This window comes from Pseudoalteromonas sp. NS-SX12, from assembly GCF_057367955.1.
In genome coordinates, this window is the sequence record NZ_CM170634.1 from 1 (window position 1) to 115,343 (window position 115,343).

122 protein-coding genes and 1 tRNA gene (1 of these 123 running past the window's edge) are annotated in these 115,343 nt (G+C 40.4%); 43 read left to right on the forward strand and 80 right to left on the reverse strand.

What is annotated here, in order from left to right; all coding sequences use genetic code 11:
• Window positions 1-89: 89 nt before the first annotated feature.
• Together AC2IOM_RS00005 and gshA are read right to left on the reverse strand one after the other, a co-directional pair.
• Window positions 90-695 carry a transglycosylase SLT domain-containing protein gene (locus AC2IOM_RS00005; RefSeq protein WP_010560634.1) on the reverse strand — a complete coding sequence of 202 codons (606 nt, stop codon included), beginning with the start codon at window positions 693-695 and terminating at the stop codon, window positions 90-92.
• Between the two features lie 102 nt (window positions 696-797).
• Window positions 798-2,366 (reverse strand): glutamate--cysteine ligase, encoded by a 1,569-nt coding sequence (gene gshA, locus AC2IOM_RS00010; protein WP_486358719.1) that lies wholly within the window; start codon window positions 2,364-2,366, stop codon window positions 798-800.
• Between the two features lie 269 nt (window positions 2,367-2,635).
• Here gshA and AC2IOM_RS00015 point away from each other — a divergent pair, with 269 nt between their 5' ends.
• Window positions 2,636-3,058 carry a hypothetical protein gene (locus AC2IOM_RS00015; RefSeq protein ID WP_100912984.1) on the forward strand — a complete coding sequence of 141 codons (423 nt, stop codon included), beginning with the start codon at window positions 2,636-2,638 and terminating at the stop codon, window positions 3,056-3,058.
• A gap of 40 nt (window positions 3,059-3,098) precedes the next feature.
• Here the strand turns inward: AC2IOM_RS00015 and clpB are convergent, their stop codons facing one another.
• From clpB to rluD, 3 genes are all read right to left on the reverse strand, one after another.
• Complete coding sequence (clpB, locus tag AC2IOM_RS00020) at window positions 3,099-5,675, reverse strand: ATP-dependent chaperone ClpB (RefSeq protein WP_010560637.1); 2,577 nt, start codon at window positions 5,673-5,675, stop codon at window positions 3,099-3,101.
• A gap of 107 nt (window positions 5,676-5,782) precedes the next feature.
• Window positions 5,783-6,517 (reverse strand): peptidoglycan editing factor PgeF, encoded by a 735-nt coding sequence (gene pgeF, locus AC2IOM_RS00025; protein WP_486358720.1) that lies wholly within the window; start codon window positions 6,515-6,517, stop codon window positions 5,783-5,785.
• Complete coding sequence (gene rluD, locus AC2IOM_RS00030; protein ID WP_486358721.1) at window positions 6,517-7,494, reverse strand: 23S rRNA pseudouridine(1911/1915/1917) synthase RluD; 978 nt, start codon at window positions 7,492-7,494, stop codon at window positions 6,517-6,519. The genes pgeF and rluD overlap by 1 nt, the downstream gene beginning before the upstream one ends.
• 137 nt (window positions 7,495-7,631) lie before the next feature.
• Between rluD and AC2IOM_RS00035 the strand changes: the two genes are divergently transcribed.
• Window positions 7,632-8,396: an outer membrane protein assembly factor BamD gene (locus tag AC2IOM_RS00035; RefSeq protein WP_486358722.1), complete on the forward strand. Its 765-nt coding sequence runs from the start codon at window positions 7,632-7,634 to the stop codon at window positions 8,394-8,396.
• Between the two features lie 239 nt (window positions 8,397-8,635).
• On the opposite strand, the gene glnB is transcribed toward AC2IOM_RS00035, so the two are convergent.
• A complete protein-coding gene (gene glnB, locus AC2IOM_RS00040; RefSeq protein ID WP_100912980.1) occupies window positions 8,636-8,974 on the reverse strand; it encodes a nitrogen regulatory protein P-II in 339 nt (112 codons plus the stop codon).
• Window positions 8,975-9,156: 182 nt separating this feature from the next.
• On the opposite strand from glnB, the gene AC2IOM_RS00045 reads away from it, so the two are divergent.
• On the forward strand, window positions 9,157-9,693 hold the full coding sequence (locus AC2IOM_RS00045) for a GspH/FimT family pseudopilin (RefSeq protein WP_486358723.1): 537 nt from the start codon (window positions 9,157-9,159) through the stop codon (window positions 9,691-9,693).
• Window positions 9,694-9,740: 47 nt separating this feature from the next.
• A complete protein-coding gene (locus AC2IOM_RS00050; RefSeq protein ID WP_486358724.1) occupies window positions 9,741-10,253 on the forward strand; it encodes a GspH/FimT family pseudopilin in 513 nt (170 codons plus the stop codon).
• Window positions 10,254-10,404: 151 nt separating this feature from the next.
• On the opposite strand, the gene AC2IOM_RS00055 is transcribed toward AC2IOM_RS00050, so the two are convergent.
• The 13 genes from AC2IOM_RS00055 to murJ form a co-directional block, all read right to left on the reverse strand.
• A complete protein-coding gene (locus tag AC2IOM_RS00055) occupies window positions 10,405-10,809 on the reverse strand; it encodes a type IV pilin protein (protein WP_486358725.1) in 405 nt (134 codons plus the stop codon).
• A gap of 2 nt (window positions 10,810-10,811) precedes the next feature.
• Complete coding sequence (locus AC2IOM_RS00060; RefSeq protein ID WP_486358726.1) at window positions 10,812-13,862, reverse strand: pilus assembly protein; 3,051 nt, start codon at window positions 13,860-13,862, stop codon at window positions 10,812-10,814.
• 1 nt (window position 13,863) lies between these two features.
• Entirely contained in the window at window positions 13,864-14,337 is a 474-nt protein-coding gene (locus AC2IOM_RS00065; RefSeq protein ID WP_486358727.1) for a pilus assembly PilX family protein, read from the reverse strand.
• Window positions 14,325-15,332, reverse strand: coding sequence for a PilW family protein (locus AC2IOM_RS00070; protein ID WP_486358728.1), 1,008 nt, complete (start codon window positions 15,330-15,332; stop codon window positions 14,325-14,327). Before AC2IOM_RS00070 ends, AC2IOM_RS00065 begins: the two co-directional genes overlap by 13 nt.
• Window position 15,333: 1 nt before the next feature.
• On the reverse strand, window positions 15,334-15,903 hold the full coding sequence (gene pilV, locus AC2IOM_RS00075; protein ID WP_486358729.1) for a type IV pilus modification protein PilV: 570 nt from the start codon (window positions 15,901-15,903) through the stop codon (window positions 15,334-15,336).
• 108 nt (window positions 15,904-16,011) lie between these two features.
• Window positions 16,012-16,719, reverse strand: coding sequence for a LytR/AlgR family response regulator transcription factor (locus AC2IOM_RS00080; RefSeq protein ID WP_486358730.1), 708 nt, complete (start codon window positions 16,717-16,719; stop codon window positions 16,012-16,014).
• Between the two features lie 2 nt (window positions 16,720-16,721).
• On the reverse strand, window positions 16,722-17,732 hold the full coding sequence (locus AC2IOM_RS00085) for a sensor histidine kinase (protein WP_486358731.1): 1,011 nt from the start codon (window positions 17,730-17,732) through the stop codon (window positions 16,722-16,724).
• 15 nt (window positions 17,733-17,747) lie between these two features.
• Window positions 17,748-18,677 (reverse strand): 4-hydroxy-3-methylbut-2-enyl diphosphate reductase, encoded by a 930-nt coding sequence (gene ispH / locus AC2IOM_RS00090; protein WP_138631824.1) that lies wholly within the window; start codon window positions 18,675-18,677, stop codon window positions 17,748-17,750.
• Window positions 18,677-19,117 (reverse strand): FKBP-type peptidyl-prolyl cis-trans isomerase, encoded by a 441-nt coding sequence (fkpB, locus tag AC2IOM_RS00095; RefSeq protein ID WP_138631822.1) that lies wholly within the window; start codon window positions 19,115-19,117, stop codon window positions 18,677-18,679. Before fkpB ends, ispH begins: the two co-directional genes overlap by 1 nt.
• A complete protein-coding gene (gene lspA, locus AC2IOM_RS00100) occupies window positions 19,114-19,602 on the reverse strand; it encodes a signal peptidase II (RefSeq protein ID WP_486358732.1) in 489 nt (162 codons plus the stop codon). The genes fkpB and lspA overlap by 4 nt, the downstream gene beginning before the upstream one ends.
• Before the next feature lie 9 nt (window positions 19,603-19,611).
• Complete coding sequence (ileS, locus tag AC2IOM_RS00105) at window positions 19,612-22,440, reverse strand: isoleucine--tRNA ligase (RefSeq protein ID WP_486358733.1); 2,829 nt, start codon at window positions 22,438-22,440, stop codon at window positions 19,612-19,614.
• Window positions 22,441-22,465: 25 nt separating this feature from the next.
• Window positions 22,466-23,392, reverse strand: coding sequence for a bifunctional riboflavin kinase/FAD synthetase (gene ribF / locus AC2IOM_RS00110; RefSeq protein ID WP_105170716.1), 927 nt, complete (start codon window positions 23,390-23,392; stop codon window positions 22,466-22,468).
• A 73-nt stretch (window positions 23,393-23,465) separates the two neighbouring features.
• On the reverse strand, window positions 23,466-25,028 hold the full coding sequence (gene murJ, locus AC2IOM_RS00115) for a murein biosynthesis integral membrane protein MurJ (RefSeq protein ID WP_486358734.1): 1,563 nt from the start codon (window positions 25,026-25,028) through the stop codon (window positions 23,466-23,468).
• 289 nt (window positions 25,029-25,317) lie between these two features.
• Between murJ and rpsT the strand changes: the two genes are divergently transcribed.
• Complete coding sequence (rpsT, locus tag AC2IOM_RS00120) at window positions 25,318-25,578, forward strand: 30S ribosomal protein S20 (RefSeq protein ID WP_010560657.1); 261 nt, start codon at window positions 25,318-25,320, stop codon at window positions 25,576-25,578.
• A 71-nt stretch (window positions 25,579-25,649) separates the two neighbouring features.
• On the opposite strand, the gene AC2IOM_RS00125 is transcribed toward rpsT, so the two are convergent.
• Window positions 25,650-26,030 carry a response regulator gene (locus AC2IOM_RS00125; protein ID WP_010560658.1) on the reverse strand — a complete coding sequence of 127 codons (381 nt, stop codon included), beginning with the start codon at window positions 26,028-26,030 and terminating at the stop codon, window positions 25,650-25,652.
• Window positions 26,031-26,129: 99 nt separating this feature from the next.
• Here AC2IOM_RS00125 and AC2IOM_RS00130 point away from each other — a divergent pair, with 99 nt between their 5' ends.
• The 3 genes from AC2IOM_RS00130 to smrA all read left to right on the forward strand — a co-directional run bounded on the left by AC2IOM_RS00130 (window position 26,130) and on the right by smrA (window position 27,554).
• Entirely contained in the window at window positions 26,130-26,582 is a 453-nt protein-coding gene (locus AC2IOM_RS00130) for a hypothetical protein (RefSeq protein ID WP_486358735.1), read from the forward strand.
• A 94-nt stretch (window positions 26,583-26,676) separates the two neighbouring features.
• The gene (locus AC2IOM_RS00135; RefSeq protein WP_486358736.1) at window positions 26,677-26,916 is read left to right on the forward strand and encodes a hypothetical protein; all 240 of its coding nucleotides are present in this window, start codon (window positions 26,677-26,679) and stop codon (window positions 26,914-26,916) included.
• Between the two features lie 50 nt (window positions 26,917-26,966).
• Window positions 26,967-27,554: a DNA endonuclease SmrA gene (gene smrA / locus AC2IOM_RS00140; protein ID WP_486358737.1), complete on the forward strand. Its 588-nt coding sequence runs from the start codon at window positions 26,967-26,969 to the stop codon at window positions 27,552-27,554.
• Window positions 27,555-27,557: 3 nt separating this feature from the next.
• On the opposite strand, the gene AC2IOM_RS00145 is transcribed toward smrA, so the two are convergent.
• Entirely contained in the window at window positions 27,558-27,692 is a 135-nt protein-coding gene (locus AC2IOM_RS00145; protein ID WP_267890920.1) for a hypothetical protein, read from the reverse strand.
• A 122-nt stretch (window positions 27,693-27,814) separates the two neighbouring features.
• The gene (locus AC2IOM_RS00150; RefSeq protein ID WP_486358738.1) at window positions 27,815-28,732 is read right to left on the reverse strand and encodes a 2-hydroxyacid dehydrogenase; all 918 of its coding nucleotides are present in this window, start codon (window positions 28,730-28,732) and stop codon (window positions 27,815-27,817) included.
• A 155-nt stretch (window positions 28,733-28,887) separates the two neighbouring features.
• Here AC2IOM_RS00150 and AC2IOM_RS00155 point away from each other — a divergent pair, with 155 nt between their 5' ends.
• Window positions 28,888-29,553, forward strand: a complete 666-nt coding sequence (locus tag AC2IOM_RS00155; protein ID WP_010560663.1) for an OmpW/AlkL family protein — start codon at window positions 28,888-28,890, stop codon at window positions 29,551-29,553.
• A gap of 91 nt (window positions 29,554-29,644) precedes the next feature.
• Here AC2IOM_RS00155 and AC2IOM_RS00160 read toward each other — a convergent pair whose 3' ends face one another.
• Window positions 29,645-30,250, reverse strand: coding sequence for a peroxiredoxin C (locus AC2IOM_RS00160; RefSeq protein WP_010560664.1), 606 nt, complete (start codon window positions 30,248-30,250; stop codon window positions 29,645-29,647).
• A 358-nt stretch (window positions 30,251-30,608) separates the two neighbouring features.
• A complete protein-coding gene (fadR, locus tag AC2IOM_RS00165) occupies window positions 30,609-31,331 on the reverse strand; it encodes a fatty acid metabolism transcriptional regulator FadR (RefSeq protein ID WP_010560665.1) in 723 nt (240 codons plus the stop codon).
• 271 nt (window positions 31,332-31,602) lie between these two features.
• Here fadR and dsbB point away from each other — a divergent pair, with 271 nt between their 5' ends.
• Window positions 31,603-32,127, forward strand: a complete 525-nt coding sequence (gene dsbB / locus AC2IOM_RS00170) for a disulfide bond formation protein DsbB (RefSeq protein WP_486358739.1) — start codon at window positions 31,603-31,605, stop codon at window positions 32,125-32,127.
• Window position 32,128: 1 nt separating this feature from the next.
• The gene (locus AC2IOM_RS00175; RefSeq protein ID WP_486358740.1) at window positions 32,129-32,431 is read left to right on the forward strand and encodes a DUF6170 family protein; all 303 of its coding nucleotides are present in this window, start codon (window positions 32,129-32,131) and stop codon (window positions 32,429-32,431) included.
• Between the two features lie 22 nt (window positions 32,432-32,453).
• Here AC2IOM_RS00175 and AC2IOM_RS00180 read toward each other — a convergent pair whose 3' ends face one another.
• Complete coding sequence (locus AC2IOM_RS00180; RefSeq protein ID WP_100912960.1) at window positions 32,454-32,774, reverse strand: ComEA family DNA-binding protein; 321 nt, start codon at window positions 32,772-32,774, stop codon at window positions 32,454-32,456.
• 163 nt (window positions 32,775-32,937) lie between these two features.
• On the opposite strand from AC2IOM_RS00180, the gene AC2IOM_RS00185 reads away from it, so the two are divergent.
• From AC2IOM_RS00185 to AC2IOM_RS00200, 4 genes are read left to right on the forward strand one after another with little or no spacing between them, the layout of a single operon-like run.
• A complete protein-coding gene (locus tag AC2IOM_RS00185; protein ID WP_486358741.1) occupies window positions 32,938-33,672 on the forward strand; it encodes a TrmH family RNA methyltransferase in 735 nt (244 codons plus the stop codon).
• Between the two features lie 3 nt (window positions 33,673-33,675).
• Window positions 33,676-34,410 carry a 5-oxoprolinase subunit PxpA gene (locus tag AC2IOM_RS00190; protein ID WP_486358742.1) on the forward strand — a complete coding sequence of 245 codons (735 nt, stop codon included), beginning with the start codon at window positions 33,676-33,678 and terminating at the stop codon, window positions 34,408-34,410.
• Window positions 34,403-35,095: a 5-oxoprolinase subunit PxpB gene (pxpB, locus tag AC2IOM_RS00195; RefSeq protein ID WP_486358743.1), complete on the forward strand. Its 693-nt coding sequence runs from the start codon at window positions 34,403-34,405 to the stop codon at window positions 35,093-35,095. The genes AC2IOM_RS00190 and pxpB overlap by 8 nt, the downstream gene beginning before the upstream one ends.
• Window positions 35,088-36,014, forward strand: a complete 927-nt coding sequence (locus AC2IOM_RS00200) for a 5-oxoprolinase subunit C family protein (protein WP_486358744.1) — start codon at window positions 35,088-35,090, stop codon at window positions 36,012-36,014. The genes pxpB and AC2IOM_RS00200 overlap by 8 nt, the downstream gene beginning before the upstream one ends.
• Window positions 36,015-36,062: 48 nt before the next feature.
• Here the strand turns inward: AC2IOM_RS00200 and AC2IOM_RS00205 are convergent, their stop codons facing one another.
• Window positions 36,063-36,512, reverse strand: a complete 450-nt coding sequence (locus tag AC2IOM_RS00205; protein WP_010560673.1) for an Hsp20 family protein — start codon at window positions 36,510-36,512, stop codon at window positions 36,063-36,065.
• 219 nt (window positions 36,513-36,731) lie between these two features.
• Here AC2IOM_RS00205 and AC2IOM_RS00210 point away from each other — a divergent pair, with 219 nt between their 5' ends.
• From AC2IOM_RS00210 to AC2IOM_RS00220, 3 genes are all read left to right on the forward strand, one after another.
• Window positions 36,732-37,223, forward strand: coding sequence for a TlpA family protein disulfide reductase (locus AC2IOM_RS00210; RefSeq protein ID WP_486358745.1), 492 nt, complete (start codon window positions 36,732-36,734; stop codon window positions 37,221-37,223).
• Window positions 37,224-37,280: 57 nt separating this feature from the next.
• A complete protein-coding gene (ppiC, locus tag AC2IOM_RS00215) occupies window positions 37,281-37,559 on the forward strand; it encodes a peptidylprolyl isomerase PpiC (RefSeq protein ID WP_010560675.1) in 279 nt (92 codons plus the stop codon).
• Between the two features lie 127 nt (window positions 37,560-37,686).
• Window positions 37,687-37,953 (forward strand): GrxA family glutaredoxin, encoded by a 267-nt coding sequence (locus tag AC2IOM_RS00220; protein WP_010560676.1) that lies wholly within the window; start codon window positions 37,687-37,689, stop codon window positions 37,951-37,953.
• Window positions 37,954-38,045: 92 nt separating this feature from the next.
• On the opposite strand, the gene AC2IOM_RS00225 is transcribed toward AC2IOM_RS00220, so the two are convergent.
• From AC2IOM_RS00225 to prmB, 5 genes are all read right to left on the reverse strand, one after another.
• Window positions 38,046-38,321, reverse strand: coding sequence for a YfcL family protein (locus AC2IOM_RS00225; RefSeq protein WP_486358746.1), 276 nt, complete (start codon window positions 38,319-38,321; stop codon window positions 38,046-38,048).
• Window positions 38,322-39,449: an ATP-NAD kinase family protein gene (locus tag AC2IOM_RS00230; RefSeq protein ID WP_486358747.1), complete on the reverse strand. Its 1,128-nt coding sequence runs from the start codon at window positions 39,447-39,449 to the stop codon at window positions 38,322-38,324.
• Complete coding sequence (locus AC2IOM_RS00235; protein WP_421972432.1) at window positions 39,433-39,987, reverse strand: elongation factor P hydroxylase; 555 nt, start codon at window positions 39,985-39,987, stop codon at window positions 39,433-39,435. Before AC2IOM_RS00235 ends, AC2IOM_RS00230 begins: the two co-directional genes overlap by 17 nt.
• An 86-nt stretch (window positions 39,988-40,073) precedes the next feature.
• Window positions 40,074-41,174: a chorismate synthase gene (gene aroC / locus AC2IOM_RS00240; RefSeq protein ID WP_486358748.1), complete on the reverse strand. Its 1,101-nt coding sequence runs from the start codon at window positions 41,172-41,174 to the stop codon at window positions 40,074-40,076.
• Between the two features lie 77 nt (window positions 41,175-41,251).
• Window positions 41,252-42,184 carry a 50S ribosomal protein L3 N(5)-glutamine methyltransferase gene (gene prmB, locus AC2IOM_RS00245; protein ID WP_010560681.1) on the reverse strand — a complete coding sequence of 311 codons (933 nt, stop codon included), beginning with the start codon at window positions 42,182-42,184 and terminating at the stop codon, window positions 41,252-41,254.
• A gap of 93 nt (window positions 42,185-42,277) precedes the next feature.
• Here prmB and smrB point away from each other — a divergent pair, with 93 nt between their 5' ends.
• Window positions 42,278-42,817 carry an endonuclease SmrB gene (gene smrB, locus AC2IOM_RS00250; protein WP_010560682.1) on the forward strand — a complete coding sequence of 180 codons (540 nt, stop codon included), beginning with the start codon at window positions 42,278-42,280 and terminating at the stop codon, window positions 42,815-42,817.
• 46 nt (window positions 42,818-42,863) lie between these two features.
• On the opposite strand, the gene sixA is transcribed toward smrB, so the two are convergent.
• A complete protein-coding gene (sixA, locus tag AC2IOM_RS00255; RefSeq protein ID WP_336434683.1) occupies window positions 42,864-43,349 on the reverse strand; it encodes a phosphohistidine phosphatase SixA in 486 nt (161 codons plus the stop codon).
• 199 nt (window positions 43,350-43,548) lie between these two features.
• On the opposite strand from sixA, the gene AC2IOM_RS00260 reads away from it, so the two are divergent.
• Window positions 43,549-46,284, forward strand: a complete 2,736-nt coding sequence (locus AC2IOM_RS00260; protein ID WP_486358749.1) for an insulinase family protein — start codon at window positions 43,549-43,551, stop codon at window positions 46,282-46,284.
• A gap of 46 nt (window positions 46,285-46,330) precedes the next feature.
• A complete protein-coding gene (locus AC2IOM_RS00265) occupies window positions 46,331-48,580 on the forward strand; it encodes a sensor domain-containing protein (protein WP_486358750.1) in 2,250 nt (749 codons plus the stop codon).
• A gap of 18 nt (window positions 48,581-48,598) precedes the next feature.
• Here AC2IOM_RS00265 and AC2IOM_RS00270 read toward each other — a convergent pair whose 3' ends face one another.
• The 3 genes from AC2IOM_RS00270 to fadI form a co-directional block, all read right to left on the reverse strand.
• Entirely contained in the window at window positions 48,599-48,799 is a 201-nt protein-coding gene (locus AC2IOM_RS00270) for a hypothetical protein (RefSeq protein ID WP_486358751.1), read from the reverse strand.
• Between the two features lie 122 nt (window positions 48,800-48,921).
• Window positions 48,922-51,054 carry a fatty acid oxidation complex subunit alpha FadJ gene (fadJ, locus tag AC2IOM_RS00275; protein ID WP_486358752.1) on the reverse strand — a complete coding sequence of 711 codons (2,133 nt, stop codon included), beginning with the start codon at window positions 51,052-51,054 and terminating at the stop codon, window positions 48,922-48,924.
• 1 nt (window position 51,055) lies between these two features.
• Entirely contained in the window at window positions 51,056-52,366 is a 1,311-nt protein-coding gene (gene fadI / locus AC2IOM_RS00280; RefSeq protein WP_054978506.1) for an acetyl-CoA C-acyltransferase FadI, read from the reverse strand.
• A gap of 287 nt (window positions 52,367-52,653) precedes the next feature.
• Here fadI and AC2IOM_RS00285 point away from each other — a divergent pair, with 287 nt between their 5' ends.
• From AC2IOM_RS00285 to AC2IOM_RS00325, 9 genes are all read left to right on the forward strand, one after another.
• Window positions 52,654-52,857: a hypothetical protein gene (locus AC2IOM_RS00285; RefSeq protein WP_010560689.1), complete on the forward strand. Its 204-nt coding sequence runs from the start codon at window positions 52,654-52,656 to the stop codon at window positions 52,855-52,857.
• 247 nt (window positions 52,858-53,104) lie between these two features.
• Window positions 53,105-54,061: an AAA family ATPase gene (locus AC2IOM_RS00290; protein WP_100912943.1), complete on the forward strand. Its 957-nt coding sequence runs from the start codon at window positions 53,105-53,107 to the stop codon at window positions 54,059-54,061.
• A 7-nt stretch (window positions 54,062-54,068) separates the two neighbouring features.
• The gene (locus AC2IOM_RS00295) at window positions 54,069-55,001 is read left to right on the forward strand and encodes a DUF58 domain-containing protein (protein WP_486358753.1); all 933 of its coding nucleotides are present in this window, start codon (window positions 54,069-54,071) and stop codon (window positions 54,999-55,001) included.
• A gap of 7 nt (window positions 55,002-55,008) precedes the next feature.
• Window positions 55,009-55,470, forward strand: coding sequence for a DUF4381 domain-containing protein (locus AC2IOM_RS00300; protein ID WP_486358754.1), 462 nt, complete (start codon window positions 55,009-55,011; stop codon window positions 55,468-55,470).
• The gene (locus tag AC2IOM_RS00305) at window positions 55,463-56,443 is read left to right on the forward strand and encodes a vWA domain-containing protein (protein ID WP_100912941.1); all 981 of its coding nucleotides are present in this window, start codon (window positions 55,463-55,465) and stop codon (window positions 56,441-56,443) included. Before AC2IOM_RS00300 ends, AC2IOM_RS00305 begins: the two co-directional genes overlap by 8 nt.
• Window positions 56,440-58,341 carry a vWA domain-containing protein gene (locus tag AC2IOM_RS00310; RefSeq protein WP_486358755.1) on the forward strand — a complete coding sequence of 634 codons (1,902 nt, stop codon included), beginning with the start codon at window positions 56,440-56,442 and terminating at the stop codon, window positions 58,339-58,341. Before AC2IOM_RS00305 ends, AC2IOM_RS00310 begins: the two co-directional genes overlap by 4 nt.
• Entirely contained in the window at window positions 58,335-59,951 is a 1,617-nt protein-coding gene (locus tag AC2IOM_RS00315) for a BatD family protein (RefSeq protein ID WP_486358756.1), read from the forward strand. The genes AC2IOM_RS00310 and AC2IOM_RS00315 overlap by 7 nt, the downstream gene beginning before the upstream one ends.
• 52 nt (window positions 59,952-60,003) lie before the next feature.
• Window positions 60,004-60,516: a sigma-70 family RNA polymerase sigma factor gene (locus AC2IOM_RS00320; protein ID WP_233430493.1), complete on the forward strand. Its 513-nt coding sequence runs from the start codon at window positions 60,004-60,006 to the stop codon at window positions 60,514-60,516.
• The gene (locus tag AC2IOM_RS00325; RefSeq protein WP_486358757.1) at window positions 60,509-61,216 is read left to right on the forward strand and encodes a DUF3379 domain-containing protein; all 708 of its coding nucleotides are present in this window, start codon (window positions 60,509-60,511) and stop codon (window positions 61,214-61,216) included. Before AC2IOM_RS00320 ends, AC2IOM_RS00325 begins: the two co-directional genes overlap by 8 nt.
• Window positions 61,217-61,359: 143 nt before the next feature.
• On the opposite strand, the gene AC2IOM_RS00330 is transcribed toward AC2IOM_RS00325, so the two are convergent.
• Window positions 61,360-62,913, reverse strand: a complete 1,554-nt coding sequence (locus tag AC2IOM_RS00330) for an AbgT family transporter (protein WP_486358758.1) — start codon at window positions 62,911-62,913, stop codon at window positions 61,360-61,362.
• A 154-nt stretch (window positions 62,914-63,067) separates the two neighbouring features.
• On the opposite strand from AC2IOM_RS00330, the gene AC2IOM_RS00335 reads away from it, so the two are divergent.
• On the forward strand, window positions 63,068-63,601 hold the full coding sequence (locus tag AC2IOM_RS00335; RefSeq protein ID WP_486358759.1) for an NUDIX hydrolase: 534 nt from the start codon (window positions 63,068-63,070) through the stop codon (window positions 63,599-63,601).
• Window positions 63,602-63,611: 10 nt separating this feature from the next.
• Here AC2IOM_RS00335 and AC2IOM_RS00340 read toward each other — a convergent pair whose 3' ends face one another.
• Both AC2IOM_RS00340 and AC2IOM_RS00345 read right to left on the reverse strand, forming a co-directional pair.
• Window positions 63,612-64,184, reverse strand: a complete 573-nt coding sequence (locus AC2IOM_RS00340) for a MiaE family protein (protein ID WP_486358760.1) — start codon at window positions 64,182-64,184, stop codon at window positions 63,612-63,614.
• A gap of 60 nt (window positions 64,185-64,244) precedes the next feature.
• Complete coding sequence (locus tag AC2IOM_RS00345; RefSeq protein ID WP_486358761.1) at window positions 64,245-64,913, reverse strand: sulfotransferase family protein; 669 nt, start codon at window positions 64,911-64,913, stop codon at window positions 64,245-64,247.
• Between the two features lie 20 nt (window positions 64,914-64,933).
• On the opposite strand from AC2IOM_RS00345, the gene AC2IOM_RS00350 reads away from it, so the two are divergent.
• Complete coding sequence (locus AC2IOM_RS00350; RefSeq protein WP_486358762.1) at window positions 64,934-65,680, forward strand: MBL fold metallo-hydrolase; 747 nt, start codon at window positions 64,934-64,936, stop codon at window positions 65,678-65,680.
• A gap of 3 nt (window positions 65,681-65,683) precedes the next feature.
• Here the strand turns inward: AC2IOM_RS00350 and AC2IOM_RS00355 are convergent, their stop codons facing one another.
• From AC2IOM_RS00355 to AC2IOM_RS00380, 6 genes are all read right to left on the reverse strand, one after another.
• Window positions 65,684-65,980 carry a hypothetical protein gene (locus AC2IOM_RS00355; protein ID WP_010560703.1) on the reverse strand — a complete coding sequence of 99 codons (297 nt, stop codon included), beginning with the start codon at window positions 65,978-65,980 and terminating at the stop codon, window positions 65,684-65,686.
• Between the two features lies 1 nt (window position 65,981).
• Complete coding sequence (locus tag AC2IOM_RS00360) at window positions 65,982-66,446, reverse strand: cyclic nucleotide-binding domain-containing protein (RefSeq protein ID WP_486358763.1); 465 nt, start codon at window positions 66,444-66,446, stop codon at window positions 65,982-65,984.
• Window positions 66,447-66,458: 12 nt separating this feature from the next.
• The gene (locus tag AC2IOM_RS00365; protein ID WP_486358764.1) at window positions 66,459-67,367 is read right to left on the reverse strand and encodes a M14 family metallopeptidase; all 909 of its coding nucleotides are present in this window, start codon (window positions 67,365-67,367) and stop codon (window positions 66,459-66,461) included.
• Window positions 67,368-67,624: 257 nt separating this feature from the next.
• Entirely contained in the window at window positions 67,625-68,680 is a 1,056-nt protein-coding gene (locus AC2IOM_RS00370) for a hypothetical protein (protein WP_336434672.1), read from the reverse strand.
• A gap of 211 nt (window positions 68,681-68,891) precedes the next feature.
• Entirely contained in the window at window positions 68,892-70,340 is a 1,449-nt protein-coding gene (locus AC2IOM_RS00375) for a sigma-54 dependent transcriptional regulator (RefSeq protein WP_486358765.1), read from the reverse strand.
• A gap of 136 nt (window positions 70,341-70,476) precedes the next feature.
• A complete protein-coding gene (locus AC2IOM_RS00380; protein ID WP_486358766.1) occupies window positions 70,477-71,262 on the reverse strand; it encodes a flagellin N-terminal helical domain-containing protein in 786 nt (261 codons plus the stop codon).
• Between the two features lie 198 nt (window positions 71,263-71,460).
• Between AC2IOM_RS00380 and pseB the strand changes: the two genes are divergently transcribed.
• From pseB to AC2IOM_RS00415, 7 genes are read left to right on the forward strand one after another with little or no spacing between them, the layout of a single operon-like run.
• The gene (pseB, locus tag AC2IOM_RS00385; RefSeq protein ID WP_486358767.1) at window positions 71,461-72,462 is read left to right on the forward strand and encodes a UDP-N-acetylglucosamine 4,6-dehydratase (inverting); all 1,002 of its coding nucleotides are present in this window, start codon (window positions 71,461-71,463) and stop codon (window positions 72,460-72,462) included.
• Window positions 72,459-73,601 carry a UDP-4-amino-4,6-dideoxy-N-acetyl-beta-L-altrosamine transaminase gene (gene pseC, locus AC2IOM_RS00390; protein ID WP_486358768.1) on the forward strand — a complete coding sequence of 381 codons (1,143 nt, stop codon included), beginning with the start codon at window positions 72,459-72,461 and terminating at the stop codon, window positions 73,599-73,601. The genes pseB and pseC overlap by 4 nt, the downstream gene beginning before the upstream one ends.
• Window positions 73,598-74,443 (forward strand): aldo/keto reductase, encoded by an 846-nt coding sequence (locus AC2IOM_RS00395; RefSeq protein WP_486358769.1) that lies wholly within the window; start codon window positions 73,598-73,600, stop codon window positions 74,441-74,443. The genes pseC and AC2IOM_RS00395 overlap by 4 nt, the downstream gene beginning before the upstream one ends.
• The gene (locus AC2IOM_RS00400) at window positions 74,437-75,201 is read left to right on the forward strand and encodes a cytidylyltransferase domain-containing protein (protein ID WP_486358770.1); all 765 of its coding nucleotides are present in this window, start codon (window positions 74,437-74,439) and stop codon (window positions 75,199-75,201) included. Before AC2IOM_RS00395 ends, AC2IOM_RS00400 begins: the two co-directional genes overlap by 7 nt.
• A gap of 2 nt (window positions 75,202-75,203) precedes the next feature.
• Window positions 75,204-76,496 carry an aspartate aminotransferase family protein gene (locus AC2IOM_RS00405; protein WP_486358771.1) on the forward strand — a complete coding sequence of 431 codons (1,293 nt, stop codon included), beginning with the start codon at window positions 75,204-75,206 and terminating at the stop codon, window positions 76,494-76,496.
• Window positions 76,480-77,454 (forward strand): UDP-2,4-diacetamido-2,4,6-trideoxy-beta-L-altropyranose hydrolase, encoded by a 975-nt coding sequence (pseG, locus tag AC2IOM_RS00410; protein WP_486358772.1) that lies wholly within the window; start codon window positions 76,480-76,482, stop codon window positions 77,452-77,454. Before AC2IOM_RS00405 ends, pseG begins: the two co-directional genes overlap by 17 nt.
• A 1-nt stretch (window position 77,455) precedes the next feature.
• On the forward strand, window positions 77,456-78,127 hold the full coding sequence (locus AC2IOM_RS00415) for a PIG-L deacetylase family protein (RefSeq protein ID WP_486358773.1): 672 nt from the start codon (window positions 77,456-77,458) through the stop codon (window positions 78,125-78,127).
• Window positions 78,128-78,135: 8 nt separating this feature from the next.
• Here the strand turns inward: AC2IOM_RS00415 and AC2IOM_RS00420 are convergent, their stop codons facing one another.
• The 29 genes from AC2IOM_RS00420 to AC2IOM_RS00560 all read right to left on the reverse strand — a co-directional run bounded on the left by AC2IOM_RS00420 (window position 78,136) and on the right by AC2IOM_RS00560 (window position 107,278).
• Complete coding sequence (locus tag AC2IOM_RS00420) at window positions 78,136-79,596, reverse strand: GNAT family N-acetyltransferase (protein WP_486358774.1); 1,461 nt, start codon at window positions 79,594-79,596, stop codon at window positions 78,136-78,138.
• A complete protein-coding gene (gene pseI / locus AC2IOM_RS00425) occupies window positions 79,589-80,650 on the reverse strand; it encodes a pseudaminic acid synthase (RefSeq protein ID WP_486358775.1) in 1,062 nt (353 codons plus the stop codon). Before pseI ends, AC2IOM_RS00420 begins: the two co-directional genes overlap by 8 nt.
• Window positions 80,637-81,830, reverse strand: a complete 1,194-nt coding sequence (locus tag AC2IOM_RS00430; protein ID WP_486358776.1) for an alanine racemase — start codon at window positions 81,828-81,830, stop codon at window positions 80,637-80,639. The genes pseI and AC2IOM_RS00430 overlap by 14 nt, the downstream gene beginning before the upstream one ends.
• Window positions 81,823-82,881: an ATP-grasp domain-containing protein gene (locus AC2IOM_RS00435; RefSeq protein WP_486358777.1), complete on the reverse strand. Its 1,059-nt coding sequence runs from the start codon at window positions 82,879-82,881 to the stop codon at window positions 81,823-81,825. The genes AC2IOM_RS00430 and AC2IOM_RS00435 overlap by 8 nt, the downstream gene beginning before the upstream one ends.
• Window positions 82,856-83,557, reverse strand: a complete 702-nt coding sequence (locus tag AC2IOM_RS00440) for a class I SAM-dependent methyltransferase (protein WP_486358778.1) — start codon at window positions 83,555-83,557, stop codon at window positions 82,856-82,858. Before AC2IOM_RS00440 ends, AC2IOM_RS00435 begins: the two co-directional genes overlap by 26 nt.
• On the reverse strand, window positions 83,558-84,238 hold the full coding sequence (locus tag AC2IOM_RS00445; RefSeq protein WP_486358779.1) for a class I SAM-dependent methyltransferase: 681 nt from the start codon (window positions 84,236-84,238) through the stop codon (window positions 83,558-83,560).
• Between the two features lie 2 nt (window positions 84,239-84,240).
• The gene (locus tag AC2IOM_RS00450; RefSeq protein ID WP_486358780.1) at window positions 84,241-85,572 is read right to left on the reverse strand and encodes an NAD(P)-binding protein; all 1,332 of its coding nucleotides are present in this window, start codon (window positions 85,570-85,572) and stop codon (window positions 84,241-84,243) included.
• A gap of 14 nt (window positions 85,573-85,586) precedes the next feature.
• Entirely contained in the window at window positions 85,587-86,069 is a 483-nt protein-coding gene (locus tag AC2IOM_RS00455; RefSeq protein WP_486358781.1) for a GNAT family N-acetyltransferase, read from the reverse strand.
• Between the two features lie 17 nt (window positions 86,070-86,086).
• A complete protein-coding gene (locus tag AC2IOM_RS00460; RefSeq protein WP_486358782.1) occupies window positions 86,087-88,153 on the reverse strand; it encodes a motility associated factor glycosyltransferase family protein in 2,067 nt (688 codons plus the stop codon).
• An 18-nt stretch (window positions 88,154-88,171) separates the two neighbouring features.
• A complete protein-coding gene (locus tag AC2IOM_RS00465; RefSeq protein WP_486358783.1) occupies window positions 88,172-88,453 on the reverse strand; it encodes a hypothetical protein in 282 nt (93 codons plus the stop codon).
• Window positions 88,446-88,874: a flagellar export chaperone FliS gene (gene fliS / locus AC2IOM_RS00470; RefSeq protein WP_486358784.1), complete on the reverse strand. Its 429-nt coding sequence runs from the start codon at window positions 88,872-88,874 to the stop codon at window positions 88,446-88,448. Before fliS ends, AC2IOM_RS00465 begins: the two co-directional genes overlap by 8 nt.
• 11 nt (window positions 88,875-88,885) lie before the next feature.
• A complete protein-coding gene (gene fliD / locus AC2IOM_RS00475; protein WP_486358785.1) occupies window positions 88,886-90,277 on the reverse strand; it encodes a flagellar filament capping protein FliD in 1,392 nt (463 codons plus the stop codon).
• A gap of 26 nt (window positions 90,278-90,303) precedes the next feature.
• Window positions 90,304-90,723, reverse strand: coding sequence for a flagellar protein FlaG (locus AC2IOM_RS00480; protein ID WP_486358786.1), 420 nt, complete (start codon window positions 90,721-90,723; stop codon window positions 90,304-90,306).
• A 70-nt stretch (window positions 90,724-90,793) separates the two neighbouring features.
• A complete protein-coding gene (locus AC2IOM_RS00485) occupies window positions 90,794-91,756 on the reverse strand; it encodes a flagellin N-terminal helical domain-containing protein (RefSeq protein WP_486358787.1) in 963 nt (320 codons plus the stop codon).
• A 196-nt stretch (window positions 91,757-91,952) separates the two neighbouring features.
• A complete protein-coding gene (locus tag AC2IOM_RS00490; RefSeq protein WP_486358788.1) occupies window positions 91,953-92,927 on the reverse strand; it encodes a flagellin N-terminal helical domain-containing protein in 975 nt (324 codons plus the stop codon).
• A 436-nt stretch (window positions 92,928-93,363) separates the two neighbouring features.
• Window positions 93,364-94,335, reverse strand: a complete 972-nt coding sequence (locus AC2IOM_RS00495) for a flagellin N-terminal helical domain-containing protein (RefSeq protein ID WP_486358789.1) — start codon at window positions 94,333-94,335, stop codon at window positions 93,364-93,366.
• Window positions 94,336-94,639: 304 nt separating this feature from the next.
• On the reverse strand, window positions 94,640-95,866 hold the full coding sequence (flgL, locus tag AC2IOM_RS00500) for a flagellar hook-associated protein FlgL (RefSeq protein WP_486358790.1): 1,227 nt from the start codon (window positions 95,864-95,866) through the stop codon (window positions 94,640-94,642).
• Between the two features lie 5 nt (window positions 95,867-95,871).
• Window positions 95,872-97,881, reverse strand: coding sequence for a FlgK family flagellar hook-associated protein (locus AC2IOM_RS00505; RefSeq protein ID WP_486358791.1), 2,010 nt, complete (start codon window positions 97,879-97,881; stop codon window positions 95,872-95,874).
• Complete coding sequence (flgJ, locus tag AC2IOM_RS00510) at window positions 97,881-98,870, reverse strand: flagellar assembly peptidoglycan hydrolase FlgJ (RefSeq protein WP_486358792.1); 990 nt, start codon at window positions 98,868-98,870, stop codon at window positions 97,881-97,883. Before flgJ ends, AC2IOM_RS00505 begins: the two co-directional genes overlap by 1 nt.
• Window positions 98,871-99,004: 134 nt before the next feature.
• Entirely contained in the window at window positions 99,005-100,099 is a 1,095-nt protein-coding gene (locus AC2IOM_RS00515) for a flagellar basal body P-ring protein FlgI (protein ID WP_010560733.1), read from the reverse strand.
• 8 nt (window positions 100,100-100,107) lie between these two features.
• Window positions 100,108-100,791, reverse strand: a complete 684-nt coding sequence (gene flgH / locus AC2IOM_RS00520) for a flagellar basal body L-ring protein FlgH (RefSeq protein ID WP_010560734.1) — start codon at window positions 100,789-100,791, stop codon at window positions 100,108-100,110.
• A gap of 12 nt (window positions 100,792-100,803) precedes the next feature.
• The gene (flgG, locus tag AC2IOM_RS00525; protein WP_010560735.1) at window positions 100,804-101,592 is read right to left on the reverse strand and encodes a flagellar basal-body rod protein FlgG; all 789 of its coding nucleotides are present in this window, start codon (window positions 101,590-101,592) and stop codon (window positions 100,804-100,806) included.
• Between the two features lie 18 nt (window positions 101,593-101,610).
• Entirely contained in the window at window positions 101,611-102,357 is a 747-nt protein-coding gene (locus AC2IOM_RS00530) for a flagellar basal body rod protein FlgF (protein ID WP_486358793.1), read from the reverse strand.
• A gap of 152 nt (window positions 102,358-102,509) precedes the next feature.
• Entirely contained in the window at window positions 102,510-103,832 is a 1,323-nt protein-coding gene (gene flgE / locus AC2IOM_RS00535; RefSeq protein WP_486358794.1) for a flagellar hook protein FlgE, read from the reverse strand.
• 79 nt (window positions 103,833-103,911) lie between these two features.
• Window positions 103,912-104,598, reverse strand: coding sequence for a flagellar hook assembly protein FlgD (locus AC2IOM_RS00540; protein ID WP_010560738.1), 687 nt, complete (start codon window positions 104,596-104,598; stop codon window positions 103,912-103,914).
• A gap of 12 nt (window positions 104,599-104,610) precedes the next feature.
• Entirely contained in the window at window positions 104,611-105,033 is a 423-nt protein-coding gene (gene flgC, locus AC2IOM_RS00545) for a flagellar basal body rod protein FlgC (RefSeq protein ID WP_010560739.1), read from the reverse strand.
• 2 nt (window positions 105,034-105,035) lie between these two features.
• Window positions 105,036-105,440, reverse strand: a complete 405-nt coding sequence (flgB, locus tag AC2IOM_RS00550) for a flagellar basal body rod protein FlgB (protein WP_010560740.1) — start codon at window positions 105,438-105,440, stop codon at window positions 105,036-105,038.
• A 63-nt stretch (window positions 105,441-105,503) separates the two neighbouring features.
• On the reverse strand, window positions 105,504-106,328 hold the full coding sequence (locus AC2IOM_RS00555) for a CheR family methyltransferase (RefSeq protein ID WP_486358795.1): 825 nt from the start codon (window positions 106,326-106,328) through the stop codon (window positions 105,504-105,506).
• Window positions 106,329-106,345: 17 nt separating this feature from the next.
• Window positions 106,346-107,278: a chemotaxis protein CheV gene (locus AC2IOM_RS00560; RefSeq protein ID WP_010560742.1), complete on the reverse strand. Its 933-nt coding sequence runs from the start codon at window positions 107,276-107,278 to the stop codon at window positions 106,346-106,348.
• 140 nt (window positions 107,279-107,418) lie between these two features.
• On the opposite strand from AC2IOM_RS00560, the gene flgA reads away from it, so the two are divergent.
• From flgA to flgN, 3 genes are all read left to right on the forward strand, one after another.
• A complete protein-coding gene (gene flgA / locus AC2IOM_RS00565) occupies window positions 107,419-108,135 on the forward strand; it encodes a flagellar basal body P-ring formation chaperone FlgA (RefSeq protein ID WP_486358796.1) in 717 nt (238 codons plus the stop codon).
• A 131-nt stretch (window positions 108,136-108,266) separates the two neighbouring features.
• Window positions 108,267-108,587 (forward strand): flagellar biosynthesis anti-sigma factor FlgM, encoded by a 321-nt coding sequence (flgM, locus tag AC2IOM_RS00570; RefSeq protein WP_010560744.1) that lies wholly within the window; start codon window positions 108,267-108,269, stop codon window positions 108,585-108,587.
• A gap of 3 nt (window positions 108,588-108,590) precedes the next feature.
• A complete protein-coding gene (gene flgN, locus AC2IOM_RS00575; protein WP_010560745.1) occupies window positions 108,591-109,004 on the forward strand; it encodes a flagellar protein FlgN in 414 nt (137 codons plus the stop codon).
• Window positions 109,005-109,032: 28 nt separating this feature from the next.
• Here the strand turns inward: flgN and AC2IOM_RS00580 are convergent, their stop codons facing one another.
• A complete protein-coding gene (locus tag AC2IOM_RS00580; RefSeq protein WP_100914496.1) occupies window positions 109,033-109,500 on the reverse strand; it encodes an LPP20 family lipoprotein in 468 nt (155 codons plus the stop codon).
• 111 nt (window positions 109,501-109,611) lie between these two features.
• Between AC2IOM_RS00580 and AC2IOM_RS00585 the strand changes: the two genes are divergently transcribed.
• A complete protein-coding gene (locus tag AC2IOM_RS00585; protein ID WP_105170773.1) occupies window positions 109,612-110,760 on the forward strand; it encodes a flagellar assembly protein T N-terminal domain-containing protein in 1,149 nt (382 codons plus the stop codon).
• 190 nt (window positions 110,761-110,950) lie between these two features.
• Here AC2IOM_RS00585 and AC2IOM_RS00590 read toward each other — a convergent pair.
• From AC2IOM_RS00590 to AC2IOM_RS00615, 6 genes are all read right to left on the reverse strand, one after another.
• Window positions 110,951-111,027: transfer RNA gene (locus AC2IOM_RS00590), tRNA-Arg, on the reverse strand.
• A gap of 34 nt (window positions 111,028-111,061) precedes the next feature.
• Entirely contained in the window at window positions 111,062-111,682 is a 621-nt protein-coding gene (locus tag AC2IOM_RS00595; protein ID WP_486358797.1) for a FlgO family outer membrane protein, read from the reverse strand.
• A gap of 4 nt (window positions 111,683-111,686) precedes the next feature.
• A complete protein-coding gene (locus AC2IOM_RS00600) occupies window positions 111,687-112,334 on the reverse strand; it encodes a FlgO family outer membrane protein (RefSeq protein ID WP_486358798.1) in 648 nt (215 codons plus the stop codon).
• Entirely contained in the window at window positions 112,306-112,881 is a 576-nt protein-coding gene (locus AC2IOM_RS00605; RefSeq protein ID WP_486358799.1) for a FlgO family outer membrane protein, read from the reverse strand. Before AC2IOM_RS00605 ends, AC2IOM_RS00600 begins: the two co-directional genes overlap by 29 nt.
• Window positions 112,882-112,923: 42 nt before the next feature.
• Window positions 112,924-113,685 carry an SPOR domain-containing protein gene (locus AC2IOM_RS00610; RefSeq protein ID WP_486358800.1) on the reverse strand — a complete coding sequence of 254 codons (762 nt, stop codon included), beginning with the start codon at window positions 113,683-113,685 and terminating at the stop codon, window positions 112,924-112,926.
• A 9-nt stretch (window positions 113,686-113,694) separates the two neighbouring features.
• Window positions 113,695-115,343 carry the 3' portion of an SdrD B-like domain-containing protein gene (locus AC2IOM_RS00615; RefSeq protein ID WP_486358801.1) on the reverse strand. It continues 1,312 nt past the right edge of the window, so 1,649 of the gene's 2,961 nt are visible here — the last part of the coding sequence; its start codon lies beyond the right edge, outside the window — the gene reads right to left on this strand; it ends in the stop codon at window positions 113,695-113,697.

Sequence of the window (115,343 nt, forward strand, 5' to 3'; positions counted from 1 at the left end):
TCAGGTTTCAGGTTTCAGGTTTCAGCAGAAATTAAAAGCAGGTTTTAGTAATAGTCTAAAACCTGATATCTGAAGGCTAAAATCTCTTGTTAACTAAACAAACGTTGTAGCCAATTTTTATTTAAATCATCTTCGCACTTTTTAAGCTGCACACCATAATTACCGGTACGCACTTTCACCTTTTGTGCCGTTTTCATTAACCATGCTTTTTTCTTGTAGGTACCACGGCGATAGCCGCCCCACCCTTCATGGTAATTTAAATATTGCCCGTATGCGTCCCACTTCGATACACCATTTATTTTATGCGTGTTGTAAACAAACCAGCCCATAAAATCGATAGCGTCGGCAAAATCATCTCTGTCAGCCCCGCTATTGCCACTTTTACTTACATAATCATTCCAGGTTGGTGTTTTTGCCTGTGAATATCCATAAGCAGAGCTCGCCCTACCCGTTGGAATAAAGCCTAGGAAGTATTCCATTGGAGGCGCTGCATTATGCTTAAAAGAGCTTTCCTGAAACATCATACTCATCAGTAAGTGCTTTGGCGCTCCCCATTTTTCTTGCGCATCTTTGGCATCAAAATACCAATCTCGATGTTCAAAAAATATATCACATAGGTTATTCGGATTTTGCGGTGGTGGCGTGGCACAACCGGCTAATGTGGCGGTAAGTACAAGTGGGATAATTTTTTTCATAATAATTTTGAACTTTTGCGTCAAAACCCTATCTCAATTATTAAGCAAAACACATTGTTTCATCCCTGAAAGTGAAACGCGGCCATTTAGCCGCGTTTTTTATTACTTAAAATAATCATCTAAGAACTGAACAAAGCTTTGCGTATCGCTGGCCTCTATTTCTTTTTGCTTATTGTGTGATGCCACTGCTTCACGTTCAAACAAGGCTTGGTCAAATACTTGATAGCCTTTGCCAAGCGTATTCTGTTTATAATCACTTGCCAGTTTTAGCGCATAATGACCATTATCTTCTTGCTGTTCCAGCAAATGCGCTAAGAACTGTCCTGAATAAGTCAATTCAGGGTTTGCAACAGATTGTTCAAGCTTGCTAATCACCGCGCTATACTCTTGATTACCAAACGCCTCGTCAAAGAGTTTCGCAATTTTCTTAAGCTCAGTGAAAATATCGCCAGCCCAATCACTTAGTAAATGCGCTTTACCTTTGTTAGACAATGCTAATCCAGGCTCACGTCCTTGATTAACAACAAGATCTAAGTTTGCCTGCGTTTCTACTTGTTCTTGCCACGCAAGGTCCTGTGCTGGTTTGATTGCACAATAAAGTAAGAATACATCTAAAAACTGAATCTGTTCTTTGCTTATCCCAACTTCAGAAAACGGGTTAACATCAAGTGCTCGCACTTCAATGTATTCTACTCCACCATCAGCGAGTGCTTCGCTTGGCGTTTGCCCCGATTGCGCATTTCGCTTTGGTCGGATCGGTGAGTAAAACTCATTTTCAATTTGCAAAATATTTTGATTAAGCTGCTTTGCTGGCTCGTCGCGGTAATCGCCAAACTGCTGATACAAATCAGAAGTCATTGAAATCGCCTGCTTAAAGCCCTCTAAATATTCTTCAAGACTGTTGTAGGTAACACGCAAGCTTGACTGCGCACTGTTGGTGTAACCTAAATCACCTAATCGCAATGACGTGGCATAAGGTAAATATAATGTGCCTTTACCTAATGACTCAAATGGCAAATTGGTTTTACGTCCACCTAAGAACGAACTACACAGTGCTGGAGATGCGCCGAATAAGTAGCTGATCAGCCACAACTCTCGTTTGAAATTTCGAATCAACGAAAAGTATTTATCTGAAATATAATCACTTAATTTATCGCTGTTGCCTTCAATTTGCTGCAACTGTGTCCAAAACGCTTCAGGAAACGATAAGTTAAAATGCACACCGGCAATTGCTTGCATCATGCTGCCGTAACGATTTTTCAACCCTTGGCGATACAAAGTCTTCATTTTACCGACGTTTGAACTGCCATATTCTGCTAATCGAATTTCATCCTGATCTTCAATAAAGCAAGGCATGCTCAACGGCCACAACTCTTCGCCATCAATGTTTGCTAGCGTAAATTTATGAATATCTTCAAGCTGCGCAAGTGTTTGCTCGATATCACTACAGGCAGGCGTAATAAATTCAAGTAAAGACTCGGAAAAATCGGTTGTGATATATGGATGCGTTAGCGCGCTGCCAAGCGCATTATGATGTGACGTTTTTGCAAGACGGTGCTTATCTATACGTAAACACTCTCGCTCGACACCTCGTTTGATACCCTTTAATACGCTCGCTGAGCCTTGTTCAGATAAGGTACTTAGTATCGAATCTATTGACACTGTTTTCAAAAATTCAGTCCTCTCACCGCGAGTCCTAGGAAGGTGGTCGCTTTTTCAATATCTTAACAATGTATGGTCAACATTACGATACCTCAAGGTGCGATGGTAAAATTATTCGTAACTAGATTTTAATAGCATTAGTACAAGATTATTTACTCTACCTAAAAGAATAATGAGATTAGTAGCTTAGGTAGATAACCAGCGCTTAAAAAGGCAGTAGCCTTAGCCAAAAGCTTGCGCTATAGTTACATTATATTTAGTCAAAGGAAAGTTAAACTATGTACAGGTTTACTGTCATAACCCTGCTACTAACAACCCTTAGCTGCTTCATCGCCAAGGCCGATGCGAAACAGTTAACCGTTTATAGTTGGGTTGATGAAAAAGGCATTGCCCATTTTTCATATGTAGAACCATCGCACAAAAGTGGTGTTCGCTCATTTGAGTTAAAAGATCATACGTCGTTTGGTGCCGAAAAACGAAAACTAGAACTCGGTAGCGATACAGCTTCAGATAAAGCAGATCCACTGATTGCACGTAAAAAAGAATACTGTGAAAACGCAAAACATAATTTAAGCGTATTAGAGAATTACGACCAAGTTAGTCAGGTTGATGAAAACGGCCAAGAAGTGACTATTTCAGGTAGTGCTAAAGATAAATACAAAAAACAAGCACAACAGCGTATAAAAGCATTTTGCGAATAAAAAAAACCACCCAATTGGGTGGTTTTTTATTTGTTATGTTTTACTTTGAAGCAATGGCTATTTCACCGTCATGACAATCGACAACAAAACAACTTCCCGCTTTGAACTCACCCGATAACAGCGTTTGTGCTAATGGATTTTCAATGGTTTGCTGAATAGCACGTTTTAATGGACGTGCACCAAACACTGGATCAAAGCCCGCTTCTGCAATTTTAGCCAGCGCCGCATCCGTAAGTTCAAGCTGATATCCATTATCTTGCAAACGTTGTTCGAGGCGTTGCAATTGGATCTTCGCAATATTTTCAATGTGCGCTTGTGCTAACGGGTGGAAAACCACTGTTTCATCGATACGATTAATAAATTCAGGCCTAAAGTGCTGCCCAATCACCGACATCAAAGTGTTTTTAAGTCCTTGGTAGTCGTTATTACTCGCTTGTTCTTGGATCACATCTGAACCTAAATTGGAGGTCATAATAATCACCGTATTTTTGAAGTCGATAGTGCGCCCTTGCCCATCAGTTAAACGACCATCATCAAGCACTTGCAGCAAGATATTGAAAACATCTGGATGCGCCTTTTCAACTTCATCAAGCAATACAACTGAATACGGCTTACGACGAACCGCTTCGGTTAGATAGCCACCTTCTTCATAGCCCACATAACCTGGAGGTGCTCCTACCAAGCGCGCGACTGAGTGTTTTTCCATAAACTCAGACATATCAATGCGTACCATAGCTTCTTCTGTATCGAACATAAAGTTGGCAAGTGCTTTCGTCAGCTCGGTTTTACCAACCCCAGTTGGGCCTAAGAATAAAAATGAACCGATTGGACGATTTGGGTCTGCCAAGCCTGCGCGCGAGCGACGAATCGCATTTGATACCGCCACCACAGCTTCATCTTGCCCCACTACTTTCTCATGCAGTTTTGCTTCCATTGAAAGTAGTTTATCGCGTTCACCTTGCAGCATTTTCGCCACTGGAATACCAGTCCAGCGAGAGAGGATCTCAGCAATTTCATTCTCACCAACTTTGTTAACGAGTAAGCTCATATCCTGCATTTCAGCTTGCGAGGCTAAATCAAGTTTGCGCTCTAACTCAGGAATACGACCGTATTGTAATTCACTCATGCGCTGTAAATCGCCAGCACGTCTTGCCACTTCTAAATCTAATCGCGCTTGCTCTAACTCAGTTTTGATTACTTGCGTGCCCTGCAGCGAGGCTTTTTCCGCATTCCATACTTCGTCTAACTCATTATACTGGCTATCAAGTTGTTTAATCTGTGCCTGAATATCTGCCTGACGCGACTTTGATGCGTCGTCAGTCTCTTTTGCCAACGCATTATCTTCGAGCTTTAACTGAATAATCTTACGCTCTAAGCGATCTAACTCTTCAGGCTTTGAATCAATTTGCATGCGGATATGTGAACCCGCTTCATCAATCAAGTCTATCGCTTTATCTGGCAATTGACGGTCGCTGATATAACGATGAGAAAGTGTTGCCGCAGCAACAATCGCAGGATCGGTGATTTCTACCGTATGATGCAGTTCGTAGCGCTCTTTTAATCCACGTAAAATCGCTATGGTGTCTTCTACGCTTGGCTCTTCAACCAATACTTTTTGGAAGCGGCGCTCCAATGCAGCATCTTTTTCAATGTATTGACGATACTCATCAAGTGTTGTTGCACCAACGCAATGAAGCTCACCACGAGCAAGCGCAGGCTTAAGCATATTACCGGCGTCCATTGCACCATCGCTTTTACCAGCTCCCACCATAGTATGGATTTCATCAATAAATAGAATAACTTGCCCTTCTTCTTTGGCAAGTTCGTTGAGAACTGACTTGAGACGTTCTTCAAATTCACCTCGGTACTTTGCGCCGGCTACAAGCGCGCCCATATCAAGTGATAATACACGCTTATTTTTCAGTCCTTCAGGCACTTCACCATTAATAATACGTTGTGCTAAACCTTCCGCAATCGCCGTTTTACCCACCCCTGGTTCACCAATCAGTACGGGGTTATTTTTAGTACGGCGCTGTAATACTTGAATCGTACGGCGAATTTCTTCATCGCGACCTATCACAGGATCGAGTTTACCTAACTCGGCGCGTTCAGTTAAATCTACCGTAAATTTCTCAAGCGCTTGGCGGGTGTCTTCGGCATTTGGGCTATCAACTTTTTGGCCACCACGAATCGCGCTTATTGCGGTTTCAATTTTGTTTTGCGTTAAACCAAATTGCTTAAATAAGGTGCCCAGCGGCCCTTTATCTTCACAGGCAACTAAAATGAAGATCTCGCTAGAAATATAGGAGTCTTTGCGTTTTTGTGCGTACTTATCACATAAGTTCAACAAGTTAGCCATATTATGTGATAACTGAACATCACCGCCCACACCGTCAACTTTAAATAACTTGTCGATTTCCGCAGACACTTTGGTCATCATTTCATCGGCATTAACACCTGCTTGTGCCAACAATGCTCGTACGCTTGAACCGGTTTGCGTAAGCAAGCTATACATTAAATGAATTGGCTCAATAAACTGATGGTCGCGGCCTAGTGCCAATGATTGCGCATCAGCAAGTGCAGCTTGAAATTTGCTAGTAAAACGATCTAATCGCATGCTTGATACCCTTAAAAAACTTAACTGTAATTATAAATGGGTATAAATTTTTTTAAGATCAAGAGAAAGGTAAAAATAGGTTAAAAATAATTACACAAAAAGTAAGGTCAATCAGCAATATAAATTATGTGTGCATTACGACCAGTGACGCCGTCGCGACGGTAGGAAAAAAATAAATTTTGTTGCGTGACGGTGCAGTATTCACCACCTGATATTGAGCTAACACCTTGCTTTTCAAGTACAATACGTGCCAACTGATAAATATTCGCAAGGTACTTATTAGGCTTGCCATCAATCGGCTGAAAACAGCGAATAGCGTCTTTATGCTTGTTACAAAACGCACTCTTTACGTCATTGCCTACTTCAAATTTTTGCGGTCCAATTGCTGCACCTAAATACGCAATTAATTGGCTCGATTTAAAACAATTGAGTGTATTTTCAATCACGCCATTTAATAAACCACGCCAACCGGCATGAATTACCGCCACTTCATCACCCTGCTTTGAACACACAAATACAGGCAAACAATCTGCCGTCATAATTGCTAAAGGTTGATTCACCTGTTGCGTGTAAAGTGCATCAGCGTCATACAATTGATTCGCATCAGTTTGCGCATCGACACACACCACGCGAGTACTGTGCGTTTGCAATAACCAAAAAGGGGCTTGTGGTAACAGAGTTGTTAAACGTTTGCGGTTTTCTGCTACATCTAGCGGGTTGTCGTTTACGTGCTGCGCCAGATTTAACGACGCAAACGGCGCTTTTGAAACGCCGCCTTGTCGTGTTGTGGAAAAGGCAACTACCCTGTTCGGTACTTGCCACTTTGCTACAAGCGTGTCCACTAGTACCCAATATTAGGGTTAGCTTTGGTATCTTGACGAAGCGCTTCTGTTAATACCTTCATATCGTCAGGAATAGGCGCTTGCCAACTCATCATCTCACCGGTAATTGGATGTTCGAGTTCCAATTTTACCGCGTGCAGTGCTTGACGTTTAAAGTTACGAAGCACTTCAATAAACTCTGGAGTAGCATTTTTAGGCGGACGAGGTCTGCCGTGATATAGCGGATCACCAATCAAAGCATGATTTAAGTGCGCCATATGCACACGGATTTGGTGCGTACGTCCGGTTTCAAGTCGCAAACGTAAGCGCGTGTGCGCTCTGAATTTTTCTGCCACACGGTAATGCGTTACAGCAGGTTTGCCAAATTCAGTTACCGCCATGTGCGTACGTTTTGTATGGTGACGACCAATTGGCGCATCTACCATGCCACCTGCGGTCATTGTGCCATTACAAATCGCCTCGTATTCACGCGTAAAGTTGCGTCTTGCTTGCAAGTTAGCAACTAAATGGGTTTGTGCAGGTACTGTTTTAGCTATCACCATCAAACCCGTGGTGTCCTTATCAAGACGATGCACAATACCGGCACGCGGCACAGAATCGATGTCAGGATAATCGTGCAGCAACGCGTTAAGCATAGTGCCATCAGGGTTGCCGGCACCTGGGTGCACAACTAAGCCAGCAGGTTTGTTAACAACTAAAATATGATCGTCTTCATACACTTTATCGAGGTCGATTTGTTGTGCTTCAAACACCACTTCGGTTTCGAGTTCAGCATGGATTTCAATCTGCTCATATCCCATTAATTTTTCACGCGGCACGTTACGTACCTCACCATCGATCTTTACCATATTGTCGAGGATCCAGTTTTTAATTCGCGAACGCGAATAATCTGGGAACATTTTTGCTAAAACTTGGTCTAGACGTTTACCGCCCAGTTCAATTGGTACTTCAGCTGATAATGTAATTTGCTCTGCCATTGTTCCGCTTAATTATGTAAAATCCAATGCAAGCTATTGCTTACTCGGTTAGAATCGCTAATATGCATAGTTTACTCGGTTTTGCTGACTGAGCCTAGGGTGGAATCCCAAACAAGATAATAAAAAGGTGTATTTTAATGACAAACGTAGTTGGGAAGCGTTCGCTTAGTAAACGTTCATTAGCGCTAGCGCTTGCAATCTCAGTGTTATCAGCATGTTCTTCAGCGCCGGACGAAGAAGACATTCAAAGAGTTCCGAATAAATCGCCACAGGCACTTTATCAAGATGCCAAAGAAACGCTTGATTCAGGTTTATATGTACGCGCAATCGAGTTACTAAGCGCGATTGACTCACGCTACCCATTTGGACCGTTATCAAAACAAGTTCAGATGGACCTTATTTACGCCTATTATCAATCAAATAATACTGAACAGGCTACGGCAACCATTGACCGTTTTATTAAATTAAACCCAAATCACAAAGATTTAGATTACATGTATTACATGCGTGGTTTAGTAAATATTAAAGCTCATGAAAATGCATTCCAAGAGTATTTTGGTATCGATCGCGCTGATCGCGACACCAAGCGCACACGAATCGCATACGAAGATTTTGCTACGCTTGTTAAAAATTACCCTGACAGTAAATACACCAACGAAGCCAAAAAACGCATGGCGTGGCTGCTTAATAAAATGGCACGTTACGAGCTAAAAGTGGCAAACTATTATTATGATCGTGAGGCCTACCTTGCGGCGGCAAACCGTTGTAAGTATGTAGTAGAGCACTTTTCAAAAAGTAGTTATACCAAACAAGCTCTTGAGCTAATGGTGAAAAGCTACGATAAACTTGGGCTGAGTGAGTTAAAAAATAATGCACAAGCCGTGCTAGATGCAAACAAATAAACGTGCACTTAGCATAAAAAGGGGGCTAGCTCAGCCCCTTTTTTATAGCACTTTTCAAAAAGCAGTTATACCAAACAAGCTCTTGAGCTAATGGTGAAAAGCTACGAAAAACTTGGGCTGACTGAGTAAAAAAATAATGCACAAGCCGTGCTAGATGCAAACAAATAAGCGTGCACTTAGCACGCAAAAAAGGGGCTAGCTTAGCCCCTTTTTTATGTTTAAAATATTGAAAAGTAAGCTTAAATAGCAGCTTCATCTTCTTCTTGCGTACGAATACGCACCACGCGCTCAATATCAGAAACGAATATCTTACCATCACCAATTTTGCCTGTTTGCGCCGTTTCTACAATAACATCAACCGCACGGTCTACATCTTCATCGGCAAGTACAATATCTAATTTTACTTTTGGTAAAAAGTCCACCATGTACTCGGCACCGCGATATAGTTCGGTATGCCCTTTTTGCCTACCAAAACCTTTCACTTCGCATACCGTCATACCTGTGATGCCGATTTCTGACAGCGCTTCACGAACGTCATCGAGTTTAAATGGTTTGATGATTGCTTCTATTTTTTTCATAGATATGTTTCCAATATGCTTAATGCCTCCATTCTATCGCGTTAACTAATCAATTCAAGGTATTTACTTATAGACATATTGGTAATTATTTTCATCAATATAAATAACTGTTCTAAAAGAATTATACAATCTACTAGTCTGGATTTTTCAAAAGCGTATAATTACTAAAGGAGGTACAGAAGATGAAATATGTACAACAAGGTGTCACTCTGCTTGAGGTGTTGGTAACTATCGGAATTTTAGGAATTGTTACAGCAATAACTTTACCTAACTTGGGACCTATGCTGGAAAATGATCGTGCAGACAGTTTTATTAGTGAGTTTAGCAGAACAATAAAATATGCTCGAGCAAAAGCAACAGCAACTGATGAATTTGTTGTTATATGCCCAATAGTAAGTCCAAACACTGGTGGTGCATGTACAACAGATTGGAAAAATAACCCAATCGTAGCGTTTGTGGACAAAGGACAAGACTTAAATTTAAGTACCTCGAATGACCTGCCACTTCGAATAATGTCAACTCCAAATGATAATGACGTAGTTAAACAGAACAAAGGAACAACCGCAATTACAATAGATGGTCAAGGAAGAGTTAATCAAGAACATCAGTTTGTTATCTGTCCAAACGGATCAGACAATAACACATCAGCCATACAAATTAGCGTTTCAGGAAACACATGGAAGCTCGGACGAAACACATTAACTTGCGGAACTGTCTAAATATACTAATCTACTTTTATTGACTATATGTTTTAGAGGCTTCACGGATGAAGCAAATTATATCTGGTTATACACTCATTGAAGTTCTAGGTTCCGTTTTCCTTGTCGGAATATTATCAACTATCACTCTGCCAAGCCTCTCCAGGCTTCTAGCGCAAAATCGATTAGATAATTCAATAGCGGTTATCTTTAAATCATTACATTTTGCAAGGCTACATGCGGTTTCTCACTCAACAAATATATCGATATGCCCAATGACGTCTGGAAATTGCACTCAAAACTGGACTGGCGATATATATATTTTTGAAGACAGCAATGGCAACTTATCTTTGGATAACAATGAATATGTACTAAAAGTTGTTAAACAGATTAACCTTCAAGATGAACTGAACTACCCTCGTAAAGCTATTACATATAGATCTGATGGTTCCATTAACTTTATGCAATCTGGCAGTTTCGTCTATTGTAACCGAAGCTTCCCTGACCTTTCGGGAAACCAAATTACCGTTAGCCAAGTTGGTAGAATCAGAATAATAGACTCCAAAAAATGCCAAGAATAAAGCATTTCATCTATTGTTAATTATAAAAAATACAACATTAATTTAGATTCTCAAATTAAACTTGGGAGTCTCAAATTCTACTTAACTTATCAACCATTGAATAAAAAAGCGCCACAAGGCGCTTTTAACAAATATAATGCTGGCTTTTTTATTATCTGTTCCAGCAAGTATTATTACCTCCTGAGCCTGAAGCTGTTTTTTGCCCCAATTCATCAATCGTAAAACTAGAGCAAAGCGGGTCTTCAGTGGCTGGATAATCTAATGGAGTAGCGGTTGCAGAAAATGTCTCCCCATCAGAAACGAGAACTAAAGTAAATACACCTGATTCGCTGATACTTGTGACTCCTAACTCTGCAAATGATGAAGAATATTTATGATTATCCGCAAAGAATTGTTCTTGTCTGTTCGCAATATCTAACAATGAAGACATAGCCTCAGCGCGAGACCCTTTATACAAGTAATCAACGTATGAAGGGTAAGCAATTGACATTAAAATCCCTACTATAGCAACTACTATCATTAATTCAATTATCGTAAAACCTTTAGATTTTATCATTATTAATTTACTCTATTAGTTGTTTCTCTATACATGTAGCTTCTGTGTGTTTTAAAACCTGCGAAACCACCTATTAACTGTATTTTACAGACATTATTTTCATCACAGACTAATTCTGGCACTGCGCTATCGTTAATCGACTTAGCTTTTATAATCCCTGAGTTATTCTCTCCTGAACCTATTCCAATTAATAAAAACTGAGAATTCTCATCACTATCTTCTGAATAAACAAGCTCAGGTGTCGGAGGAATACTGTCTCCAGTACGAGTATACGCATTTTCATAAATATTAACTGCATAGTGCAAATGGAGCGCATACAAACGACCCTCACCGCCAGTGAGGGAACAATTAGAACTTCCAGCTGCGCCTGCAATAAACGTTGGAAAATAAGCTACACCACCAATAATTGCAGGTTTAGCTAACGCTTTTTCTCCCGTACCAGTTAGGACATATTTCCAGCCTTTATAATTAGCTAATTCAGCTTCCCTTTCAGTAAACTTATTAGGATCATTAGTAATATCACCGAAAGAACTCGGAGTAATTTGCATTAGCTCAGCCACCTTTATCGCTTCAGGCGCATCATATCTATATGATCTTGTAACTACGTTTTCATCACGGATCATATATAAATAGTCATTACTTGACTGATCTAGAGGACTAGTTCTATCCCCACTACCTACAACCACAGCTTCGAAAGGAACAGTAACGCGAGTAGCACTCATGACATCGCCATCTAACTTATAAGTTGTTACTTTACTGTAATAAGTTCTAGCTACTTCAGGTTCATAAAATAGGTTACCAGCAAGTCTCGCAAACTCGAATGCTGACCAATTAGATGGATTGGAACCCGATAAATCTATCCTCCAGATTTTTCCACCAGTGTCTGCTGCATAAAGTCTATCGGTGAAACCATCATAATCAGAATCTAGCGTCGCGATTCTGCCTGTAATACTATCTTTACCACCAAAAGATATATCGTTTGTACTCCAAAATAATCGCCCTGTTTCTGCATCCACTAGATAAACTGCTGCTCCAACAGTATTACTAGCTCCCGATTCGAATTGATTTTTGTCAAAACCTCCTCCAAATGCAAGCAATGGACGGTCTGCATAAGTTGGGTGATTAACATATATTACTTTTGGTTGAGACCACGTTTGTCCGAGTTTTAGATAATCAGAAGCTCCCTTTTTCCATAATAGCTTTGGAGCATCAGGTGAAGAAATATCAAAAGCATAATATGAACTTCCACCTCGGCGCATTCCGAAAAATGCCCACGCGTCTTCACCTGAATTTACTTTTCCATCACCATTTCTATCATCATGGTAAATAGTTGGTGTTAAATCCATACCATATACTTTACCAAGCCCATTTTCCTTTAAGCTTGATTGAATAGGAAACAGCTCTGATGGGACAAATGCCCACTTTTCTATTGCTTTTATATTGTCCGTATCTTCAAACAAGTGTACAAATCCTGCATTTGTACCGAAGATTAAATGAGTTTTGTCGCCTTCGCTTGTATCGTATGTTATTGCTGCTGGTTTAGAGTGAAGCGGATCCCCTAGAATATGTTCTCTGACAATAGCATTGCCATTCCCGTCATAGCCACTAACACCACGCATCCAAGCTATCATGCCCTTAGCTGTATCAACCGACGAATCGTTTAGAGCTTTCTGCATAGCAGAAACAACCGAATTATCATTAATGTCTAATTTTCCAGAGCCTATATCGGTAAAGATATTACGTTCATTTGGGTGCGCTATATTATCGTCCAGCCCACCAACAGAAACATTGTTACCATCGGCTCCAGGCGTAACGCCATCTTTTTCCGCATAATCACGCCAAAACGTTTTAGCTGAAATTTTTATGCTCCCGTTATCATCAATAGCATTAACAGAAGCTTGATCTACGACGCTATGTCCACTAATTTTTAGTTTCTTTATATTACCGTTCCACTTAGAAAAACCTGATGGAGAAAAGAGCGAATAATACACATACTCTTTCGTTCGAGTGTTGTCACTTTGACTTGCTGCGACTGAGGGTGATGTAAAGTTACCAACTCTGTCTAAAATATCGTTCAGCGTTGCCTCTAATGATTCAGCTAATTTACTCGCATCCGTAGCATCTTCATATTTTCCTTTTCCGTAAGAATCTGAAGCCATATCTTCAAGCATATCAATTGACGATTGCTTCATACCGTTGCCAAAACCGATCGTATATGTGAAAGCAAAGTTGTCTTCTGGAGTACTTGGATACAAATCATTGTTCGCCATATACTTAGCAAGTTCAGGCAGTAATCCCTCCGTACTACTGTAACTGGTGTTGGTCAGGTCTTGGATATTGTCTTTTGAACTAGTCCCACCATTTGGGTCACCATCTGTCATATAAATAACATATGCATTGTTGTCGCAACGAAGTGTGCCATCAGAAGCTCTTCTGAATGGAGAAGTATAACTATTCCCATTATCTACGGTTTTATCACGATCGTAAAAGTCATCCGCTTCGAACAAACTACCATCGCTCAAATATCGATATATTTCGAAAGCACTGTCCATCAAGGGGGTTGACCCTGATGCCGGTAAACTATTCACTTTGGACTTCAATTTTGTTTTATCAGTTTCGCTTCCAATTCCATATACAAGATAACCAGATGAGCCCCCTCCAAACCGCGCTAACCCAAACTCAACATCGGTTGCAGAATCTATAAGCCCATTTACAGCTTCTTTTGCAACTTGCATTCGACTAGAATGACAGGTTTGCATTGAAGCATATTTACTGCCGATTCGACATTGGTATGGACTACCATTAGAGTATGTTTTGCTAACACACTCTATCTGATTTTGATAGTAATTATAGCAAGGCTGACCAGTTTGTGACGACCACCTCATACTGCCCGACGTGTCAAACAAAAGCATAACGCGCGCTTTTTCTTTCTTGTTAAGCAATGATTGGACGTATATATCGATGTCTTCTGCAAACAAGTTAGGACTAAACGAAAGCAATAAAGTTATAACTGCGGTAAAAGACAGAAAGCTCAATTTATACTTACGAGTCATATTAATTCTCCTTACCGATCATCTCTTGCGCTAAGCCAGTATGCAGAGTTACGGCATGCTTATCTGAACGACCATAGTTTTGACTAGTTGTTAACTTCAAGTAATTACACCTCATCCTAGGTGTAGGCGCAAAGCTTGCGGGGCATCGTAGAAGTGGTGTGTTGTTGTTTTCATTTTCAAAAGTCATTACAACTTTACTACCATCTACTGAAAGTGTGGTTTCTTCATTCGAACCATCCTTTTTTTTAACTTCTAAAAACTTACTATCTCCACCGTTAGCTAGCTCATTTTTAATAACTTCTTCTGTATTACCTCTAGCGGAAGATTCCGCTCGATAGGACTCCTGCATAGCGTTAATCATTTTACTATCTAACGCACTACCGCTCATTACGCTTACGGCTATGCCTGAGACCATCAAAATCATTAACATTGCAGCTACAAGTACAACACCTTTTTGCGGATTCATATTACCCATTGATCTTTCCCTACATTTACTAAGCGAATAGTTGACGTGAGTAGCTTGCGCCTAAAACCATCATTAAAGGATAAAACCCTTCTGTGCTCCCCTTCACCGCCTAACACAAACGATTGGCTCGTTGGAGGGTTGTTTGTGTCTTCTTTTAATGTTCTTACTAGTAGAAAAATCTGAACACTTGATACCACAGCGCCTTGCTGGTCCCAGTCAACTTGCGACATCTGAGATGTTGTCTTGTATGTATCAACTTTGTTATCGTCATTAGTGTCAAGTCCAAAGATAAATCTTATATTTTCGACACCTTCCATAATCGTCTCTGAACGCATCTCGCCATTGGTCAAACGCATTCTTCTAAGCGTTGGAACTGTTACATTTGAGCCATTTAATGTGTAAGACTGACTTTGAATAAAATAAACATTGTGTGCATACTCCCAGACTTTTTTGTTTAAACCAGGGTCGATAACACTTCCAGTGCCTCTTAGGAACCGAGCATTTTGGACATCTGAAACAAAATATGTATTTGTCGTTGATGTTGAGCCTGTGATTTCTTGTCCAAGAACACGTTTTACCTGCAGTACGTCGCTTTCTCTTGTTGGATTATTTACGCAATTGAGTTCAGTTGAATCCAGTGCTTCTTTCGCAAATATTACTTTGAACTGACTAGCCGAGGCTACATCTGGGAATGTTCCATTATTATCTCCTTCAAAACAGTCAGTAGATGGAGCTGAGGGGCTCGCATCAATTAAAACTGAAGCACTAGGAGTTTGAATGAAATTCCCCCAAAAGCCTGCCAATTCAATATCATGCTTGAGTACATCCATAGCTAGACGTCCAGATTCTTGTAATTCTCCGATATCCATCGTGTCGGATGTAGTTATTTTCATTCCTAAGTATGTAAACATGACACCCGCTAATATGAACGCCCCAACAAACAGTGAGATCATCAACTCAAGCATTGTAAAACCGACCTGCTTTATTCTTAGTACATCATTCATTTTATGCTGACCTCATAAATATATAACTGTTGAGAACGACGGTTCTTCGGTTCGCGATATTCCCGCATTCGACACTTCTATTTTCGCTCGATTCTGTCAGTTTTTGTCGTCCTTTCCATGCGACAACAACGCGTAAAGAAACACCATCGCCATCTGCAGTTGGGGAAATACAAACAACCCCATTTGCCAATGTTCCTGTATTGTCTGAAACTCGTAAAGCTTTATTCCACTGATATAGGTCATATTCAGCAATGCCTGAAGATGAACACCTTGTGTTCAGACAATTCTTAAGAATTGGAGTATCTTTATAGCTAAAACTTTTACTGTAATTTGCAACTATATCTGCAGTATCGTTAGCACGAATACGCTCAACAATATCATTAGCGAGCGCCAACGCTGCACTACGTTGGTTAGCATCGTAACTGGCTTGCTTTGCATTAGTTTGTAACGCAACTGTACCAAGTAAGCCTACAGTTAAAATAATGAAGGCGATCAGCACCTCTATAAGTGTGAAGCCTTTATTTGCGTATTGCCTTGGTAATGAGGAAAAAGGTGACGAGTTTGCTCTCATTTTTCATTCATCCTTTAAGCTGAAAATTTTCTAGCTTAATAATCGCTGAACGAAAAATGAAACTCAATTAACAGGGTGTTAACGGTTAAGATTTCAGATAAACGGTAGTTATTGCTGAATTAGCAGTTTAATATGTGGCCACTCGCGCCTGCTAACTTCTACTTTTTCATTAAAATCTAATAGTTTAAGCCAGTGCTTGCTGTGGTCTTGGCCAATTTCGGTCAGGTAGCTTTGATTAACAATTGTGTTGCGGTGCACTCTCACAAAGTAAGATTCAAATTCTGATAAGAGTTTTTTTAACGAACCTTCAATTAACACACTTGTATTTGGCGTAATGACACGCAAGTATTTATCTTCTGAACGAACGAGTCGAACATCTGATACCAACACACTTTTGTGAATTCCACCTTCGATATACTCAATAGCGGCCTGTTGTTTTAACGCGGTTTGCGCGCGATGAGAAATCTTAAGACCATCTATCGCTTTTGCAAGTGCAACTTCATCAATCGGTTTAACTAAATAACCTTGCGGTGCTACTGCGAACGCCGGAAGCGCTTTATCAGGGTAAGCGGTGATAAAAATGATCGCGGGCGGTGGGTTAAATTCTTTTAATTTTTCAGCAAGCTCTATTCCTGATAGTCCGGGCATTTCAATATCAAGTAATGCTAAATCTGGCACTAAGTCGCTACACGCAAGTAATGCCTGCTCAGCGTTTTCCGCAAGCGACACTATGTTAAAGTCTGGTCTTAATTTTTGCAGTAAACGTGCGATCCGCGCGCGCGCTAACGGTTCGTCATCAACAATTAGTACATTCATTGCTATCTCGGGATCACTAATTTAGTGCGAAAACTATCGCCTTGAACAAAATGAGTCAATTTTGCCCGTTTACCAAAAAACATTTGCAGCCGCTCTTTAATATTCTCTACCGCAATACCATTGCTAGGCCTCGATTTAGATGCTTCAGGCAAGTACGGATTATCGACAATGAGCGACACCGAACTGTTACTTACTAATAATTGCACTGAAATATGCGATGAATTCACACTTGGTTCAACGCCATGGCAAATCGCATTTTCTAAAAGAGGTTGAATAGTTAACGCAGGTATTTTCAGTTCAGGTAAGTGCTCTGGAATTTGCCAATCAACTGTTAACCTTTCACCAAAACGCCAAGACTCAACCAGCATATATTGTTGGGCTAATAACACGTCTTTTTCAAGTAAAATCGCTTCATCGCAATGCATTGCAGCACGGGATAAATCTGCCAGCGCTAAAATGGTTTTTTCAGCATCTTGTGCATCGTGATACACCAATTCAGCTGCCATATTAAGACTGTTAAACAAAAAGTGTGGTCTGATCCGCGCTTGTAACGAACTTAACTGTGCCTTGGTTGCGACTTGTTCTGAATGGCTGCGCTCCGCATGCATAATGCTAAATTGCGCGTAAAGCATTGCGATTATAAAGGCGATAAGCAAATTTCGTGTTAAAAATTCGAGCAGCGAAATTTCATCTAAAATCTCAAATGAATAAACAAAGTAGCTGGTTGCAACTGTAAAACTACATATAAGCAGTACTAGTACAATAAGTTGCTGCTGATAACTCGCTTTTTGCAACTGACTTTTAAGCAAATAAATTGACGTTAAACTGGTGAGTGAAACAAAATGAATAAACAGACTAACGGGTGCCAGGGCAAGCCAAGGGTCGCGGTGAATAAGAGGTGAAAAGGTTAAAATAACGGCCAACAATTGGCCGACAATAATTACTGCTAACAGTGCGCGGTCATTAAGTAAGCTTGCTAATAAATCGCCTTTAATTTGATTCATCGAAATCATTAGCAAGCCTTGTCGTTATCTCAATTCAGCAGGTACCGCAAAGATGATATTTTCTTCTTCACCCGGGTTTTCAATTGCTTCCGTGCCACCCCACGCTTTGAGTTGGTCTACCACTTGTTGCACCAAGACTTCTGGTGCAGATGCTCCGGCGGTTACACCGACGCTCGTTACACCCTCAAACCAGACTTGCTCCATTACGCTTGCATCATCAATTAAGTGTGCAGGTGTTCCTACTTTTGCACTTAACTCACGTAAACGATTTGAGTTAGAACTGTTTTTAGCGCCAACCACTAAAACTAAATCACTCTTGTCGGCTAAATCACGCACCGCATCTTGGCGATTTTGTGTTGCATAGCAAATATCGTCTTTACGCGGGCCATGAATGTTAGGGAATTTTGCTCGCAGCGCATCAATCACATCCGCAGTATCATCCACTGACAGTGTTGTTTGGCTACAGTAAAACAGATTATCCGCATCTTTCACAGAAAGAGTTGCTACATCTTCTGGTGTTTCTACCAAGTAAATGCCGCCATCTTCATTGTCGTACTGACCCATAGTACCTTCTACTTCAGGGTGACCATGGTGACCAATTAACACACATTCGGTGCCTTTGCGGCTAGCGCGTGTTACTTCCATATGCACTTTAGTGACAAGTGGGCAGGTTGCATCAAACACTTTAAGCTCGCGGCGTTTCGCCTCTTTGCGTACGGCTTGCGATACACCGTGAGCGCTAAAAATAACAATGTTATCGTCAGGTACTTGGTGTAATTCTTCGACAAAAATTGCACCACGATCCTTGAGACGATTAACCACATATTTGTTATGCACAACTTCGTGACGCACGTAAATAGGCGGCTTAAATAAGTCTAAAGCACGTTCAACAATGCTAATCGCTCTATCAACCCCTGCGCAAAAGCCACGAGGGTTTGCTAACAAAATTTTCATTAATTTCGCACTTCTAAAATTTCAACTTCAAACTCAACCTGTTGTCCCGCTAATGGATGATTAAAGTCAACCGTTACAGAATCGCCCGCCACTTCGCGAATTAAACCAGGAAGGTCGGTGCCATCAGGTTGTGTAAACGCAATAATTGCGCCTACTTCAGCCGGTGTATCTGAACCAAATTTACTACGGTCAACATAGTAAATATTATCTGGGTTTGGCATACCAAACGCATCTTCAGGTGCTAGCTTAAAGCTTTTTTCGTCACCTGCGCATAAGCCTAGCAAACACTTTTCAAAATTTGCAGTTAAGCTACCATCACCCATCACTAATTTAGCTGGTTTGTTGTGAACTTTCGTAGAATCGGCAGCTGAGCCATCTTCTAATTTGATTGAAAAGTGAAAAATTACTTCTGAATTTTCACCAATCTTTAAATCTGTCATTTATCGCTCTCTTTTTGCTCAAAAAATGCATCAAGTAACAATAATCCTGCACCAATACTAATCGCCACATCAGCAATGTTAAATACTGGGAAGTCATACTGCTCATAGTACACATGCAGGAAGTCAATCACGTATCCATGTACTAAGCGATCAATCAAATTACCAATTGCACCAGCTAACACTAAAGCATAAGCACTGCACAGCAGCTTGTTAGTAGCGGGTAATTTCTTTAACCAGTAAATTAACAGCACACTAATTGTTACTGCAATTGTGCTAAAGAAATAACTTTGCCATCCACCTGCTTCGCTTAAGAAGCTAAATGCAGCACCATAGTTGTGCACATAAGTGAAATTAAACACTGGCAGAATATCAATTGTTTGGTAGAGAGACATTTCTGTGCTCACTACCCATTTAGTAATCTGGTCTAGTGCCAGCAAAATGAAGCTGAGCACTAACCAAATTAGACCACTACGTCCTTTTAACACACAAATCCCCTATGCAAATTGACGAACTTCACCTTCGCCATCTACGTTGGTTACACAGCGGCCACAAATATCTTTGTGTTCTTCGTGAGTGCCTACATCATCGCAGTAATGCCAACAGCGCTCACACTTTTCTGCTGATGTTGCTGCTACCGAAATAAACAAACCGTCAATTTCGCTTGCAACCGCATCTGCTGGACGGTTTTCTTTATTTTCAACAGCAGCTTTTGAAGTAAGCAATACGAAGCGTAACTCATCGCCAAGCGCATTCAATTGCGCTTCAAGCTCAGCTCCCACATACAAGGTTACTTCTGCTTGCAATGTTGCGCCGATTTTCTCTTCTTTACGTGCAGCTTCAAGTACTTTGTTTACCTCGGCGCGCACTTCTAAGAGTTGCTGCCAGAAAGCGTTATCTAGCTTAGCAGAATCTGCTTTTACCAGACCTTGGTACCATTCGCCTGTAAATACAAACTCATCACGCTTACCTGGTAGTACTTGCCAGATTTCTTGCGCCGTGAAGCTCATAATTGGTGCCATCCAGCGCGTCATTGCTTCAGCAATATGGTAAAGCGCTGTTTGACATGAACGACGTGCAACACTGTCAGCTTTTGCTGTGTACTGACGGTCTTTAATAACATCTAAGTAGAATGAACCAAGTTCAACAGTACAGAAGTTCATTAGCTTTTGTGTTACTACCAGCATTTGATATTCATCGTATGCTGCAACTAGCTCGTCTTGTAATACAGCGGCACGGTCTAAAATCCAACGATCAAGAGCAACCATTTCATCTGCTGCAACCATGTCTGTTTCTGGATTAAAACCATTTAGGTTCGCTAATAAGTAACGTGCAGTATTACGGATACGGCGGTAACGATCTGCTGAACGTTTGAAGATTTCGTCTGAAACTGTCATCTCTGCTGTGTAATCAGTAGACGCAACCCATAAACGTAGGATATCTGCACCCATTTTGTTCATGATATCTTGCGGCGAAATTACGTTACCCAATGACTTCGACATCTTGCGACCATTTTGGTCAACTGTAAAACCATGTGTAAGCACTTGCTTATATGGTGCGTGACCATTAATCGCAACTGATGTCATCATTGACGACATAAACCAACCACGGTGTTGGTCAGAACCTTCAAGATATAAATCAGCAGGACCTGTTAGTTCTTCACGTGCATCGACAACACATGCGTGTGTTACACCTGAATCAAACCAAACATCTAAGGTGTCTTGTACTTTTACGTATTGCTCTGCGTCTTCAGCACTTAGTAGCTCAGTTACTTCTAAGTCATACCAAGCTTGAATGCCCTTTTCTTCCACCTTTGCAGCAACTTGCTCGATTAGCTCGGCAGTATTCGGGTGAAGGCTACCAGTATCTTTATCAACAAATAGTGCAATTGGAACACCCCACGTACGCTGACGTGAAATACACCAATCTGGGCGGCCTTCAACCATGTTCGCAATGCGGCTTTCACCCCACTCTGGTAGCCACTGAGTCTTTTTGATTTCGCTTAATGAATCTTGACGCAAATTTGCCTGATCCATACTAACGAACCACTGCGGCGTTGCACGGAAAATAATTGGCGTTTTATGACGCCAGCAATGCGGGTAACTGTGATTAAGCGCATGATGATGCATTAATGCGCCTTTTTCAGTTAATACGTCAATTACGCTCGCATTTGCTTTAAATACATGTTGGCCTGCAAATAGTTCAGTATCAGGTAAATACACACCATTAGCACCCACTGGATTAGCTACTTCTAAGTTATATTGCTGACCCACAACAAAGTCTTCTTGACCGTGACCTGGTGCAGTATGAACCGCACCCGTACCAGAATCAGTAGTAACGTGCTCACCTAAAATCACAGGAACAGTGAAATCGTAGAATGGGTGATTTGTTTGCAATAATTCAAGGTCTGAACCTTGGCAATAACCAAGTGCATGGAACTTATCCACGCCATAACGATCCATTGCATCTTTTACTAAGTCAGATGCTAATACTAAACGCTGCTTACCTTGCTCAGTTTCAATTTGAACTAAGCTGTACTCAAGACCTTCATGCACTGCAACCGCACGGTTAGCAGGCAGTGTCCAAGGTGTTGTAGTCCAAATAACAATGCTGATATCGCCTTCGCCTTCATGACCATCCGCTAAGTTAAACTTAGAGATAAGTGCTGCTTGATCAGCAAAGATGAACTTAACATCGATTGCAGGCGATTGCTTGTCTTGGTACTCAACTTCAGCTTCAGCGAGTGCTGAACCACAATCTGTACACCAATGAACTGGCTTAGACCCTTTATGAAGGTGACCGTTTTTAATAATACGGCCTAATACGCGAATCGCGTTTGCTTCAAAGTCGAAGTTCATTGTTAAATAAGGCTTGTCCCAATCACCGAATACGCCAAGGCGTTTAAAATCTGCCTTTTGACCTTCAACTTGCTTTTTAGCGTAGTCGCGGCACTTTTCTCGGAATTCTGCAACAGATACTTTTTTGCCTGGCTTGCCTACTTTCTTTTCTACTTGTAGCTCAATTGGTAGACCGTGGCAGTCCCAACCTGGAACATACGGTGCATCAAAGCCTGAAAGCGTCTTAGACTTAATAATAATGTCTTTAAGAATTTTATTTACAGAGTGACCTAGGTGAATATTGCCATTCGCATACGGAGGACCGTCGTGCAAAATGAAAGATTTCTTGCCTTTCTTAGCGGTGCGAATTTGACCATATAAGTCTTTCTCGTACCAAGATTTAAGCATTTGTGGTTCGCGTTGTGCTAAGTTACCACGCATTGGAAACTCAGTTTCCGGCAAATTTAAGGTATGTTTGTAGTCGCTCATTTAATTCTACTTTCCGTATCGGCTACTAAATTAAATCAAAATAGGCTTTTGCTTCGTCAACATCACGCGAAATTTGCGCTGTTAACTGGGCAAAGCTATCAAACTTTATTTCATCTCGAAGTTTATGCACAGGTGCGACTTCGATAATCTGACCATAAAGGTCACAATTAAAATCAAAAAGGTGCGCTTCTAAAAGGGTGCGCTTGCCATTAAATGTTGGCTTAGTGCCAATATTAGCAACCCCGTAATAAATCTTACTTGCTACTGTGACTTGTACACAGTACACACCACTTAACGGACTAACTTGTCGTTTAAGCGGAATATTTGCCGTCGGAAAGCCTAGTTCTCGACCCTTCTTCCAGCCATGTACCACTTTACCAATAACACTGTAAGTTCGGCCTAACATTTCATTTGCCAGATGAATATCACCTTGGCTCAATGCTAAGCGAATTGCAGTGCTACTCACGCGGCAATCTTTTTGTCGCAAGCTTGCGGTACTTTTTACATTAAAGCCATGCGTTGCACCGCTTATTTGTAACATTTGATAATTGCCACTGCGACCTTTACCAAATCGAAAATCATCGCCCACTGTTAACGCTGCTACGCCAAGTTTTTCAACCAGTACGTGCTCAACAAACTCGTCAGCAAATTGATTCGCAAATTTCTCGTTAAATTTTATGCAAATAACACGTTCCACCCCTAATTGAGACAATAACGCTAGTTTGTCTCGTAAACGTGTTAAACGTGCTGGTGCATCACTTTTTCTAAAATACTCTTGTGGCTGAGGTTCAAATATCATTACCGTACTGGGCAATTGATATTGTTTTGCATCTTGAATTAGCCCTTTGATAACCGCTTGGTGACCTAAATGCACACCATCGAAATTACCAATGGTTAATACACAGCCTTTATGTTTTGGCCTTATATTGTGTATACCGCGGATTAACTCCATTACGTACTAGCGAACCTCAAAAAAAGTGAATTAAAATTTAAGCGCCCGATTATAGACTTTTTTTACTCGATTATCAGTTAATATTTTTTATTTGTCTGAATCGCACACCCATGAGCACAAGCAATAAAAAATAAACAACTACTGCGACCACGATAAATCCACTTAACAAAGCTACTTGTTGCATAAAGCCTTGCTGCTGCCATGGAAAATAGTGCTGTAATTGAGAAACAGCTAAAAACATTAAAATACTGGCTATTAAACACTTAATAAAGAACCATACAGTGGTTTTCGACACCCCATAAACACCCTGCTTGTGCAAAAAGTAATAGAGTAAAATTGCATTACAGGTAGCAGAAAGCGATGTTGCCAGCGCTAAACCTAAATAGCCAAACATTGGGGCTAGGATTAAATTAAACACCATATTTAATACCATTGCGGCTACGCCAATTTTGGCTGGTGTTTTGGTATTTTGTTTCGCGTAAAAAGCGGGGGCCAGCACCTTAATCAACATAAAACTTAACAAGCCAAACGCATACGCAGTAACACCCATTGCCACCTTTTCAATATGATTGCCTCTGGCCATAAATTCCCCATGACCAAACAACACATTAATAATCAAAGGCGCTAACACAATTAAACCAAAACAGGCGGGAATGCCAAGCCAAACAACAAAACGTACGCCCCAATCGACCGTAGCTTGGAACTGCTTAGGATCATCATTGACATGTAGCTTAGACAAGGTAGGCAAAATAACTGTCGCAATACCAATACCAAATAAGCCAAGTGGAAATTCAATTAAGCGATCCGAATAATAAAGCCAAGCAACTGAGCCGGTAACTAAGAACGATGCAATCACTGTATCTAACAACAAGTTGATTTGGCTTACCGAAACACCAAACATTGCAGGTAACATTAACGTACGCACTTTCTTTACGTTTTTATCGCGCCACGCAAATGTTGGTTTTACCAGCACATTATTTTTTCGTAAAAATGGCAGTTGAAACAAAAGCTGTACTAGGCCACCGATAAACACACCAAGTGCCATAGCAAATGCACCAAACTCAAATTTATCGTGAAAGTAATATGCGCAACCAATAATAGAGATATTTAATAAAACAGGCGTAAAAGCGGCAACCGAAAACTGATTGTAGACATTGAGTACTGCGCCAGATAACGCCACAAGACTAACAAAAAACAAATAAGGAAAGGTTAATTTAAGCATTTGACTGAATAGTTCATACTTAAACCCTTCGGCGCCGCCAGAAACATATTCATTGTACCAACCCGGTGCAAATATCGCGGCAACCACACCTGACCCTAACACCCCAAGAATTGTGACAATTAATAACACCGTACCGAGTGTGCCTGCTGCTTGGGCTACAAATACGCGTACTCCGTTGTCGCCGTCTTTTTCTTTTACTTCAGTTAATACGGGTACAAACGCTTGTGCGAATGCTCCTTCGGCAAAGAGGCGACGTAAAAAGTTGGGGATTTTATTAGCAAATAAAAAAATATCAGCAGCAGCACCTGCGCCGAGTAAATGAGCCGTAACCGCATCGCGAACCAATCCTAAAATACGGGAAATAAAGGTCATTAAACTCACAACCATGCCCGAACGAAATAGGCCTTTTGCCACTGCTCCCCCTACGCTTTAATAACCGACAATAAAATTAAGTTGCTCAGTATGCCACAAACTTCTTATGTGGTGACACACGCGTATGCAGTTTATAACGATAAATTATCGTGTGAAGTACTAGTATTGCTAAGTGCTTATTTGATATACTCCCGCCACTTGTTCGGTTGAGGCAAGCCAGTACAGCAATTAAGCTAAACTAAAGTACAAAAGTCATTGACTTTTGCTCTTAATGTTGGCATATTCCTCGGCCTTTAAATTAAGCTTATTTTAAGATTGTTAGGAGCAAACCTTGGCTAACATCAAGTCTGCAAAAAAACGTGCTATTACGAGCGAAAAGCGTCGTCAGCACAACGCAAGCCGTCGTTCAATGATGCGTACTTTCTTCAAGAAAGTAGTTGCTGAAATCGAAGCGGGTAACAAAGAAGGCGCACAAGCAGCTTTCGAAAAAGTAGTTCCAGTTTTAGACCGTTACGCAACTAAAGGTCTAATTCACAAGAACAAAGCAGCTCGTCACAAGAGCCGTCTTGCTGCAAAAATTAAAGCACTTTAATTAGTACTTGATTTTGCAAATAAAAAAACCGGTTAACACCGGTTTTTTTATGTCTAAAATTTATATTGCAGCTAAATTGCCAGCTCAGGCAGTAGCTTCTTCAAAATACCTGCAATCTTTTTTGGTGAAAACGGCTTTACCACAAATCCTTTTGCACCACGTTCAATCGCATCCTTGACGTTTTCAACCGTTGAGTGTGCCGAAACCATAACCACATTTGCCTCAGGTGAAATCTCGTTAATTGATTTGATCAGCTCTTTACCATCGCCATCTGGCAATTCAATATCTAAAAAAATCACGTCGTACTGATGGTTTTTAATCTGTTCCAAACACGCTTGTGCAGTTGATGCTTCGTCTATGTTTGCTAAACCAAAATGAATCAAAGTCTGGTGAAGAAAGTTTCTCACTGTCCCTACATCATCTACTATTAAAATAGCGTGCTCACCACTCATAAATCGTCCCGTATTTATTAATGAATTATAATGTTAAACTTATATACTTATAATTCAGATCACAAATTAATGACACTATTGTCAAACGAAATTATACATATGTCTATTAAAATTAAGCGTCAGTCGCTGATGGGCGACTCGGCCAGCAAAAAAAAAGTTAAACAAAGAGCCACAAAAAAACAACCAGCTCAAAGCCCTTCGCAGGCTGAAATTCAAGCCGCACAAAAACAAGTAGCAGCTAAGGTAGAATCTAAGCCAAAAAAAGGCTTATGGTTAAGTTTAGCCTTTATTGCCCTAGCCGTTTTAATTATTCCCAAACCACAATTAATCTCGTACCAAAAGCTTAATGTAGTAGGTACGAGTATCTATTGGCCTGGTTTTTTGGGTCTACCAGCAACCATTTTTGATTCCGATCTCACCCTTGCAGGCGAAATCGAGCAAGGAAAGATCTTTTTATGCGATAACATTAATCAAAATGTAGGTTGTCATAAATATCAAGTAGTTAAGCAGGAAGGTTTTATTTATGTGATCTTGAGCTTTTTTTCGGATTAGTTTTTTTTATTCTAAAATTGTAGATTTTCTCGTTTGAACGAAAACTAGAATGCTCCGATAATTCGCGCCACTTAGTATTATCGGAGGCACCAAAGTGGAAAACTTAATTTTTTTATCAACAAACCTAACAATTGTCGCTTTATGTATTGGTGCATTTTTTATTAGTAATACTAAGGTTATCAAGCTATTTGCCGCAATTTCATTAGTTGCACTTTTTGTTATGCAAAGTATGAATACTGCGCCACAACAGCATTTGTCAAATATCACGCTTATTCTGATTAATGCGTTTTATCTATTTAAAGTTTATACCCAGCATCAACTAGAACAGAATTAAGCATAACGATACAATAGTGACATGATTTCGTAACCATTTGGGGCCATATCATGTCACATTCCGATTCTGACCTTTTTTTACAGCAAATGGCTGATGTAACGCCACTCAAACAAGACGCTGTTTCAACCCCAACCTCTAACGCTAAGAACGCGCTAAGTAATTTCTACAAGCAACAAAGCTCAAAGCAAATAAGCTTACTAAATGATGCATTGAGTAGTGCAACTGTTGAATACGTTGAACCCGACGATTACATTAGCTACAAATCTTCAGGCCTTCAGGCTGGCGTATTTAAAAACTTGCGACTTGCCAAATATGATATCGATGGCAAAATTGAGCTGCAGGGCCACTCCATCAAAGAAGCACAGGATAAGTTAATACAAGAGTTGTCGGATTGTCATCGCCGCAACATACGTGTTGTGCTTATTAAACACGGTGTTGGCAAAGAGAATAGCGAACAACCAGCTAAATTAAAAAGTCATGTAAATGCGTGGCTTGTGCATTTCCCGTTTGTACTTGGTTTTCATACCGCGCAAACCCATCACGGTGGCTATGGCGCAGTTTACGTATTGTTGAGCAAAAACGAACAAGCAAAACTTGCAAACAAAGAAATTCACGCAAAAAAAATAAGGCTCTATTGAGCCTTATTCTGCATTTGTTACTACTGTATTTTGGTTTACGGCTTCATCAGCCTGAGTGAACCAAGCACTCACTCCTAAAAAAGCAACCAATAAAGCGACTGAGCTTAATTTGATCCCTTTTGCCATTGCGCGGTGCATAACTCCCCCAATAATTTTGTTTTTTTATTATTGTTCTAGTACATAAACTGTACTGGAGAATCATTCTAAACAATTTACAAATTTTAACAACCCATTAAAACGCTGGTTTTACAACCAGTAGTTTAATAACCTAAGTCACAGTCTACGGTGTTCACAAGCGCTTGGCCCGCTTTTAATCTCAAATAGTTATCACACAACTGACGTGTCACTGTATCAACATTGCTAAGCGCCGAGCAATGTGGGGTAATAGTTATTGCGCTATGCTGCCAAAATGCATGTGTTTGCGGCAAAGGTTCAATACTAAACACATCCAAAATTGCATGCGCTACCTGACCTGAATCGAGATTAGCTAACAGGCTTTGCTCATCGATTATTTCGCCACGTGCAACATTAATAATCACCACGCCTTTTTTGGTTTTTGATAAAAACGCATGATCAATCATATTGTGGGTATGTTTAGTTGATGGCAATAAGCACACAATATAGTCGGCATCACTTACCGCTAGTGCTAAATCATCTTGCGCATAACTAGTAATGCCCTCTAGTGATTTAGCGGTGCGTGACCAAACACTGACATCAAAGCCATTTAGTTGCAGTAAATTTGCGCTGGCAGTACCTAGCTGCCCTGCTCCAAGAACTGTTACCTTACTGCCCATTCTTGCGCGTTTTGGCTTCCACAGTTTTTCTTGTTGCTGCTTAACGTATAATTCAACTCGATGTTGATACGCTAAAATATGCGTGAGTACGTAACGGCTCATATCGCTTGCTAAGTTATCATCAACAATACGGGTAATTGGCACATTGGGTAAACCATCGTACTGCAATAAACTGTCTACACCCGCACCAAACGATGCAATCGCCTTACAATTAACAAACGGTGCCAACGATCCTTTCGGTGGTTGCCATGCAACAATGTATTCAACCGCAAGTGCATCACTCACTTCTGGCCACACCTGAATTTTAACATCAGGCAATATACTGTGAAATTTTTCGATGAGTTTATCGAGCTTGCGGTTGGGGATTACTAATAAAATACTCATAAACGAACTCTAGGCTGTCAAAAACTTAATCTAAATCAAATTCTAATGTGGATAGACCGTATTTGACTATCAAAACTTGATCTAGAACAGCTTTTAATTTTTCTAGCTACCGATAATAGCCACATCAAAACAAAAGATGATTCGGGAGATTATCGATGAAAAAATTACTAACTACAGCATTACTAACTTCAGGTTTAATCGCAGCACCAGCAATGGCAAAACTAAGCGTTAACGTAGGTGCAATCAACGTAAACCCTGACAGCGGTACAAGCTACTTAAATGAAATCCCAACTGCAGGCGTTTCAGTAGACAGCAACACCCAGCTAGGTATTACATTTGACTACGCGATTAATGATAACTGGGTAGTAGAGTTAGTAGCAGCAACACCATTTAGCCACGATATTTCTGGTGAAGGTAAAATTGGTGATTTAGCAATCGGCGGCGCAAGCATTGGTTCAACTAAACACTTACCACCATCACTGTTTGCACAATACCACTTCGGTAGCGCTGGCGACAAATTCCGTGCATTCGTAGGTGCTGGTGTTAACTACACTATCTTCTTTGACAGCGAAGCGGGCGCAGACCTAAAAGCAGTATTAGGCACTGATGATGTTAAACTTGAGCTATCAAACTCATTTGGCTTAGCAGGTCAAGTAGGTGCAAACTACATGATCAATGAAAAGTGGGGTATTCACGCAATGGCTTCTTACATCGACATCGATACAGATGCTGAAGTATTTGCAGGTGGCAACAAGGTATTAACATCAGACGTTGCAATCGACCCATTTGTATTTATGTTAGGTGCTAAATACAAGTTCTAATTAGAATTTAAACCATAAAAAAATCCGGCAATTGCCGGATTTTTTTATATCTTTTAAAAGCTGCTAAAAAGCAGCTTTTAACGAAAAAGACTTATAGGTCGCCTTCGTTTTCAGAAAGGAATGCAGCAACGCCAGCTGGGCTTGCGTCCATACCTTTTTTACCTTCTTCCCAACCAGCAGGACATACTTCACCGTGCTCTGAGTGGAATGCTAGTGCGTCAACCATGCGAAGCATTTCGTCGATGTTACGACCTAGTGGTAAGTCGTTAACTACTTGGTGACGTACGTTACCTTCTTCATCGATAAGGAAAGAACCACGGAAAGCAACGCCAGCTTCTGGGTGCTCAACGTCGTATGCTTGACAGATTTCGTGTTTAACGTCAGCAACTAGTGCGTATTTAACTGGACCAATACCGCCTTCGTTAACTGGCGTGTTACGCCATGCGTTGTGTGAGAATTGTGAATCGATAGAAACACCGATTACTTCTACGCCACGCTTTTGGAATTCTTCAAAACGCTTGTCGAAAGCGATTAGCTCTGAAGGACATACGAATGTAAAGTCTAATGGGTAAAAGAAAACAACTGCTTTTTTACCTTTGATTGCTTCGTGTAAGTTGTAGCTATCTACGATTTCGCCGTTACCTAGAACTGCTGCAGCTGTAAAGTCTGGTGCCTTGCGGCCTACTAATACGCCCATTATTTTCTCCAATTATTTATAATGAAATATCCAGTTTTGATGATTAATCATCATCTCTGGCAATAAATATAATGCCAAAATAAAAAAAACCAAGAGGGCTTGGCTTTTATTTTTATACTGCAGAAAGTTTAACTAATCGATGTAGTTAAAGATAATCAATTAAAACGATAAGGCCGTTCGATAAAAACGATTATGATACAAATCACACAATTGTGCGTTCTAGGTTATCAATCATTGTTGTTTTTGCACGACGTTTTTTCTACGGCAGGTAAAAGGTGTCACCTACCTTACTATTTCAGCAATAAAAACAAAAAAGCCAGCAAATGTGCTGGCTTTTGTTGGGTAAGCGCGCAGTTAATTACGCATCTTGCTCCATAATATCTTCAGGCATAGTTTCTCTAATTTCTTGCCACAATGCGCCTGACTCTAAACCATATTTACGCACTAAGAAAATAGACTCATCAAACTTGTCTTGCTCTGCTAGTGCCTTTAATTCTGCAAAAAACTTAAGCGCTAACTTACGCGTGCGCTCATCGGCAAAATAGTGACGCGCGATGCGCGCGTAAAAACCTTTGAAACCATTTAACGTCAATACATAAATTGGGTTACCACAGGCAAATGCAAGTTCATGATGCATGCGGTAGTCGTAATCTGCAAACGCTTCGGCAGTGTCGGCTAAATCATCAGCACGAGACAAGGTTTCGATTACTTTATCAGGATTTGTTTTAATCGCTGAACGCGTGTAAATAGCACTGATATTGGTACGTGCTGAAAGCAACTGGTCAATTAACTCGGGTACTTTAGTTGAGTCTAATTTAGCAAGCGTTTCTAGAATATTAAGACCCGACGTTTCCCAATAATTATTAACACGCGTTGGCTTACCGTGTTGAATAGTCAACCAGCCGTCGCGCGCCAAACGCTGTAGCACTTCACGTAAAGTTGTACGTGTCACACCAATAAGCTCTGAAAGCTCTCGCTCTGCTGGTAAAATTGAACCTGGTGCAAATTCACCGTTCCAAATCGATTCAACTATGTATTCCTCAGCAAATCCCGCAGGGCTTTTGGCTTTAAAAATTCTCATGAAGTGTCCAGTCGTTCTTGTAATGCTTTTTTAATCAAACTGATTGTACCAGATGCGATTGTTTGCACAAGCAAATAAATGCATAAGATAAAATAGTCTGTAAACTGTTTTTACCAAAGCTCTGTTAATGTTTGTAACGCATTTTACAATACAAAAATCACGCAAACCTTAGTATTTACGCCGTTTTACAAAATTCCATCGAAAATTCGTGCGAAGCAGTGGCGTTTTTTTTATAGTGTGCCCCATTATTAACGAATTTTTAGTAACGCCTATGTTTTCAAAACTTGCTCATTGGCCGGAACAACGCTTACCTTGGCTTCTATTAGCCGGCATCGCACTTGTCCTAGAAGGTGCTGCGCTTTTCTTCCAATACGCAATGGATTTAGGGCCATGCGTAATGTGCATTTATCAACGTACCGCGATGCTGGGGCTATTATTTGCAGGTATTGCAGGTGCCATTAAACCGCAAAATGTCTTTGCTCGTGTTATCGGATTTACGCTTTGGGCTATTTCAGCAATTTGGGGTTACTTAATTGCTGCCGAACATATCGCTATGCAAAATAATACCGACCCATTTGCTTTTGCAGGTTGTGCATTTGAGCCGAACTTCCCTGAGTTTTTACCGCTGCACCAGTGGATGCCATGGTTTTTTGAAGTAACCGGTGATTGCGGCAATATCAGCTGGCAATTTCTTGGCTTGAGTATGCCAGGTTGGATGCAAGTGATCTTTGCGATTGCCAGTGCGGTATTGTTTGTTGTGTTAATTACACGTTTGGTTTTCGCTAAAAAGATTTAATATGTATTTCTCAACAAAAAACATTCCTGAATTAGATGGTTTATCAGTTCGACAACGACAAGAAGTTATTCACTTAGCCGTTGCGAACTTGCCGGCCAGCAAAAAAATTACACTCAATGTAGTAAAAATAGCGTGTTTAACACCCATATTTTTACTGTTAGCAAATATTGAATCTTGGTGGTTGCTTTTATACTTATTAATAGTAGGTTTGTGCTATCCACTTATTACTACACCACTCACACTAATGTTTATTAAACCGCGGCTTAAAGAGGCGCGAGCTGAGTTCGAAAACAGTAATAAATAAAGGGGCAAACGCCCCTTTTTAATTAAAACGTTACTCTACCTTTTAGTTTGGCGATTGACCTTTCACCAAATCCCTTAATTTCATTCAATTCCTCAAGGGATTTTATTTTTCCATTCTGCTCACGATAGTTAATAATTCTAAGCGCTCGCGATTCGCCAATACCGGGCAAGGTAGCTAACTGCTCTGCATTCGCCGTATTTACATTGACGAGCTCTAACTTAACAACCTCTTCAACGTTGCTCTTTGTCGGCTTTGTCGCTTGTGACTCTGCGTTCACAGAAAAAGTGATTGAAGTAATACCTAATAAGAATGCGCCAAGTACTGGCAGTGAAAGTAATTTCATTACGCGCTCCTTTGCGTTGAGGTTCAAACCATTTGAACGTTTGTGATAGATATAAAGCGTTTGCTTTACACTTTTAGGTATAGGTTAAAAATTCTTGTTGTCAAAACCCTTCCGCCTAAAGCGATGAGTGATATAATTTTGGGAGAATTAAGAAGGGTACAGTATGATCTCTAAAAACCAGCTAAAACAATTACGTGCGTTATCTCAAAAAAAACAGCGCAAGTTACAAAATTTATTTTTAGTGCAAGGTGAAAAAAACGTACTCGAATTACTCGACAGCAATTTAGTTATTGAACAACTTTTTGCTACCCAAAACTTTTGCGAAAAGCACGCTTCACAATTAACTGACCTTAATATTATCACTTGTGAAGAAGAGGAACTCGCTAAGGCAAGTACACTAGTTAGTAATAATGCTGCCATTGCGATTGTTAAAACGCCAAAACAAGGTGAACCAAATAGCCTAGGTATTTCCATTGTACTTGATGGTGTTGCCGATCCAGGTAATTTAGGCACCATTATTCGCGTGGCCGACTGGTATGGCATTAATGAACTGATTTTAAGCCCTGATTGTGCAGACCCGTATAATCCAAAAGTGATCAGCGCGACGATGGGAAGCTTTACCCGCGTCAATATTATTCAATCTGAATTAACTGACTACTTTAGTAAGCAAACTCGACCTGTCTATGGCGCCTACTTAGGCGGCGAAAGCATTCACTCAACCCAGTTTGAAAGCGACTTAATATTAGTGATGGGTAGCGAATCTCATGGTATTCGCGAGCATATTGCCAGTGCGATTAGCAAAAAAATAACTATACCTGCGTTTGGTCAGGCTGAATCACTTAATGTTGCTATGGCTAGCGGCATTATTCTCGATAACATCAAACGCTGCCAAGGATAAACCATGAAACTCAATTGCGATTTAGGGGAAAGTTTTGGTCAATATACATTAGGTTGTGACGAGCAAGCCATGGCTGTAATTGATATGGCCAATATCGCTTGTGGCTTTCACGCAAGCGACCCAAATGTAATGGCACACACACTGAGTCTAGCGAAACTTCATAATGTTGAGATAGGTGCTCACCCAAGTTACCCCGATAGGCAAGGCTTCGGCAGGCGTACCATGCAATTATCAACTACCGAGCTGACCAATTTGTTGCACTTTCAAATCGCAACGCTCGAAGGCATGGCAAAAGTACAAGGCCTTAGCCTTAGCTATGTAAAGCCGCACGGCGCACTTTATAACGATATGATGGCAAACTCAGAGTTACTTACCACCATTGCACAGGCAATCGCAAGTTACCCCTGTGAGTTAAAGCTAATGGTGCTAAGTAAAATAGATAACAGCCAAGCAATTAAAATCGCACAAAAAGCCGGCATTGAATTACTGTTTGAAGTCTTCGCTGATAGGCAATACACCCCTGATGGTTCGTTGGTATCACGCAATCTTGCAGGTGCTGTGCACGATGAAACCAAGCTACTTGAGCAAGTGAGTGAGTTAAAGCAGTTTGGCACGATCACCACCCGCGAGGGCAGTAAGTTAACACTGCAATGCGACTCGTTATGTGTACACGGTGATAATCCTAGTGCGGTTGCTCAAATAGCAAAAATCAAACAGATTATTGGTAGCAATGAGTAATCCTAGCTATCGCATTTTTAATGCGAGCGAAAATGCAGTAATAGTTTACTTTAGTGATATTCTTTCAAGCGAGCAAACACAAAAAATCGCTGCCTTTTCACACGCTTTAAAGACGTCACTAGGTGAATTAATTGTTGATGTGACCATTTCCTACACTAGTGCGTTAGTTACTTATCAAAGCCTTAGTATTGATCACTTCTCAATAAAGCAAAAAATTAAAAGCATACTTACCCAGCTAAACGATATTACATTTTCAGTAAAGCAAATCGAGTTACCCGCCTATTACCATAGTGAAGTTGGCGCTGATCTAAACACCATGGCAAAAGCAAAAAATCTAACTGTATCCGATATTATCAAATTCCACAGCGAGCAAATTTACAGTGTATTTGCCATTGGTTTTGCCCCCGGTTTTGCGTTTTTAGGTGAAGTAAAGCCAATACTTGCCACTCCTCGCCTTGCGACTCCTCGTAAAAAAGTCGCCAAGGGTTCAATCGCCATCGCGGATAAGCAAACTGCGGTTTATCCAGCTGTATCTCCAGGTGGCTGGAATCTTATTGGTAATTGCCCTGTTTCACTATTTGATGCTGCGAATACCCCACCTTTGCCTTTTAATATTGGTGATAGCGTGAAGTTTGTACCTATTGAGCGAAACGAATTTATTCGCTTAGGAGGTCACATTGACTAGCGTACTCAAAGTAATTAATCCGGGGCTCTATTGCTGTGTGCAAGATTTAGGACGATTCGGGCAAAACCACTTAGGCCTTACCACAGGTGGATGCCACGACCAATATGCCTTTAAAGTTGCTAATGCCCTTGTCGGCAACCCAATTGTAAGTCCAGCACTTGAGTTAACGCTGGGCGGCTTTCGCGCGGAAGTACTAGTACCAATAACAATTGCACTTACAGGGCCAAATATCGGGTTTACAATTAACAATAAAAGCCAAGTGCTTTGGCAAAGTATTCAAGTAGCACGTGGCGATGTAATTGAAATTGCAACGCCTCTCACTGGCTTGCGGCACACGCTTGCAATTTCAGGTGGTATCAAGGCGCAGTCCCATTTTACAAGTGTTAGTACCGTCATGCGTGAAGGACTTGGCTGCAAAATTGAAGCTAATTCACTAATAAAACAGCAAGCACCTCGTTTTACAAAGCAAAAGAGGTTACCTGCTAACTTAATACCTGATTATTGCCAAAACACACCGCTTAATATGGTGTTTGCGCTGCAACATCATGAATTTTCAGCGGCTGATTTGAACCGCTTTCTAAGTTCAAGTTATACCGTAACTGGGCAAAGTGACCGCATGGGTTATCGTTTACAAGGTGCAGCGTTAGAAAGCCCAACCGGTGCGCGTTTTTCTGAGGGCATTAACCTAGGTGCCATACAAATCCCTGCTGATGGCCAACCCATCGTACTTTTAAATGATCGCCAAACCATTGGCGGCTATCCGAAACTAGGTTCAGTCACTGCATTAGATTGTGCAAACTTATTACAAAAGCGCGCAGGTGATGAAGTGGCGTTTAATGCGATTAGCATTGAAAAAGCGCAAAACCTTAATCACCTCGCCCACGTCAAATTACAGCGCGCGCTCGACGCCTTAAACTAAAAAAGCGCCTTACGGCGCTTTTTGTGGTTGGGAAATCTGTTTTAAAGTTTATGCTTCTTCAAGTAACTCTTGCGTTGAGTTAATCGCAATTTTACGTGGCTTATGCGCTTCTGGAATTTCACGAAGCAAAGTAATGTTCAATAAACCGTTTTCTAAATTTGCGCCAACAACTTTAACATGATCGCCTAACTGGAATTTGTGCTCAAAGTTTCGCTCAGCAATGCCTTGGTGAATAAATTTACGCTCAGCTTGCGACTCTTTTTCTGCTTTCACGCCCGATACCTTTAGCGTGTTTTTCTCTGTTTCAATGGTTAACTCAGATTCTAAAAAGCCTGCAACAGCCATGGTGATTTGATAGTCATTTTCACCTAAAAGCTCAATATTGTACGGCGGAAAATTTGATTGTTTGGTATTGCGGCTCGCGTTATCCATCATTTGAGCTAAGTGATCAAAACCGATGAAAGAACGATAAAGTGGAGATAGATCTAAATTACGCATAGTATATATCCTCATAAAGCGATAATTGTCTTAAAAACGACTCTCCTAAAGCGGACAAGTCTTAAATAAAGTCAGGCAATTCAATTTGTTACCTGAGTAGAAAACCCTTATGGCGTCTTCATAACTAGATATGTGGTGGCTAAATTCTTTTTCAAGGTATTAATTTAAATTTTTTTAATTAACCACCCTAAACTCACCTTTAGAGAACACTTCAACCCTATGAAATTAAAAATAAAAAGCATCATTTCAAATATTTTGTTTCTTTCTGTGATTTTTTTCGTAATCACCACTTTTCAGCAGAGAAACTTACTCAGTAACGACCAGCCTGCGCCTTATTTTAATTTAGAGACACTAGAAACCGGCGAGCGAGTATCCATTAAATCGTTACAAAACCAACAAACTGTGGTTTATTTTTTTGCCCCTTGGTGCACCGTATGCAAACTCAGCATGCCAAACCTCGATAAGCTGGCTAAAAATGGCAGTATCAATGCCATAGCCATTGCCGCTGACTATGAGAGCAAACAACAGGTTGAAGCATTTGTAGATGAGCTATCCCTCAGCATGCCGGTGTTATTAGCCGATAGCCACACCGCTAGTAATTATAAAATTTCTGCTTTTCCCACTTATTATGTGATTTCAGAAGATTTAAAAATTATTGCCAAGTCGATGGGCTATTCCACAGAATTAGGCTTAAGAGCCCGTAGCTTTTAGACAAAATAGCCACAAGCCATTAAAATACGCGTATCTTAATTTGCATTCGAGAATACAATGCCTAAAGCATGCGCGTATCACATCTTAGTTAATACTGAAAAACTCTGTTTAGAGTTAAAAGAAAAGCTTAAAAAAGGAGCTGACTTTAACAAGCTTGCAAAACAACATTCAACATGCCCGTCGCGCAAGCGCGGTGGCGATTTGGGCGAGTTTAATAAAGGCGATATGGTAAAAGCATTTGATGATGTGGTTTTTAAAAAGCCATTATTTGAAGTGCACGGCCCTGTAAAAACCAAATTTGGTTATCACCTAATTAAAACGGTATACCGCACTTAATTCTCTAAAAATAGTTTATTTAAAACTACCCATCGTTATTTGCGAATGATGCGATTGAGTTAATCAATTTCACAAATACGTTTTTCGCTGACACAATGGGCTTATTAAATTTAAAGAGGAAAGAATAATGTTTACAGTAATTTTTGGCCGTGATGGCTGCCCATTTTGTGTTCGTGCAAAAGAATTAGCAGAGCGTTTAACTCAGGAACGTGATGATTTTAAATTCCGTTACGTAGATATTATTAAAGAAGGCGTATCAAAAGCGGATTTAGAAAAATCAGCTGGCAAGCCATGCGAAACAGTACCTCAAATCTTTTTAGATCAAAAACACATTGGCGGCTTCACCGATTTTGAAGCATACGCAAAAGAGCACTTAGGCTTATACGCAGAGTAATTATCAACACTAATGTGTTTAAACTTATGTGTTTAAAAATTAAAAAAGCAGCCATTGGCTGCTTTTTTTGATATTGAAAATGCACTAAAAGCTTAAACAAGCTCTTTTACTTTTTCCCAAATCGCTACCACATGGTCGCGGTCTTCATCAGTTAGTTCACCATTGCGATATGCTTTAACCAGTGACTTTTCGATTTTTTCATTTAACTCTTCGCAGCTTAAATCATCACCTTCAACTTGCGCGTAGCCTACTTGCAAGTCAAAGTGTCCACGTAAGTAACCACTTGCAAACAGCTCATCATCGCTCGCTGTTTCAATTAGTTTGTCAAAGTACTCATTGGCCTTATCAACATATCCTAAAAATTGCATTTAATTTTCCTCTTCAAGGCCCACTGCATACATCACATGATCGTTGTATCCAGTTACCACTTTTATAAAACCTGATAGTTCATCATCTAACACGCTGTCGCCTGTGTCACAAATAAGCGGACGGCCATTCAGCGCTTGCAGTTTACTTTTAGTTGCAACCACAATAATATTTTCTTTACCTACTTGACGAATAAGTTCAGGGCTAAGCTGCTGATTACCTCGACCAAAAATATGGCCTTGCCCACCAATTAAGGTGATCACAATTTTAGTCGGTTTGCCCTTGGTTAAATCAATTAACTGCTTTGCGGTGCAATCTGCGGCAATAACATCTTGGTCGAGCACTACATCAACACCGAGTAAGGTGTTATCAAGCCCCATTTCATCCATAATTGCAGCAACGGTAGAGCCAGAGCCCATAACATAATATTCGTCATCTTCCATTTCTGACACAACATAGGCCGATAAGTCAGCAAGTACTAACTCATCCGTTTCTTTGCCACCACTTTTAACTGCTTGCACATAGCGTAATTCACTTGGCACCTGCATTTCACCATAGCGTTTGGCTTTAACTACCCCTTCACGAAATGCCGATTCATCGATATCCATAACATCAGCATCTGAAAGCGTAACTAGCTCGCCGTTTATCAGCATTTCAACAACACGTCCTGCTGCTTTTGGGGTAATCGCATAAACGCCAGAATGGATTTTACATCCAGCAGGGATACCGAGTACGGTTGTATTATCGCTTACCGCACTGCACACATTACGCGCTGTACCATCACCACCAGCAAATAAAATTAAATCGACACCTTGCTCAATTAAGGTTTTAACCGTGAGCTCAGTATCAGCAGGCGATGTGTTCTCACCTACTGTCAACACAACTTCGGTACTAAATCCCATTTCTTCAGCAAGGGTTTGCCCCATTTTGCCACTTGGGGTAAATATTTGAATCTGTTCTTTATACGGCAAAAGCACTTCAAGTGCCGCTTGGGTGCGTTTATGCGATTTTGGCTCTGCACCAAGGGCAAGCGCCTCTTCAGTGACATTATCACTGCCTTTTAGGCCAACACTGCCGCCTAAACCAGCAACAGGGTTGATAATAAGGCCCAGTTTAAACTGCTTCATCATTGATTAATTCATCCTGCCAAGTAAATTGTGCGCGTGTTAACGGGTATGGTGTGTGATAAAAATCACATAATGCCTTAATTAAGGTTTCCGTACGCTTATTAAACCCGCTTTCTAGTAACTCACATACCTTTTTGTAAACCTTACGCTGAAATGCAAAGCGACACGTTTGTGCGCCGTTTAAGTTATCTGCTGAGACATTAAAATTAAAGCCAGCGGCTACACTGAGTGCCCATTCAATGGCTTGTGGATGCACTTCCACTTTTTCAAATTCAGCTTGCTGCGCTTCATCACGCCCATCTGGGCAATACCAGTAACCGTAATCTTCTAATAAGCGTCTAGCGTCACCTGCCACTAACCAATGCGCCACTTCATGCAGGCCACTGGCATAATAACCATGGGCAAATTCAATGCGATGAAATGCTGTATTATCATCTGCAGGCAGATAAATCGGCTCACCATCGCCTTTCACTAAACGTGTGTTTAGGGTGCGTTCAAAACAGCCATTAAAGATGGAAATTAAATCTTGATAACGATGCATAACGATAGGTACAGCAAAAAATTGCTGGCATTTTAGCAAAAATAAAAAGGGGCTGAAATAGCCCCTTTTTTAAATATCTACGGTAATTATTCCGCTTGCCCTGGAATTGGGCCAGGCTGCACATTGACATGCTTATTTTGCCCTTGATGACGCAACAAATGGTCCATCAAGGTGATTGCCAACATGGCCTCGGCAATTGGAATTGCACGAATGCCCACACACGGATCATGACGCCCTTTGGTGATCATCTCAACCGCTTCGTTTTGCGTATTAATGCTTTTACCTGGCACTGTTATGCTCGATGTTGGTTTAAGCGCAATAGATGCGACAATATCTTGCCCTGTTGAAATGCCCGCAAGTACACCGCCTGCGTGATTTGATGTAAAGCCTTCAGGGGTGATGGTATCGCGATGCTCTGAGCCTTTTTGCTCAATCACTTCAAAACCGTCACCAATTTCAACGCCTTTTACCGCGTTAATGCTCATCAGTGAGTGAGCAATTTCAGCATCTAAACGATCAAACACTGGCTCACCTAATCCCACAGGGACATTTTTCGCAACCACAGTAACTTTGGCACCGATTGAATCACCTTCTTTTTTCAGCGCGCGCATATATTCGTCAAGCGCTTCTAGCTTAGTGCTATCGGGAAAAAAGAATGGGTTTTCTTCAACCACAGACCAATCAAATTGCTCTGCTTTAATTGGCCCAAGTTGCGATAAACACGCATTAATTTCAACACCATGAAATTGTTTTAAATACTTTTTAGCAATTGCGCCTGCGGCAACACGAATGGCTGTTTCGCGTGCTGACGAGCGACCGCCACCACGGTAATCGCGAATGCCGTATTTGTGCCAGTAAGTATAATCACCATGACCTGGACGATACACATCAGCAATTTTTGAATAATCTTTTGAACGCTGATCGCCATTTTCGATAAGCAGGCCAATGCTCGTGCCTGTCGTTTTACCTTCAAAAATACCCGATAAAATTTTAACGGCATCTTCTTCGCGGCGCTGCGTGGTGTAACGACTTTGCCCAGGCTTTCGTCTGTCTAAATCGATTTGAAGGTCTGCTTCACAAATCTCCAACCCCGGCGGGCAGCCATCGACCACCCCACCCAGTGCAATACCATGGCTTTCGCCAAAGGTACTCACCTTAAATAATTGACCAATACTATTTCCGGCCATAACGTCTCATTTCCTCATTCCCAAATGGCAGCGTTGGTAGATACAGTGCCGCCAAACTGCGTTTTTTTACTTAGTGATTACCCTAAATGCGCAATTAAATCTTGTTTATTAATTGCAAACACGCCTAAGCCGCCGTGTTTAAATTCAATCCACTCAAATGGCACGCCAGGGTAAAGCGCTTCCATATGTACCATAGAATTACCCACTTCAACAAATAACCAACCGTTATCAGTTAGATGCTCTGCCGCTTCATTTAATAATGTACGAGTGACATCAAGGCCGTCTTCACCTGAAGCAAGGCCTAATTCAGGCTCGTGATGGAATTCATCTGGCAAATCGCCCATGTCTTCAGCATCAACATACGGTGGATTCGCCACGATTAAATCGTATTTTTGGCCAGGTACACCCGAAAACACGTCCGATTGAATTGGGAAAACACGATGGTTTAACTGGTAGTTTGAGATATTAATATCCGCTACTTCTAATGCATCAAACGAAATATCAACGGCATCTACTTCAGCATTCTCAAACGCTTGCGCTAGTGCAATAGCAATACATGCCGAGCCAGTACACATATCTAAGATTCGGGTAACTTCTTGTTCTGGGTCAAGCCAAGTATCAAACTTTTTATTGATAAGCTCAGCAAACGGTGAACGCGGCACTAATACGCGCTCATCAACATAAAATGGTAGGCCTGCGAAATAAGCTTGATTGGTTAAGTAAGCAACTGGCACACGTTCATTAATACGCGCTGCAATTAACGCCACCAGCGTTTCTTTTTCAGAAGTGGTCAGTTTGCTGGTTGCAAGCTCTTTTGGCGCATCAATCGGCAAACTTAATGCTGGCATAATTAACTGTACTGCTTCATCCCACGGGTTATCTGAACCGTGACCAAAGAAAATACCTGACGCAGCAAACTGACTGGTCGTCCAACGTAACCAATCATTAATTGTATTAAGCTCTGTAACGGCTTCTGTTTGCATTGCCGAATCTAAAAATGCCTGTTCCATAATCAAGTTTCACTAGTGTTTAAAAGCACTATTGTAACGGTTTAAAGGCGCAATACTCTAGGTTTTTTACATATTTTTGGATACAATCGCGCCATGAAAAAAGATCACTCACTTTCCGATGATGACATTGCCCTTTTTCGCAGTGAAATGTCTGGCTCAAAGAAAATAAGCCAAGACACGGTTCATTTTAAAAAAGCGCAAAAAGCACCAGAGCAAACTACTAACACTAAGGTTAAACAGCTCGATGCTGAATTTTATTTCTCGGATGAATACATTCCTGACATAGACACATCGGGTACTGTTAACTTTGTTAAGCCTGGTGCGGATAGCTATTTAGCTAAACAACTACGCCGTGGTGACTTTGCACCTGAACTTATTTTAGATATGCATGGCATGAATAAAGAGACAGCAAAGCTGGAGTTAGCAGGCCTTATCAGCGCCTGTAAAAAGCGTCATTTACGCTGTGCATGCATTGTGACGGGTGTGGGTGAGCGCGTATTAAAACACAAAGTGCCGCATTACTTAGTGCAACATCCTGATGTGCTTGCTATTCATCAAGCGCCGCTTGAATATGGTGGCCGTGGCGCGTTACTTATTTTGGTGGATATTCCAGAAGATCCGTTTTTCCGCTAATGTGTTTCAGCTAATAAAAAATGACTCAACTGAGTCATTTTTTGTTTTAAGAAGCTTTTTCACCAACATCAGGTAAATGCATGGCTACTAACTCAGCCAAACCTGACTCTTCATTATAATGAATCTCAGCGACCGCCGCTGTTGCAAAAATTGGCATATTATCAGGACAAAATTGCTCAACTATATAACTCACAATTGGCATATGAGCGACCAAAATCCAGTTATTTAAGTTAGGTTTGTAACTGATCATTGCTTTAATCAGTTCTGCAGCGTTTTCAGCATCGCCACTTGGAATAAAGTCGTCAAAACTGTCTTGATAACGAATGCTTTCTTGTTTTGCCGTAACAATTTCGGCCGTTTGCAAAGCACGAAGGTAAGTACTTGTTAGTACAGCATCTATTTTACAGTCCTGCTGTAATTTACTCGCCATTGCGGCCACTTCAAGTCGACCTATATCCGTTAGCATTCTGTTTTGGTCATTTACCGTCAAAGACTGTGCTTGACCATGACGCATAATAAAAATTTTTTTCATAACAATGCTCAATAAGGCAAAACCGTAAAACTACAAAAAATAACGACTTTGCTATAGCCAAATCTATGATATGTCCGCTATATTAGCTTTAAAGCAATAAAAACTCAGGTAGTTTTTAGTTTAGCTGTGTTGCTTCCAGATCCACTTCAATCGTGTTGATAAGCGATTATTCTTTTCTTTATTAGATACGGAGCAAACCTTGATAACCAGCAGCAATGATAGCAGAATTTATCAGTCCCTAAAACTGGACAATGGTCTAAAAATCTTAGTGATTGAAGACGCTGCCAGCGATAAATCAGCGGCGTCACTTACCGTAAATTGCGGACACTTCGACGACCCTATCAGCCGTCAAGGTTTAGCACACTTCTTAGAACACATGCTATTTTTAGGTTCAGAAAAATACCCTGAGCCCGGCTCTTTTTCACAATTTTTATCGCATCATGGCGGTAATTGTAACGCGTGGACAGGCACAGAGCATTCAAGTTACTTTTTTGAAGTCCTGAACGAACACTTTTTACAAGCGCTGAGTCAGTTTGCTGATATTTTTCATGCGCCGCTTATTTTACCGTCTGCATGCGAGAAAGAGCGCAATGCCATTGATGCAGAATATAAATTAAAGCTGAAAGACGATTCACGTCGCATTTACCAAGTCCATAAAGAAACGTGTAACAGTGCGCACCCATTTGCGAAATTTTCGGTCGGCAACCATCAAACCTTAGTTAATAAAAACGAATGCATTAGCGAAGAGATCCGCGCTTTCTTTTTAAAACACTACCAAGCACAAAACATGACCCTAGTGATTTCAAGCAATACGCCTTGCGAACTCATGAAGGTTAAAATAGCGCAACTATTTAATTGCCTTAGTGGCAGCCCTGAACGCGAAAAACCCAATATTGAAGCACCACTTTATCTGCCTGAAAACATGTGCCAGTCGATTTATATTGAGCCACACAAGCATATGCAAAAGCTCATTGTATCGTTTGCGCTGCCCAGTATTGATAATTTTTACCGTGAAAAAACAGTAAGCTTTATCGCCCATTTAATTGGCTACGAAGGCGTAGGCTCACTTTATTCGGTATTAAAAAAAGCGGGATGGATTAACGGGCTCAGTGCCGGTGGTGGTATTAATGGCAGTAACTTTAAAGATTTTAATATTAGTATTGCACTGACCGACGAAGGCGAAAAACATAAAACCGCCATTGTGGAATACCTGTTTTGTTACCTGCAGCTGATTGCCAAAGCCGAAACCCCATTATTAGAGCGCCTTTACCAAGATAAAAAAGTACTGATGGACATCGCCTTTAATAATCAAGAGAAATCCCGCGTACTGGATTGGGTTAATAGTTTAAGTGTGAATATGCATCACTATCCAGATGAACACTTAATTTATGGCGATTACATAATGACAGGCTTTAACCGTGATCAGTTTGATAATGTGTTCACGCTGCTAAATGCCAATAATATGCGCCTGATTCATATTCACCCAGGTGTGCCAACTGATGCCAACGCAAAGTGGTATGGTACGCCTTATAGCATCAACAAAATATCGCAACCTTGGTTAGACTCACTGGAAAAAGTAGATGCGAACGCCGTTGAACTAACCCTGCCAACCAGCAACCCATATTTAACAAAGCCGGTTGTGCTGCATCCGATAGAGCATAAACATAAAACACCGGAAAAACGCGTTTCAAGCGACACGTTCGAATTTTGGTATAAACAAGATTCCACCTTTAGAGTCGCCAAAGGTCATTTTTACTTGGCGCTAGACAGTAAAATTACAGTGCAAAACGTTAAAAACATGGCGATGACACGCCTGTTTGCTGACCTTTTTATGGATAAAGTCGCTGAGCAGTTTTATCCGGCTGAATTAGCGGGCATTAATTATCAGCTTTCAGCTCACCAAGGCGGTTTAACGCTGCACACTTGGGGGTTAAGTGGTAATCAAATTGAATTAATCGGTGAAATTTTAAATGAATTATTGATCTGTAAATTTGATTCAATTCGCTTTTATGAATACCAACGTCAGCTTGTTCGTCATTGGCAAAATGGCAACCAAAGTAAGCCTGTTAGTCTTTTATTCTCAGAACTGAGCGCTACATTGCTACCGTGGAATCCAACGCCGTTAAAACTTGCCGAAGCGATTGAACAAATCAGTTTCTGTGAATTTAACGCATTTTGTAGTCAGTTATTTGAAGCCCTGCACTGTCAAATTTTAATGCATGGCAACTGGACACCATTAGAAGCCGACGATTGTGTAGCATTAATCAAAGAAAAACTAAAAACGCGCACCACTATTGCTGATTTAAACCGCCCTATCGTAACGTTAGATAACAAACAAGAGCAAACCCACGATGTGCCGCATCCTGACAATGCGCTGGTAAGTTATTTCCAAGCAAGCTCTGATTCAATCAGCGAAAAAATCAGGTTAATGGCACTAAACCATTTAATCAGTCAAGACTACTTTCACGATATGCGTACCGAAAAACAGCTTGGCTATTTAGTTGGCTCAGGCTTTGCGCCTTTAAATAATCGCGCTGGTATCGCATTTTATATTCAGTCGCCAGAAATCGCGTCCGATATTTTAGCCCAACACAGCAATCACTTTTTAGCCAACTATCATCAGAAAATTAACGCCATGAGCGATGAAGATTGGCAACAAGCCAAACAAGCATTAATGATGCAAATTGTTGAAAAAGATAAGAACCTACGTCTTAAATCACAGCGGTTTTGGCTTGCAATCGGCAATGGTGATGGCCAATTTAATATGCAGTACCAGTTAAAAACTGCGCTATTACAATTAAGTAAGGCGCAATTAGTAAGTTATAGCAAACGCTTGTTTAGCGAAAACAGTACACGTCTTGAGCTAAAAACCAAAGAAAAGGCCGCAAAACAAGCAACTAGTTCAGAATCGGTTAAACAAGCTTTGACACCATAAAGACAATCCCTTAGTGTAAGGGGGTTAAATACAATGCGTTAAGCCAATGCCCAATAAAATAATAAAAATAATTGCTGGGTTTACTGGTTTGTTTACTGCTTTTCCAAGCGATGCACACCAACCCACGCTGCTAGACTCCAAGCTGGTGATCCCACTTGCGCTCGCAACATTAAGCTTGCTGATAGCGTTGGTTGCTGTTTTGCGCCTGCGACGCTCGCAACTTGCCTTAAAACGTTCAGAACATCGATTTAAAAACAGTATATTAGCAAGTGGCGATGCTGTTTGGGATTGGCACATTAGTGAGCATCGTTTGGAGCGCATTAATGACGGCTTATTTAATGCCATTGACCACACGCCCGATTTACCACCTAACAAATCAAATATCCACCCATCTGATCTACCGCACGTTGAACAAATTCTTAAAAAACACCTGTCAGGGGAAATTTCGCATTTCGAAGCGAGTTACCGTGCGAAAGATGCTAATGGCGATTGGCGTTGGGTACTCGATAAAGGCCGCGTAATTGAAACGGATGCGGACTTAAAACCACTTAGAATGATGGGCACGGTCAAAGATATTGGTTCGGTAAAACAAACCCAAGAACGTTTAAATTTACTGGCAAACTGTATTGAAAACCTTTCTGATCCCATTGTTATTTTTGATGCAAATTTTAATATTGTCGAAGTAAATCAGGCCTACTTAAGCTATTTTGGCGGCACTACTGCAAATCACATTGGCACCCCTTACCGACTTCCAGGTTACGACAAAACAAAAACAAGCCAGCTTTACAAAGCAATACAAAAAAAATCGCACTGGCACAAAGAACTAACATTTAGCAAAGACAAGCAAAGCACTTTTTTCTCACTTTCGATTGATCGCATTGATAATAAAAAAAGCAATCTGCGCCACTACATTGCGGTTTACAACGACGTAACCGACAACAAGCAAACTGAATTGGCACTGCAAAAACTGACCAATCGCGACCGCTTAACCGGCCTGCCAAACCGTAATCAGTTCTTTAGTAATATGAAATCCCTTGTCGGTAGCAAAAACCGCCATGCATTATTAGTATTTGATTTAGACAACTTTAAAAAAATTAACGATAGTTTAGGCCACCACGCAGGTGATATTTTATTGTGCCGTTTAGCATCGCGTCTATCCAAACGTACTCGTGAGCGCGACCAGTTCTATCGCCTAGGCGGTGATGAATTTGCACTTGTAATGCAAAACACTAATGATATTCATACCATTACACAAGCTGCCAAAAGCTTTTTAGCGCTGATTGAAGCGCCATTCCATATGTCTGGGCACGAGCTGGTGATCACCTCAAGTGTGGGCATCGTGCTCTTCCCTGAAGATGGCAATACACCAGAACTACTGCTTAAAAACGCAGACACGGCAATGTACCATGCAAAACAACATGGTAATCGTTACTTATTCTTTAACGATGCCATGAACCGCCAAGCGGTTAAGCGCCTACAAATCGAAAACTTAATTCGTTATGGCTTAAAAGAAGACCACTTTAAAGTGTTCTACCAGCCTAAAATGGACATTAACAGTGGCGAACTTGTCGGCATGGAAGCGCTAGTGCGCTTTATTACACCGAATAAGGGCCTAATAAGCCCAGCCCAATTTATTCCAATCGCTGAAGAAACAGGCCAAATTGTTGAAGTAGGTGAAGTGGTGCTCGAAAAAGCCTGTCGCGATGTAAAAGACTGGATTAACCGCGGTTTATTTGATGGTCGTGTGGCAGTGAACCTTTCTGCAAAACAGTTTATGCAGCCAGATCTCATTGGCAGTATTGATAAAATACTAAAACGTGAAGGACTCGCGTCGTACTATTTAGAACTCGAAATCACCGAAGGCACTATCATGGAAGATCCAAAAGATGCTATTCGCATTATGAATACGCTAAGTGCTCGCGGCATTCATTTAGCAATCGACGATTTCGGCACAGGTTATTCATCACTCGCTTATCTTAAACAATTTCCGCTAAACACATTAAAAGTCGATAAAGCCTTTATTGACGACATGGGCAATGAAAAAGGTAAGAATATGGTCGATTCAATCGTGACGATTGCCCACAACCTTGGCTTATCTGTGGTAGCTGAAGGTGTTGAGTACGAAGATCAAGTGGAGCAATTAAAAGAACTAAACTGCGCGACAGTGCAAGGCTATTTTTACTCTAAACCGCTTTCACATGAGCAATTTGAACAGTTTCTACTAGCTCGCTGTAAAGAAGCGCATTTGCCGCCAAGAGATTTGGAACAAGAAGTAAAGCTCAGCCTAGTGCAATAACACACTAGGCGCTCTGATTTATGCACTAATACGTGTAAAAACAAAGCCTAGTGACTTTCTTAGTAACATTCGCTGTTTAACATTAATTACACTATATACCGCAGGCCCAGTTAATAACCCCGCGATCGCCCAGCGCTTGCCAACTAATCCAAAGCGGCCCGCCAAAACAGCGCTCATATAACCATTAATAATTAATAACGCGAATAAATACCAAAGCATTGCTTCTCACCAAGCACAACATAAAATCGGGGCGCTATAGTACAAAAAAAAGCTCAAAAAATCGATGATTAATTGAGCTTTCAGGGTGAAATCTATACTAAACGTTTACTGAACAAGAAACCTTAACTTGCGCTTGCCTGCTCTGTATAAAACGCTGCTTTAGCTTCTGCCATCGCGATTAATGGCTCGCACGGTGTAAAATGCTTATTGTACTCTGCAAATGTTGCTAAGCGCGATGCTAAATGCCCTGCACCTAACGAATCCATGTAACTAAATGGACCGCCCAGGAACGGTGGGAAACCAATACCGAATATCGCACCAATGTCACCATCTCGTGCACTTGCAATAATGCCTTCATCTAAGCAGCGTGCCGCTTCGTTTAGCATTTGCGCAACACAACGCTCTGCAATTTCTTCTTTATTCAAGCGTGGATTTTTACTAACGCCAAGCAATTCATACACAGACTCATCGACTTTTTTATCTTTCTTATCGTAAACAAAAAAGCCTCGGCCACTTTTACGACCTAAGCGACCGGCATCAATTAAGCGTGAGAAAGCGTCTGGTGCTTTAAAACGCTCACCCAGCTCTTTTTCAAGAATTGGGGCGATTTTAGAGCCAATATCAATGCCTACTTCATCAAGTAGTGTCATTGGGCCTACTGGGAAACCAAACTCGACTAAGGCTTCGTCAATCTTTTCAATTGGCTCACCAGCAAGTAATAAGTTTGCCGCTTCGTTAACGTAAGGCGCTAAAATACGGTTTACATAAAAACCCGCTTTGTCCTTTACAACAATCGGTGTTTTACCTTGCTTGCGAGCAAAGTTTACAACGCGCGCAATGGTTTCTTTCGCTGTTTTCTCATGAGGAATAATTTCCACTAGTGGCATTTTTTCAACCGGTGAGAAATAGTGAAGACCAATTACATTTTCAGGACGCGCAGCATTTTCAGCAATTTGACCTATTGGCAGCGAAGATGTGTTCGACGCAAAGATTGTATTTTCATTACAATTTTCTTCGATATCTGCAACCATGCTTTGCTTCAGTTTTAAATCTTCAAATACCGCTTCAATAGCGATATCGGTATTTTCAAAACCAGCGTAATCAGTACCACCAGTGATGCGCGCCATTTGAAGCTGCAATTCAGCTTTAGATAAAATACGGCGCTTTTGCTTTTTGTTTAGAATTTTAAAGCTGTAGTTAAGTGCACCAGAAATGCCTTTTTGTGCAATGTCTTTCACACGTACACGGGCACCTGCTTTACATGCACTGACATGTGCAATACCAGCGCCCATTAAACCACCGCCTAACACAGCAACATTTTCTGTTGGCTGCGATTGCTCATTCCACTCTTTTTTCATTTCAGTGGTGGCAAAGAAAATACCACGAAGCGCTTTTGACTCTTTGCTCATTACCAGATCAGCAAAGCCTTGCGCTTCAATTTCATAGCCTTTAGCTGGTGCCATTTCAGCAGCAGCACGAATTGCTTTAATTATGGCAAATGGCGCTGGATAGTGACCGCCTGTTTTCTTCTCAACATTTTCAGTTGCTTTTTTGAAGATAATATTGCGACCAAATGGGTTCGACTCGAGTAATTGAGACACTTTACCAAGCTTAGGCTTAATGCTCTTACGCTTGCCTTTAACAGCAAATTTAAGCGCCACATCAAGTAATACACTATTAGGTACTACATCATCTACAAGGCCTGCTTTTTTAGCCTGTTTAGGATGCACTTGTTTACCTGTTAGTGTCCATTCAAGTGCTTTTTGAATACCTACCAATTTAGGTAAACGTTGCGTACCGCCACCACCAGGCAATAAGCCTAACTGCACTTCAGGCAGGCCTAACTTGGTATTGCTGGCATCACTGGCAACACGATAATCACACGCCAGTGCAAACTCTAAACCACCACCTAAGGTTGCACCATTCATTGCTGCAACGGTTGGGAAAGGTAGTTTTACTAAATCAGCAAATACGCTGTGACACGTTTGTGATAAATACAGCGCGTCATCACGGGTTTTCGCGTTATCCAGCATTTTAATATCAGCGCCTGCGATAAAGTTATCCGGCTTGCCGCTGATGAATACCATGCCTTTAATATTTTGCTTAACACCTTGTTTAATAACCGCATTAAGGTCATCAACAAAGCTGTCGCGCAGGGTATTCATTTTTTCCCCTGCTACGTCAATGGTGACAATCGCAATGTTGTCATCATTAACCTTAAAATCAAAAACTGAGTTCGCTTGTTCAGCTGTCATACTATGCTCCCTCTAAAACGAATGCCGCACCTAAACCACCTGCAGCACATGCTGTTGTTAATGCAAGGCCACCGCCACGACGATTTAATTCATTTAAGCTTTGTGTAATTAAACGTGCGCCTGTTGCTGCAAATGGGTGACCATAAGCAAGTGAACCACCGTTTACATTAAACTTATCCATATCGATTTCGCCAATCGCCTTAGAACGGCCTAACTTCTCTTGGGCAAATTTATCACAGCCAAACATCTTCATGTTAGCAAGTGCTTGAGCTGCGAATGCTTCGTGCATTTCAATTAAATCAAGATCTTGTAACGTGATGCCCGCTCTATCAAGCGCCATTGGCGTTGAGTGTGCAGGACCCATTAGCATATCTTCATGTACGTCAATCGCGCTAAACGCGAAGCTACGAATATAACCTAAAATTGGGTAACCAAGTGCTTTCGCTTTTGATTCGCTCATCATTAACACAGCTGCCGCACCATCAGTTAGTGGCGTTGCATTTGCAGCCGTTACCGAACCATGTTGACGGTCAAATACCGGACGTAATTTTGCGTAGCCTTCAACTGTTGAGTTTTCACGGATGTTGTTATCGCGATCTAAGAAACCTTTGTAAGGCGGCACATGTGCAGTCATTACTTCGTTGCTTAGTAAACCGTCATTCCAGGCTTTTGCCGCAAGCGAGTGTGAGCGATGCGCCATTGCATCTTGATCAGCACGGCTAATGTTATGAGTTTTTGCCATTTGCTCTGCGGTTTGCCCCATGGAAAGGCCCGTTGAATATTCAGCTACCGCAGGTGGTACTGGCAGTAAATCTTTGAAGCGCAATTTCGAAAGAATTTTAAATCGCTGACCAAAGGTACGCGCTTTATTTAAATCAACAAGGCTACCTGCTAATTTTTTACTTACGCCAATTGGTAAAACAGATGATGAATCCGCACCGCCAGCAATACCGACATTTACAGAACCGGCAATAATTGATTCCGCTACGTTGGCAACTGCTTGGAAACTAGTTGCACATGCACGTGACACAGAATACGCATCTACCGATACTGGCATGCCAGTACCCAGTACAATTTCACGCGCAATATTTGGCGCTTCTGGCATTTGAACAACCTGTCCGAAAACCAGCTGATCGATTTCATTTTTATCAAGATTCATGCGTTCAAGCATTTCATTTACAACCATTTTACCCATATCTAATGCAGGTACGTGGTGGAAGTAAGTAGCTTGTTTTGCAAATGGAGTTCTCAATCCGCTGACAACGGCAATTCGGTCGCCTTTTGTTGTTTTTAGTATATTTTGTTCAGACATAGGTTGTTCCTCTGGTTACAGGTCTGACCTGTTATCAAGTTTATTGATTCTAAACAAGGTATCTTTGTTTGCCAATAGCAAAGCGTAAGTTTTTGTCAACCACCCTTGCCGACTTCCCTTTGCTGTGATCGCGCAAAAAGTCTTCTGTCAGCCATCGCGTTAACCACAAGATTCATTGAATAACATTTAATCACAAATTAAAACAAAGGATTACGGGGGCTCTCTGTTTTTTCACCTAAATAAAAGTAACAATTTCCATATTACAAACACGTTAGATGGAGAGCGCTATGAAGCTAACTCAATACATAAAACTGGAGCTAGGCACGCAATGGACCGCTAACACGATTTCAGAACAAACCCAAGGTGCACTTAGCAAGCGTACGGCTAATAATTGGTACAATGGTGAAAAACGTCCCATTCTGGAACTGGTTATCGACGGTTTAAAATACCGCAAAATGCAAAGCGAACAAAACAGCAACGAAAGCGCCTAATGCGCAAATGTGTTGACATTACCACTGCAAAGCTGCATTTCCTATGCAGCTTTTTTTGAACTTTTTATTACTGCCACCATCTTAGCCTCTGTTGTTCTTGCCTCATAAAACAAATGCGAAGATCAACACACCTAATTTTTCCCGATACATTTATTAACGTAAGCCCTTGGCTTAACTAACAGCTTAAGTATAATCTAGCGGTTAAGAACTATTTAAGCCAATTAAAACAATAAGGATAGCGACTAACATGGCGGTATCAGCGTTTGTTCAGCTACAAAATTATTTAGACAGCCAAATCATTGGCCAACCAGAACTTACTCAAGCACTTTTACTAGCATTACTTGCTGATGGACACCTACTTGTTGAAGGTCCTCCAGGTCTTGCTAAAACCCGTGCAGTAAATGCGTTGGCAAAAGGTGTTGAAGGCAATTTCCAACGCGTACAATTTACCCCCGATTTATTGCCGGCAGATATCACAGGAACCGATATTTATCGCCAGCAAACCAGCGAATTTGTGTTTGAAGCAGGACCTTTGTTTCATAACCTTGTGCTCGCTGATGAAATTAACCGTGCGCCAGCAAAAGTTCAGTCAGCTCTATTAGAGGCCATGGCAGAAAGACAAATCACGGTAGGTAAAAAAACGTACCCACTGCCAGAGTTATTTCTTGTTATGGCAACGCAAAACCCGCTAGAGCAAGAAGGGACTTACCCGCTTCCAGAGGCACAACTTGACCGTTTTTTATTGCACCTAAGTATTGATTATCCAGACGCACAAAACGAGCTAGACATATTACGCCTAACACGCGGTGAAGCGCTGTCAGAAGAGCAAGTTAAAGCACCACAAATTTCGCAACAAACCTTGTTTGAATCGCGCAAGCAAGTGCTTTCACTGCATTTATCAGAACCACTTGAACGCTATCTTGTGCAGCTAATAATCGCAACACGCCAAGCTGAAAAGTTAAGCCCAGAATTAGGCCGCTGGATAGAATACGGCGCAAGTCCGCGCGCCACAATTGCGCTTGATCGCTGTGCCCGAGCGCATGCATGGCTCGCTGGTCGTGATTTTGTCGCACCTGAAGATATTCAAAGTGTATTTGCTAATGTGCTACGCCACCGCATTATTTTATCTTACGAAGCGCAAGCTGATGGCGTAAGCAAAGATGATGTACTCGCCGAGATAATCGCGCGCGTGGTAGCACCTTAATCCCATTATGAATACACAAACTGCACAACTCGCCGAACTGCAAAGCAATGGTGTGGAGCTCTCGCTCAATGAGTTGATGGCGTATCACAACAAAACCACCTTGCTTGAGCTAACGCCAAAACGCAAAGTGAAGCACCACAATGCGGGTCAATATCTTGCGCCACATAAAGGCCGAGGTATGGAATTTGCCGAAGTTAGGCATTATCAACCGGGTGATGATGTACGTGCCATCGACTGGCGTGTTACCGCTCGTACCGGAATTGCCCATACCAAGCTATTTCAGGAAGAAAAAGAACGCCCCGTTTTTATTTTGACCGACTTTAGCGACAGCATGATCTTTGGCTCTCAGTTGCTTTTAAAATCCGTGCAATCTGCACATTTGAGCGCACTGATTGCATGGAGTGCCGTTCAGCGCGGCGATCGCGTTGGCGGGTTAGTGTTTAATCATAATGCCCATTGGGAGCTAAAGCCCGCTTCACGTCAAAGTGCTGCATTAAAGCTGTTTCATAATTTACAGCTTGCCCACCAAGCAGCATTAAGCAGTAAACTCGACGGCGAATCGCAAACGCTAAATGATCAATTAAATCGTTTAGTACACTTAGCAAAACCAGGCTCCTTGGTGTATCTCATTTCGGATTTTCATCATTTAAGTGAAGATATGGCAAAGCAACTACTGTTATTAACCCGCCACTGTGAGTTAATTGCCTGCCCTATTTTTGATCCTATGGAACGTGCGCTGCCGAATGTTGGCGAGCAACTTTCACTAAAATCAGGTAATCGCCAAGCAAGTTTGCCGCTTGCTAATGCTAAATTTCGCGAAAGCTATGCGGCAAAAGCCAATGCCCAGCAAAATGCGCTTTATCAGCTATTACATAAGTCAGGGTTAGCGCTGATGCCTTTTAGTGCAGCGCAATCAATCACCGAACAATTAAAGGGATAATGATTTAATGGCGACACCAACATCTCCGTTAGATAATTTGCATGATGTTATCGCACCCGCGACAGTGCCTTGGTGGCCTCTTTCGCTGCCCGCTATAGCAATCATTGCAGTAGTCCTATTGCTACTCGTTATTGCCAGCTATGCAATTTACCAACGTCACTTACTCAATAAAGCTAAAAAACAAGCAATTAAAGAAAGTAAAGCATATCAATCTTGCAATTTAGATAATGTTCAGGCGTTGCATTTGTTATTGAAACGTCTTGTAAAACACTACTATGGTGCAGAAGCTGCCAGTCAAAGTGGTGAAAAATGGCTTGAGCTTGTCGCCGCAACATCAAAAACAACGCTCAGCAATGATCAGCTAATGCGCTTGTATCAAGCCGAAAGTAATGAACCACTTACCGATTTTCATAACAAGCTGACACAAGCTATTAATCGTTTTAAAGTAAAAGGAGCGATTAATGTTTGAGTTTGCTTGGCCATTTGCCTTTTTATTATTGCCACTGCCGTTTTTACTGCGTAAGTTACAAAAAAACAAACAAGTCGCAACCGTTAGAACAACGGCGCTTTACCATAACCCAGTAGTGCAAACCGGTAACATATCGCAACCAACACGTTTTTCACTTTGGCCTTGGCTTATTTGGGCATGTTTATGTGTTGCCCTCGCCCACCCTAAGTACTATGGCGAACCAATTCAGTTACCCAACGAAGGGCGAGAAATTATGCTGGCTGTCGATTTATCTACCTCAATGCGTGAGCAAGACATGCAATATCAGGGGCAGTACATTGACCGATTATCGGTAGTTAAAGCAGTACTTAATGAGTTTATTACTGCCCGCACTGGCGATCGACTAGGCCTTATTTTGTTTGCCGATACCGCTTTTTTACAAACGCCACTAACCCGCGACTTAACCACAGTAGCTAAAATGCTAGAAGAAGCGCAAATTGGCTTGGTGGGTCAAGCCACCGCAATCGGCGACGCACTCGGCCTTGCTGTAAAACGGTTTGCTTTAAAAGAAGACAGTAACCGCATACTTATTTTATTAACCGACGGACAAAATACCGCTGGTAATTTAAGCCCAGAAGAAGCGCTGATCCTCGCGAAGGATGCGGGAATCAAAGTATATACCGTTGGTGTAGGTGCCGACAGCCAATCAAACTTTTTTGGCTTTCAAATGCAGCGTGGCAGCGCATTAGATGAAGGCTTGTTAACTGAAATTGCACGTGATACCGGTGGCCAATACTTTCGCGCAACCGACGTGGCCAGTTTACAACGCATTTATCAAATGCTTGATCAGTTAGAACCCATTAGCGATAACAGTGAAACCGTAAGGCCACAAAAAGCGTTGTTTTATATTCCATTATTTATCGCAGTGCTACTGCTATTCACGCAAACATTAGTAAATAGTATTCGCAGTTTAACAACACGGAGTGGCGCATGACGTTAGAATTTATTCGCCCTGAAGCCTTTTACCTATTACCGTTAGTTGCCTTGGTAATGGCATTGCAGTTTATTAAAAAACGTAAACATATTAGCAATAGTCCCATCGCACCACACCTTGCACAATTTCTGTTAGATGGTGAAACCAAACAGAGCAAAACCAATTCTCTGTGGTTAAGCTTATTTTTGCTTGTCAGTGTTGTCGCACTTGCAGGACCGAGCTGGCAATCACAACCGTTACCAGTTTATCAAAGCAAACATGCACGCGTGCTAGTGATGGACATGTCTCGCTCAATGTACAGCCAAGACATAAAGCCAAACCGCTTAACACAAGCACGTTTTAAAACACTTACACTGACCGATATTTTGAAAGAAAGTGACTTAGCACTCGTGGCGTACAGTAACGATGCTTACACCATTTCTCCACTGACGTCAGATCACCAAACACTCGCCAACCTCATTCCGAGTTTAAGCCCAGAAATTATGCCTGTGCCGGGTAGCAACACCTTTGCTGGTATCAATTTAGCGGTCGAGTTACTGAACCAAGCAAGCGTGACCAATGGCGAGATTTATTGGATCACTGATGGTATTGATGATTTTGATGAAAGCCGTGACATTGAGAAACTATTAAATAAGCACAGTATCAAACTCAATATCTATGCGGTAGCAACCGAACAAGGCGCGCCAATTCAATTGCCAAACGAAGGTTTTTTAAAAGATAACTACGGGCAAATTGTCATTCCAAAAGCCAACTTTAGCCTATTACAACAACTTGCCTCAAATACGGGTGGTAAGTTTAATTACTATCAAGTAAGTGATGCCGATCTTGCGCTATTTAAGCCTACAAACACTAACCAAGAAGATGTGGTAAAGCGTGAGCAAACCAGCCAACAACCCATTGATGGCGGTATTTACTTAGTATTTTTACTTATTCCACTCGGTTTTATGATGTTAAAACACCAACCTAAATTTTTATTAGGCCTTTGCTGCCTATTTGTATTTAAACCAAGTGTCAGTTACGCATTGTCACTACCGAGTTGGTTATTAAATGACGAGCAAAAAGCGCATCAAGCGTATCAACAGCAAGATTATAAAGCCGCAAGTAACGCTAAGACTGCGAATTTATCAGGCTCTGCGCTTTACCAACAAGGTGATTTCGAAAACGCGCTCAAAAAGTTTAAGCAAGATGGCAGCGCACAGGGACTTTATAATCAAGGTAACGCGTTAGCAAAATTAAATCGTTTTGATGAAGCGATTGAGGCTTATGACAAAGCCTTAGCCCAGCAACCTGAATTTAAGCAAGCGCAAGAAAATAAAGCCTTATTAGAAGATTTGAAGCAACAGCAGCAAAATCAACAATCTCAAGATGGTGAAAACCAAGAGCAAGATAAACAGCAACAAGGCGACAATCAGCAACAACAAGACCAACAATCTGGCCAACAAAACCAGCAATCAAATGAGCAAAACCAGCAAAATGGTGAGCAATCTGAGTCTCAAGACCAGCAAAATCAAAATGGCGAAAAGAGCGAAGGTGAAAAGCAAGAAAATAACAATCAGCCGGATATGAAAGCTGAGAGTTCGCCTGAGCAACAAGAGCAACAAGAGCAAAAAGAACAACATGCTAACCCTTCAGATAAAGAGTCTGAACAACAGCCAGAGGGTGAAGCAGAGCAACAAGCCGAACAACAGCAACAAGCTGAGCAGCAAATGCCACAACAGCAGGCTACACCAGCGCCCGAGCTAACCCCAGAAGAAAAAGAGCAAGTCCAGATTATTAATCAGCTACTACGCAAAGTACCGGATGATCCGGCTATTTTGTTACGCAATAAAATGAAGTTAGAAAGTCAAAAAAGATATCGTCAACGCATCCAGCAGCAAGGAGTTGAGAAGTCATGGTAAGTCGCTTAGTTGTTTTAATTAGCCTTGTATTACTGCCTTGGCAAGCGATAGCAGCACTCACTGCTAGTGTTGATCGTAACCCAGTATTAGCCGGTGAATTCTTTAATTTGACAATTCGTGCTGAACAAAATGTAAAAGGTGAACAGCCCGATACCACACCACTCTTAAAAAACTTTGTAGTGGGTCCTACATCAGTGCGCAGCAACACCAGCATAATTAACGGCCAAGTAAATCACACCACACAGTGGCAAGTGGAATTAATGGCACGTAACCCTGGCACGTATGAAATACCCAGCTTTTCTGTTGCCAACATGCAATCTAATCCGCTTAGCGTTAAAGTCGTGCCATCATCAACCGCTGATAACCAAAGTAAAGATGTGTATATCGAAACAAGCATGCAAAGCGATACGTTATACGTGCAGCAAGCTGGCGTATATACCGTTAAGTTATTCCTTGCCAACGACTTAACTGAGGGGCAATTAGGCTCTCCAGAGCTTGAAACCGCTAATGTATCCCAGCTTGGTAAACAAAAAGAGAGTTACGAAATTATTGATGGCATTCGCTATTTAATTATTGAGCGTAATTACCTTATTCAACCGCAAAAAAGCGGTCAATACACTATTAAGTCGCCTTACTTTAAAGGCCGAATTCGCGACAATTACCGCACTCGTGCGGCAAGTGCTGTGGGTAAAGATATTCAGTTAAACATTAAACCTATTCCACAAAGTAGTTCTGGCAACTGGTTACCAAGTGAACTTGTGACCTTAAATGAAGAGTGGCAACCAGAAAAGCAGAGCTATCAAATTGGTGAACCAATCACCCGTACCATTACTGTTACGGCACTTGGCATAACTAAAGAGCAACTGCCTGAAATCAACTTGCCTACAATTAATGGCGTGCGCAGCTATTCAGACCAAGCGGAAAGCAATAACCTAGTACGAAATGGTAAAGTTATTTCACAAAAAGTTGAGTCATTTGCGCTTATGCCTCAAGCGCCGGGCAGTTATACTTTGCCTGAGGTTCGCGTACCTTGGTTTAACATTATTACCAACCGCACAGAGTACGCCACACTTCCTGAGCGCAAGTTAACTGTGGTTGGTGACCCTAACTTTGTGCAACCAGCCATCTCTGCGCCAATTCAGAACAATGCGTTACCTGAAAGTACGCAAACAAACACAGCGAATCAAACCACGTTTGAAACCCCATTTTACTATTGGCCGCTAGTTTTTCTTGGCTATGTATTGTGGTTAATCACCTTAGTTATTTGGTGGATAAAACGCAAACCGGCAACGCAAACCGGCAATAACGATGTAACGCCTAAGCAAAGCATAACCCCCTTGCCTGAACTCAAAGAAGCGTTAAAACAAAATAATCAACGCGCGTTTTATCATCAACTGGTAATGCTGTGTAAGCTACATACAGGCAGCGCAGATTTAACTAAACTCAACAATATGGTGAACAACTCGCAATTTGCTGAGTCGGTAAATCACTTACAAGCAAATTTATACGCCGGTAAAAATCACGCGGTCGACCTAAAGTTTATTTACCAGCAGATAAATAATTTAAATAAAAAAACCAAAAGCGAGAATGAGTTAACCCAACTCTATTAAAATAGTTTCAATGTTTGGAAAGAAAAAACAGCAACGTCAGGTCTTAATTGACATGGCTGATAAACAAAAACGATATGAAGCGTTAGTGAATGTGTATCACAAAGAGCTATATCGCTTCGCATACTGGTTAGCAGGTGACCCAACAGTTGCCGAAGACCTTGTGCAAGAAACTTTTTTGAGGGCTTGGCGCTCGCTTGATTCACTACTTGACCAGCAAGCAGCTAAAGCATGGTTAATCACGATTTTACGTCGTGAGAATGCGCGCCGTTTTGAGCGTAAACAATTTGATTACAGCGATGTTGAGCAAGATACGCTATGCGATACGCAAACCCTCGATATGGAACAAAACGCAGAGCGTTCACAGCTGCAAAAACGCATTATGCAACTCGATGAAGAGTACCGTGAACCCTTGCTTTTGCAAGTCGTGATGGGGTTTAGTGGTGATGAAATCGCATCCATTTTATCACTTAACAAAAACACCGTAATGACACGACTATTTCGTGCTCGCAACCAATTGAAAGACAATTTACAACCAAGTTTACAAAGGGGGATCAACAATGGATGAATTAGAATTACGACGTCGTTTATATGCTGATCCTAATACCAGCGACAAAGACGTGCTCGATGCGCTTGAGTCAGACCCAGATGCACACGCATTTAGTAACGAACTAAAAGCCCTTGATAACGACATTGAGCAAGCACTTAACATCCCCGTGCCAGAGAATCTCGCTGAGCGCTTGGTATTAAATCAGTCATTGCATGCGTTTCAAACTCAGCGTAAAAAAACACGTGTTCATTTAGCATTAGCAGCATCTGTGGCGTTTTTATTTGGCGTGTCGTTCACTTATTTAAATATGGGCGCACCGCTTAATTTAGAGCAACACGCACTTGCTCATGTTTACCATGAGCCTAGCTCGCTTACTAATGTAAATCACAACTTTAGTTTGCAAGAAGTAAATGCAAAGCTTGCCAGCTTTGGTGGTAATTTTAGCGAATTACCAAACCAAGTAAGCTACCTTACCTTTTGTGATTTTAAGGGGCAAAAAAGCCTGCATTTGGTATTTCAAACAGAGCAAGGCCCGATGACACTGTTTATTGTACCAAGCGACAATCAGTATCGTACCGAGTCTTACTTTTCGGACGAATCATTTGATGGTGCGACGTACCAAGGCCATAAAGCAAATCTCATTTTACTCGGTGAAAAAGGTCAAGCACTCTCGCCGTACAATGACAAATTGCAAAATTCACTGCAATGGCGCATTTAATAAAAAATCGAGTGTAACTTAAACAAAAAAACAGCAGGTATTAACCTGCTGTTTTTATTTGAGCTGGAAGCTAAACGTTATGCCAACGCAATTAGCAAAACGTTTAGCCCACTAGAATGATTAGCTATTTAAGTGAACCGCTATTAACCATAGGTATAACTTGCTTGTAAACCTAATTGTAAACCTAGGCCCCAGTAAGCAAGTAAGAACAAGGTCCAGCCAATCATAAAGGCTATTGAATATGGGATCATTAACGCGATTAATGTACCAATACCGGTATTCTTAACATACTTTTGACAGTACACCACCACTAGCGGGAAATAAGGCATTAACGGCGTGATAATATTCGAGCTTGAATCACCAATACGATAAGCCGCTTGTGTTAAGTCTGGCGAAATGCCCAACTGCATTAACATAGGTACGAAAATAGGCCCTAGCAGCGCCCATTTTGCACTACTTGATCCAACAAACAGGTTCACAAAACCAGTTAAGAAAATAATGCCCACCACAGTAACCGCACTTGGTAGCTGCATTGCTTTTAGTACTTCGGCACCTTCAATGGCGAGTAATGCACCCAGATTCGATTGCGAAAACGCAGCAATAAACAGCGCACAGAAAAATGCCATAACCACATAATACGCCATGCCATGCATTGCTTTGGTCATTGCATCTATCATGTCTTTACTTGATTTAAAGGTACCCACTACAAAACCGTAAACCGCCCCTGGGATCCAGAAAACCAAGAAAATAATCGGCACGATAGATTGCATTAATGGTGCTTTAAAATCAGTAAGTGAGCCTTCTTTACTACGAAGTGGAGAACTTTCGCCCCACGCAGCATAAGCAAGTAGCGCAAGGCCAGCAATCATGACAGCTGACGCAATATAAAAGCCTTTACGCTCGGTGTCATTAATTTGATCAAAGCTTGGTAAGTCATCTGTGTTACCATCAAGCTCAACCTTGTTTAGGCGCGGCTCGATAATTTTATCGGTGATATACCAGCCCAGAAGCACAATAAATAAACTCGACGCCGAAGTGAAATACCAGTTATTGAGCGGATTAACTTCAATAGTAGGGTCAATAATTTGCGCAGCACTTTGTGTGAAGCTTTGTAGTAACGGGTCGATACCCGATGGAATAAAGTTGGCGCTAAAACCACCACTTACACCAGCAAATGCAGCGGCAATACCAACTAATGGGTGACGCCCCATGGCATAAAATATAACACCCGCTAATGGAATTACTAATACATAACCTGCGTCAGTTGCTGTATGACTAACTATCGCAATTAAGATTACGCAAGGTGTTAATAGTGCCTTAGGTGTGCGTTTTAACATTAACTTTAGGCCAGTGTTAATGTAGCCCGAATGCTCGGCTACACCTACACCTAGCATTGCAACAAGTACAACACCGAGCGGCGCAAAGCCGGTGAATGTTTTAACCATATTCGCTAAAAAGGCGGCAAGGCTATCACCAGTAAGTAAGTTATTAACAACTATCGCTTCGCCGGTGCGTGGGTCGATTGCTGAAAACGTGTAATTTGAAAAAATTGCAGAAAGTACCCAAATCAATAACATTGAGAACAAAAATATCATTGCCGGATCTGGCAATTTATTTCCTACATACTCAATACCATTAAGAAATTTATCTATGGGTTTTACTTTTTGTGTCTGTGCATCAGCGTTACTCGATGACATGGTATTTCCCTAATAGTTATTATTCTTGCTAATTTATCATAAACGATGTGGCGATAAAGGAAACTTAATTTGTTTTAACGTGTCGTTTAATTTGCGTTTATATTCTGATTTCACGGTGCTACTATGCGTGCCTTTTAACGATTTGGTAATTTTTATGCAGGTAATAAAAGAGTTTAATTTTGTTGATGAACTCGCGCTCAATCAGCATCAACGTATATTGCGCCCCGCTACACGTGCTATTGTAACCAAAGGCCAAAACATTTTGTTACTACACACCGAACGTTATCGTGATTACTCTTTGCCCGGTGGCGGTGTTGATCATGGTGAAAGTTTACAGCAAGCATTAGTGAGAGAGTTACAGGAAGAAACGGGCGCACGTGCGATTGAGAAGATTACACCCTATGGCTTGATCCGTGAATTTCGTCCCAACTACAAACAAGATGGCCAAATTATAGAAATGCTATCTTATTGCTTTACCTGCGAAATTGATGATGAATTTGATCAGCAAAATTTAGAAGATTATGAAATTGCCAATGGCATGACGGTACACTGGGTGGATATAGATAAAGCCATTGCTTACAACAAGCAAACAATGGCTGAGTCAGATAAAAAAGGCATCAGCATTGTGCGCGAAACCTTTTTACTTGAGCATATTGCAGAAAATCTGCTTAACTCAAAGTGTAAATAAGCAAGGCTTATTAGTGAAGTGCCGCTGTATGCGGCAACTTGGCACAGATTTTGGCTTCTGCTTCTAAAATTTCCTCTAAACGAGCATCCACTACGGCTTTATCAAAATATTCATAGGCCAGCTCGACAAATAAAAATGCGTGCTTTTCTTCTGATTTGGCAATAGTAACGTAGAAGTCTTTTTCTTTGCCTTCTTCAAGCGCTTCAGCAACCAATGAAAAGCGCTCATAACCGCGGGCTTCGATTACCGCTGCGACAATTAGACGGTCTAATAAAAACACATCTTTACCTTGGCGAAATAGCGCACGTAAATCTTTTACATACGAATCTTTAGTGTCTTTACCTAACGTAATATCGCGCTCTAGCAGAATTTTCACTACTTGCTTAAAGTGGATCATTTCTTCAAGCGCTAAGTCAGTCATTGCACGCACTAATTTGCGGCGATCTGGATAATGCGAAAGCATTGAAAGCGCCATGCCCGACGCTTTTTTCTCAGCGGCAGCGTGGTCTTGTAAAAAGGTATCAAAATCGGCCATTACCGCTTCAGTCCAAGAAAATGGCGTTTTGTATTTCAGTTCAAACATACTTGGCTTAATGTTAGTAATTCAAATTAGCCGCAGTTTAATGGTCAGCTTCAAAGATGTCTATTTTAAATCCGCTTTACCATTGCGTGTTGAGTCGAGTTTGAGTGGGCTTTTGATTTGCTTCCACGCCGTAACTTTACCGTTTACGTTGAGCTGTTCAAAACCGCCTTTCTCTTGCTTACCTAGAAACGAACAAAATTGCTGATAACTGTTATCATCAGACAAGTTAATCACTAAGTGCTGGTTATCGATTCGCTGCAAAAAGTCCATTACCTTGGCTTTATGCGATAAATAACACTGTTTTAAATGCGCATCATCTAACATGGTTTGCTTATTTAGCGGATTAAAAACCTCGCCATAACAGCGTTTTAAGCTTGGGAAAAAACCACCGTGTTCAGTTAGCAGCCTATCTGCCATACGCGTTAACAATACTTTGATTGATGGCAACCAGCTTGCTAAATCTCGCTCAAGATAAATAAACTTTGCCGTAGGATATTGCTGCAACAGCGCCTCATAATCGTTAAAAACCGGCGTGTCTGCGACAAACTCAGCACTATCTAACGTTGATTGAATATACACTGTATGCGCCGTTCTAAAGCCTAATGCGAGCGCAGCTGCACACACACTCGTTGTGCCAGTGCGGGGTAAGCCTAAAACAAAGATTTTCTGACTGCTAATAAGACACCTCTTGAGTGGTCTGATGAGTTGCGATAAGCTGAATAATATCACGTTTAAACAATGCGCTTATTATGCAACTACATAACTTAAATGGACACATACAATCGATCTATTTAGTAGAATATCCAGATAAATTAATGCTGTTGGACGGCTGCTGCCGCGCGGATTGTGAACTCGTTGCACGTTTTATTACACAAGAGCTAAGGCGACCATTATCGGATCTAAAATTGATTATGGTTACGCATATGCATCCTGATCATGCCGGTGGTGCACACAAATTGCGCCGTATGACAGGTGCAAAAATCGCAACATCAAACGCACCTGGTCATTGGTATCAAGGCTTTGATGGCATTATGATGCACATTACCGATATTTTATTGGCGCGTTGGGTTGCCAGTCGTAAAGGTAAAAAACAAGCCTTTATGTGGTACCCACGTAAGCTTAAGGCCGATATTTATTTGCCTGATGGTGTGAGCATTCCTGACTTCGATGAGTGGCAAGTACATCATAGTCCAGGCCATACTGACAGAGATATTTGCTTGCATCACATTCCCAGCAATATGATTTACGTCGCCGATCTTATGGTAAACGTAAAAGGAAAGCTGATCCCGCCTTTTCCAGTTTTTTACCCCAAGCGCTATCTTAATTCATTATTGATGCTAAAAACTTTAAAGCCAACCTCAGTGCTACTTGCCCATGATGGCAAAATAAATTTCGCTGATATCGATTTTAATTACTTACTAAAAAAAGCGCCAAGTATCCCGATGACACATTGGCGCTCTGTAAAAAGTAAGTTAAAGCAAATTACTAAAAGTTAAAGCCTAAGGCTTATTAACCGCACAGCTGTTATACAATGTCATCCATTGCTCATAACTTAGAGATGACGCTGTCTGGCAAGTTTGCGCCTTAATTTCTTTTAGCTTGCCCGATACACAACCGGGTCTGAAATCGTGACGCATTGCAAAACGCTCTACCTCATATTGCTGCATTTCGCTCATGTAAGTCACAGGATAACGTTCACCATTACATTCGATTTGATTGCTATTTCTTGGCGCAGTACTACACGCACTTAACGCAACAATCGCGCTTACCAAAGCCAATAATTTATATAATTTCATGCTAACTTCCTTGCAGTTTTTCAATCACTACGCCAAGTTTTTCAATGCGTTGGCTCATGCCTAAAATAATGCGATCTTTTATCTTATCGCGAATTGCGTAAGGCAATTTTTGCATCGCCGTATGTGAAATAGCCAACACGATAGTTTCTGCGTTCGCTTTGGCATTAATACTGCGATTATGTGTTTCGACAAATGATCCTTCACCAACAAAATCGCCAGGCCGAATAGAAACAAGCGATGGTTTATGCTGCTGTTTATACAACACTAGCTCACCGGACAACACAATATATAGGTGGTTATCGTGTTCATTTTGCCTAAATACCATTTTGTCTTTTTTGAACAAATGCAATTCAGAAAATGACTCAACTACCATTTGCCTTTCTGCTAATGTAAGCGTTTTAAAAAATGATAGGCGATTAACCAACTCCATTTTTTTGATTAGGGGAATTTGTGTGATCAGTGCCACTAATCCTCTCCGTTACAACGCGTTCAAGTAGTTTAACCCGCCACGAATTGCGGCAACTTGTGCATCAATGCAATTTTGCTCATCCGCTTTAGGGCTATCCGGATAAACTTCTGTGGTAGTAACATATGTCGCATCAGTAATACCAGCGCACAGAGATAAACCTTTACAGTCGTAGTTGCATACACCAAATTGTGAAATCGCTACGCCGATTAGTTCACCATTTTCATCCGCCGGCGCAATATGGGTGACTTGCTCAACTGACTCAATAATGGCTTTTTGAAACGCCGCTTCTGGACGTTTTGAATCGCCTACCAAATAAAACCCATCAGGAATATTCCAGTTAGTGTGCTGAGCGCCATCACGCGCTGCTAATGCTGGACGAAATTCAGAATTGTCGGTGTCTGTGGTTTCATGCAAATCAATATGCATTAAAAAGTCACAGTTAAGTTTGCTTAAGTAATTTAATACCGCCTGAGATTCAGGGGCTGGAGAATCATTAAAAAAAGACCGATTTGGGTCAACCGCATAGGAATTCCAGCGATTAATGGTTTCAAATCCCCACGGGCTAATACAAGGTAAAATCACAAAATTAAACGCATCTTCAAAGTCTTTGACATCGTTTTTAGCAAATGCCAGAGCACCCATTACGCCGCTAGTTTCGTAACCATGTACTCCACCTGTAATTAATACACATGGCTTATCTTGTTGCCAAGATTTAGAGCGCAGAGCGAACAGAGTAAGATCATCACCGTAAGGCAGCTGCCCATAGCTTTCAATATCAAATGCATCGGTTAGTTGGTTTATTTGTGAAACCACCAGCTGATTGTAATCACGCTTTTTTTGTTGCTGATTTAACCATTGTGACTTTTCTGCGTCATTCCACTTTTGGCCAGGAATACCTATTGGATAATATGAACTCAAACTACACCTACTATTCAAAAATACAGAGTGACTATCATATCAACTGGCTGAATAAATGACATAAAAAAAGCGGCCATTGCCGCTTGTATTAATATCTGTCGCTCTTTACTGCACTACTTTTGCTTTTTTGCTTTGTTTTAATGCATCTTTATTGCAACGTTCGATTTATCGCTTCACAATCTAAACGAACATCGAGCAACGCCTTGCGCGTCGCTGCGTGGGGGCAACAAAACGAAGGCTAAGCTCACTACTACCTGCTATAAGATGCCAATATTTGGCGTTGCACGATACATATCTTTTTTCAACGACATCATCAGTGAGTTAAGTTGGTCATTCGGTTTTAAATCAGACTTCTGCACTTTTTCGCTGTAGTTGTAGCGTTCTTTTAATTCTTCGGTCACAGCCGCTAACTTATTACGTGCCATACGAGATTTAGCCGCGAAGTTTGAAAATTCATCAGGCTCGATTGTGTAACCTTCATATGCCTTTAATAGGCGATGACAATCTTTTGCGATGGCGTAATCTCTAATTTTTTCATCCAGTACCATGCACGTATTATTAACCAGTTCGTAGCGCCATAAGTTCTTTTGCTGCCATGCGTACATATCTGGTTTTAACATTTGTCTGGCTTTTTCTGCACGAACACCTGCTAGAATGCGGTCGGCGTCTTGTTCAATTTGTTTTTTATCCGCGTAAAAATCTTCCTTATTGGTCTCACTAGCCTGAACCAATATAAAAACGATTTCTTGTAGTTCTTGATACTCACGTGCAATGGCTCTATCTAACCACTTTCTTAACTCTGGGTTGTTATTTTTCTTCTTAACATTTTTACCTTCGTCAACAGCATGTAAAACCTGCGCGTTGTATTTTACTTGCTGTATTACCGAGTAAATATCCCATGTATCTGCGGTAGTGGTATAAATAAAGTCTGCAGCTTGTTCATTTTTAAAATAAGGCTCAATGCGACGATACAGCCCAGTGACATCCTCTAGTTTTTTGGCACTCACTACGGCTTGATAGTCAGATTCATCGGTATAGTATGCATCACGGGCAAGAAAGCTATGATGGTACGAGGAAAAGCGGTCTTTCTCAGTTTTACTTTGCTCAAGTAATTTATAGCTTGTACTAATTTTTTGATACAGCTCTTGGTGCTGCTTCGAGCGATCTTTCGTAAGCTCAATTGTCAGTAGCTTTTCGTGTAGGTTTTTATTTTCTAAATTACGTTTAACAAATTCAATGTTATCCAAGCTATCGGGATCGCCACAACCAAGTAAAGACAAGGCTAAACATGCCGTAATTGTGAATTGTTTCATACTACCAACCTTATAATTATTATTTTCCTCAACCTCGATACAAAAAATTAACAATTATTACAGTTGAATTCAATATAATTTATCTTAGGTACAAGAAATATAGAGTCTAGACTCTAATTGTCGTTTAGATTTATATAGGGGAAATGCCGACTAAATGGCCTACTGTTAACGCCAAAATGAATTAACAAGCAAGCCATTACTGTGAACTTATTTAGTTGTTTAGGTTATACTTTTTCATCTTTTCAACTAACGTTGTGCGCCTTACACCAAGCACTTCAGCAGCACGCGCTACCACGTTTTCATTGCGCTCAAGTGCTTGTTCAATTAAACACACTTCTAACTCTGCTAAGTAGCTTTTTAATTCGATGCCTTCAGCAGGCAGTACTGCGGGTTGACTTGCATCAAGTGGAACATCAAAAGCATCGCTGTCGTTTTCTTCAAATTCACCAAAGCCTTCACTAAAAATATCGTTGAGGGCCTGACGCTCTAAAATCTCTTCTGGATACTCAGGAATATACTCTTCCACATCAATATGCTGATATTTTTTAGGCAGATCAGACACATCAACCACTTTTTCTGGAAACATAATTTGCATACGTTCTACTAAATTAGAAAGTTCCCTAACGTTACCTGGCCAACCATGTTCTTTTAAACTATCAAGCGCTCGCTCGGTAAACTTTACATTTGCCCCACCAACTGCAACGTTGCGCTTAATCAACTCTTGCAATAATAAAGGAACATCATTTTTACGCTCACGCAGCGATGGATTTTCAATAGGAAATACATTTAAGCGATAATATAAATCTTCACGAAACGCGTCTTCTTCAATCATGGTTTCTAGATTGCGGTGCGTGGCTGCGATGATACGAACATCTGCTTTTATTGGCTTGCCGCCACCAACACGTTCGTATACGCGTTCCTGTAAAACTCGCAGTAGCTTAACCTGCATTTGACTTGGCATATCACCGATTTCATCAAGGAATAAAGTTCCCCCTTGTGCCATTTCAAATCGCCCTTTACGCGTAGAAATAGCTCCAGTAAAAGCCCCTTTTTCATGACCAAATAACTCACTTTCCAGTAAATCGCCTGGAATTGCACCACAGTTAACCGGAATAAATGGCCCGCTGTTGCGATTAGACAATAAATGGATATTGCGTGCGACAACTTCTTTACCTGTGCCCGACTCACCTAAAATAAGTACATTCGCGTTTGTTTTTGCAACTTGTTGGATTAAAAAACGAATATGCTCAATTTCAGACGTCGCGCCAATTAAACCGTCAAAGCGTTTTTCATTCTGCGAACTAGTTAAATTAGGTAAATGACGTTTGTATTCTTGGCAATCGCGTAGCAATTCAGTGGTTGGCGCATAAGCGAAAGGCTCCGCTAAAATGCCAATAACGTTAGCCAGCGATAATAGCGGTCGTAGCGTTTCACCAATTAGGATAAAAGGAGTCTCTGGCTGGCTTTTTATCAGCGTTTCATGATCATGACCGGTTAACGCACCTAAAAATACCGTTTCCACATGATGCAATGCTGATTCTTGCACGTCTGTTGCTGTTGCCACTTTCGCGTGTTCCCCAATAAAACACAGTGATGCAACTAACTTATTTGCTCGATTCTCGTTTTCGTCAATAACCCAAGTGGAATTGGTAAGGCTCATATACGGGCACAATTATAATGTTATTTTAATTATTGTTTTATTGTAACGGCTTAGACCGATGTTGCAAGGTACAAGTGGCGGGATTTTGGCGTCAATTCAAAAAATTGACACCAAAGTTTGATTTATCACAAGCAAATTAAAGCAAGCCAAGTACTTGGCTTGCACTCTGATTTGCCTGACCAGCAAGCGCTACCGATGCCTGTGAGAGAATATCATTAGCCGTTTGTTGAGAAATTGCTTGAGCGTAATCAGTATCTTGAATACGGCTTTGTGACGCAGCCACATTAATCGCATTATTCGTCAACCCACGAATGTTCTGCTCAAACGCGTTTTGACTAGCACCTAAACTAGCACGATTAGAATTAATATCGTCACGTGCCTGTTGAGTCACACTAATGGCGGCTTGAGCGCCGGCTTGGGTCGAAACGTCAATAGTAAGCACATTTGAAACAACACTATTATCACCGGGATTCAAGCTTTGGGTTTGATTTGCATCTGCACCCACCTGAAAGGTTACATCATTACCATCAAACAATTTTGCACCACCAAATGTAGTGTTTTCATAGGTTTCAGTAATACCTGTTTGTAGCTGCGATATCTCCTCTTGAATTGCACTTCTATCAGAGTCTGTTAATGCACCGTTTGCAGCTTGCAATGATAATTGCTCAATACGAGATACAGATTCATTTACCCCAGCGAGCGCCCCCTCAGCGACTTGTGCATATGAAATACCATCATAAGCATTTCGGATAGCTTGGTTTTGACCGTTTTGCTGCGCTTGCAATCTGTCAATAATTTGCAGTGCCGCTGCGTCATCAGATGCTGAATTAACCCGCTTTCCGCTAGCTAATTGTTCAAGTAATGTTTTGCTTTTTTCCTCAGTGCGATTGAAAAAAGCAAAATTTTGATTTTGGATCTTCATACTAGGTTGCCTCCTACCTGTAATCTGATGGAATTATATCAAAATTAGATTAGTACAATTATAGTACAAAAAGCTGCTTTTTTACTCGTGACTAAAGGGTTTATTGACAAACTATTGGCATATTTAGTGCTTAATAAGCTAAAGTAATGAAAGAACTATTAATCTTTGTGAAATTCAGTAAATACAGTGGGAAACACTATGTTCGACAATAAGACAATTTTAATAACAGGTGGAACAGGATCTTTTGGCAAAAAATATGTCAAAACATTGTTATCACTTTATAACCCTAAAAAAATTATTGTGTTTTCTCGCGACGAATTAAAGCAGTTCGAAATGCAACAAGATTTTAATCAAGATTGTATGCGATATTTTATCGGTGATGTTAGAGATAAAGAAAGACTCAATCGAGCAATGAGAGGAGTTGATTACGTCATTCATGCAGCAGCTTTAAAGCAGGTTCCTGCAGCTGAATACAACCCGATGGAATGCATTAAAACAAACATCAATGGCGCTGAAAATGTGATTGATGCAGCACTTAACAATGATGTTGAAAAAGTCATTGCCCTATCAACCGATAAAGCCGCAAACCCAATAAACCTCTACGGTGCAACTAAACTAGCATCTGATAAATTATTTGTTGCTGCGAATAATATCGCAGGTGGTCATAAAACCACATTTTCTGTTGTACGTTACGGCAATGTTGTCTGTTCTCGAGGCTCTGTCGTACCTGTTTTCCAAAAATTTATCGACGAAGGTAAAGATCACATTCCTATTACGCATGAAGATATGACGCGTTTTTGGATTAGCCTACAACAGGGCGTTGATTTCGTTCTGAAGAACTTTGAACGTATGCTTGGCGGTGAAATTTTCGTGCCTAAAATTCCGTCAATTAAAATCACCGATTTAGCCAAAGCAATGGCACCTAACTTACCACTTAAAATCATTGGCATTCGTCCTGGCGAAAAGTTACACGAAGTAATGTGCCCTGCCGATCTATGTTATGACACATTTGAATACGACGATCACTTCGTCATTGCGCCAGGTATAAAATTCAGCAGCAGAAGCAATGACTTCACGATTAATGCGATTGGTGAGAAAGGCAAAGAAGTTGAACCTGGCTTTGAATATAACTCATTAGACAACCCTGACTATATGACAATTGAGCAAATTGCCAATTTTAATATTGAGGCACTTAAGTGATTCCATATGGCAAACAAGATATCAATCAAGACGATATCGATGCTGTTGTTAACGTTTTAAAATCGGATTACTTAACGCAAGGACCAGCAATTGGTCAGTTTGAACTGTCGGTTAGTGAATATTGTGGTGCTAAGTTTGCAATTGCGGTTAATAGCGCAACTTCAGCATTACATATCGCCTGTTTAGCGCTTGGTGTCGGCAAAGGAGACACTGTTTGGACTTCACCAAACTCATTTGTAGCCAGCAGTAACTGCGCTATTTACTGTGACGCAACGGTCGACTTTGTTGATATTGATGTTGAAACGGGAAATATCTCGATTGCTTCACTACGAGCGAAATTACAAGAAGCAAAAAACAACAACACATTACCAAAAGTCGTTATACCAGTGCATTTTGCGGGTCAATCATGTGACATGGCAGAAATTGCAAAACTGGCAAATGAATATCACTTTAAAATTATTGAAGATGCATCTCATGCAATAGGTGCAAAATATAACAACTCGCCGGTAGGTAATTGCCAGTTCAGCGATATTTGTGTTTTTAGTTTTCACCCGGTAAAAATCATCACTAGCGCCGAAGGCGGTATGCTAACAACCAAGTGCGGTAATATCGCAACCAAGTTAAAAAGCTTGCGTAGTCATGGCATTACAAACCAACCAGCAGATCTTGAAAAAGATGATCAAGGGCCCTGGTATTACGAGCAACAATCTCTCGGTTTTAACTATCGCATCACAGATATTCAAGCTGCTCTTGGCCTTAGTCAAATGAAACGCTTGGATGAATTTGTTACCAAACGTCACCAACTCACAGCGTTGTATACCAAGTATTTACCAACGAACCTAACGCACCTCATGCAATCGCCTGATTGCTATTCTTCTTATCATTTATATGTGGTGCTTTTGGATAATGCTGCAAAAAGAAAAGAAATCGTTACGCAATTACGTGCCAATGGTGTATTTGCTCACGTTCATTATATTCCAATTCATTTACAGCCTTTCTACCGCAATTTAGGTTTTAGAGAAGGTGACTACCCAAATTCGGAAGAATATTATTCCAAAGCCATTACTTTGCCGCTTCACCCAAATTTAACTGAAAATGACATTATCTTTATTACAAAAACATTAAGAGAACTAATGTGAAGCTTGCAATTGGTACGGTACAGTTTGGTTTAGACTATGGCATCACAAATCAATTCGGAAAAGTCAAAGACAGTGAATTGAGCCAAATTCTGGATTTAGCTGCGAAACAAGGTATTGATACTTTAGATTGCGCATTGGCGTATGGCGATAGCCAAACTAGGCTTGCCAATAGTGGACTATTAGCGAAATTTTCAGTGGTAACAAAAATAAGTATTAACCACTCGCTGTCGCTTAATGAACAGTTGAAAGAAGCAAAAAAGCAGCTTCGCAACCATCCGATTAAAGCTGTACTATTACATGATGCAGATGATGTAAGTAAAAAAGAATTACAATCAGCTCTAACAGAGCTAGTACAGTTAAAGTCGCAGTTTTTTATTGAGAAAGTTGGTATATCGACTTACAAACCAGAGACTATCGAGCTTGCTTTTTCGACTGGATTTCTTGAAATAGTCCAATTCCCATGTAATCTCTTTGATCAGCGGATAATACGCCACTCAATCATTGATAAGCTTGTCGAAAATAAAGTGGAGATCCATTGTCGTTCACTATTTTTGCAAGGCTTGCTACTAACACCTATTGAACAAATACCCGTCAAATTTTCTCAATTTCTTTCAAACTTCAAGCTCCGAGACAATATCGCTCAGTCACAAAATATTTCCCTAGCGCATCTCGCGATGAGTGCTATCACTCAATTTGAAAAAGTTGATAAGTGGGTAATAGGTGTATGCAACTATCAGCAGCTTGTTGAGCTTATCTCCAACTATAAAGATACAAATATGCGTGCCGATATAAGTTCATTAGCGACTACCAAAGAACAATTGATTCGACCTGATTTATGGTAACCCCAGATTTAAATAAACAACGCAGAATAATTGCGATTTTACAAGCGAGAACAAGCTCATCTCGACTACCAAGAAAAGTGCTAAAAACTATCAATGGTCAGCCAATGTTGGCACTGCAAATAAAAAGATTAAGCACCATCGGAAATATCGACCAGCTGGTGTTGGCTACAAGCGAACACCCTAGTGATGATGAAATAGCTGAGCTTGCGCAGTCTTTGAATATTCCTTGTTTCAGAGGCAATCTAAACGATGTTTTAGACCGCTTTTACCAGTGTGCAAAACAATTTCAAGCCACTGATATTGTTCGCTTTACTGGAGATTGCCCGTTAATCGACCCAACAGTAAGCAAACGTGTGATTGAAGTTCATTGCCAAGGTGGTGCTGACTATACATCAAACTGTTTACCACCTACTTATCCAGATGGATTGGACACTGAAGTGTTTACCTTCACTGCGCTCAAAACAGCTGCAACCCATGCTAAGTTGCAACATCAAAGAGAACATGTAACGCCTTATATCACAGATTCTGGCTTATTTAAGCTCAGTAATGTGACACACTCTTCAGATTTAAGTCACTTGCGTTGGACTGTAGATAACCCTGAAGATTTTCAGTTTGTGTCAGAAGTGTTTGGCGTCTTTGAACAATCTGAAGCAGAATTCAACTTTTCAGATATCCTTGCTTTGCTTGAAAAAAGGCCTGAACTTTGCAAGTTGAATAATCATATTAGCCGAAATGAAGGTTACCAAATAAAAGATTAACTATGCGCACATTTGAACGATCAAAACAGCTACTAGACGATGCACTTAAGGTGATCCCTGTAGGCTCACAAACGTTTAGTAAAAGCCATTATTGCTTCCCTGTTGGCGGCACTCCCCTTTTCATTGAGCATGCTAAAGGTCCTTTAGTATGGGATTATGATGGTAATGAATATATTGACTTTATATCTGCACTACTAGCTATCAATATGGGTTACGCTGACGAAGAAATTAATAACGCAGTAATAAACCAAATTCATTCAGGTAGTATATTTTCGCTGCCAAATAAAATTGAGACCGAAGTAGCTGAGCTCATCATCGATGCCATACCCAGTGCTGAAAAAGTTCGGTTTGGCAAAAATGGCAGTGATGCAACCAGTGCAGCAATTCGTCTAGCGAGAGCTTATACAGGAAAAGAAGAAATTGCAGTCTGCGGTTATCATGGTTGGCATGACTGGTACATAGGCTCTACGACTCGTTCATTAGGCGTACCAAAATCTGTTCAAGCATTAACGCATAAATTTGAATACAACGATATTTCAACACTCGAAAAGATATTTGATAACACAGAAAGTATTGCCGCTGTTATTTTAGAGCCGATGAACGTATTCTACCCTGAAAATGGCTTTCTTGAGGGCGTACGCGAATTATGTGACCGCCACGGTGCTGTACTTATCTTTGATGAAACCATTACAGGATTTCGATTCGACCCAGGCAGCGCCCAAGCATTATTTGGTGTAACACCCGATCTCACAGCACTCGGGAAAGGATTAGCGAATGGCTTTCCATTAAGTGCCATTTGTGGCAAACATGAAATCATGGACTTGATGGATAGCATCTTTTTCTCAGGGACTTATGCTGGAGACGCAACCGCGCTTGCGGCAGCAAAAGCCTCTTTGACAAAAGCAAAACGAGTAAGTGCAACAGCACACATTAAGCATACAGGTGAATATTTAATTTCAGGTCTTAGAACCATTATTAAAAACCATAATCTCGAAGAGATATTTACCGTAAACGGTCACCCTTCGTGGAGTTTTTTACTTATCTCACATGAAAAGACACCTTATTCTGAAGAGCTAATTACCACCTACTTAATGCAAGAAATGGCTCAAAATGGCATCTTATTTTTTGGTAGTCATAATCTAAACTACGCACACACTGAAAAGGAAGTAGACAAATTATTAGCCAGTTACAACAGTATTTTGCCTAATTTAAAGTCGGCAATAGATAATGCCAATTTAGAGCAGCTAATAACATGTGAACCTGTTAAGCCTATTTTCCATGTCAGAAAAAAATAAGCCTCGTATTTACTTTTATCTCGATGCAAGTATTGAGCTAGGTATTGGCCATTTAATGCGTTGTGAATGCTTAGCGAAAGAATTGTGCGTCAAAGGCTTTGAGTGTGTTTTAATTTCATCCTCTGAACATCAGTTATTATCTCAATACAGTCAGTCCTTTAAGAAAATAATTACAATTGAGCACTACATCGAACTCAATTCATTTCTTTTTCAGACAAACGATAAGTCACTTTTAATTGTGGATAGCTATCAAATAAATGATGATTTTTGTTGCAAAATCAAATCTCACAATGCCATACCTATTGTGGTAATAGACGACTTAGAACGAACATTTAATGATGCTGATTTGCACGTAAGTTTCTCAAATAACATTACTTCAACAAATACAGTGTTTGCAGGAACGCAATATACCTTTATACGGGATGAATTTTTAACTATTAAATCAAACCAATTACTTTTTGACGCTTTCATTAATTTTGGCGGTACAGATCCTGAGTTATTTACATTGAAAGTATTAGCACAACTGGCCGAAATAAAAATAACACTTTCACTTTGTATAGTTGTAGGTAAAAACTTTCCACAAATATTGGAACTAAAGCAACAAATTGCTAACTGCCATCATCGCATTCAGCTTGTAATCGATGCAGACAATATGGCTGAGCTAATGGCACAGAGCAAATTATTGATTATTGCACCCGGCACTTCAGTATTTGAGGGTGCTGTAGTGGCTCGTCCAATGGCGTTACTGCTTACAGATCCTTGTCAAAAAAATAACTACTCTTTATTTGTTGAACAACATGCTGCGATTGCAGCTGATTTAGCTACGATTAAAAATACTGTTCTTAATCCGCCTACTAAAACCGAGCAAGCGAGTTTAATTAAAAATGCGCAAAACTTGTGTGATGGTCAGGGTAAATTTAAAATCGTTGAGAAAATAATAAAACTAGTGGATCTATAAAATGAGTAAAGTAATCGCCGTTATCGCGGCTCATCCTGATGACGAAGTACTCGGGTGCGGTGGCACTATAGCGAAACATATTCAAGCTGGCGATAGCGTTCACCTGCTCATTTTAGCGGACGGCGAAAGTTCAAGAGAAAGTGCTACTGAAAACGATATATCTACTCGTAACCAAAATCTTTTTTCATCTGTCTCAACTTTAGGCATTCACTCTTTAGAGACCGCTAACTTTCCAGATAATCAGTTCGATAGTGTGCCATTGCTTGAAATAACACGCGTAGTCGAAAGCTTCTTAACCAAGCATCAACCTGAAATCATCTATACACACTCTTATTATGATCTCAACATTGACCATCAATGCACAGCACGTGCGGTGATAACAGCTGCTAGGCCGCAACCTGCAAGTAAAATAAACAAAGTACTTGCATTCGAGGTGCTTTCAGCAAGTGAGTGGCATTTTTCTGAACAACAAAAGTTTAATCCCAACTATTTTGTTGATGTGACAGATTTTGTAGATAAAAAAATGGATGCACTGCAACACTATGCCTCAGAGATGCGAGATGCCCCTCATACACGGAGCTTTTCAAACATTTTGCATTTGATGGGCTTAAGAGGCCACACTGTAGGTTACAACGCTGCAGAAGCATTTGAAGTTATCTATATTCGCGATTAAATACGTATTTAGAATCGATAACGCTTAATTTCAGAAGTATTTTCTTGCAATTGATAACCCGCGGCAAGCAAAGCTTTATGTGATCCCATATTCTCAAGTTTTACTTCAGCAATGATGTGTGAACAGAACGCATCTGCCAATGCTTGCTTAGCAGCAAGCATTAACATACGTGTTGCCAACCCCATGCCTCGGAAATTAGCAGAGATAGAATAATCGAGCAATGCGGCATTCTGCTTTGGCACTAACTCAAGTCTCACTTGACCCACAGCTTGCCCTTCTAAACATGCGATATAAATTCGCGTTTGTTCATCATTTAACCGCGAGGTAAACCATTTTAAATGGTCTTGCCAATCAATTTGATCACTATTAAACGCCATTTCTCTTACAGCCAAATCATTTGCCCAATTAAATACTAATTTTCCATCATCTAATTGCGCATCGCGAATAGTTAATGTGCTACATAGCTGTTGCTTAAGCATTTTTACGACTCGCTTACTCGATGCTGTAATGACTTGGTTCAATGCGTCACAATTAGCTGCAGTAGCATTGTCTTGTAATATAGGCAGAAACTCATCTGGGTTGGTAATTACCTGGCTAAACTGGACCACTTCGGGTGCCACTTCAAACTGACGGTCAAATTGACAACTAATGGTTTTCACACCCGATAATGCAGCTTCCAATAAAGCCATAGAAACGAGTCCAACTACAGCATTAACCTGATTAAAGTATTCGTTAAGATTACCTTCTACCCATTCAATCGAAACATTTTCTAGAGCTGGCAATTGCGATAAAAAATTGTGCCAATTCACTTTATTCTCAGCCGGGTGAAGCTTCAAAAGTATTTTTGACGCAAAAGGTAATAGCGATAACTGTTTAACAATATTTGAGAAGACAGAGTACTGATCGTAACCTAATGCCCCTGTTTGGTTGTATCCTTCGAGCATAGGTTCTGAACAAAATAATACCGTATTTTGCTGTGTTACTTTTTCTTTGCGTTGTGGCTGTTGAATCGATTCAAGAAAAGGTTGTCCACCAATAACAAGTTCGCCTTTAAATTGAGGTAATTCAGTCATTAAAAATTTTGCACTTTTGCCGTCAATAACATTAATCACATCAGGCAAAGAAAGTATTTTAGATTGATAAAACTGAAAGCGTTCAACTAAATTTGTCCACGAATCAATCAGGCAAATTGTTTTGGTGCCATATTTTTTAGCTGTCTGCCAAGCTTGCCTTTCTAAATCATCAATATTACTACTGCCAGTTAAAATAAGCTGATAATCACCCCAATCGATAGCAGATAAACTAGCATAGTTTACTTTTCCTAGCAGGAATTCAGCATAAGCAGATTTAGCAGGACCTAAAAAAAGAAAGTCAACATGCCACTCGGCAGTCCAATCTTTACTTTGCAAAAGCGATATAAGGGCATTAGCTCCCCCTCGATCATGTGCAACAAACAACAGTTTAGTCACGGAGTGGCTCCAACACCATTGAATGATTAAGTGGTGTACCTCGCGAAATATCTTGCGTAGCAGTATTCCCGATTATTTGCTCTATATACCTTGGCGGCAAGCCATCGCCAGGTCGAATAGATCTAACATTTTCAGCAGTAAATGAGTCGCCCTTTTTTACGTCTTCAACAACAAATAATGATCGCGCGAACTTACGGCCACCTTTCATACTGTCATTAACCTGCCACTGCTGATTCCCAAGTGCTTGCTCGACTTGTCTAACTCGCTCCACCATCACCTTAAATTCATCTGGTGTCATTGAGAATGAGGCATCAGCACTTTCTATGGATTTGTCTAATATAAAGTGCTTTTCAATCACGCTTGCGCCGAGTGCGGCAGCTGATGTCGGTACAATATCCCCTAGCGTATGATCTGAAAGACCAAAAAAGCAATCAAACTGCTTTCCAAGCTGCGCCATAGATAATAAGTCAACTTGATCAAGCGGCGTCGGATAAGCTGAAGTACATTTCAACAGCGTGATATTATGGTTTCCTACATTTCTACAGGTTGTTACAGCGCGTTCTATATCATCAAGTGTGGCAATCCCCGTTGAGATAATAATAGGTTTTTGCGTCTTTGCTGCTTTTTCTATTAATGCTAAGTCCGTTATTTCAAAACTTGCTATTTTATATGCAGGGCAATCTAGCGTTTCTAAAAAATCGATCGCAGTCAAATCGAAAGGAGAAGAAAAACACGCCAGCCCCAAAGCATGCGCTTTATCAAAAAGAGGCTTATGCCACTCTCGAGGTAAAAATGTATCAACTTCTAATTGATACAAATTTTGCCCAGCCCAGGGGGTACCTTCAGGTACCTTGAAATACTCATTATCACAATCAAGTGTAATTAAGCTAGGTTCAACTGTTTGTAACTTAATAGCATCGGCGCCACATTCGGCTGCTGCTTCAACGGTTTTGAGGGCAATATCAAGATCTTTTCCATGATTAGCAGACAACTCTGCAATAATAAAACAGTGCTTATTATTAATTTCTCGATTACCAATTTTAAAACTGTTCATAGTTATCTCTTGCCATAAAGTCATCGATGGTTTGTCGACGCTGTATTAAGTGAGTGGCGTTATTCTTGTCAATTACCACACTTGCTGGTGCGAACTTTATAAAATTCATTGCTTGTGATTGGCTGTATGCGCCGACAGCTTTGAGAATAAAGTAATCCCCAACACTCGGTTTATTCAATAAAATATCTCGCCCTAAACAATCGGAACCCATACAAAGTGGGCCAAAAATATCAAAGCGCTGGGATAAACCATTACTGTTTATAAGCGGTTTTATAGGATGTACACGGGTTTCTACAGAAGGCACACTATTCTTGCCAACATCTACAATAATTCTCTCGTCATTGACGCTTACTACACGTGTTATCATATCCATCGCTTCATCAATAAGCGCTCTTCCTGGCTCAATAACCAGCTTACAATCGTGTTTTTCTAGGTAATCATTTAAGACATCACCAATCGCTTTCGCATAGCTTTCACTACTGGGCACTTGCCAATCGAGTTCGCTGTAGTTATTTAAGCGCGCTGTAGAAGTCGCAAAACCACCACCTAAATCAATGAACGTCAACGCATAGGGAAGTGATAAAGCAATCTTTTTAATGTACTCAGCGGCCTGCTGATACTTTTTAATATCAATGATCCCAGTACCAATATGCATATGCAGACCTTGCATATTTAAATAGGGACATTCTTCAATAAGTGCCAACGCCTCAAACCATGCATCGCTTTGAAACTTAATACCAAACCGCTTCCAACTTTCCCCTTCTGGCCTTACACGTAAGCCAACATTAGTAAGCTTTTTCTGTTGGGTGACGAGTTCAACAAGTAACTTTAATTCATCAATATTATCAATATTGATAATGTGCCCATCTGTGATGCATTTCATTAACTCATGAGATTGTTTAACGGGTCCGTTTACATACAAGGGACCTGAAATGCCAAGTTGTGACACTAAATCAAGCTCAAAGCCAGCGATTACTTCTGGTTTAACACCTAATGCATTTATTTTTTTGACTACCCAAGGCGTATAGTTAGTTTTAACCGAATAACATACTTCAACTTGATAAATGTGTTTTTTAAATGCCGATACAAAATTAGTCACTTCTTGTTCTAACTTGGCCTCGTCAAGCACAAATAGTGGGGTGTCGTATTTATTGGCAATCTCAGCTAAGTAATTATTCATAGTTATAAATCTGCTGCCAAACGCGTTTTATTTTCATTGGTAAAAATTGCCTTTTATCTACACCGCTTCCAGATAAAACAGCAATTAAATCTGCTAAAACATCGACGCCTTGATAACAACTAAATGCAAATGCTGCTGATGGGCGCGGATTAATTTCATAAACTTTTGGGACATTCGATTGTTCACAACGGGCAAGTTCAATATTAATCAGTCCAGTAACATTAAGTGTAGAAACTAGCTCTGAAATGACATGGTGAATATCGCTGTCATTTACTATTTGCGCACACGTTATCGCTCCCATTTTAGGGGCCACCCTGCGCTGGATCATTGAATAAACCACTTCACCGCGATTACATAACACATCAATATTGTAATCCTCACCGCTATAGTAAGGCATTGCAATTAGATCTAGGTTTGTTTCACTTTCAAACAGCGTTTTAGCAAACGATAAACTATAAGATTTATTATCTCGAACCTTAACAATATCGCTCGGAGATGCGTTATCATCAATCAACATAATGCCACGAGAACCTCGGCCATTCCGCGGTTTAATAATAAATTGATTCTCGGGATACCCCATTGCAAAAGCTGCAGTATCAAGGTCTGATGCATTATTAACTAAGTTATACGTTTCGGACAAATTCGCCTGATTAGATAAAAATGCTAAAAAATCGCCCTTATCTTTACAAGTTCGTACCACAGTATGATCAGGTAACAGCAAAGTACAACCCAGTCCCGCTAATCGTTCCTTGATAGTATCTTCGCTCAATACAAGCGCTTCTTCATCAGATAATACAAGCAAATAATCGACTTTATGAGTCGAAATAATATCGGCAAGTCTATCGACATAATCAGATTGATAGGCAAAAGGTACTTTGTAAAAATGTGATAAATAAGATTTTGCTAGATCATCTTCAGATGCATCTACCCCCACAAACTCATACTCGTTATTGGTACTTCTTTCAATCGCTTGAAGGGAGCTTGGTACAACGATACTGGCTGCACACGTCACTAAGATTGTGTACTTAGGCTTTTGTTTTTCTTCCGACATAAATTAATTCTGAATATGCGTAGTCTAAGTTTACTTCACCTACAGGGTTGCACTGATGATGAAGTATTTGAATGGTCTGTAAGGGTGAAAACAGATTTTCTAAACTGTATTTATCAACAAAGTGAGATACACCCGTGTCTTTTAAGGCGCCATAGGCAAAACCACTGTAAGTATCTTCAGCAACACGTGTAGCAAAGCCAGGTTCGTTAACTGATTTTTGGTACCATATTGAAGATTTATCGAAATTAAAGCTAATCACTACGCCACCAGGTTTTAGGCATTTAAGAATATTCTGCCACCAAATCTGCCTAGTCTCGAAAGGCGCACAATAAGTAGCAGCTCGATCGATAATAATATCAAATTGCCCCAATTCCCCAGTAATATCGTCAAAATTCATACAATGTACCGATGCTGCTAACTGGCGCTTTGCTAAAAGTGATTCAGCAATTTTGCAAGCAGAACTACTGCCATCAATACCAACGGTATTAAATCCATTTTCTGCGAAAAACCACAGATTGTTGCCAGCACCACAGCCTAATTCTAGTACCGACTTTTTCTCATCACCGGTTTCTAAATACGCTAATGCATTATAAAAAACCGAGATTAACTCACCAAAAGGATAACGGTTAAGGTGTAAGCCTTTCTGATAGATATTATCTTCCCAATGATTAGACATTTACACCTCTTTCCTAGCAATGACACGATATTCAGAGTGTAAACCAAACTCAGGTGTTAGAAGATCTGTATTTTCAGCACGTTCTAATTGCTCTAAAGTCCACCCTTTAGAAAATAACGTTTTAATATCATTTACTGATAAAAAAGTAATTTGACCAACATCGACTAACGTACCACGATTGATACCTTTAACCATTTTTTCTTTGGTATCTAAATGGCCGGAAGCTGCACTGCTATGGCTGTCACCATAAGGAATAAACAAAAACTTACCACCGGGTTTTAGTACACGATGAATTTCATTAATTGTTTTATACATCACCGAATATGGTGTGCATGTCAGAGCTGCACGGTCAATCACCAGATCAACACTATTATCTTTTAGCGATAAGTTTGTAAAGTCTTGCTCTAAAAACTCGCCAGCCAATTGGTCTTCAGCGAATCGTTTACGCGCCAAATTTAATGCTTCAGGGCTCGCATCGACACCAATGGTTTGAAACCCCTCGCGCGCGCAAAACCACAGGTTATTTGCACCACCACAACCAACTTCCATGATGACTATCTCATCACGTGCTCGATCTTTGGGGGCATTGCGAAAGACAAAGCTCACCACTGCATCCCAAGGATAGCGATTAACATGACCGGTTTCGTAGATTTCATTCCAAATTGTGTCAAAGGAACTCATAATTACAAATCTCTTAATTCATCTGCAACAACTTGCGCAATATCTTGCGTCGAGAAGTAGCTAGTATCAGTTAAAATCAAGTTTGGAAACTCCGCTAGCAACTCTCGAACAGTGCGCTCAGTTTCGGAAAATCCTATTTTAGGTAGTTTAAAGGTTACTGGTGCATTTATTATTTTATAATCGCTGTAACACGCATTTTCCTTAACGATGTTTAATAACTTAAACTCTTGCCAAATGGTATCAACAAACAACTCAGAGTGTTGCCAAATTTCACTTTCTTTAGTTGTTGGTATTTCGCAACAGACATATGTTTTGCCATCAATGATTTGTTGACTGTATTTACCAATTGTTGAAGCTCGGAAAATATAGGTGTCGTCACTATGATCATGAACGTAAGTGTAATCATTAACATCTTCTTCATTCACTTCAAAATAAGCTACTACCATAGGAACCGGATGAATATAGCGAGCCAGTGTCGATTGGCCTGTAAATAATCGTTCGGCTTTTTCGAGCTCTAGTGTCCAGAACAATTTATCACAAGAAAACGTTTGGCCATCACTGGTTGTTACTATATCACCGTTATAATTAGTAATTTCAGCATTTAGAACCACTTTAACACCGATTTCATCTAGATAAGATTGTGCTTTTTGACAAAAAATACCTGTCCCACCAGGTGGGTAGATATTTCTGTATTCAAACTGCTCCTTTGCATCAGGATAAAAACGCATTGGGTCTTCGACTGCCGATGCAGCTAACACCTCGTCGAGATGAGCATGTTGCTTTAGAAACAACGAAGTATCATTGTCAAAAAAGTTAACGCGATCAAACAACACAACTCTCGCCGCAACTGCGTCTAATTCTTTGGCATCGTACTGCACTTTTTTACGACATGCTTTTGCCAACAATTGAGAAGCCAAGTTACCATAGCGCTGTTTTAAATAGGATTGGTAGTTATGAACCGAAACCGGTTGACTTTCTGCTGCTGCAATCACTAATTGATGCAGTAATTGCGCCTTATCAACATGCGTATTTGCATAAGATGGCACCGTAAAATTGTCATGCCAAACACCTTCTGTTCGACCGCCATAAGTTACTTCTATTGGTTGCATTTTATCAGCAAGTATTTGCTGTAGCAGTTGCGTGTGCTGTTTTGAAGTATTGTCAAATAAATGACAGCCAAGATCGAGTGAGTAGCCTTTCCATTGTATGCCATTTAATACGCCACCTAATCCTTTACCTGCGTCAATTAAAGTAACATTATGCCCTTTTTGTCGAAGTAAAATTGCGCCTAAAATACCACGGTAACCACCACCAGCAATTACAAATGTCTTCATGAGTCCACCTCTTTTTAAAGGTACTTATCCATTACATAGAGTGAGTCTCTAAGGTCGGTTTTCGATTTAGAGAATCCCAGCTTTTCGTATGCTTTAATTGCAGGCACATTTTCTTTGGCAACCCCCAAGCAAAAATGAGTAATGCCAAATTCTTGTTTTAAGTAATCACAACTTGCATTAATCACTTCTTGGCTAACCTTTTTTCCTCGCCATTCTATCTGACCAATTAATATGCCTAAAGCAGCATAATTTTTTTCAAGTGTTATAGGCTCAAATTTAATATTGCCAATATGCTCACAATCATGTGTAAAAATACCCAACAATAAAGCATTATCATCTTGCAACTTTTCAGCAATAAATAATTTGATTTCGGATAAGCTTTTGGGTGTACTTTCAATAAATTGAGTTACAACAGGATCACTAAACCAAGAGAGGTAACGCACCGTTGCATCTTTCTCTTCTAACTCTCGCAGAAAAAAACGTTCCGTTTTTATCATGTTACCTCCGCTTATAGTTACTTTGGCTTTTTAGAAAACTCTTGGTACAAGTTTGGTGCTGATTCTATGAATAACGCCCAACGCTCAATTGCTTCATCAAAATAAGGCACTATTTCCTCGTCACTACCGAAGTTATAAAGTAATGAAATCAACAATGATGTTACATACAGTGCTTCGCCTTCCAATAGCAAATAAAGTAATAAATGCTTTGGAGAATCTTTAAATGAATACAAGTAACGCAAGCTCTGAAGCAAAACATTTTGCGCCTCAAGACGATTTGAGAACGGTTGACGAAGAATCTCGCTCATTGTTTGGCATAAAGCATTGAAGTCGCTATAACCCAGATAGGCTTCTACCGCATCATAGTTACTTTTAACGTCAAAACATGTGCTCTTGATATATTCAATTGCCTGGGCTTTTTCTAGCGCCATTTCGCCTAGTAAAATATCTTCTGAATGAAGCGGGATTGTATTTTCAATAGCAACACCGTTACTTGCGTTGTAACAGTTAAGACCAGTATTCTCAAAAGACTTTAACAAACGGTCCATTTGCACTTTACCAACGTGCATAAACTCATCAGTCAAAACACGTTCAACAAAATTCCCTGGTAGCGCTATATTCTTGCCATGCCTATATGGTTTTACAACAGTGTCACCTTTTTCATCATAGTAAAAACTTGATTTAGAGTGGTGGTGTGCCTCATCAATAAAACCATTATCAACGCCAAACAAGTAAATCTCTTTAAATCCTAAATGACAGGCAAAGCTTAATGCGGTGTTGCCAACCAAAGGGTTACAAAAAGATAAAGTGTTACTAGACAACCTTTGATCGTAATAATGCTCAACCTGCAACATTTGGGTACCTGTTTCACCGCTTTTTAAGCCCATCCCAGTCCAATTAAAGAGTTGAGATACATCAGGATGCATTACATTAGTGGTAAGTAAATTCATTTTAGCGCGAGCATGTTCTGGCAAATGCTCTTTTAAAAATGTATAGGTTGACTTTGTACGCTCCAAAGCCACATGAAAGTCAGGTACTATGCCATGCTTTACTAAAGCGGTAGATGCCGAATTACATGAGAAAATAATCGCCTTATCTTGAAGCGCTCTAATACGTTCAATATCAGCGTCAAGTGAGGGGCCATTTGCAATGATAAAGGCAGGTAACTGTGCAATGGTATCGTCTGTTTTAAATTTACCCATCATAGGTAATTCGTTTTTCACATTACCTAATGTGTGCGCCACCCCCATGATTGCATCGTCTAGGAAGCCAAAACCGGCAAAAAACTGATGAAAATTTGTTTTAAATTCCGCTATCCATTTGTTTACTGAAAATGATGGATAATGTTGGTAAAACCAAGCATGGCAAATAGTTGCCACACTAATATTTCGAGAGCGATTATAAAAAGCTTGATAAATTTCAGACTCAGTTAGGCCAATACCTAAATATAAATAGCATCCTTTTTTATCGATTTTATTAAGAATAGTTACCCAATCACACACAAATAGACTGGCAAAAAAGTAATCTTCATTCGGCTCAAATATATTGATATAAGCACTGGTTGTAGCATCAATTAGTTGCTCTAAGTGGTAACCTAAGCCCACACCAAACACCATTAAGCTAGGTATGCTGTCGCCGAGCTTGTTGTTATCTTCGAGGTTATCTTTTGCTTTGTTATAAATGGTTCCCAAATCAACCATTAAATCGACATGTCTGAAGTCTGACACATTCTCAATCAGTGCCACGCCCGTGTGATCTGTTCTACCAATAATTGGCGAGTCGATATTTTTTTGACACTGCTCTTTACACTGCTCAACTGGATCCTCAGAGTACATAGGTACTCCAGTATCATGATCTATGATATTGACTGAGCCATTAGAATTAAGGATAAACTGGAATTTATCACTTGGGTTATAAGTCAGAAATTTTTCATAAATATCAGGAAAGTAAGTTTGAAATGCCGTTAAATTTTCTTTGTATCGCTGATTGCCAGCATCAACAAATATCTGTTCTTTTTCTGCTTCGTTACATCTTCTCTTTAGCTGTTCTTCCAATGCTTGAAGTTGCTGTTCAATTGAGAGCATATATCTTTTTTTCCCATTTTATTTTGCCTGCAGATACTGGTTAATATGACTTGAACTTCGTTTTAACTTAACAATATCTTTGCCAACCAATTTTTGCTTCTCTTGCAAATTAGATACCAATCGGGAAAAATCTACCAGCACTAACTGCAAATCTTGATCAATTAATTCCTTATTTTGAAATAATTTTTTTATCACTATGTCAAAAGCTAATGCAAGCTCATTCGCCGATTCATAATCCTCACATTCGATTGCAGCCTTGAGCTGTTCAAGACTGCTGTTAACAGCGGAGAAATTATCCAACACTAGCACCTTGAGACGAAGAACCTAATACTTCATCTCGTACTTCAACGGGAATCGCGTCCCAACCAGATTTAATCTCTTTAATTAAACCTGCAACTTCATCGATTTTTTCGACGCTATTTTCTAAGCTTGCATCAAGTAATGTATCAAGCATATACGTATAAAGCATATAAAGGTTTTCGACTACTTCACCACCAACTTCAAAATCTAGGCAATCTCGTAAAGAATTAATAATGGCTGAGGCCTTAGAAATATTCTCACTTTTAGCTGCAAGATCTTTACGTTCAATAGACACCTTTGCTAACACTAGTTTTTCTAATGTGCCCATCATTAGCATTTGAATGATCTGATAACGATTTGCACCAGCAACACGTGTTTTCAATGCTTCTTTCTGGTAATTCTTTACTTTAGCGTTATACATAAGTTACCCATTTATTTTGATTTGGTAAAACCTGGTAAGCTCGAAAGTTGAGCTGACAAGTAGGTTTGCGTCTGTTGCATATTTGCCAACAGCACATCAAGTGACGAATACTGCTTTCGCAACCTAATCTCTAATTGCTCCATTCGGTAATCATGGTTAGCTAGATCATCTTCTAAGTCTTCTTGTCTAAGATTAAGATCAGTTTCTCTTTCTTTGAGCAAACCACTCGACGACACATAATTATCCAGAAGCGTTTCAAACTGTTTGGCAATACCATTCTCACCTGCAAAAAGCTCGCCAACTTCATCATAATTTTCATCAAGTGCCGTGTTTAAGCTTCTTACTAGCGTACTTTTTTCTAAGTAGCCTTCTTTATTAATTCCCAAGCCCGCATCAAATATAGTTTCGAATGGCTCCACACCAGGAACTGTAGTTGATAACATCGAATTAAGCTGACTTTCAAGCGTTCTAATCGTTGCATCACCGTTGAGTGGTTTACCAACTCTGCTTTGAAATCCGAGTTGACCGATTAGATTGTTATAACTAGATATAAATTCATCGACAAGGGTAGATACGCCGCTTTTATCATAATCGATATCGATGCGAGAGGTTTCGTTGTTTTCACTTTCTTTCAGTGCTGTGATGGTCATGTCCTGTACAGCATCTTTGAAAGTATTAGTGCTATTTTGAACTGTTAGCCCATCAACCTTAATAATTGCGTCTTGCGCTTGATCTTCGGCAGCAATACCAAGCCCACCTGCCCCTCCGCCATTAGCTACGGTTGAAATAGCATCAAGCTCTGCAGTATCATTTGTAACAACTAGATCATTGCCTGTACCGGTTTCATTTGATGTAAGGACTAATTTTGATTCAGTTCCAGTATTGACAATATTGGCAATAACCCCAAAGTTGTCGTTAGCGTCATTAATCGCATTTCTAACGTCTTCGAGCGTGGCACCTGCATCGAGTGTTAAATCAAATGACTTACTTCCAGCAGCGAAACTTAGTGTTCCTCCACTAGCAGTCACAACATCATCAGCAGCCGAAAAACCAGTGTTAGAAACCGCTCTAGAGCCCTGAGCAAGCTGCATTACTTCTATATTGAAACGCCCCGGAGTGGTATTATCGTTAGTGGAAACGCGGATCAAATCACCCGAAGCTGGTTGCTTTAATTCAGCGGTACGCTTTGTAAAGTTATCTACATCTGCTAATTTTTTGATTACATCTTGAAGTTGTGTCATTGCTGACTTCACTTCACTAATCGCTGAAAGCTCAACTGTTATAGCTTCTTCTTTTGCAGCAAAAGCTTGTAACTTAGGAATATTCTCGGCATCTAATGACGCTTTGATGATACTTTCAAGGTCTAGCCCTGAACCAACCCCTGCTGATGTGATACTCGCCATAACTACCTCTAACCTTTAAATATTTGCTACACCGTGTCGTTAAACAAAACGCCTTTGGTGTTAGTAAGTCTATCGGCTACTTCGTCTAAAGCTTTAGCCATTTCGCGGAATTCCTTAGGTGGTATTTCTCTGATGACTTCTTGACTAGACTTATCCAATACTTTTACTACCGGCGGTTCGCCAAGCTCATCAAACTCAAATACTAAGCTTGTTGCTTGTACAGGAATAAACTCATTTATCTTTTTTAAATTTGCTTTAATTTCAGCAAATATATCTTCCTTCGATTTGACCTCTTCTTGAAAAAGGTCTTTTTCTGAATCAGCAAGATTTGTACCAGTTGGTCTAGTTTTGTCGTCACTTTGACTCTCAGATACGCCACCAAACCCTTGCTGTTTCTTTAGCTCATCACTCTGTGTGACTGCCAGGTTTGATTCTATAACATTCATACCAATACCTTTAGCTTATTAAGTAATTATAGTTGACCACTGGAAAATGTTTTTCCAGTGGTCAATTAATTTAACCTAAGAGAGATAATGCCACCTGTGGTCGCTGATTAGCTTGACTTAGAATTGAACTACTTGCTTGTTGTAAGATCTGATTCTTAGTTAATGCAGCTGTTTCAGCAGCAAAGTCAGTATCACGGATACGTGAACGAGCAGCTGCAAGGTTTTCTGAAACGTTCGATTGATTTCGAATTGATGATTGGAAACGGTTTTGTACAGCACCTAGTTCTGCACGTTTCTTATCAACAACGGCAATCAAAGAATCCATACCAGCTAGTATTTGTTGCGCGTTTACTTGAGATGACACTGAAATAGAGGTGGCACCAAAAGCCGTAAAAGATGCTGTTGTTTCTGTAATCGTTGAGCTGACGGTGCTAATACCAGCAGCAAGTGTAGACATAGTTTTGCCAGTTACACCTGTTGCTATTGATGCAATACCCGACATAGTAAAACCGTTGTTCGCACTCATGGCATTTGCCGTGCCACCAACATCTTTCATTGAAAAACCAATGGTTTGAATTGCATCGGCACCTACTTGGAAGTTGGCTTCATAAGAGCCATCTAACAGGTTTTGACCACCAAACGTTGTATCTTCAGCAACACGGTTTACTTCAGATGAAAGTTGACGAATCTCTTCTTGCAGTGCAAGACGGTCTTCATCCGTGTTTGAACCATTCGACGCCTGTTGAGCGAGTGTACGCATACGTTGGAACATACTGGTAATTTCATCCATCGCACCTTCAGCAGTTTGTGATAGAGAAATACCATCATTTGCATTTCGAATACCCTGATTCAAACCGTTAATTTGACCTGTAAGTCGGTTCGAAATCTGCATACCAGCAGCATCGTCTTTTGCACCATTAATACGCAAACCTGACGACAATCGTTGGAATGAGGTATCTAAGTTAGTACCTGATTGACTTAATTGTCTTTGAGCATTTAAAGAGCTCACATTTGTATTTACATATAAAGCCATAATTGCCTCCGCTTTATTAACTAAAGTGCAGTTTAAATAAGTACCCCTACTTATTTAAAAAGCCCAATTTAGAATCCTAAAATAGGTGTTCTAGTCGGCTTATCGACATCTTTAGAATTTGCTTTAGCAATTTTTTTAATTTTTTTTAATAGGCATAAAAAAACTCCCATTAGGGAGCTTTTTAAATAAATTAAATTTAACCTTGCAGCAAACTTAGCGCAGCTTGTGGTCTTTGGTTTGCTTGACCGAGAATTGTCTGACTCGCTTGCTGTAATATTTGTGCTCGTGTTAATTGCGCTGTTTCCATGGCAAAGTCTGCATCTTTAATTCGTGATTTAGCAGCACTTAGATTTTCTGAGATATTAGCTTGGTTTCTAATCGTTGACTGAAAACGGTTTTGAACCGCACCTAACTCAGAACGCTTTTTATCTACAACAGCAATCATCGCATCCATTGCCGCAAGAACTTGTTGTGCATTCGCTTGTGTCGACACACTTATTACCGTCGCCGCCATGTTACTAAACCCAACGGTCGCTTCTGTTAATGTTGTTTGTACGTTACTGATACCAGCGGCTAAAACGCTCATTCCTTTACCACCAACGGCGCTAGCTATGCCTGCGATACCTGACATAGTAAAACCATTATTTGCGGTCATACTGTTCGGCCCATTTGCGGTACCACCAACTGTTTTCATACTAAAACCAATAACTTGCACTGCATCAGCACCTACTTGGAAATTAGCTTCATAGTTACCATTGAGTAAGTTTTGACCACCAAATGTCGTATCGGCTGCAACTCGGTTAATCTCAGATGATAGCTGACGGATTTCCTCTTGCAGTGCTAATCGGTCTTCATCCGTGTTCGAACCATTTGCAGCCTGTTGTGACAATGTTCGAATGCGCTGGAACATGGTAGTCATTTCTTCCATTGCACCTTCAGCTGTTTGTGCTAGTGAAATACCATCGTTCGCATTTCGGTTGCCCTGATTCAAACCTAAAATCTGTGATTGTAATCGGTCTGAAATTTGAAGACCTGCAGCATCGTCAGCAGCACTATTAATTCGAAGACCCGATGATAAGCGTTTAAACGCTGTATCTAAGTCGCTCCCAGAACGATCTAACTGGCGCTGGGCATTTAGCGAGCTTACATTAGTATTTACATATAAAGCCATAACCTTACTCTCTCTATCTATCTCTTATAATATGTTAGATATGAGTAACCCGGTAAACGCAGCATTACTTGCAACATTGCCATTAGGGTCTAGGAAAATGATTGCCAACTTTTAAACAAAAGCGGCAAATAACCGCCTAAATTTTCCTACATATCTTGTTCAAGAAAGAATAATTCAATAACTGTGCCACAAATAAAAAAGAGCCTTATAAAGGCTCTTTTCAAAGAGAAAGATTGAAAGTAAGGGGCAAATATAGCGGTGTCAATAAACTTACTTTATACTTGGTACTATATTTGCTTAATCAATTTAGTACGAGAGACCTTTGGGTTTCTTATACTTACTTGTTTGGATGTTTTATAGCAGTTGCCTCCGCTTTAAATATCCGTTTCTAATGCCCTTATCTACTACCCCATTTGATAAGGGCATTTCTCTTAATTTATCCTAGTAGACTCAATGCAGCCTGTGGACGCTGGTTAGCCTGACTCAAGATTGTTTGGCTTGCTTGCTGTAAGATCTGGTTACGTGTTAACGCAGCAGTCTCTTGTGCAAAATCAGCATCTTTAATACGTGATTTCGCAGCACTCAAGTTTTCAGAAATATTCGATTGGTTACGAATTGTTGACTGGAATCGGTTTTGTACCGCACCAAGCTCTGAACGCTTTTTATCTACAACCGCGATCATTGAGTCCATTGCTGCTAACACTTGCTGCGCATTTTCTTGTGACGATACACTGATAACCGTTGCAGCCATATTAGTAAAGCCAGCAGTTGCAGCTGTTACACCAGTACCTACGTTACTGATACCAGCCGCTAGAGCTGTCATCGACTTACCAGTTACAGCTGATGCAATTCCAGCAATACCTGACATGGTGAAACCACCGTTTGCTGTCATAGTATTAGGACCGTTAGTCGTGCCGCCAACTGTTTTCATGCTAAAGCCAATCGTTTGAATAGCATCTGCACCAACTTGGAAGCTCGCTTCATAAGTACCATCTAGTAAGTTCGTGCCACCGAATGTTGTATCTGCAGCAACACGGTTAACTTCTTCAGATAACTGGCGAATTTCTTCCTGAAGCGCTAAGCGGTCTTCATCAGTATTCGAACCATTTGATGCTTGTTGTGCTAGGGTACGAATACGCTGGAACATACCCGTTACTTCATCCATCGCACCTTCAGCTGTTTGTGCTAGTGAGATACCGTCGTTAGCATTACGGTTACCTTGATTAAGACCATTAATCTGTGATTGTAAACGGTCTGAAATTTGAAGACCTGCCGCATCATCAGCTGCGCTGTTGATTCGAAGACCTGATGATAAACGCTGAAAAGATGTATCTAACGAATTACCTGAATTCATTAATTGACGTTGAGCGTTTAATGAACTTACGTTTGTATTTACATAAAGTGCCATGACTCATTCTCCCGAAGTAAAAATAACTTACTTTCAATTCTCATATTTAACGAAGAGCTAGAAATTTAAATTTCAGTATCTCTTGAAGTTACTTTTGTTATCGGGAGGAAAAAAAATTCCTTTAGCTTAATTTTTAATTTTTTTTAAATTATTCAAAAACTTATTTAAGATGGAAATATGGCTAACTATTGTATCGGCAATAAATTGACTTGCTTTAGTGAATTTTTAAAAAATCATCTAATTTACGGGATAAATTAACAAAAAAGCGAGTTTAAAACTCGCTTTTTATAGATAAAAATAAATACTACCTAATGTAATCAAACAGTGAAAGTTGAGTAAGGCGGCCAAATGTTGCCTGTGATGCCTGCAACGCTGTCTCTTCTTTTGTTAATTCAGAAATTGCCGCTGCCATATCCAATTCAATTAAATTTGCTTTAGATTCTTTGTGATTAATATTGATATCAGTAGTCGAATCTAGCAACCTCTCAGCAACTTTTAATCGACCGCCCAAATTTGCTTGAGTAATAGACACTTGATTTTGCGCGTTAGTTAATCCGGTTATACCATCTGCCAAAAACTCTTGATATGCATCATTAGATAATCCAGATGTAGTTAAACCGGTAATTAACTCTTCTAATGTATTTAATACATTTTTCTTTTCCGGCGGTGCTAAAGAAAAATCCGCTGTTCCCGGTGCGACACCAGAAAGCTCAATTTCCATACCTTGGAAATTTATTGCCTCGCCATCATAGTTACCTGATGCAACTGGTGTACCACCAAGTGTTATCGAGTATGTGTCAGGTGCCCCAGGGGTAACGGTCACTTGTAAATTATTGTTCGCAGGTACAAGAGGGTCATAGTTAGCTTTGTGATATGCATCGAACTGAGCTTGTTCTTTAACAAAAACAGAACCTCCAGTGATACCGCCTCCAACTGCAGGCGCGTTTGTATTAACGTTTAGACGTGCGTCCACTTTTTCAAACGCATCAATACCATTATCACTAGATCGCAACGTTATACCAACCGCCAATTGCATCTCATGATTACCTTGGTCACCTTGATAATCATAAGTGCCTGTCGCACCGTTGTAGGAATAGGTTTGTACATTATCCTGAAAACCTGAAAAGATAAACTTTCCATCTTCAGATTTTGAATTCATTAAATCATACAGTGTTGCTTGAATAGACTTCATCTCTTCAGCAATCGTTGCTCTGTCTTGCTCTGTAAGCGCACCATTACCGGCCTGAACCGTCAATTGATACCCACGCTGTAAAGAGATTTTAATATTTTGCAACACACTTTCTTCAGTTTTTAATTTACTCGTCAGGTAACTATTATTCTTTTGAAACTGTTCATTTATATCAATGCGTTCACTAAAGAGTAACGCTTGAGCAGATGCGGCGGGATCGTCAGACGGTGTTAGAATACGCGTTTGAGTCGAAACCTTTTCTTGTGCAATCGCAACCTTCTGCTGATTATCTAAAATTTTATCAAGGTTGTTTTGATACATAATGTTATTTGATAAACGCATTAGATTTACCTCGCTGCATTCAATATGGTGTCGAAAACCGTTCTGGCGGTAGATAAAATTTGTGCAGCTGCAGAATATGACTGCTGAAATCTCAACAAGTTTGCAGCTTCTTCATCCAAATTAACGCCAGAAATAGACTCGTACCAAGCATTTGATTGATTAGCTAAGGCTTCAAAGGCAACTTGATTCGTTTTAGCAGACGAAGTTCTGATACCAACATCAGTAATTAAGTTTCCGTAAGCCTCATTCAATGTCGTTAGATTGTCGCCACCAGCCGATGTTTCAATATTTGCTCTGACTAGCTCTTTATCTTGCAGTCCCGCCAACATTAAACCATTTCGATTGTCATCAAAACCGTTTGTATTAAATTCCAGCGTGAATGAATCACCAGTATTTGGCGCGCCTTCTAAACTAAAATCAAAACCATAGGTATTGTAAGGGGCCCCAGCTTGATTTAACACATTGTCATATGGTGGCGTTAGTACCACAGTTGTTGTAACAGCTGGAGTGCCATCCGTTATATCAAACTCATTTGGGTTGGCTGTTTTTGTAATAGTAATAGGGCCATTGGTTAAAGACGGAGGCGGACCTGCTGTAAAACCTGCAGCCGTTGTATCCGTGACTGTACCACCTGAAATACTGCCTGTACCTTGGTTATTAATATTACTATTTGTTCGGATCGGCGATGCTAACGCCAAATCTTCTGGTCTGTTCGTCGCTAATTGAATATTTGTTGACGCCTCTGAATTAAGTTTTAACTCAAACTTATCTCCCACAGCAGCACCAGCAGTAAGGTTTATTTCTAAACCATATAAAAAGCCACCAGCACTACCCGCATTAGCTACGCCGCCCGCTACTGTTGCTACAATTGGCGTACCAACGGGGTCGCCATATTTATCAAGTGCAGAAACTGTTATTTGGTTTGCCGCTGTGTATTCAATTAGAAAATCAGAAGCAGGGATTTCACTACCGTGTCCTGCTTCAACAGTACCGGTAACTTGTGCCGTACCTGTATTTGCTGCATATGCGTATGCACCTGCACTAGGAATCGTGAACAAATCACCGCCTAATTCACCATCCGCATCCAGTCCTAATCTATTTTGTTGGTTAAATGCATCAGCCATTGCCAAACTTAATTGGCCTAGTTTGTTTTGTGATGGAATTAAAATATCTTCGCGATATGCCAATAGCCCGCCTATTTTACCTTTCAACAAACTTGTATCTACTTCAAGCGGTATTGCCTTACCTGAATCCACATCTAATTTTAAATCTTTAAAATTGGGGTCTGGATCGCCGGAAAGTGAAAATAAATTAAACGCACCATCTTCCATTACAACAGCTTCACCTGTACCCATAAACACCAATTTTTCACCATTTGGACCATCTAGCGTTTCAATATCTATGTACTCAGCCAACTCTTTAATGGCCAAGTCACGTTGGTTAATAGTACTGTTTAGAGCACTGCCATCAGGGCCTGAAGAACCCGATGCAATAGCAAGATTAAGTTCGCTGATTTTACTGATCAGTCCATTTGCTTCATCGGTATAGATTTCAAGTTGATCATTCACAATGGTTTTTTGGTCAAACACTATGCCAGAAAGCCGACCCAATTGATCGATATACCCTTGTGCGTCATTAAAAAATAAATTGCGGCTCACCGATGATGAAGGCTGATTTAATGTTTCTTGTAGTGAGCTAAAAAGTGAATTAATACTAGTAGACAAACTATTAGATTCTTCAGCAAACAAACTGTCAACGCGGGCGGACTCATCAACAAACTGGTTAAAGAAAGCAAGGTTAGACACATCGCGATTTAATTGTTGTTGCGCAAAGTCATTCACTAAGCGGAAAGTTTGCCCAAGTCCAACTTGATTATCAAACAGTGTTCTATGTTCTGTGCGCTCTCGAACATAACCTTCTGTATTGACGTTGGTAATGTTTTTACTGGTAGTTTGCAGTAACTCTGAGCTTGCACGTACACCTGAGTTTGCAATATTAAGTAGATTAAAAGACATTAGTTAGTGCCTCCTAAACTTGTTATCGAACTTTTCATCATATCGTTTACATTTATTCCTGAAGCGACAGCGTTGAGTGCTTGCGTAAATTCAGTGCGCTTTAGCACATCTTTAATTTTGTCTGCATAATTAGGGTCAGTGGCATACCCTGCTTTTTGTAATTCATCGAGATACTGAGATGGGTCTGACGTTGTTTTAAGTGCTGATTGATAGCGTGGGTTTTGCTGTAAAAAGTTAACAAAATCATCAAAACTTTCAGCAATGCTGTTATACGCTCTAAAATTAGATTGTTTTTTAACAGCGACGCCTTGTTCAAATTCAAGCGAAGCTTTAGCAGCTTTATCACCTTGCCATGCGCGGTCAGCTTTAATATTGAAAAAATTATTTGAGCTTTGCCCATCACTTTTAGTAATCACATGTTTTCCCCAGCCTGTTTCAAGCGCAGATTGCGCCAACATAACAGCAGGACTTAACCCTATTTTTTCAGCTGCGCTTTTAGCGTGCTGCCAAAGCTCAGAAACAAACGACTGCTCATTATCAAATGCGGTTTCTTCACCTGTTGTATTTATCTGTTCTGGTGAATCTGTATTTGCGGTATTCAATGAAGGCTTTTGCATTGGCGCAATCTGGCTTGCTGAAAACAAACTTGCAGGGGTGTATTTTCCTGGCGTTGGTGAAAGTTGCTGGACAATAATATCGGCAAGCCCTAATGCACCACTTTGTGAAAGCTCCATAGAAAGCTGTTGATCATGCATATCACGATAAAATTTAACGCTGCTTTCATTAAACGGGCTATCTTCGTCTTCAAATGCTTCGTTGGCTTTACGCATACTTTTAAATAGCATTTGGGTAAAAATAGATTCAAACTGAGCTGCAACTTGCTTAAGCGCCTTTTTATCAGGATCGCCTTGCAGCGCTTCTTGACGTAAAGAATCTAAGTTACTCAAGTCAAAGAAACTTTGTTGATGATTTATGTTGTTACCATCCATAAGTCAGCTCTCATTCAATAAATTGGCTACGAAACACACTGATAAACCAATGCAAAAATCAAGCCAAAGAAATAAAATTAAAGCGCTAAACAAAAAAGCCCTGCAATGCAGGGCTTTGGTAACAATCTGTAAACTTAAATCACAATTAGTTGGCCACTTATTGCGCCCGCCTCTTTCAGCGCTTCAAGTATTGCCATTAAATCACCTGGCGCCGCGCCGACTTCGTTAATCGCTCGCACGAGATCATCTAAACTCGCACCTGGGTCAAACACAAAAGCACGGGTATCATCGCGTGCTACATCAATAATGCTTTGCTCGGTAACAACCGTTTGCCCACCAGCAAGTGCGTTGGGTTGATTAACGTTTTGCTGCTCTGCAATCGTGACAGTCAATCCACCATGAGTGATTGCAGCGGGTTCTAAAGTAACATTTTTACCAATCACGATAGTGCCTGTACGCGAATTAACGATAATTTTTGCGCTGTTATCAGCTGGTTCGAACTCAAGATTTTCTAAAGTAGCGAGGTAAGCTACGCGTTGCGCTGGGTCGCGTGGTGCTAACACTTTAACCGACGCTGCATCCATTGCTGTGGCAGTATTTGGGCCTACTAAATCGTTAATCGTGTCAGACAAGGCTTTTGCAGTAGAAAAATCAGGACGGTGCAGATTAAATGTAATGTGATCACCTTGGTTGAACGGCGATGCGACCGCACGTTCGACAATCGCGCCATTTGGAACACGCCCTACAGTTGGTGTATTTACTAATACCTTGCTGCCATCAGCACCCTCGGCGCCTAGTCCGCTAACCACCATGCTGCCTTGTGCAATTGCATACACATTGCCATCAACGCCCTTTAGAAAGGTTTGAATTAATGTACCACCGCGCAAGCTTAATGCGCTACCAATTGACGATACGGTAACATCGATTGTTTGACCCGGTTTCACAAACGGCGGTAAATCTGCATGTACAGCTACTGCTGCGACATTCTTAATCTTAGGCTTTAAGTTTGCTGGTAACGTGATACCAAAACTGCTGAGCATGGCTTTAAAACTTTGCTCGGTAAAGCTACTTTTTTCACCTGTGCCAGGCAAACCAACAACTAAACCATAACCAACAAGCTGGTTACTACGTACCCCTTCAACAACGGTCACATCTTTAATACGTTCTGCTGTTGTTGGGAAGCTAAAAAGGCTAAGAAGCGCGATAAAACCAATAGCAAAATTACGCATGCGACCTCCTAAAAAGGGTTTAATGGGCTTAAGAAGAACTGAGCTAACCACCCTGCTTCTTGTGCATCTGCCAGCGCCCCTTTACCAGAGTACTGAATACGTGCGTTTGCAATACGGGTAGACATCACCATATTGTCAGCACTAACATCCTTCGGACGAACGATGCCTTCTAAACGAATAAATTCTTCACCGGTATTAAGCGTAAGCCACTTTTCACCGCGAATAACTAAATTACCGTTTGGTAATACACGCATCACATTAACTGAAATATTACCGTTTAGACTATTTGACTGATCTGACTTCGCATCGCCTTTATATGAGCCCTCTGAACCAACACCGTATTGCAACGCATCACCATTGATCGTAACTGCATTACCGCCAAATCCAGTAACCGGTGATAGTGCAAAGTCCGTTTCTCGGTCAGTTTCCGTTTTTGCCGTTTTTGACGCCTGAGTTGATTCACTCAGCACTACGGTAATGATGTCACCTTGGCGCAGCGCTTTTTGGTCTGAATAAAGGTCATTTGAGTAATGTATATTATAAAGTGACCCTGTGTTTACCTGCGACACATCGGTATCTTCAGGATACAGCGGCGCATAATACGGATCATCACGTTCGACGAAGCGGTTTGCTGTTGTCACACAACCGCTTAAAAGTACGCTACCGATCAATGTTAATAGTAACTTACTCATGCTAACCACCTATTAAAGCTGCTGATTAATGTAACTCAACATTTCATCAACCGAAGAGATCACTTTTGAATTCATCTCATAAACGCGCTGCGTCTCAATAAGATTTACCAACTCTTCGGTTACATTCACATTTGATGTTTCAAGAGAGCCCTGCACAATCACACCTAATCCATCCACGCTCGGGTTACCTTGCACAGGTGCACCACTTACTGCGGTTTCTGTGTAGAGGTTTTGCCCCATAGGCTCAAGACCTGATGGATTAATAAAATCAGAAATAGTGAGCTGACCAATTACCGCGTTATCTGCTTGCCCTGCGATACGCACCGACACTTCGCCATCTTGCGATACAATAATCTGCTGTGCATCATCAGGGACGTTCATTTCTGGTTGTAACGGATAACCCGCGCCCGATGTTACGATGCGACCTTCTTCATCTGTGGTAAATTGGCCATTTCGCGTATAGGCAAGACTACCGTCCGGCATTGCAACTTCAAAAAAGCCCTGACCTTGAATCATCCAGTCCATCGAGTTATCAGTTGTTAGCATATTTCCTTGAGAGAAATTCTTTTGCGTAGCAACTACTTTAGAACCCGCCCCTAACATTAAACCCGATGGCAGCTGCGTATCTTGCGATGAGCGACCACCCGGTTGATTAATATTTTGATAAAGCAAATCTTCGAAAATCGCACGGCTTTTTTTGTACCCTACGGTGCTCGCGTTTGCTAAGTTATTTGATATTACAGACGTATCGGTTTGCTGCGCATCGATACCTGTTTTACTGATCCACAATGCAGGATGCATACTAACCTCCAAAAACCATTAATAAATTCGCATAAGAGAACTTTGGCTTTCGTCAATTTTCTCTGCGGTTTTCATCATTTTGACTTGCAACTCAAACTGACGTTGGTGTGAAATCATTCCCACCATCTCATCAACTGGGTTCACATTAGACATCTCTAATGCACCGCTAGTTACTGTCATATTTGGGTCGGCATCCAGTTCCGCCCCATCTTTATTTCTAAACAAGCCATCCAACCCTTTTTCTAAAGGTTGAACACCATACGCACTGACCAACTTTAAGCGGTCGATATCTTCAATAAAATTTGCTGGTGCGCCTTGCGGCCTAACTTGGATCATGCCGTCTTTGGCAATTTGTACTTTTTCAATCGGCACAGGCAAAATAACAGGCCCAGCTTCACCGATTACAGGTAAGCCATTAGCTGTAAATAGCTGGCCTGTTTCACTCATGCGTAAATTGCCTGAACGTGTGTAGGCCTCGTCACCATTTGCATCTTGCACAGCGAGCCAACCGTTTTCACCGACTGCAATATCAAGTTCACGTCCGGTCATAGATAAAGCACCAGCACTCAAACGTGAACCCGGTCTTTCTTCCATCGCAAACACGCGTGTTGGCAAGCCTTCACCAAAAGCCTGCATAGAACGAGCTTGCTCTAAATCAGCTTTAAACGCAGTGGTTTTTGCATTAGCTAAATTATTAGCTTTTACTGCAATGCCCAGCATATTTTGTTTAGCGCCCGATGCAGCGACATAAAGTAATTTATCCATCGACTCGACCTAAAAATGATCACTAATAGTTAGGTAGAGCAAAAATGATGCCAATCGCAATGATTGAAAATTGACGCTATTGAGAAATAACAAATTGAATAAAAAAGGGCTGAAAAATCAGCCCTATAAAGAAGTGAATTACGCTAACTAAATTAGCGGATCTGTAAGATATTTTGTTGCAGTGTTGAGTTAACTTCTAAAGCTCGTGAGTTCGCTTGGAAGTTTCGCTGCGCGGAAATTAAATCAACTAGTTCGTTGGTTAAGTTTACGTTAGATTGCTCAAGCGCACTTGAATTAATCGTACCTAATGTACCCGATCCCGGTTCACCAGCAATTGGTTCACCTGACGTTAAACTTTCTTTCCACGCTGTATTACCTACCTGAGATAAACCTTGTGAATTAGCAAATCGCACCATAGACACTTGGCTAATATAGGTTGAATCACCGTTACTGTATGACGCAACGATCTTACCATCGGTACCAATATCAATACCCGTTAAACGCCCCACCGTCGCACCATCTTGTTCTAATGCTTTAACCTCAAAACGGCTCGCATACTGAGTAGGTTGTTTTTGTGTGGTACCTACTTCGTCGCGCCAATTGATATTTACATCATTCGGAAAAGCTGCACCGTTTGTTAAAAGGTTCGATAAGTTACCCGCTGTTAGTGAAACTGGGTCAAATGTGGTATTAGGCGCAGTCACAGGAGCTTGAGGCAAACCGCTTGAATCAAACGTAAATGTTGCAAGTGGGCCTGCCGGTGGGTTAGTGCCTGTACTATCAAATTCTTGTCCACCTAATGTAGCATGAACGTTCCACTGGTTATTTGTTCCTGTTTTAACGAAGTAAAACTGCATAATGTGCGGTTCACCGAGTGAATCGTATACTGTAGTAGACGTAGATGCGTTAAATGTCGCTGAATCTGTTGGATTAAATGGCGCTACAGTAGGCTGATTTGCACCTGCATCTAAGTTAAATGAGGTATATACATTATTTGTTGCGCGTGGTGCACCTGATGCGTCAGGAATTTGAATAGGAGTTGCCGTACTCAAACTTACCGATGTGGTATCACCGTTCGATGGGTCTACAGGAAAACCACGTAAAAAGTTCCCTTGTGCATCTACAACAAAATTATCTTTGTTAAGTTTGAATGCACCAGCACGCGTATAAGTATAATCTTGCGATGATAATGAATCAGTCATCGCAAAGTAACCTTCGCCGGTAATCGCAAGATCAAGCGCATTCTGAGTAAACTGTAATGAACCTTGGTTAAACTGTTGTGCAACAACCGTTGTTTGCACACCATCACCATTTTTTGTTTTGCCCGAACTAAATACCGACGCAGCATATACATCTGCGAATTCAGCCCGTGATTCTTTAAAACCTGTAGTGTTTACGTTCGCAATGTTGTTTGCGGTTACATCGAGATCTTTTTGTGCCGCAGCTAATCCCGTCAATGCAATATTAAAACTCATAATTCACCTCTTAAACTCGCAGCCCTGATTGTTAGGAAACTGCTTACTCGGAGTTATTTATTCAACTTTAATGCCAAGATTAACCTTGAGCGATTTCGACAACATCACTTAAATTAATCGAACCAGCGCCCGTGTTAAGTACCAAGCCATGTGTGCCTTTTAAACTAACACTTGAAATGTTCAAAAACGCACCTGTGGGAAAGCTCATATACTCACCATCTGCGACTCGTCCTTCCGCTGTCATCGCGTAATTGCCAGGTGGCAACGGATTACCGCTTTCATCTTTGCCATCCCACTCAAACTTTGCAGCGCCCGCTGTCTTCGAACCAATATCCAGCGTGCGAACAACCTCACCCGCTGCATTTTTGATTTTTACGGTGACATCATGAGCCGAGGTATCCAGCGCCACACTACCTGTAGATGTTTTGCCATCCCTCAGTTCAAGTACCGTTGATGGCACCAGGGCATCTTTACCAACCAATGTTGATGCTTGTAGTGCAGAATTCGAAGTCATCGTTGAAGCAAAGCTTTCAAAGTTTGCATTCAATTGGCTAATACCATCAGCCATCGAAAAGCTTGTCATTTGCGCAATCATCTGATCGTTATCCGCAGGTTTAGTCGGATCTTGATACGATAACTGCTGCGTTAACAATGCAAAGAAATCTTCTTGTTTTAGCTGATCGTTATCGTTTTGTTCAGGAACACCTGTAGGTGTTTTCCATTTAACTGAATCAATAAAACTGTCGTTACTCACGTTTGTTGTCATGATCAGCTCCTATTAGTTTTGACCCATGCGCAGAGTACGAGACAGCATTTGTTTCGCTGCATCAGCTACTTGAACATTGGTTTGGTAATTACGTGATGCCGAAATCATATTAGCCATTTCTTCCACAACATTGACATTCGGCTTATAAATAAAGCCATCTTTATCAGCCAGCGGATGCTCTGGATTGAATTCACGTTTAAGTGGTTTGTCACTTTCAACAATACCAAGCACCTTTACTCCAACCGCTTCACCTTGTTGCGCGTTAACCGCTTTGCTCAATTCTGCAGAAAAAACAGGATGACGCGCACGGTAAGTTTCATCCGCACTTGAACTCACTGAGTTAGCATTAGACAAATTACTTGCAGTCGTATTTAAACGCACAGATTGTGCACTCATGCCAGTACCAGAAATATTAAATACATTATATAGACTCATAATTATGCCCCTTGCCCACCTAGTGCTTTTTTCAAGCCTTTAAACTTACCGCCTAAAAAGTTAATACTCGCTTGGTACTCCATTGCGTTTTGAACATACTTACTACGTTCTTCCTGCATATCCACAGTATTACCGTCACCGGTATCAGGCTGAGTGGGTACTCGATACAAGGTGTTACTTTCTAAACTATTAATAGATAGATCGAAGTGTTTTTCGTGAGTGGTCGACAAGCGCTTAGATTGACTCGATTTAGCCTGTTCAAGGGCTTTTGAAAAATCGATGTCTCGCGCTTTGTAGTTTGGCGTATCTGCGTTAGCAATATTGGTTGCTAGCACTTCTGCTCTTTGCGAACGAGCAAGAGTAGCTTGCGGATGAATGCCGAGTGCTCTGTCAAAACTGATAGCCATAACTTCTCCAAAAAAGTGACTTTGAAGAAGTTATGCAAATAGTAAGCCAGAGCTACTGACTAATTATTTTTTTTGATAAATGATACCTGGATTACAGCGGATCATTTCAAAATCCTCGCTTAATCCGGTCATAGATTCTGACGCGCCTAGAAATAAATACCCTTTAGGGCTAAGGGCTTGGTGAAATTGTTTAATAATTTTTGCTTTAACTTCCGGTGAGAAATAAATCAGCACATTACGACAAAAAATGATTTCAAATTTCCCCATAAGTGCATACGAATCTAATAAGTTTAAGTGGCGAAAGCTCACCATCCGCTTTATATCATCGTTCACTTTTGCCATACCGTGATCTGAATCCGTAAAAAACTTACGTCGTCTTTCAGGTGAAAGGCCACGTGCCAGCGCAAGCGAATCGTATTCAGCATTTTTACAGATATCTAACATGGTGTTAGATATATCTGTACCAACAATATTAACGCCCGCTAGTGCCCCTGGCTTTGACTGCTTAAATTCAGCGGCACTCATAGCGATTGAGTACGGTTCTTGTCCTGAGGAACTTGCGGCAGACCAAATTTTAATAGGTCTACGCAGCTCCGAAAGTTCAGGGAAAAGTTTATTCTTAAGCAATTCGAATGGATATGTATCACGAAACCACAGGGTTTCATTAGTTGTCATTGCATCAACAACTGCAGCCCTTAACTGACGTTCACGCGGGCTAAGCGTTTTAGTCACTAATTCAGATAAAGAGTCGACCTCAAACCTTGCCATTAAAGGTGCAAGACGGCTCTTTACTAGGTACTGTTTATTGTCACCTAGCACAATGCCGCATTGCTGTTCTAAAAAGCTTTTAAATTGCTGATATTCTTTATCATCTAAGTTTTTGTTCAAGTTTATTACTCGCTGGTCTAATCTTCATGAACCCACTTTTTAACCGCAGTAGCTAACTCGTCTGGGTTAAACTTCGCAATAAAATCATCAGCTCCGACTTTTTCAACCATCGCCTGATTAAATACACCACTGAGTGATGTATGTAATATAACATGAAGCGGTGCTGTTCTGGGATCAGCCTTTAGTTCGGCTGTTAGCGTATATCCATCCATTTCTGGCATTTCTACGTCTGAAATAAGTAGGGCTACTCGTTCAGTGACCACACTTTGACAATCTTTCTCGGCAATTTCTTTCAGGCGAACTAGCGCCTCTCGTCCATTTTTTGCCACCTCAGTTTGCACGCCTAATGGCTCAAGCGCCCGTTTCACTTGGTTTCGCGCAACTGTCGAATCATCGGCAATAAATACTATACGCTCACCAAGATCTTTTTGCATTTCACCATCTGAAACCAAATCAGCGCTCACCTCTGTGTTTACTGGGCAAATTTCATTCAGTATCTTTTCTACATCTAGTATTTCAACGAGTTCCTTTTCGATTTCAGTTACTGCAGTTAAATACGAATAACGGCCCGAACCTGACGGAGGTGGCATAATTGATTCCCAGTTGATATTAACGATACGCTCAACCGAGTCGACTAAAAAGCCCTGCACTGAACGGTTATATTCAGTGATGATAATAAAACAATCTTTTGTATCTTGAATCCCAGGACCACCAATAGCTAAAGAAAGATCGATAACCGAAATTGTTTGCCCACGTATGTGCGCCACACCTTTAACATAATGATTAGATTTTGGCATTGCCGTTAAGTTAGGACATTGTAAAACCTCACGTACTTTAAATACGTTAATTCCGAACCGCTGCCTGCCTTTTAACTTAAACAGCAACAACTCTAGCCTGTTTTGACCTACGAGTTGCGTTCGCTGATTAACCGAATCTAAAATGCCTGCCATTTCAATCTCCTAACTTGAAGCAATGAAAAGGAATACTTCTTGCTTCTTTGTTATTGTACTACCGTATAACCTTGATGTGCCATAATTTTGACACTCGCTAGTTATACCTTGTTTTACCCATAAAGCATAGTCGAAACATTATGAGTTTGTTTAAAAAAAATCTTTATTTCTTTATTTTAATACAAATTGCTGCGCTTGCTATGACTTCACTCAAAGCAAAGGTTTACAGTAAGTTAGAATTGCAGCAAATCGCAATAGATTATGTTGCCGATAACAAACAACCCAACCCTAACCAACCCCCTAATTCGCAGTTGTCGATTACGGCGTTACCGCTCGACACTCGTATTAAAACGCGAACATGTCAGCACGAGTTGCAAGTAAGTGCTGCAAATCCTATCAATACTAATCGGCAATCTACTATAAAAATTAAGTGTTTAGATCAAAATAATTGGCAAGTTTTTGTGCATGTAAAGCAATTAGAGCTCGTTGAAGTGATTACAGCTGCAAAAGGGATCAGTAAAGGGCAACGAATTACCGCACAACATTTAACCAGCAAGCAAGTTGCAAAACACTTAACGCGTTCGAATCAATTTAAATCGAGTACTAACCTAATAGGTAGCCGCAGTAAACGAAATGTTCGTGCGGGACAAACTATCAACTACAATTATATTTGCACTATTTGTAAAGGCGATAAAATTACTATTTTGGCAAGCTTTAAAGGCATGACAATTAAAACACAAGGTGAAGCGCTTGAAGATGGACGCATAGGCGACAACATTAGTATTCGAAATGTAAAATCTAAAAAGAAAATTCAGGCAAGAGTTTTAAACACTGAGCTGGTAAAAGTCACAATTTAGCGCTGTACTCTAGTAGAAATTTCAGGTTAAATAAGAGGTTACAAATTTAATAAAAATAGTGCATTTTTTATTAAAGGTTGTACCCGAGATGCCGATACATAAGATGTGAAATCTTAGTAGAGAGAACTGTCATGGTTAATCAAATAAATCAAGGCTCAAACAGCCAAGCAAACGTCAGGCTTGAAAGCTCTAAGCAGCAAGCGTCTGAAACTGCTAATAAACAAGTGCAAGTGAATACTGCTACTGCAAAGGCAACTAGCGATTCAGTAAGCATTACACCGCAAGCTCAACAGCTTAAAAAGCTAAATGAAAAAGCGGAGCAATCATCAGGTATTGATGAGAAAAAAGTAAACGAGCTTAAAAAAGCGATCGCTAACGGCGAGTATAAAATTGATGCAGAGAAGCTTGCTGAAAATATCAATAAGCTTGAATTTAAACTTTTCGGTCGATAGTTTATGAATCTAGAACAGATATTAGCGCAACAACTTGATGAGTTGAATACTATGGCTGACATCCTAAAGCAGGAATTAGAAGCGATAGTTGCGCGCGATCATGAATCGTTGATATCTGTTGTTGAAAGCAAAGTTGCATCGTTGCAGTCAATTCAGCAACGTGACCAACACATTGCCAAATTAATTGATCAAGACGGTATTGATAAAGCTGAATATCAGCCAACAATCAACCAAATTAATCAGGTATTAGCTGACTGCAAAAAGCAGAATGACGTGAACCAAGTTGCAGCAAATCAAAGCCAGATTGCTTCACAAAAATTAAAGAATATCTTATTTGGTAAAAGTCATACCGGATACGACAAAACGGGCAAATCTTTCTCTCTACCTAACCCGATTGCTCGCGGGCTAAAAGCGTAATCTGAATTTACTAATAAAAAGTAACCTGCTAGTAGTAGGTTACTTTTTTTACGTTTCTTGGTTTTGTTTGACCAATATATAAGTCATGTACCAATTTCATATCTAGCTCAACTTCTGTTGCATACGTATCACCCACAGCGTAGCTTTTGGTCACTTTCGCACCACGTACAACACCTTGTACACGAACTTTCAAAGTATCATTACTAGCGATTAGGCCTTTAACGCTCGTTTGCGCGTCAACTTTTTGTCCGTAGACTTGTTCCGCGAGCTCACGATAAGCCTCAAGCTTTGATGCCTTCATTGCCATAATCGATTTTTGCTCTGTTGTTGTACCGGGTTGCAAACTGATCGGTGCATACCCTACCGCATACAGCACTGGGTAGTTATCTGGTGTTTGGTATTCATATTCAATATGTTTATCAAACAGTTGGCTACAGCCACCTAATAAATATAAGCTCGTTACCAGAGTTGATGTTTTGAAAATTGATTTCAACATGTTGCCACCATACAAATGCATATTACATTTGAATTAGCAATTTTCGCGCCACTGTATAGTTTGGTACAGAAATTGAATATACAGACTAAGGTTTAAATTGAGATCTGCGCTATGCGACATCTAGTATTACTTCTTTTTATTGTGAGCTTTTCGTCTCATGCAATTTGGTATGAATCAACCGGCCAAGCCAAAATACGCAATGGTAATGTTGAACAAGCTCGAATGATGGCAACCGAAAACGCTATTCAGCAAGCTCTACTTTTTTCAGGTGCGCAAGTTACTAGTCTACAGCAAGTGGTAAATGGCATTTGGCAAACACCAAGTACCCAAGTTTACTCTCATGGAGCAATCGATCAGATTGAAGTAATTGATGAAATTCAATCAGACAACACGCTCTCAATTACACTTAGACTCGATATTTTAGATAATAGCGAGACTTGCCAAAATTCATCGATTAAAAAGAATGTGGCTCTAACAAGAACAGGTTTCAAAACTCCGAGCCATGCAACTTATGGTCAAATTTTTGAATTACCAAAAGCATACAGCGAAAAGCTCGCAAAGCATTTGTATCAGTTTACTCATTTATTCAACACAAAAGCCGATATTAACCGTAAGCTTAATACCAAAAACCTATTTACTGCGCATTTTGATGCCAACTCAAGCGCGCTTATTCAACAAATTGCCGACCAAAATAACAGTCAGTTTGTCTGGATTTCGCAAATAGAAGACTTATCTCTTGGTGAGCAACAGAGTTCATCGTTAGCATTTTGGCAAAATAAAGCTTATGAACGTTTTTTCTCGATTAATACGGCGCTATACAATGGCTTAACTGGCGAACTGCTGAAACAAACACACTACGATACATTTGCCACCTGGCAAACCAAAAAAACAGCCCGTATCGATGTGAACAGTGAAAAATTTTGGACCATGCCTTATGGACAAGCAATATCAGATATCAACTTAAAGCTTGGCCAAGATTTAGCAAGCTATCTTGCCTGTATTCCAGCGCAAGCACGTATTTTAAGCGTCGACCACGATACCGTGATCATTAGCCTTGGCGCTGAGAATAATCTAGTGAAAGGGCAAAAGCTGCAAGTAGCACTGCGCAAAGGGTTTAATCAAAAGCAGCTTATTATTAATACTGATTACCAGTTGAGAGTCACTCAGGTAAATCAAAACACCGCCATTGCCCAAGTGATAGGCGACAAACTCCTGGCAAATGTACAAATTGGTGATTTGGTTACGTTAGCAAGCTTCTAAGGGGCTAGAGCCAAGAGAAGCTTAGCATTTACCTGTTCTATTGCAAAATAACTCGGGTTAAACACGTAACCTTCAAGAAATACGTTAATCACGCGGCTACAAAACAATAAAAGATAGCTCGATTTAAAAGATGCTTGATGACGTTCAAATAACAATTAAAAAAGACGGGTTAAAACTTTATAGACTTTAATGGCGTTCCCGGCAGGAGTCGAACCTGCGACCCTTCGCTTAGGAGGCGAATGCTCTATCCAACTGAGCTACGAGAACAAAATAATTGAGAATATTGCTGTAGTATTTTTGGTTAAAGTGATATCCCTGCGTCATGTAAAATATAAAAAGGTACAAAAATATTTGCCGTAGACTCTGAAAGCTTTGTTCTCGAGTTAACGATTTTTGCATTCACCTCAACCCCTCGCTTTCGCACTATTAGGGTACCAGTTAACACATGCGATACATTTTCAAATTCAAAAGGAGCTCTTTTTAAAGCTGTATTGGATAGTGATAGAACACGATTTAAATTTGGCTCCACAACATTTAAACCAAATTGATGAAGCTGGGTGCTGCATAATTCAGCTAATTGATTTCCTAATTGATTTGATTCTGTCAGTGATTGATTCATTAACACAAAACCACTTGGCACAATACTAATATTGTGAAAGCTTCCAAAGTAGTTACTTCTTAATTGTAACGCTAAAACTTCTGCAAAATCTCCCAAGGTACGATTATGATCATAAGGTCGGAACTCTTGTGTATTAACTGATGCAACTGACGACATTGATTTATGACTACTCAACCCGTCATACTGTTTAGCAAGTTCAATAATGTACTCATCTGTCGGATTAACTTGTTTTTCGTCTTGAGTAGACGTACACCCTAGCGTAATTAATGACGAACCAACAATTGTTAAGATAACCTTGTTCATAAAACTACCTTATCATTAAGCTATTTGATTTTTTTGAAGACTTAAGCGTTTTAATCACATCACGTGGAATAAACCCCTGTGATGTACCAACCACAGCTTTACTTTTTATACCCACAATACGAGCATTAACCAGCACTCCATTATGTTGACTAGTCATAGTGCCGGTCAGTACATAATCAAAATTTTGCCCTTGGTCTAGTTCCATAAAGTCCCGACTTAAAACGAAGTCACCATTTTCTGCAACACGCATATAACTCGTTGCTTTAAAGTCAACAACTGGCACACCAAATAAGTGAAGTTCATGTAAAAAGCTTTCCGTTAATTGGTTACCCAACAAGTCTGAATTCTCATAGTCATCAACATAGATAAAACTGGATACTGCTACTGGTGTTTCTGAGTTAATCATTTTCAAATTTTCTGTCATTTTTAACATCATTTGTTTTGCATAATGATTAACGGTTAGCTCACCACTATCAATCGGTTGGGAAAGTGTGTAACCTTTTAGTGATGTATTTTGATACTGATTATCATCAGCAGAAGTACCACTATTGTCACTGAGCAAAGTACAGCCTGAAATTGATGCCACTAGTGCAGTAATTAAGCGCTTTTTCATCATCGTTACCTCAATAAGAATTGCGATACAAATAGCCATCCCGCAATTGTATTCTTTTCATCGACCAATTTACATTTTTTGCGAGTCTAGTAGAGTGAGAGGACAACACTATATTTGAGCTAGTTTCTACTAGCCGAGCGTTGATTACATAGTCTTTTTCGGTTCCTAAAATACTGCCCAAAACAACATAATCTACCTCTATCCCCTGTTCAGGGTGATAATCAAAATGCTGTTGCTTAGTATTTTCATAGGCCAAGTATTCTTTAGTGCGATGTTCAATCAACCTAATTCCAAGCTGAGAAAACTTAGACATTAAACTTTCTCGAAGCAGCTTGCCCATTTCAATTTCATCTGCACTACTTTTTATAGAAGCACTGTTAAAGTGCATTACAGCAATGCGTTCATTACCTTTAATTGGTTTGACAACACGATTAAGCGAATTTGCAATCTCTTCACTGATACTCGATAACTGTTCTGACTGTAAATTGTCGGCAAGCGGCATTTTATTGCCATGTTCCACTATATTTTCACTCGTTGAACACGCCGACAAAAACAAAAATGCACAAGCCCAAATACTTTTTTTCATAGTTGCTCCTCCACACATAAAAATGCAAGAAACAAGCCATGATTAAATTTTAATATGAGTGCTGTTATTTTTTACTACAAAACAAGATATAGATTTGTGTAACAATGTATCACAATACGCTTGAGCTGAAGTTTTTGAGTCAAACGCACCAACTTGTAGCCTATAATATTCAACATCGTTAATTACTTTTCGCTCAAACTGAAAGTCTAATTTTTCGAATAGGTCTGGATATTTAGCTAAATATTCTTGCTTGTATTTTAACAACGCAGCTCTGTCTGTAATCGAAGCTAACTGAATAGTGAAAGGCAAGTTAATTTGCGTATATTGCTCTTGTGGGTTATCAGTTTCACTTAGCTCTGCAGTATTAGGTTCATCGTCTACAGACTTTCTACTACCAACATTAGAAGCTGCCTCATTAACACGCATACTTTCTTCGGTCATATTTTGTGATGTCAATGCCTTATTATCAACAGTGATATTTTCAGCTTGCTCTTGCTCTACACTATCGACAACAACAGTGCTCGGTTCTAATGATTTTGCGTCATGAGTTTGATTATCAGTAGCTTTCATCGAGTCGCTATTCATTTTTGCGAGCTGACTAATCAGCAATTTTAATTCATTCTCGAGAATAATTAACCTTGCTATAGCCGGTTTTGAATTATTCCATTCTTTTTGTGAATACTCCAATGACGCTAAACGCTCATTAATTTCATTTTTTGTGACATATTCTGGCGCCTTTTCTTGTTTCGACGCACAAGCACCTAAAACTAAAGTAAATAACAAAGTTATTGCTAGCTTTTTCATTGAATATCCTTAATGTTTAATTTCCACGTCAAAAACCCGGCAATCAAGGCCTATTGAATTAATTTTCTTACAGTTTATTTCAAAACTTTCTTTATTTTCTTTACTAAAACCTGATGCAAGAACAAAGCGGCCATTTCGTTTAATGTAAAACATGTTATCTTCAATAAAGTTAGAAACTTGCTTTTTAATTAACTGTGCATAAACAGTCATTAATTGCTGAGAAGCAAACTCCCCTAACCCCATCACAAAACCACTACTCAATGTTTTCTCAACTAAAGTCATATTCACTTCACTAAGTACATCCCCTTTTGACGATAAACGGACCTTAGTGTTATGCTTTTCTTTCAAATCTTTGCTGTCTGAAAATGAATTCTCTACTTGAATGTCATATTCGCCCGGCTTTAAATCCGTAAACACATAGTACCCATCGTACTCTGCTTTTGTTTGGTCAATCACTTGACCTTTTTCATCAATGAGATTTACTGTTGCATACGGCGCTACGTCTTCGACCCCTTCTTTTCTGATAAAGACTGTACCATCAAGCTCACTACTATTAACGACAGGGAATTCAATGTATTCTGCAAAACCAGAGCGTGGGGTAATTGCGACACCATCTATTGCTGAAATCATAAACCCTTCAGTTATAGAAGACGCATCAACGACAATATCTGTCTTTTGATTATTTGAAAGACCTGCTAATACAGCTACGCCATTTTCATCAGTCATATTGTTACGATAACTTTGCAACGCTTTTACTTTTACATTATCTAACGGTAATTCACCTTCATCAAAACGTCCATTATTGTTCATATCATGGAACACTTTTACCATAACAGTGCCAGATTGGGCTACGTTACGCTTTGACATAAAATAAGCGTTACTATCTACACTGTAACCCAAGCTAAAGCGCATAAACATACCAACTCGCCAGTCTTCGTCTGAGTCATATTTAGCATTCGCATTTAGGTTCAACTTATCGTTTTGCCAGCTTAAGCCTAGTTCCGTTTCATATTTATCAATCAGTGGTAAGTCTCTATAAGTGAGTTCAGCCTGCCATGCATCTGCAAAGCTTCTACTGAATTCAGCTTCATAAGAGTTTACTTCCCAATCAGGCTTTACTTGATAATTAACAGTAAAACGTGAATAAATACGACCGAAACGCTGCTGAAACCTTACACTACCTAGACTAAAATTGTCGTCATTCGTAAAATTTTTCGTATATTCAAAGTTATTGCTCAATGACAACCCACCATAACGATAATTGAGTAAATTCCTAAATGTTCCTTGTTCAAGATTACCGAAATCATCATAATTTATAGTGTTTTGATAGCTCAAACTACCAAGTTTATCGAATGAAACATCACCTTGAGCATCCAGCTGAAACTGAGTTTGCGCTAACAATTGATTGCTAAATTGGTCTGCTTTTTTTCGACGGAAAGCTGAGGCCCTTATAGATTGAGTTAAAGCTTCACCACGTAAAGTAAAAGAAGTCTCTTCTTCATGAAAAGAATTTCTTTCATAATCAAAATTCGCAAGCCAACTGTTAAATAATTTAACATCAGCACCGATAGCATATCTCGTATCGTCGTTAGACTTGTCATCAGCTGCAAAATGTGAAACGCCAGCACGTAAGGAAACATTTTCCGTAAGACCGTATT

Coding starts and splice junctions, on each gene's coding strand:
- smrB (WP_010560682.1), top strand. CDS start 42,278: ATGAAAAAAGATCACTCACTTTCCGATGATGACATTGCCCTTTTTCGC.
- AC2IOM_RS00235 (WP_421972432.1), bottom strand. CDS start 39,987: ATGCATCGTTATCAAGATTTAATTTCCATCTTTAATGGCTGTTTTGAA.
- AC2IOM_RS00610 (WP_486358800.1), bottom strand. CDS start 113,685: ATGAAAAAGCTAGCAATAACTTTGTTATTTACTTTAGTTTTAGGTGCT.
- AC2IOM_RS00270 (WP_486358751.1), bottom strand. CDS start 48,799: ATGCTTTGGTATTTATTCGCGTTATTAATTATTAATGGTTATATGAGC.
- AC2IOM_RS00375 (WP_486358765.1), bottom strand. CDS start 70,340: ATGAGCCTTACCAATTCCACTTGGGTTATTGACGAAAACGAGAATCGA.
- AC2IOM_RS00435 (WP_486358777.1), bottom strand. CDS start 82,881: ATGTCGGAAGAAAAACAAAAGCCTAAGTACACAATCTTAGTGACGTGT.
- AC2IOM_RS00495 (WP_486358789.1), bottom strand. CDS start 94,335: ATGGCACTTTATGTAAATACAAACGTAAGTTCATTAAACGCTCAACGT.
- AC2IOM_RS00080 (WP_486358730.1), bottom strand. CDS start 16,719: ATGAATGTACTAATTGTTGATGACGAACCGTTAGCGCGCGCGCGGATC.
- sixA (WP_336434683.1), bottom strand. CDS start 43,349: ATGAAAAAAATTTTTATTATGCGTCATGGTCAAGCACAGTCTTTGACG.
- AC2IOM_RS00560 (WP_010560742.1), bottom strand. CDS start 107,278: ATGGCAGGCATTTTAGATTCGGTTAATCAGCGAACGCAACTCGTAGGT.
- AC2IOM_RS00325 (WP_486358757.1), top strand. CDS start 60,509: ATGGATGAATTAGAATTACGACGTCGTTTATATGCTGATCCTAATACC.
- AC2IOM_RS00340 (WP_486358760.1), bottom strand. CDS start 64,184: ATGTTTGAACTGAAATACAAAACGCCATTTTCTTGGACTGAAGCGGTA.
- ppiC (WP_010560675.1), top strand. CDS start 37,281: ATGCCTAAAGCATGCGCGTATCACATCTTAGTTAATACTGAAAAACTC.
- AC2IOM_RS00310 (WP_486358755.1), top strand. CDS start 56,440: ATGACGTTAGAATTTATTCGCCCTGAAGCCTTTTACCTATTACCGTTA.
- pilV (WP_486358729.1), bottom strand. CDS start 15,903: ATGAGAGCAAACTCGTCACCTTTTTCCTCATTACCAAGGCAATACGCA.
- AC2IOM_RS00450 (WP_486358780.1), bottom strand. CDS start 85,572: ATGAAGACATTTGTAATTGCTGGTGGTGGTTACCGTGGTATTTTAGGC.
- AC2IOM_RS00305 (WP_100912941.1), top strand. CDS start 55,463: ATGTTTGAGTTTGCTTGGCCATTTGCCTTTTTATTATTGCCACTGCCG.
- AC2IOM_RS00515 (WP_010560733.1), bottom strand. CDS start 100,099: ATGCGTAATTTTGCTATTGGTTTTATCGCGCTTCTTAGCCTTTTTAGC.
- AC2IOM_RS00505 (WP_486358791.1), bottom strand. CDS start 97,881: ATGTCTTTTAATCTACTTAATATTGCAAACTCAGGTGTACGTGCAAGC.
- AC2IOM_RS00230 (WP_486358747.1), bottom strand. CDS start 39,449: ATGATGAAGCAGTTTAAACTGGGCCTTATTATCAACCCTGTTGCTGGT.
- AC2IOM_RS00600 (WP_486358798.1), bottom strand. CDS start 112,334: ATGGCTATTTGTATCGCAATTCTTATTGAGGTAACGATGATGAAAAAG.
- ileS (WP_486358733.1), bottom strand. CDS start 22,440: ATGAGCGACTACAAACATACCTTAAATTTGCCGGAAACTGAGTTTCCA.
- rluD (WP_486358721.1), bottom strand. CDS start 7,494: ATGGCAGAGCAAATTACATTATCAGCTGAAGTACCAATTGAACTGGGC.
- AC2IOM_RS00290 (WP_100912943.1), top strand. CDS start 53,105: ATGGCGGTATCAGCGTTTGTTCAGCTACAAAATTATTTAGACAGCCAA.
- AC2IOM_RS00015 (WP_100912984.1), top strand. CDS start 2,636: ATGTACAGGTTTACTGTCATAACCCTGCTACTAACAACCCTTAGCTGC.
- fliD (WP_486358785.1), bottom strand. CDS start 90,277: ATGGCGAGTATCACATCAGCAGGGGTTGGTTCAGGGCTAGACCTTGAA.
- flgL (WP_486358790.1), bottom strand. CDS start 95,866: ATGCGTTTATCAAATAACATTATGTATCAAAACAACCTTGATAAAATT.
- AC2IOM_RS00595 (WP_486358797.1), bottom strand. CDS start 111,682: ATGAACAAGGTTATCTTAACAATTGTTGGTTCGTCATTAATTACGCTA.
- AC2IOM_RS00055 (WP_486358725.1), bottom strand. CDS start 10,809: ATGATAAAATCTAAAGGTTTTACGATAATTGAATTAATGATAGTAGTT.
- AC2IOM_RS00445 (WP_486358779.1), bottom strand. CDS start 84,238: ATGAGTTCCTTTGACACAATTTGGAATGAAATCTACGAAACCGGTCAT.
- flgB (WP_010560740.1), bottom strand. CDS start 105,440: ATGGCTATCAGTTTTGACAGAGCACTCGGCATTCATCCGCAAGCTACT.
- AC2IOM_RS00400 (WP_486358770.1), top strand. CDS start 74,437: ATGGTAACCCCAGATTTAAATAAACAACGCAGAATAATTGCGATTTTA.
- AC2IOM_RS00175 (WP_486358740.1), top strand. CDS start 32,129: ATGTATTTCTCAACAAAAAACATTCCTGAATTAGATGGTTTATCAGTT.
- AC2IOM_RS00065 (WP_486358727.1), bottom strand. CDS start 14,337: ATGGGTAATATGAATCCGCAAAAAGGTGTTGTACTTGTAGCTGCAATG.
- flgE (WP_486358794.1), bottom strand. CDS start 103,832: ATGAGTTTTAATATTGCATTGACGGGATTAGCTGCGGCACAAAAAGAT.
- AC2IOM_RS00530 (WP_486358793.1), bottom strand. CDS start 102,357: ATGGATAAATTACTTTATGTCGCTGCATCGGGCGCTAAACAAAATATG.
- AC2IOM_RS00605 (WP_486358799.1), bottom strand. CDS start 112,881: ATGAAAAAAAGTATTTGGGCTTGTGCATTTTTGTTTTTGTCGGCGTGT.
- AC2IOM_RS00320 (WP_233430493.1), top strand. CDS start 60,004: ATGGCTGATAAACAAAAACGATATGAAGCGTTAGTGAATGTGTATCAC.
- smrA (WP_486358737.1), top strand. CDS start 26,967: ATGTCACATTCCGATTCTGACCTTTTTTTACAGCAAATGGCTGATGTA.
- AC2IOM_RS00050 (WP_486358724.1), top strand. CDS start 9,741: ATGAAGCAAATTATATCTGGTTATACACTCATTGAAGTTCTAGGTTCC.
- dsbB (WP_486358739.1), top strand. CDS start 31,603: ATGTTTTCAAAACTTGCTCATTGGCCGGAACAACGCTTACCTTGGCTT.
- AC2IOM_RS00210 (WP_486358745.1), top strand. CDS start 36,732: ATGAAATTAAAAATAAAAAGCATCATTTCAAATATTTTGTTTCTTTCT.
- AC2IOM_RS00300 (WP_486358754.1), top strand. CDS start 55,009: ATGGCGACACCAACATCTCCGTTAGATAATTTGCATGATGTTATCGCA.
- AC2IOM_RS00415 (WP_486358773.1), top strand. CDS start 77,456: ATGAGTAAAGTAATCGCCGTTATCGCGGCTCATCCTGATGACGAAGTA.
- AC2IOM_RS00265 (WP_486358750.1), top strand. CDS start 46,331: ATGCCCAATAAAATAATAAAAATAATTGCTGGGTTTACTGGTTTGTTT.
- pseG (WP_486358772.1), top strand. CDS start 76,480: ATGTCAGAAAAAAATAAGCCTCGTATTTACTTTTATCTCGATGCAAGT.
- AC2IOM_RS00205 (WP_010560673.1), bottom strand. CDS start 36,512: ATGCGTAATTTAGATCTATCTCCACTTTATCGTTCTTTCATCGGTTTT.
- AC2IOM_RS00190 (WP_486358742.1), top strand. CDS start 33,676: ATGAAACTCAATTGCGATTTAGGGGAAAGTTTTGGTCAATATACATTA.
- ispH (WP_138631824.1), bottom strand. CDS start 18,677: ATGAAAATTTTGTTAGCAAACCCTCGTGGCTTTTGCGCAGGGGTTGAT.
- AC2IOM_RS00070 (WP_486358728.1), bottom strand. CDS start 15,332: ATGAATGATGTACTAAGAATAAAGCAGGTCGGTTTTACAATGCTTGAG.
- flgH (WP_010560734.1), bottom strand. CDS start 100,791: ATGAGTAAGTTACTATTAACATTGATCGGTAGCGTACTTTTAAGCGGT.
- flgC (WP_010560739.1), bottom strand. CDS start 105,033: ATGAGTCTATATAATGTATTTAATATTTCTGGTACTGGCATGAGTGCA.
- AC2IOM_RS00460 (WP_486358782.1), bottom strand. CDS start 88,153: ATGCTCTCAATTGAACAGCAACTTCAAGCATTGGAAGAACAGCTAAAG.
- flgN (WP_010560745.1), top strand. CDS start 108,591: ATGAATCTAGAACAGATATTAGCGCAACAACTTGATGAGTTGAATACT.
- AC2IOM_RS00480 (WP_486358786.1), bottom strand. CDS start 90,723: ATGAATGTTATAGAATCAAACCTGGCAGTCACACAGAGTGATGAGCTA.
- AC2IOM_RS00220 (WP_010560676.1), top strand. CDS start 37,687: ATGTTTACAGTAATTTTTGGCCGTGATGGCTGCCCATTTTGTGTTCGT.
- flgG (WP_010560735.1), bottom strand. CDS start 101,592: ATGCATCCTGCATTGTGGATCAGTAAAACAGGTATCGATGCGCAGCAA.
- AC2IOM_RS00430 (WP_486358776.1), bottom strand. CDS start 81,830: ATGAATAATTACTTAGCTGAGATTGCCAATAAATACGACACCCCACTA.
- AC2IOM_RS00335 (WP_486358759.1), top strand. CDS start 63,068: ATGCAGGTAATAAAAGAGTTTAATTTTGTTGATGAACTCGCGCTCAAT.
- AC2IOM_RS00485 (WP_486358787.1), bottom strand. CDS start 91,756: ATGGCTTTATATGTAAATACAAATGTGAGCTCTTTAAATGCTCAAAGA.
- pseI (WP_486358775.1), bottom strand. CDS start 80,650: ATGAACAGTTTTAAAATTGGTAATCGAGAAATTAATAATAAGCACTGT.
- AC2IOM_RS00330 (WP_486358758.1), bottom strand. CDS start 62,913: ATGTCATCGAGTAACGCTGATGCACAGACACAAAAAGTAAAACCCATA.
- AC2IOM_RS00490 (WP_486358788.1), bottom strand. CDS start 92,927: ATGGCTTTATATGTAAATACTAATGTAAGCTCGCTAAATGCCCAGCGC.
- AC2IOM_RS00440 (WP_486358778.1), bottom strand. CDS start 83,557: ATGTCTAATCATTGGGAAGATAATATCTATCAGAAAGGCTTACACCTT.
- ribF (WP_105170716.1), bottom strand. CDS start 23,392: ATGGAGTTAATCCGCGGTATACACAATATAAGGCCAAAACATAAAGGC.
- AC2IOM_RS00405 (WP_486358771.1), top strand. CDS start 75,204: ATGCGCACATTTGAACGATCAAAACAGCTACTAGACGATGCACTTAAG.
- fkpB (WP_138631822.1), bottom strand. CDS start 19,117: ATGACAGATTTAAAGATTGGTGAAAATTCAGAAGTAATTTTTCACTTT.
- fliS (WP_486358784.1), bottom strand. CDS start 88,874: ATGTATAACGCTAAAGTAAAGAATTACCAGAAAGAAGCATTGAAAACA.
- AC2IOM_RS00285 (WP_010560689.1), top strand. CDS start 52,654: ATGAAGCTAACTCAATACATAAAACTGGAGCTAGGCACGCAATGGACC.
- AC2IOM_RS00005 (WP_010560634.1), bottom strand. CDS start 695: ATGAAAAAAATTATCCCACTTGTACTTACCGCCACATTAGCCGGTTGT.
- AC2IOM_RS00380 (WP_486358766.1), bottom strand. CDS start 71,262: ATGAAGATCCAAAATCAAAATTTTGCTTTTTTCAATCGCACTGAGGAA.
- AC2IOM_RS00315 (WP_486358756.1), top strand. CDS start 58,335: ATGGTAAGTCGCTTAGTTGTTTTAATTAGCCTTGTATTACTGCCTTGG.
- AC2IOM_RS00295 (WP_486358753.1), top strand. CDS start 54,069: ATGAATACACAAACTGCACAACTCGCCGAACTGCAAAGCAATGGTGTG.
- fadJ (WP_486358752.1), bottom strand. CDS start 51,054: ATGACAGCTGAACAAGCGAACTCAGTTTTTGATTTTAAGGTTAATGAT.
- glnB (WP_100912980.1), bottom strand. CDS start 8,974: ATGAAAAAAATAGAAGCAATCATCAAACCATTTAAACTCGATGACGTT.
- AC2IOM_RS00540 (WP_010560738.1), bottom strand. CDS start 104,598: ATGACAACAAACGTGAGTAACGACAGTTTTATTGATTCAGTTAAATGG.
- AC2IOM_RS00145 (WP_267890920.1), bottom strand. CDS start 27,692: ATGCACCGCGCAATGGCAAAAGGGATCAAATTAAGCTCAGTCGCTTTA.
- AC2IOM_RS00355 (WP_010560703.1), bottom strand. CDS start 65,980: ATGAAATTATATAAATTATTGGCTTTGGTAAGCGCGATTGTTGCGTTA.
- AC2IOM_RS00155 (WP_010560663.1), top strand. CDS start 28,888: ATGAAAAAATTACTAACTACAGCATTACTAACTTCAGGTTTAATCGCA.
- AC2IOM_RS00125 (WP_010560658.1), bottom strand. CDS start 26,030: ATGAGTGGTGAGCACGCTATTTTAATAGTAGATGATGTAGGGACAGTG.
- flgA (WP_486358796.1), top strand. CDS start 107,419: ATGAGTTTGTTTAAAAAAAATCTTTATTTCTTTATTTTAATACAAATT.
- fadR (WP_010560665.1), bottom strand. CDS start 31,331: ATGAGAATTTTTAAAGCCAAAAGCCCTGCGGGATTTGCTGAGGAATAC.
- AC2IOM_RS00580 (WP_100914496.1), bottom strand. CDS start 109,500: ATGTTGAAATCAATTTTCAAAACATCAACTCTGGTAACGAGCTTATAT.
- aroC (WP_486358748.1), bottom strand. CDS start 41,174: ATGGCCGGAAATAGTATTGGTCAATTATTTAAGGTGAGTACCTTTGGC.
- pseB (WP_486358767.1), top strand. CDS start 71,461: ATGTTCGACAATAAGACAATTTTAATAACAGGTGGAACAGGATCTTTT.
- flgJ (WP_486358792.1), bottom strand. CDS start 98,870: ATGGATGGTAACAACATAAATCATCAACAAAGTTTCTTTGACTTGAGT.
- AC2IOM_RS00035 (WP_486358722.1), top strand. CDS start 7,632: ATGACAAACGTAGTTGGGAAGCGTTCGCTTAGTAAACGTTCATTAGCG.
- AC2IOM_RS00045 (WP_486358723.1), top strand. CDS start 9,157: ATGAAATATGTACAACAAGGTGTCACTCTGCTTGAGGTGTTGGTAACT.
- AC2IOM_RS00225 (WP_486358746.1), bottom strand. CDS start 38,321: ATGCAATTTTTAGGATATGTTGATAAGGCCAATGAGTACTTTGACAAA.
- AC2IOM_RS00370 (WP_336434672.1), bottom strand. CDS start 68,680: ATGAAACAATTCACAATTACGGCATGTTTAGCCTTGTCTTTACTTGGT.
- AC2IOM_RS00585 (WP_105170773.1), top strand. CDS start 109,612: ATGCGACATCTAGTATTACTTCTTTTTATTGTGAGCTTTTCGTCTCAT.
- AC2IOM_RS00350 (WP_486358762.1), top strand. CDS start 64,934: ATGCAACTACATAACTTAAATGGACACATACAATCGATCTATTTAGTA.
- AC2IOM_RS00180 (WP_100912960.1), bottom strand. CDS start 32,774: ATGAAATTACTTTCACTGCCAGTACTTGGCGCATTCTTATTAGGTATT.
- AC2IOM_RS00060 (WP_486358726.1), bottom strand. CDS start 13,862: ATGACTCGTAAGTATAAATTGAGCTTTCTGTCTTTTACCGCAGTTATA.
- fadI (WP_054978506.1), bottom strand. CDS start 52,366: ATGTCTGAACAAAATATACTAAAAACAACAAAAGGCGACCGAATTGCC.
- AC2IOM_RS00185 (WP_486358741.1), top strand. CDS start 32,938: ATGATCTCTAAAAACCAGCTAAAACAATTACGTGCGTTATCTCAAAAA.
- AC2IOM_RS00455 (WP_486358781.1), bottom strand. CDS start 86,069: ATGATAAAAACGGAACGTTTTTTTCTGCGAGAGTTAGAAGAGAAAGAT.
- AC2IOM_RS00150 (WP_486358738.1), bottom strand. CDS start 28,732: ATGAGTATTTTATTAGTAATCCCCAACCGCAAGCTCGATAAACTCATC.
- AC2IOM_RS00160 (WP_010560664.1), bottom strand. CDS start 30,250: ATGGGCGTATTAGTAGGCCGCAAGGCACCAGACTTTACAGCTGCAGCA.
- pxpB (WP_486358743.1), top strand. CDS start 34,403: ATGAGTAATCCTAGCTATCGCATTTTTAATGCGAGCGAAAATGCAGTA.
- prmB (WP_010560681.1), bottom strand. CDS start 42,184: ATGGAACAGGCATTTTTAGATTCGGCAATGCAAACAGAAGCCGTTACA.
- clpB (WP_010560637.1), bottom strand. CDS start 5,675: ATGCGATTAGATCGTTTTACTAGCAAATTTCAAGCTGCACTTGCTGAT.
- AC2IOM_RS00085 (WP_486358731.1), bottom strand. CDS start 17,732: ATGATTTCGATGAATCAAATTAAAGGCGATTTATTAGCAAGCTTACTT.
- flgM (WP_010560744.1), top strand. CDS start 108,267: ATGGTTAATCAAATAAATCAAGGCTCAAACAGCCAAGCAAACGTCAGG.
- AC2IOM_RS00130 (WP_486358735.1), top strand. CDS start 26,130: ATGTCTATTAAAATTAAGCGTCAGTCGCTGATGGGCGACTCGGCCAGC.